The sequence below is a fragment of the Mycobacterium sp. SA01 genome (assembly GCF_041287105.1).
Classification (GTDB): domain Bacteria; phylum Actinomycetota; class Actinomycetes; order Mycobacteriales; family Mycobacteriaceae; genus Mycobacterium.
The window spans coordinates 740754-852449 of the sequence record NZ_JBGGNO010000020.1; the positions used below are offsets into that span (position 1 = coordinate 740754).

Below are 111696 nucleotides of genomic sequence, written 5' to 3' on the forward strand. Positions count from 1 at the left end.
TGCCACCGCTGCCGCCGTTTCCGCCGATACCGAAAACCAGGCTGCCGTTGCCGCCGTTGCCGCCGCTACCGCCCTCGGCGCCCGCGAAACCTTCCAATCCATTGGGTGCGTCGGCGGTTCCGTTGTCGCCGGGCCGTCCTTCCTGCCCGACGCCGCCGGCGCCGCCGTTGCCGCCGCGGCCGAACACCGATAGAGCTCCGACATCGCCCCCGTCGCCGCCGTCGCCCCCGCCGAAACCGCCCGCTCCGCCGGCGCCCCCGTTGCCCGTCCAGAGGCCACCGCGGCCTCCTTCACCGCCGTTGCCGCCGTAGTCGTCTTCGTGGCCCTGTTGCGGACTGTCGCCACCGGCCCCGCCGTTGCCGCCGATCGAGTACAGCGAGAACCGGCCGCTGTCTCCGCCGTCGCCACCGTCACCGCCGTAGCCGGCCTTGCCGCCGTTGCCGCCGTTGCCGCCGACACCTCCCATCGAGAACAGTCCGGTGTCGCCTCCGTCACCGCCCTTGCCGGCCTTGCCGCCGTACTCGATGGCGTTGCCGCCGTCGCCGCCGTTGCCGCCGTTGCCCCAGAGCACGCCACCGTTGCCCCCGTTGCCGCCCACGGGCCCTTGGGTTCCCAGTGCTACTCCGGCGTTGCCGCCATTGCCGCCCCTTCCGAAGAAGCCGGCCGAGCCGCCGTTGCCGCCGGTCGCGCCACCTTGGGTTTGAGTGCCGTTGCCTCCGGCACCACCGTTGCCCATGATCAGGCCGCCGCGTCCGCCGTCGCCGCCGGAGCCGTCGCCGTCGGTGGCCACGGCTGCGCCGCCCTTACCGCCGTCTCCGAATAGCCCGGCCGCACCGCCGTTTCCGCCGTTGTAGCCGGCTCCGCCGTTACCGAAAATGCCGGCGCGGCCGCCGTTGCACACGCTCTCGCAGGTGGCCGACGTATAGGAGAATCCGTTGCCCATCAACAAGCCGGCGTTCGGGTGCGCGGCCGTGCCGTTGCTGAAGAAGACACTCAGGATCGACTCGATGCCGACGGCGGGGACCACGCGCGCCGACGGCGGCGTGCTACTGACCGTTGCGTTGGCGCGGGGAACCGAAGGCTCGTCGGTGGTGACTGCCGCCGCGGGGCTCACCGGCGCGATGGACGGCGCTTGGTTGACCGCGGCGGTGACGGCTGACGTCTTGTGGTCAGACTTGGCCGTGCTCTTTGTGGTCGCGGAGTTCTTGGCGCCATTGGGATTACGGGCCGCATGTCCGTTGGCACCCGCTGATCGCGGTTTCTGCCGGGCGGTACTCGCATGCCCCGTCGACTTCGCCGGACCGCTGGCCGCGGAACTGTTCGTGGTCGATCCCTTGGCGTCCGACGAGCCGCTGGAATCGGCTGACGCAACGGCAGGGAGCGAAGCGATGGCCGCACCGACACCGAGGGCAACCGCCGAGGCGCCGAGCCAGGTCAAAAACCGCGCATTGCCCGTGGGGGCCTGCCTCGGGGGCGTCATCCCGCCGAACTCGGCAGGAAGCAATCGCACCTCGGACGGCTGGCTGATTCGGGCATGACTCGATGACGGCATGACGGCACTTCCCCCACTAGTAACCACGGCTTGATTGGTTGCCGCACGCCTGGCCGCCGACAACTTGTTGCAGACTATAACTAATTAGCTGCAACGTCAGGGGATCGCCGAAATGTTCGGGCAGACTTTTCCCGTGAAGGACATCCGGGTGCACCCGACCCGGTAGCTCACGGCAGTTCTGGGCGCCCGCGCGAAGTTGGATCACCCGGCCGTTTGCCTGCCTATTATCAGCTGATGCGCGGATCCAAGATTCTGATCACCGGGGTGAGCGGCCAGGTCGCCACCCCTGTCGCCATCGCCATGGCGCCGGACAACGAGGTGTGGGGGATCGCTCGATTCACCGATTCGGCCGTCAAAGACAGCCTGGAGAAGGCCGGCGTCCGGTGTGAAACCGTCAACATGGCGGCCGGGGACTTCACCGGGCTGCCATCGGATTTCGACTACGTCCTGAACTTGGCGGTGGCCAAGAGCGGTCGGTGGGACAAGGACCTCGCCGCCAACGCGGAATCGGCAGGTCTTCTCATGGCGCACTGCCGCAGCGCAAAGGCGTTCCTGCACTGTTCATCCGGCGCGGTCTACGACCCGCCCGGCGACGAGCCGCGAACTGAACGCACGGTCTACGGCGACAACCACAAGAGCCTGCTGCCGACCTACTCGATCACCAAGATCGCCGGTGAGACCGTCGTCGCGACCATGGCGCGCGCCCTCGGCGTACCGACCACGATCGCACGCCTCAACGTTCCCTACGGCGACAACGGCGGCTGGCCGTATTTCCAGATGGAGATGATGCTCAGCGGCATGCCCGTCCCGGTCCCGCCCGGCGGACCGGCCGTCTACAACCCGATCCACGAAGACGACATCATCACGATGATCCCGAAACTGCTTGAGGTGGCGTCAGTTCCGGCCACCACCGTCAACTGGGGCGGCGACCAATACGTCAGCATCCAAGAATGGTGCACCTTCCTGGGATCGCTCGTCGGCGCGGAGCCGGTCTTCGAGGAAAGCGATCAAGCGCTGCGCGGCAATCCGTTGGACGTCACCAAGATGCATGAGCTCGTCGGGGGCACCACTGTCGACTGGCGCGACGGGATGCGGCGGATGGCAGCCAAGTTCCGCCCGGAGCTGGTCGGCGCCTAACCGATTGCCACACTGAGTGCATGCGCCCGACCGATGCGTGCCCGTGCGGCTCCGGTGCACCGTTCGGCCGCTGTTGCCTGCCGGTGCACCGCGGCGAGAGCCAGGCCGGCACTGCCGAACAGCTGATGCGGTCCCGCTACAGCGCCTACGCCGTCGGCGATCTCGACTACGTCTGGCAGACCTGGCATCCGCGCACCCGTCCCGACTCGCTCACTGCGCCCGACGGACTGACCTGGATCGGGCTGGAAATCCTCGACACCGTTGACGGGCAGCCCGGTGACGAAACCGGCGAAGTCGAGTTCCGGGCACAGTATCGGCAAGGCCTCCGACCTGGGGTGTTACGCGAGCGGTCGCGCTTCGCTCTGCGAGCCCGCCGCTGGTTCTACCTGGACGGGGACATCTTCGACTGATCAAATCCGCGCCCGAGCGCCGCCGCTGCTTTATGGTCGAGCCGTGCCCGAATTGGACCGCCGAAGCATGATGCTGATGTCGGGGCTGGGCCTGCTGGCTGCCGCACTCCCGCTGCCCAGTGCACACGCCGAGGCCCCCTACCTGTTCCAGGACGACTTCGACGGACCGTCGGGGTCGGCCCCCAACCCCGCGAATTGGTCGATTCAGAACTGGCAGGACGACGTCTGGCCACCCGTCGAGAGCCAGTACCGCGACGACCGGCGCAACGTCTTTCTCGACGGAAACTCCAACCTCGTGCTCCTCGCCACCCACGAGGACGATCAGTACTTCAGCGGCAAGGTGCGGGGAAACTGGCGAGTCCCCATGGGCCACACCTGGGAAGCGCGGGCCAAGCTCGACTGCCTGACCTCAGGTGCCTGGCCCGCGTACTGGGCGGTCAACGAAGACCCGCTGCCCGACGGCGAGGTCGACATCTTCGAGTACTACGGCAACCGCAGCTGGGCCCCGGGCACCACCGTCCATGCGGCATCGAACGGCAAGACGTGGGAAAGCAAGTCGATTGCCGGGCTGATCGACGGCGGCTGGCACACCTGGCGGATGCGTTGGGACGCTGACGGGTTCAAGTTCTGGCGCGACTACGTCGACGGCGCGAAGCCGTACTTCACGGTGCCGCCGAAGCCCATCCCGGTGCACGGCAACCCCACCGACTTGCGCTGGCCGTTCAACAATCCCGGCTATTGGCTGTCGCCGATGTTCACCCTCGCGGTCGGTGGACCGGGTGGTGGTGATCCCTCTCTGGGCACCTGGCCGGCGGCGATGTTGATCGACTGGATCCGCATCTGGTAGCGAAAGCTATTCCCTTGCTGCGGCAGCACTTAGCCTGAGTGCTAAATGGTATGCGGCAGAGGGGTACTGGCCCGCACGGAAGTAGTCACTGTGGGTGTCGACCCGCACGATGGTGACCGGTTTGAATGTCAGCGCCTTCGTCAGATCAATCGTCGTCAGCGCACGCACGTCGATGTCGCTGTCTTGAATGACGATCTCGCCGTCCGCGGCATGCTCTGCCGTCACCTCATCGGCGGGACGATCGACCGAGTTCTCGGGCTTTCGCGAGTACACCGGGAAGCCCAAGTAGTCGGTGGGCCGCCAGAGGTTGATCCAGCGCTGTTCACCGTCGGCGTTGGTCAGTGTCGCAAGCACAGACCGCGGCAGTGCGTCCGGTTCCGGTCCCGGTTCCGTTGCGGGTTCTTGAAACGTCGGGCACCGCAGCAGCCGAGCAGGGCTGGAAGCCGTCACGCCGAGGACGCGCGGCCCCAGCAACTCTGGAAACAGTCGACTGAAGTACGCACGAAGTTGGCAGCCATAGGTCAACAATGCGATCCGGTCCCGATACATGTCTGACAGCAAGAGGATGACGGCGACGGCGAGGACACCGCCCAGACTGTGCGCCGACAGAATCAAACGCCTTGTCTTCGTGCCACTCTCGTCGGTCGGAGGACTGTCCAGCCATGCGCGACAATACGTGTGCAGTTCGGGAATCGCGCGCTGTGCGTAGCAGGGTGGCCCGAAGGGGTGCGCGGCGCGCGGCAGGAAACAGATGAGATCCCACACGATGCCGAGCGGCCGGCTGTGGGAAACGCCGTGGCCGATGATGAACACGCCGGCGAGTACGGCCACGATGACGCCGGCCTGCTGCAGACGGTCGAGGAGGCTGTGCTCCGGATACGGACCATCGTGATACTGCAGGACCGCGAGGAGCAATCCGCTGGCCATCGCCGTCGCGGCGATCACGGCGAGCCAACCGGCCACGGGCTCGGCACGGTGGATTACCGACGCAACCTTGCGAGTGCGGCGGCGGCGGCAGTACAGGCAGTTGCGTCTGATGCAGCGGATCGAGCCGAAAATTCCCGGGTGGCGCCGGGCGGAATCTGAAATCTCAGCAAGGCAAGCCATTTCACGGTCGCCCGGCCGGGTGGTGGGTTCCAGATCCTGCTCCACGGGCGTCGGGCAGCGCCACAGGACTGCGACCACGACCACTAAGACCAGGAAGGTGACGGCGATTGCTGTCGGCCCCAGCGTTACGGCGAAGCTGAGATAAATGGCTGGCGGCGTTCGGATCCCGCTATCACTGAGGCTGATCTTCCCATCGTTGAGCAGCGCCGCCGCCGCCGCGACGAACACCGTCGACAGCAGCACCGCAGAGAAAAGAGCGAGGATCATCAGGACTCCCGGCGCTGACCCATGCCAGGCCTGCGCGAGTTGAGTGCGTCCATGCCAGCGCAGCCAGCCCACCCGCGCCACGGCCGCCACCACCAGCACGCCGATGACTGATAACTCGATGCAGGTGGTGTCGACGTGATGTGTCTGCCCCCAGAGCACGACTAGAAGAGCGATAGCACCCAGCACGATCAGGGCCACCGCCATCGTATGAGCCGCCCAGCGATGGCCTTGCCGCCAGCCCAGCGCTGAGACCGCCAGGACGAGAAGGAGGAAGACGATGATGCCGGGCGCCAACGAGAACATCACCGGTCGCGTCGACTCGGCCGTCGGTGAATGCCAACAGATCAGCGCGACGAACTGCACCACGAACGTCACGATGGCGACCACTGCGAGCAGCCGCCGCGCCAATTTCCTCAGCACGCCAATGCCGTTGACCTCGGCCAACGGTGCCGTCATCGCCAGCACTACGGAGATCAAGAGAGTCAGGACGGACACGAACAGCACCCATGTGCCCAGGGCGCGATGCTCGTTGAGCCAGAATTGCCCGGTCCAGATCAAGCTGAGCCCTAGGCCGGCAGCAGCATGGACAGTTGCGTTGTGGGCCGATAGGTCCGCGTTGTCCCAGAAGCTCGGGGTGCCGAATCTCCAGTGACTCACCCTGTCGTCAGCCGGTGGCGGAAGCTGGCCTCCCTTGTCGTACCGAACACGCGTCACGGTGGCGAGAACCCACAGCAGCAGAATCGCCAGTACGGGCGCCAGCGACAGGATGGCCAGTCTGTCGCCCTCATCGGTGTGGTCTTTCAACAGCGAAACCCATGTGGGCGGGTGCGGGAGCGCGATCAGGGTCGCTATGCGGTTCTCGGCCATATCCAGGCTGACCGAGCAGACCGAGGAGACCAGTAACAGCGTGAGCCCAAGGGAGAACACCCGGCTCAATGCTGCGGTGAAATGCACCTTCGCGGAACCGTTGTCGTCGGGCATCGTCAGCCGGCGCGACCAGTAGGCGACGTTGGCGAGACCGAACGGGATCACGAAGATCCAGGCGGCTGACGCGACAGCCCTTACCCATTTCGCGAACGGGACCCGGGGCGACGGTGACAGCCGTGCGAGGCCACCCCACGACAGGGCCTTGCACACCCCCGGAGTGACTCGTTCGCGATACACCCCGACCAGCGAATCGCCATATTCCTGCTGAATGGCGTAGAGCATGCTCACGGGAGGGGTGTTGTTGACACCGTGAACCCGAAGTTCGAGAAGATCGCCATCGGACATAAGCGGTGTTCTACACCGGTTGTGGAACGCGGTGTCGAATTCCGCTGAGCTCGGAGTAAGTCGATCGGCGTCGCTACACTGCGCCGGTCCCCGCATCGACGACGCCTGCCTCATGCGCTCCGGGAGTTTCCGGCATCTCGTGCCGTCCACCGCCCGACCGGCGCTGAAGGAACCACACACCCACACCCACCGACACGACGGCACCCAGGATGATGGTGGGCCACATCAATATCTGCGCGAGCCAGACCCGTCGTTGGATTGTGACGATGCGCTGCTCGGCATGCCGAACTCGGGCCAGCTTGTTCATGAGTCCTTTAATGCCCACGATCAACCGCGAGAAAACAGGCCCGATGGGGGATCGAGCCTTACTGGCAGCCGCCGGCCGGCGTGGTCACGAACAGGTTGTCGCCACCACTGGCATCGGCGTGCGAGCCGCAGTATGCGGTCGCCTCGTTGTTGCTGCCGTTGCCGGCGAACGCCACGCTGCCGCTGCCGTCCGCGATCGCCTGATTCCGGTCACCGCCGCTCACCGATGCCGTGCTGCCGTTGCTGGCATCGGCGATGTTGAGCTTTCCGCCGGTAATCGTTGCGGTACTGCCATTTTGGGCGGTGGCCACGGTGAAGAGCCCATCGTGGGCGGTTGCCTGGCTGTCGTAGTCGGCGCTGGCGAAGTTCAGGATTCCGCCGGTCGCGTCGGCCGTGCTGTTGTGATCCGCCACGGCGAAATTGAAGAGACCGCCGCCGGCGTGCGCGCTGCTGCCCGCGCCGGCCACCGCCAAATTGAATCCGGGATCCGACGTCGCCGTCGCACTGCCGGTCTGGACGACAGTGCGTCCGTTGAATGAGACGGCAAAGTCGGGTCTGGGCTGTGGGTCCGCGGCTGCGTGCACACGTGGGTGCCGCTTGGCGTTACTGCTCGAGCTGTCCGACGATGCCTGCTTGTGCGCGGCACTGGTTCCGGTCGATGGCGCCGCCAGGGCGGCCGGGGCCCCGATCACGAGGGCGATCACCGGCCCTCCGATGCATATGGCACAGATCTTTGCTGACAGTGACGGGTTGATGCTCGATTTCACGATCCGGTCCTTAATATGCCGAGGTAGTACCCAACCCGGCTGGGACTTTAGTCATCTGTTGACGTGCAGGCAAATATATCCGCGCTTGCTGTGTTGTATACAATTTTCACTTTGGCACCAGGCAGGGGCGGATGACCGGCCTAGCGATGGATTCCGGTCGTACGAAAACGGCTCCGGTAGGAGCTCGGTGACACGCCCAATGCGCGGCGGAAGGTGCGCCGCATGGTGTCCGCCGACCCAAAACCGGCCCGCCGCGCGACAGTTTCTTGGCCGTGATCGCCGGTGGCCAGCAGTACTTTCGCGGCTTCCAATCGGGCCTGCTCGACGAACCGCGACGGCGTCAACCCCACCTGGTCGCGGAACATCCGAACCAGGTGCCGCTCGCTGACGGCGGCGCGTTCGGCCATCGACGCGATCGAGTGATCGGCCGCCGGATCCGTCACGACCGAGTCGAGGATCTCGCGAAGCCCGCGCGACACCGGCGAGGCCGCCTCGGTCCAGACGCTGAATTGGGCCTGGCCCCCGGGGCGTTGTAGGAACACCACCATCCACCGCGCCACCCGCCGGGCCACGTCGGGGCCGTAGTCGCTTTCGACCATGGCCAGACCAAGGTCGACGCCCGCACTGATTCCCGCTCCGGTGATGTACGGGCCGTCCTGAACGAACAACGAATCCGGCACCACCTCGATCTCGGGGTAGGTGCGCGCCAACTCCTGGCAATGCGCCCAATGGGTGGTCGCCCGGCGGCCTTCCAGTAGGCCCAGGGCCGCGAGCACGAACGCGCCGGTGCAGACCGAGGCCACCCGGCGCGCCCGCGGAGCCAGCTCGCCCACCATCTCCAAGGCCGACGCCACGACGTCGGGCGTCTGCTCTTCGGGGATGTCGTGCTCGCCGGGGGTGAAGTAGAAGTCCGGTGGTACCCCGCCCGGCACGATCAAGGTGTCGATCCGGTCCGGCACCTCGGCCAGCGGGACGTCGACTTTGAGCGTGACGAAAGAGGTCGTGTTGACGGCTTCGCCGGTCAGCGAAGCCAGGATCACCTGATACCTAGCGCCGAAATCGTTTGCCCGCGCGAATATTTCAAGCGGCGCGGCGACATCTTGCAACGTCACTTTGTCGTACAACGCGAACACGACGATCTTGGGCGCCGGTGATCCCTGCGCGTTCGCGGGTCGACGCCCTGCGGCGGTGGGCCGCTGTGAACTGTGCTCGTCTGACACCCGGTGCTGTCCTCTCGTGACCCCATCCGAGGTGAGGTCAACGTATCGGCACCGCGGCGCGACGGCAACGCGAACAGTGACCCGGCGCCGCGAAGTCCGGAACTGCGCGTTTCGTGTCCGGAGCTGACGGGCGGAGCAACCGAGCCGTAACACCACTGAAACCCCCTGGGCTGAGGCTGATTTCACCGTACTCCGCTCCGGCGCCGAAGCGAGTCATCAACCCCTCGAAGAAGGTGGGCCATGGATTCTCGGACAGCCCTGACGCTGAGCATCGGCGTGCTCGGCGGCGTGGCAGTCGCGTTCACTGCCGAAGTCATCACTGTGCCGATCTGGGTGGTGTTCTTGGCGTGGGCTTCGTTCTTCTTCGTCGGTGGCGGTGTCGCGGGCTGGGTCCGGTCGGTCGCGTCGAACATCGTCGGCGTGGTCATCGCCTCGGCCAGCCTGTACGCCGCCTACCTGATGGGCGGCAGTCTGCTGGTGACCGCCATCGCCGTGGGTGTCGGTAGCGCTGTCATGGTGCAGGCGTCCTGGGTGCCGCTGTTGGCCACCACGCCCGCCGTCGTCGTCGGATTCGCCTCCACGGTGTCGACGGTCGCCGGACGAGGCAGCGACGTCACCGTCACCACCATCTCGCACCCCGGACTCGTGGCCGCGGTGGCGTGCGTCCTCGGAGCGTCCTTTGGCCTGCTTTCCGAATACCTGGCCACCGCCATGACGAAGAAGACGGTCGCAGACACCGCACCCCCGCACACGGAAGGAAGCCCGGCCTGATGAAACTGCAGCACTATCTCGGCGGCCTCGAAGGCCTGCCAGAGCCGTTGACTTTGGAGAAGCGGATCTTCGTCGAAGAGTGGGAGAAGCGCATCTTCGGCATCCACGTGGCGATGATGGGCTTGTCGAATCATCTTGGTGCCGCGCTGCCGGCATATCCCATCGACGAAGTGCCCACCGCCTTCAAAGACGAGTGGACGTGGGCCGACCTGCGCACCGGCGCCGAGGCGATGAACCCGTTCGACTACTTCAAGTTTCGCTATTACGAGAAGTGGCTGGGCGGCATCACCCAGTTCTTCATCGACAAGGGTTATGTGACCGAGGAGGAACTCGCCGACCGGATGGCCGAGGCGGGCCCGGGCGCCGACGCCGAGAACCTTCCGGCGATCGACGACCAGGTGATCGCCTACCTGCGCCTCGGGGACAGCCCGCGCCGTGACGTCGCGCACCCGAAGTTCGCGGTCGGTTCGCAGGTGCGCATCACCAATGTCCCCGCTGACGCACATAGCCGGTTGCCGGGTTATCTGCGTGAACGCGTCGGCACCGTGGAACGCGTATTCGAGGGTGACTACGGCTATTTCACCCACACCGGCGACGGCATCGGCGACCCGATGCCGATCTACATCGTCGAATTCGATCCGGCCGAGATTTGGGGCGCGCGCGCCGAGGGCGGCCCACTGAAGCTCTACGCCGAGTTGTTCGAAGCCTATTTGGCACCGATCGAGGAGAAAGCATGACCGGACAGTTCGCCTACCCGCCCGACCGCGAGGAGATCAGCGCCAAGCAGGTGGCCGCACTCGAGGCGCTGCTCATCGAGAAGGGCGTCATCACACCGCAAACCGTGGACAAGGTGCTGGCGTACTTCGAGACCGAGATGACACCGCTCAACGGCAAGAAGATCGTCGTAAAGGCGTGGACTGATCCCGATTTCGCCGCCAAGGTAGTGGCCGACACCCCGGCGGCCGTCGCGGAACTGGACCTGCCCGAAGGAATGGCCGGCGCCGAGGGCGAACACCTGCAGGCAGTGGCCAATACGGCCGGTGTGCACAACCTGGTGATCTGCACGCTCTGCTCGTGCTTCCCGTGGCCGGTGCTCGGCCTGCCACCCTATTGGTACAAGGACCCGACGTTCCGGTCGCGGGCCGCCCGCGAACCGCGCAAGGTGCTCGCCGAGGTGGGCCTGGAGCTACCGGCCGACACCGAGATCAAGGTGTGGGACTCCAGTGGCCACTCCCGGTGGTTCGTCATTCCCGAACGGCCCTCGGGTACCGAGGATTTCACCGACGAGATGTTGATGGATCTGGTCACCACGGAGTCGATGATCGGAGTGGCATTGGCGGGTCCGACGTCATGAAGCTGCACGACACCTGCACCACCGATCAGGCCGCACCGCAGTTCGACCATGAGTGGCAGCGCCGCGCGTTCGGGCTGGCGCTCGCGCTCTCGGAGTTCCGGCACTACCCGTGGAGTGAGTTCCAGGAGACCCTGATCTCGACGATCGGCGAGTGGGAAGGGCTACCCGAATCCGAACGGGGGCAATGGGAGTACTACGACCACTGGGTTGCCACGCTCGAGAAGCTTGTCGACCGCCACGAGCTCCTCACTGCGCCGCCGCTCACCGACGCCAACGATCACGCGATCGCCCACGACCACGACCACTAGAACTGCGAGGACCATTCCATGAACGAAGCAAATCCCACCCTCGGTGCGCCGCGAGTCGACCTGCGTGCGGCCGCGAACAGTCTCGCCACGCCACTGCGGCTGGCCGTGCTGACGCTGCTGGCGCTGATCGTCTATTACTTCGTCGGGTATGACCAAGGTGCCGTGTCCGTGTTCGGTTCGGACACCCATATCCACGAGTTCGTGCACGACGCACGTCACCTGCTGGGGTTCCCGTGCCACTGACCGCCGAATTGCCCGCAGCTGTGCGCTATCTCGTACCCGGGGTGATGGGCGGCATCGTCTGCTTCGCGTTCAGCCGGTGGCTCATCTCGCCGTTGATCTCCACCGCGGTGGACTACGAAGGCGCTCGTGAACACGCCGAGGCCGAGCTCGCCGGCGAAGCTCACGGACACGGTCACGAGCTCTTCAGCCGCTCGGTGCAGGAGAACTTCGGTGCCGCGGTCGGGATCGTCGCCTTCGCCGTCGCGATGGGCGTGCTGTTCGTGGTGGCCTACACCGTGATTCGCTCTGCGATCGAACGACGCGGCGGCACGGCCGACCCCACCGGCCTGGCGTTGCTGTTGTCGGCGGGGATGTTCGGGGCGATCACGTTGGTGCCGGGCCTGAAGTATCCGCCGAATCCGCCCACCGTCGGTCTGGAAGAGACCATCGGCGCGCGAAGTTCAGCCTTCCTGACCATCACTGTGGTCTCGGTGGTCGCGGCGTGCGTGGCGACCGCCGCCGGGTTGGCGTGGTCGCGGCGGTGGGGGAATTGGCCCGCGACCGCGCTCGCGGCCGGTGGCTATGGCGTGGTCATGCTGGCCACGTTCGCGGTGCTGCCCGGCTTCCACGAGGTGCCCGGCCCGGTCTCTGGACCGGACGGCATTCTGATCGAGGGCTTCCCGGCTCAGGTGCTGGCCGATTTCCGGGTGTATTCGTTGCTGAACCAGGCATTGATGTGGGCGACGATCGGTGTGACGTGGGCGCTTCTGTCCCGGTTGGCCGCCCGCAGCCGACGGCGCTCGTTCGGGATGGATTATGTCGCAGCCTGACTGATCTCGTTGGTCCGTCATGCGACACTGACTCCCAGAGCACGTGATGGGAGAACGCAGATGTCGCGCTGGACGAGGATCACCCGGGTCGCCGCTGTGGTGTTGGCCGGGCTGGTAATAGCGAATGCTGCACCGGCGCTTGCAGATCCGGGTGATACGGCCGCGGGTCAGGACCCGACGCCGTTCACCGGCGTCGCACCGTTCGGGCCACCGAAGATAGCGCCTGCGAACGGCTCGACGGTGGGCGTGGCTCAACCGATCATCATCGACTTTCCCGGACTGGTCGACGACGCCGGCGCCACTGAGAACGCCATCCACGTCTCATCGAACCCGCCGGTCCCCGGCAAGTTCTACTGGATGACCCCCACCCAGTTGCGGTGGCGCCCGCTCAGCTTCTGGCCTGCGCACACCGCGGTGACTGTCGACGCGGGCGGTGCCGTGTCCACCTTCCGCACCGGTGACACGCTGATCGCCACCGCCGACGATGCCACCCATCAACTGACCGTCACTCGTAACGGGGTGGTGGAGAAGACCATCCCGATGTCGATGGGGATGGCGGCAGGTGGTCATCAAACTGCCAACGGCACCTACTACGTGCAAGAGAAGATGCCGTCGGTGGTGATGGATTCCTCGACTTATGGGGTCCCGGTCAATTCCACATACGGCTACAAGACGACGGTCGAGCTCGCCGTGCGGTTCGATGACAGCGGCAATTTCGTGCACAGTGCTCCCTGGTCGGTCGACGATCAGGGAAAGCGCGACGTCAGCCACGGGTGCATCAACATCAGCCCGGCGAACGCCCGCTGGTTCTACGACAACTTCGGCGCCGGCGATCCCATCATCGTGAAGAACTCCACCGGCACCTACACCAGGGTCGACGGCTCCAGCGACTGGCAGCGATAGCGAGGTCACTTTTTCGTTCGCTGGGGGAGCCGCGCGCGGGCAGAGATGCGGGAACATCCCCGTTCACCGGCCGCTGAGTGATTTGCCGGAAGGTGCAACACCGAGAGCCGCAAGACCGGCCGAACGGTCCAAACCCGGCCCATCCCTGTCGAATTCGATTTCTCCGCCGCTGCCTTGGGGTAGGTTGCTCATGGGTCAGGGGTGACACGACGACGGGGAGTCACTATGTATGCAGTCCCTCGGCCCTTGGTTGCCGCCACGGTGGCGGTGGTCGGAGCCGGCGCCATCGCAATCAGCCCGGTAGGCCCGGTGGGCCCGGCGGCACTGGATATCCACACCGCGCCCGCGATCCAACTGGCCGCCAGCACCGACTTGGCGGACATCTTCACCAGGGCCGGCCAGAACGCGCAGGCCTTGTTCGACACCTGGCGACAGGCGCCGGCGCCGATACTGCAGCAAATCGTCGCCAACCAGATCTCCTACCTCAAAGAGCTGCCCGACTTCGCCGCCGTCGCCAACCAGATCCAGAGTCATCTCCAGGCCGCCATCGCCGCGCCGACCGCTCCCGATCTGAGCACTCTGGACCCGACCCACGGAACCTTCTACCAACTGCTGCCCGCGGTCTTGCAGTTGCCTGGTGTCCCAGAAGCGTTGAACCTCATCATCTCTCCGACGGGGCGGCAGTTGCTGGGCTTTTCGACAACTGCGCTGAGCGGCTTGATCCTCGGCATGGCCGGTCCGGTGCTCGGTCCCCTCATCGTGTTGTCGTCGAGTGTGGATGCGATCCGGGCGGAGCTCACCTCGCCGACGCCTGACGTGGCGGCTGCGCTGAACACCCTGACGAACATCCCCGCGGCCATGACCGACGCGTTCCTCAACGGCGGCCAGCACGTCGACCTCACCGCACTGGCGACGACGTTCGGACCGGCGATCGGAGTGAGCTTCCCGGCCGGCGTGAAAGTCGGGATTGCGCTCGGCGGTCTGCTCAGCCCGGGCGGCTCGATCTTCAACGCGCTGGATTTCGCCTACGACAACGACCTGCTCGGCGTGCTGCACATCCACGTCCCGCTCGCGACGGGTTCTCCCGTCGGGCCCATCGGGGCGTTCATGGAGTTCACCCGCGCCATCGCGAAGTCCATCGGCTGGACAGCCCCCGCGACCGCCGCCGCCACCGCCAGGAGCGCGGCCGCGCCGAGCGGTTTGGCGGCGGCCAACGAGGTGCCGAGGTCCGTCCTGGCGTCCGTGCCCACCGCCGCCGCGACGACGCCGATCGCGCCCAAGGCGACCACGAAGCGCGAGGTCAAGGCGAGCAAGGGAAGTACTGTCGCAGCTCGCGGCCACACCACCGCCAAGCGCACCCCGGCGGCAGCCGGGTCCGGCAAGGGATCCAGTGCGCGGGCGAAGGCGCCGGCGAAAGCTGCAGCAGGGTAATCGCCGGTCAGTGATCCAAACTCGGTAGCCGGGCCTCGGCGCGCCAGGGCCACGTTTCGCCCACGCCAGGCGATGATACGGATGTGGCTGCTGATACCAATGTGACTAACCAGGAACCGCCGGTCGAGCGCCCGACATCGCAACCGGAGGCAATCGCCGAGGCCGAGCACGAGGCCGAGCAAGAGGCCGTGGCCGGTGAGCCGCCAGCCGAGCCGACTCAAGCGTCGCCGCGCAAGCAGCGGACATGGTCGATGCCGAAGTCGCCGATCACCCGTAAGCAGGCCGACGACCTCGGTCGCGGGGCGCTCAAAGCCGTGACCAGCGTTGCCCGTTTCATCGCTGCGGTTGCCCGCAACACCGCGCTCGCCGTCACGAAGATCTGGCGGGTCATCGAAGGAGTGCCCCCGGCCGTGCAGTTGTTCGGTGCCGCGGGCATCGGCATGCTGCTCGGTATCGTCGGCGCGATCACGCTGCACTCGACTGCGGGCTTGGTCTGCACAGTCGTGATCATCCCGGTCTGCGCCGCCGTCCTCGGTGCGCTCGGCCACCGGTGGTATCGCGGACTGGGTATCGATGCGACCGGGCACCTCACGCCGGCCGAGCCGACGCAGTCCGACCTGCAGCGTTCGGTCGAGTACGTCGACAAGAAGCTGGCCCTGGCCATCAACGCGTTCGGCACCGAACAACATCAGCAGGCGGTCATCGCGTTGTTCCAGGCCAAGACCGCGGTCGAGCTCACGCTGGGAACAGATCAGGACCCGCCGAGTCACGTCGACCTGTCGCTGCGCGCGGACGACTACGCCCTGCGGCCGCGGATCCGTGCCGGGTCGACTTCTGCGCTGCCAGAAAGCAATTCACTGGCGGCATCGTGACAGGGACGGAGATCACCGGTCAGGTCGCCCTCGTCGAAGACGATTACACGCTCGTCATCAACCGTGGCAGCGACGCCGGGGTGAGACCGGGCATGATCTTCGCCGTGCACTCCCCGTCAGGGCCGATGATCACCGATCCCGAATCAGGCCGGGAACTGGGCAGACTCAGCCGGGAGAAGCTGCGGGTCCGTGTCTTCGATGTGCAGCCCCTGTTCGCCCGTGCGCACACCTTCGTCGAGACCGACAGCTTCCACGGCCTGCTCCGGATTCCGTTCGTCGCGTCTGACGGAGTTGTCACGATCGACGTCGGTGACTCGGTCGAATTGATCCATCGAGACGCAACCCGAACCCGCGCCGCCGCCCAATAGCTACGAAACGCGGTACAAACGGGCGATAGCGGGTACCCGACCGCGATGGTGAATCGTGCAACCGCCGCCGCAGCGCTCATTGCGGCACCCGTGGTCGTCCTCGCAGGCTGCAACTCCGCTCAGAACGGCAGTCCTCAAACATCTGATACGACGACGTCGGGCTCCAGTGCCCAGACGATCACAGCAGAGCTGAAGTCTCCCGACGGCAAGCCCGTCGCCAACGCGACCATCGACTTCGCGAACGGGTACGCGACCGTGACGGTGGAAACCGTCGCCGGAAGCACCCTGTCCCCGGGAAGCCATGGCATGCACATTCACTCGATAGGTAAGTGCGAGCCCGACTCGGTCGCCCCGTCCGGTGGCGCGCCGGGCAACTTCCTGTCCGCCGGCGGTCACCTACAGGTCGGCGGCCGCACCGAACACCCGGCGAGCGGTGACCTGACACCGCTGTTGGTGCGCAAAGACGGTTCCGGGAAACTCGTCGCCACCACCGACGCCTTCACCCTCGACGACCTCAAAGGTCCGCAGGGCAGCGCGTTGATCATTCACGCGGGTCCCGACAACTTCGCCAACATCCCGCAGCGGTACACCCACGACGGCGTGCCCGGACCCGACGCCGAGACGATGGCGACCGGTGACGCCGGCGGCCGAGTGGCCTGCGCGGTCCTGTCGCCCGCGACCGCGAGCGCCTCCCCATCCGTCACGACGAGTACGGCGACCGTCACCGAGACGACGGCTACTCAAGCTCCGCCGGCGGAGACCAGCGCGACCACGACGCCGTCGACCACACCGACCACGACCACGACGGTGAGTCCGACCACCACGGTGACGACGTCCACCACGGTCTCGACCACGACGACACCGGTCAGTCCCCAGCCCGCGGGCTGACCGCGAGCAGCGGAAGTTGTTGACCCGCTGCGATTGACAAGCGCTGGCGGGCAAGGGCCGGCCATGCCTGCACCGCGCAGAACGGCGCGCACTGATGTTGAGCTGCGCTGGTGCCGACGTGCACGCAGCACTGCACCAGGCGTTCCTCGATCATGGTCGACATGTCCATGAACGGTTTGACTGTGATGCGGACGACCCGTTCGCCCAGCAGTCGGCGGAGCTTGCGGCGCCGCCCGGGCAGCGCCGACGACGCCATGGTCAGCAGCGTACTGATGCCGAGATCGCAACTCTCGCAAATGGTTCGCCACACTTCCCCGATATCGGGGTGCGACAGCGACGACTGCTCCGAGAGCAGCCCGAGCAGTGATTCCTTGACCGCAAGGCGCAGCTGCTGGGGGAGTTCGCTGTCGGCGATCCGGTTCGACACCAGCCCGAGTCTGGCCTTGAGACCGTCGTGGCCGAGAAGCGAGACCAGCGAGCGCCACGAGCCGGCGTCGTCGCGAATCAGATATCCGACCGAGCAGCAGTGCGGGTGCGAGCACGGTAACGCGGTCAGGTCGCGCCAGGTCACCGCACCGTTGGTCTGCGGGCCGAGTCGCTTGAGCACCCCGGTGTGGGTGAGCCGGTCCAGCGGGTCGATGTGCCCGGACCGGCCGGACCCGAACTGCGGTTGGATGCTGATCCCACCGACGTAGGGCGTGGCCAGAGCCAGTGCGACCATATCTCCGATCTCGGTGTCGTTCACCCCGAGGGCGGCCGTCATCACCAGCGTCGTGAAGATCTCTCGCTGCGACAACCGTTGCAGTGCGGTGTGTTTCACCGCGCGCAGATCCCCACCGCGGTGATGGCGATGCGCTACGTCGGTGAGTCCGTCGTATTGCAGATACACCTCAACCCGGTCGCGGTGCTCCGTCAGGAGATCGAGCAGGCTGTCGTCGTTCGCGATCCGAACACCGTTGCTGTTGATCAGTATTCGGGTGATCGGGCGAGAGGTCAGTTCGGCCAGCAGCTCGGGCATGGCCGGGTGCAGCGTCGGCTCGCCACCGGAGAGCATCAGCACGTCGAGGCGCCCGTTTTCGCGGGCCAGCCGCTGGTCGACGTTGGCGAGCACGTCGGCGACGGCAACCACGTTGCGCAGGTCCGGCGAGGAACCGGTGAAGCAGGTGGGGCAGCGCAGATTGCAGGTCTCCGCGATGTCTTCGAGAAGGATGCAGGTGTGCTGGGTCTGCATCTCCGGCAATCCGCGCAGATACGCCGACGGGATCGGATCGAAATTCCCGGCCACATCGGGGGTATGCGCCTTGGTCGGCGCGGTCCACTCCTCCAGATAGCGCAAGATCTCCGCATCCTCGTCGTAGAGGGTGCTCACCAAACCGTGTGTCCGGCAACCACGCTCGAGCCACACCCGCTCGTCGCGCTCCACGAGCCGGCCACTGAGGCGGGCGACGTCGGCCAGCGACTTCTCGGGGGCCTCGTCGTGGCAGGACGGGCAGAAGGCGGTGACGTAACGCAACAACCGGTCGCCGCGCAAACCCATCCCGGCGGTCACGTGTACAGCTCGGGGTTGAGGCCGGTACAGAATCCGACGGAGACGACGGACAGTGCCGCCCAGCCGATCATCAGGCCGAGGCCGAGGCCCTTGCCGTTGGCCTTCGCCGTGGCCAGCAATACACCGCCCCCGCCGAAAGCGATGAGCGCCAACACCACTGCGCCGAGGACCACTGTGCTGTGCCCACGCCCGTCGGACATGGCCAGTACGGCGAAGCCGATGACGAAGTTCAGCGGCATGTACAAGAACGCGCCGAGGAACACCATGCCGACCGAGATGCGCGGGGTGTGTGGCTGCCACGGCGGCGGCGCAGGCGGCGGGTAGTCGTACTGACCCGGCGGCCGGTACCCCGGTGGTGGCGGGTATCCCTGGGGCGGCGGATACCACGGTGGCTGCGGTAGGTAGGCAGGCGGCAGGGGTTGATCCGGTGGTGGGGGTGGGACGCCGTCACCCTTCTCGCCGTCACCCTTCTCGTCGTCACCCGGTGGGGGAGTCGTCATGCGGGCACCTCCTGCCGATGCGATGGGAAGCGATAGTAGCCGCGGCGGTAGCCATACCACATCCGAACGCCGACAACGGCGAGCGAAGGAAGCAGAAACCATTGCGGCCGAGTCAGATCCAGCCACACGGTCTGGTTGGCGCGGGTGAACTCGATGAAGAAGCGGAAGACGGCATAGGCCGCGACATAGATGACGAACAATTCACCCGGCCTGGTGATGCGGGACCGCAGCCACATCAGCGCGGCGAAAGCAGCCAGCTGGAAGGCGATCTCGTACACGAACGACGGGTGCATCGCCTGGCCGGTCAGGCACCCGGGACACTCGGGTGTGGTCGCGGCGGCGTGCACACCCCAGGGCAGGGAAGTGGGTCGGCCCGGGGCCTCGGTGAGGTGGCACCCGATCCGGCCGACGGCCATCCCGAGCGCGACCGCCGGTGCGAACAGATCGCCGGTCTTGCCGCGATACCCGCCGAGGCGTTTGGCGATCAGCACCCCGACATACGCTCCGAGCAGGCCGCCGAGAATGCTCTTGGAGCCGTACTCCCAGGCGCGCGCCACAGTGGGATTGGCTGCGAAATCCAGGTGACGTGCCCAGCCGGAGAGGCGCATTCCGATCGCGCCGCCGACCAGCGCCCCGGCGACCGCAACGAGCGACTGGTCGTTGACGGCCCCCCGCCGTCGCGCCTCGACCATGAACACGGCCATGGCCGTCACCACCCCGAGTCCGACGAACAGACTGTGCACCGGCACCGCCACCGGTCCGACATGCCATTCGGGGACCATGGTCCAAAACCTATCGGCAATCGTGCGAACGTGACATGTGATTGCCCGGCGAGTGGTTCGGCTCGGACCATCGCGCCGGGGTACACGATGGAATAACGTGACATATCACGTAGTTCTTCTGACCATAGGTCCCACACATCGAGGAGCAATCATGGGTCAACTCAGTGGCAAGACAGCCCTGGTCACCGGCGGCACTTCCGGCATCGGTCTGGCGACCGCGCAACGCCTCGCAAGCGAAGGTGCGCACGTCTTCCTGACCGGACGGACCCAGGAGCGGGCCGACGCGGCAGCAGCCTCGATCGGTGACGGCGCGACCGGAGTCGCGGCCGATGTCACCGATATCGCCGCCCTCGATCGTCTCGCCGACGTGATCCGGCAGCGCGGCGGCGGCGTGGACGTCATCTTCGCCAACGCGGGCGGCGGCGAGTTCGCGACTCTGGAGGATGAGACACCCGAACACCTGGCCGACACCTTCACCCGCAACGTCGGCGGCACGGTCTTCACCGTGCAGAAGATGCTGCCCCTTCTCAACGAGGGTGCCTCGATCGTGCTCACCGGATCGACGGCTGCCAGCCGCGGAGTGCCCGCATTCGGTGCCTACGCCGCATCCAAGGCCGCCATCCGCTCACTGGGCCGGACCTGGGCGGCGGAGTTGGTCGGCCGCAAGATTCGGGTCAACACCGTGGTCCCCGGGCCCGTCGAGACACCGGGACTCAAGGGACTGGCACCCGACGGTCAGCACCAGGCCCTGCTCGACGGCGAGGCTGCGACAGTGCCGATGGGCCGCGTCGGCGAACCCGACGAAATCGGCTCTGTGGTGGCGTTTCTCGCCTCTGACGCGAGCAGTTTCATGACCGGATCCGAGATCTTTGTCGACGGCGGGTCGGTTCAGGTCTGATCCGGGCTCGGCAAGGTTCCCTCGCGCAGGATGCTGTTGTAGACCACCGCCAGGATGTCGGCCAATTGCTCGTCCTGGCGGGCGTCGAGGTCGGAGAAGAACAACGTGCGAACCCACTCGGCGTGCAGCGGCGCCGCCGACCGCAGCGTGTCCCAGCCGGCGTCGCTGAGCAGCACGTCGGTGGAACGGCCGTCGGTGTCCGATCGCACGCGGTCGACCAGTCCGCGCCCGGCCATCCGTTGAAGGTGGTGGGACAGCCTGCTGCGTTCCCAGCCGATCGTGGTCGCCAGCGCGGTGAGTTGGGTCCGCCGGCCCGGCGCCTGCGACAATGCGTTCAGCACCGTGTAGTCGCTGAGCGACAAGCCGCAGTCGGCCAGCAGTTGCCGGTTCATCTCGTATTCGAGCCGGTGATACACCCGCATGTAGTTGAGCCAGGTCCGCTGCTGGGAAGCGTTGAGCGGATAGTTCTTACGGCGTGCGGCCACCCGTGGTGCTCCTGCCTGGAAAATGTGACGTGTCACGCATCGTAGATCTGCTCGCACCGCGTTCAGCGACGTTTCACAACGTGTCCAGTCGGTGGTGGCACACTCACCGCATGGATATTGACTCCAGCGATACCGCCGTCGTCGTCATCGACCCGCAGAACGACGTGCTGAGCCCGACGGGTAAGAACTGGGCGGTTTTGGCGGCGTCGGTGACGGAGAACAACACCGTGCGAAACCTGGTCGAGCTGTTCGCCGCTGCCAAGGCGGCCGGCTATCCGGTGGTCATTTCGCCGCACTACTTTTATCCCACCGACCACAACTGGCTTTTCAACGGACCGCTGGAGTCCGACGAACTCAGCACCGGCACGTTCGCCCGCCACGGTGCTCTGACCCTGGACGGCTTCAGCGGATCCGGCGCCGACTGGCTCGAGGAGTTCAAGCCGTTCATCGAAGACGCCTCGACGATCGTGGCCAGCCCCCACAAGGTGTGGGGACCCCAGACCAACGACCTGGTTCTGCAACTGCGCAAGCGCAGGATCACCAAGGTCGTGTTGTGCGGCATGCTCGCCAACATCTGTGTGGAATCCCATCTGCGGGATCTGCTGGAGCAGGGGTTCGAGGTGGCGGTGGTCCGCGACGCCACCGCGGGGCCCCGGCATCCGACCAGGGGTGACGGCTATCAGGCGGCGCTGGTCAATTACGCGTTTCTGGCGCACGCTGTGCTGAGTACCGCCGACGTGGTGTCAGCCATGGCGGTTCCGACGGAAGGCGCGACGTGACGGAATCCCGGCCACCGACATGAGCAAGCATTACGCGTCGATCGCCTTCACCGACGATGTCCGCGCCGTGCAGAGCGACCACGGCAGCGACGCGTTCTACGGCCGCAAGATCGTCGCCGGTAAGGCCACCCCGGGCCGCGACTCGCTCACCGAGGACGAGAAGGACTACCTGAGCGAACGGGACGGCTTCTATCTGGCTTCGGTGTCGGAGACCGGGTGGCCCTACGTGCAGTTCCGCGGCGGCAACCCGGGATTCATCCACGTCCTCGACGACCACACCATCGGCTGGGCCGACTTCCGGGGAAACCTGCAATACATCAGCACCGGCAACATGGCCGGTGACGACCGGGTGGCGATCATCGTCCTCGACTACGCCCACCAGCGCAGGCTGAAGATCTTCGGGCACGCGCGCATCGTGACCGCAGACCAAGACCCTGCGTTGCTGAAGATGCTGACCGACGAGACCGACGACTCGGTGGTCGAGCGGGCCGTCCTGGTCGATGTCGAGGCCTACGACTGGAACTGCCAGCAGCACATCACTCCACGCTTCAGCGCGGCTGAGCTCGAACCCGCTCTGGAACCCCTGCGCGCCAAGCTGGCGGAGCTGCAGGCTGAAAACGACCGGCTGCGTGCCCAACTCGACGACCAGAAGGGGTGAGCACCGATGGCGACACTGGTTTCGGTCAATGTGGGACTCCCCAAGGACGTGCAGTGGAACGGGCGCACGGTGTACACCGGCGCCTGGAAGGCCCCGGTGTCTGGTCCGCGGATGGTGCGCCGGCTCAATATCGACGGTGACGGCCAGGGTGATCTCGGCGGCCACGGCGGCGAGAACCGTGCTGTGCTGGTGTATCAGGTTGCCTCCTATGAGTATTGGGCCAACGAACTCGGTCGAGACGACTTGGGCCCGGGTGTGTTCGGAGAGAACCTGACCATCGACGGGCTTCCCGACGACGAGGTGTGCATCGGTGACCGGTACCAGATCGGCGATGTCGTCCTGGAGGTGACCCAACCCCGGGTCACCTGTTATCGCGTCGGGATGCGGCTCGGCGAACCGCGAATGGCCGCGCTGCTGGTGTCGCATCACCGGCCCGGGTTCTATTGCCGGGTGCTGGCCGAAGGTGAACTCGCGGCGGGCCAGGAGGTGGTCAAGGTCGCCGACGGTCCGCAACAGGTGAGTGTCGCCGAGATCGACGCTCTGCTCTACCTTCCCGGGCATCCCGGCGACGCCCTGGAGCGCGCTGTCGCGATCCCGGCGTTGAGCCCGGGATGGAGAGCTTCGCTGCAAAGCCTGTTGGAGCAAGATTCGGCAACCGGCAACACGGGCCTGACCGGAGTGGCGCCACCACCGCCGGCCTGGCCCGGCTTCCGCTCGCTGAAGGTGACCGCGGTGCGCGACGAGAGCCGACATGTCCGTTCTGTGTCGCTGGCCGACCCCACGGGCGAGCCGTTGCCGACATGGCTTGCCGGCCAATCGATCGTGCTGCGGGTGGCGGTCGGCCCCGATGGGCCATCGCTCGTCCGCAACTACTCGTTGTGCAATGAGCCGGGCATGCCGGAATACCGCATCGGCGTCAAGCGGGAAGCGATGGGCACCGTCAGCGCGTACATCCACGATCATGTGACGGTCGACGACCTCATCGAGGTGGCGGCGCCGCGGGGGAGTTTCTTCCTCGACGACAGCCCGCAACCGGTGGTCCTGATTTCGGCCGGTGTCGGGGTGACACCGGTCTTGTCGATGCTGCATGCGCTGGCCGAGAGCGGCTCCGAACGCCCCATCTGGTGGCTGCACGGCGCGCGTGACGGCACCGAACTGCCGTTCGCCGCGGAGGTTCGCGAGCTACTGAATCGACTGCCGCACAGCCAGTCTCGGATCTTCTTCAGCAGCCCGGGCGCTGATGACCGCCCCGGTGTCGAGTTCGATGAGCAGGGCCGGCTGACCGCGCAGGCGTTGAGCGCGCTGGGCCTGCCGACGCAGGCACAGGTGTTCGTCTGCGGCCCGGAGCCGTTCATGGACACCGTGACCGAGGCCCTCCTCGTGTTGGGTGTCGACGCCCACAACATCCACTCCGAGCGGTTCGGTGCACACACGGCGATCACGCCCGGCATCGCGGCGGCCACCGCCCGCCCCCCACACCAACCGGAGGGTCCGCCCGGTCCTGGCCCCAGCGTGCAATTCGCGCGAAGCGCGCTCTCCACTCCGTGGCGGCCCACCGACACCAGCCTGCTCGAGTTCGCCGAAGCCTGCGACGTGCCCACCCAGTGGTCGTGCCGCACCGGCGTCTGCCACACCTGCGAGACGGCGCTTCTGGCCGGCCGGGTCCGCTACGCGCTCGACCCGCTGGAACCGCCGGCCGAAGGAAACGTATTGCTGTGCATCGCCGTACCGGCCGAGGACGTCGTCGTCGATCTGTGAGCGGTCAGGACTTGGTGAGGTAGCGCTGCCAGCGCCGCTGGACGGTGGTCGACGCAGGCCCGTCGGCAGGCCGCAGCGCATCGGTCATCCGGGTCCGGACGGTCGCGGTGTCGAAGTGGGTTCCGATGGCCACGAGGTGGTTGTCCGTTCCTGGCGCGACGGCGCTTCGGGCGATGTGCACAGCGGGCCCGACGACGTTGACCACAAAGCCCTGCACGGCGGTGCGATGTCGCACCGCCAGCCGGCCTTTCATCCGGTACACCCCGGAGGGTGGGAATTCGAGCAGTTCGAGCAGCCGCCCCGGGTCGATCGGCTCGGTGGCCGTCACCGTCACCGATTCGGCGTGCACATGGTCGTGCTCACCCACCGTGTCTTCGAACAGCGCATCGCGAAAGGACAACTGGCCGGTCTCGTCGGTGGCCGCGGCGACGTCGTACAGCAGGGCCGGGTCGATGCGTCCGTTCGTGGCCCCGATGACGTGGGCACGTGAATTGCGTTCGCGTACCCGGGCTTCGACCCGCGCCAGAACGGCATCGTGGTCCTCCGCCGGAACCTGATCGAGCTTGTTGACCACCACCAGTGTTGCCGCGCCGTACCGGGCGGGGGCCACGCCGCCGCGGTCGACGGTCTTGAAGTGCTGTACGGCATCGACCACATCGACGACGCCACCGTCGCGAACTCCACCGATCTCGCTGAAGCCGATGATGCGGGCCAGTGCCGCGGGATCGGCCAGCCCGCTGGCCTCCACGATGATGGCGTCCAAGCGCAGCTTGGGATCCGCGAGCCGGGCCAGCGCGGCGTCCAACTGTCCGTCGTCGGGGAGGCAGCAGATGCACCCGCCGGCGATCGAGGCGGGCTCGTCGATCTGCCCGCTGATCAAGCCGGCGTCGACGTTGATCTCGCCGAAGTCGTTGATTACCACCCCGATCCGAGCCTGCGGGGTGCGCAACACGTGATTGAGCAGCGTCGTCTTACCCGCACCCAGATGACCGGTGAGCGCGATCACCGGGATCGTTGCGCCGCTGACAGTCCGGGACACCACGTTCCAGATGGTGCCACACTGGGCCGCGCCCCGGCTCGCCGCATCATGGCGCGTTTGCTGGAAGTTGTGAATGTCCACATCCTGGCGGGCAAAGGCCAAGGCCGTCGCGGTCGCGGTTCCGCAACGCCCTGCATACTGTCCGGCCGGCCCGAGGCTTCGAACATTGCTGGGCGAAACACCCTCTTAGACAGTGGCTACCTCGCTGGTGGCGGGATAAAGTTCCTCAGGCAATCGCATCTTCCGGTCCGTTTCGCGGCACTGTCGCGCGGCGCCGCTGGATCCATGTCAGGACCGAATCGTGCTGTTTGCTGTGTACAAGCGGCCGTGCGCGGGGGCGCGCGCCGTGGTCGTCTCGAGCTCGGGGGGAACAATCGTCACCGATGGGCAAGCGCTGGCAGCCCGCGGGCGGGTGTGGGCCGGCCGTGGCGTCGTGGTGGCGTTGACCCTGCTGCTCCTCACGATGTTCGGACACCCGCCGGCGAACGCGGTCGTGATGTGGCATCCCAAGGCTGCGTTGCTGCCCACTCCGTGGACCAAACTGGTCGGGCCGGAGAACGCGCTGCCCGACTACCCCCGTCCGCAGATGACACGGGCGTCCTGGATGAACCTCAACGGTGTGTGGGGTTACATGGGTCGGTCAGCGGGAACGGTGTTGCCCGCACCGCCCGCGCCGAGCGCCTACCGCGAACAGATCCTCGTCCCGTACCCGGTCGAGTCGGCCCTGTCCGGCATCCAGCGTCACGACGACGAGATGTGGTACCGCAAGGTGGTCAAGCTGCCGAGCAACTGGGTGGGGCAGCACGTGCTGCTGCATTTCGGTGCGGTCGATCAGATCGCGACGGTCTGGGTGAACAACCACGAGGTGGCCCGACACGAAGGCGGCTACACCGAATTCACCGTCGACATCACCCGGGCGCTGCAGTGGCCGGGTCCCCAGGAGATCACCGTCCGCGTCCAGGACCGCAACGACGCCAATCCCTTTCCGATCGGTAAGCAACGCAATCGACCGAAGGGGCTGTTCTACACCGGTGCCTCCGGGATCTGGCAGACGGTCTGGATGGAGCCGGTCCACGCCACCTACATCAACAAGGTGGACATCAGCACAAGTCTGACCGGTATGACCGTCACCCCCCGCATCGCCGGGACGAAGGGCCAACGCGCTGTGGTGTTCGTCGTCAAGCCCGACGGTGGCCGGGTGGTGGCGGTCGGTTCCGCCGGAGCCGGTGACACCATTCGCCTTCCGGTGCCCGAACCGCACCTGTGGACACCCGACGATCCGTACCTGTACGACCTGAAGGTGGCGCTGGTGGATCCGTCGGGCAAGGTTGTCGACGCGGTCGCCAGCTACGCCGGTCTGCGGACGATCGGGACGATGCCCGATTCGCAGGGGCGGCCGCGAATCGCGTTGAACAACAGGATCACGTTCCTGCACGGCCCGCTCGACCAGGGGTACTGGCCGGACGGCATCTACACCGCGCCCACCGACGACGCGCTCAAGTCGGACCTGCTGCGGATCAAGGATCTGGGCATGAACTTCGTGCGCAAGCACGGCAAGGTGGAACCCGCGCGCTGGTACTACTGGGCGGACAAACTGGGCCTGATGGTCTGGCAGGACATGCCGTCGCTGGATGTGTCGCTGGACGTTCCGGTGGGCCCGGCCCCGGAGCCCTCGGCCGCCGCGAAGGCCAACTTCGAAAAAGAGCTGCTGGCAATGATCGACCAGCTGCGCAGCGTGACGTCGATCGTCGGCTGGGTGCCGTTCAACGAGGGCTGGGGAGAATTCGACACCGCCCGGATCGCCGGCGTCACGAAGGCCGCGGATCCCACTCGGATGGTGGACGCCAACAGCGGAGTGAACTGCTGCAAGTCGCGTGGTGACACCCTGGCCGGCGACGTCTACGACGATCACACCTATGTCGGACCGGGCGAACCTCAGATCCACGACGACCTGATGAAGGCGCATTCGAAAGGTCCAGTCCCGGTGGACAATCGGGTGCGCGTCGACGGCGAATACGGTGGGCTTGGACTGGTGCTCGACCAGAACCGCTGGCCGGGGCGACCGGAAGCCTACGAAATGGCTGACAGCCCGGCGCGACTCACCGAGCGGTATGTCCAGGTCAGCCGGCGATTGGAAGACATCGTCCGCAGGACAGGTCTGTCCGGGGCTATCTACACCCAGACCACCGATGTCGAGAACGAGGTCAACGGCTTCTTGAGCTATGACCGCTGGCAGGTCAAGATGCCGATTGCCGTTGTGGCCGAACGCAATCGCGCGGTCATCGCTGCGGGAACCCCCGGGATGGTGCCGCCAGACGTTCGCCGGTGAGGGTGATTGCGGCGCGCTCTACTGGTCGCGCGACGCGAGGCCGGCGGGGGCGTGCCCGATGGCCCGGTGGATGGCATCGGCCAACGCCAACGCGCTTTCTTCGGTCAATTCCAGTGCCACCCGGGCCGCGGGTCCCAGCGCCGGATTGAGCACGTCGATGTTCACCGTGTGGGTGTACGGCGCGTGCACCGGGTGGTCGACGTAGACGGTGGCCCGGTCGGCGCCGAACCATCCCGTCGCGCCCTTCCCGCTGCCCTCGATGACGACCCGTTCGGTGAGATAGGTGCACATGAGATCGGAGACCTAGCCTTTCAGGTAAGTGGCGAAGAAGGCGTCGATGCGTCGCCACCCGTCGACGGCGGCGTCGACGCGGTAGGCGGGCCGGTCGACGGAGAAGAACGAATGGCCCGCGCCGTCATAGCTGTGGAACTCGTGCGGCTTGCCGAGTCGGGTCAGCTCCGCGTCGAGGATCGCCACGGCTTCGGGCGTCGGGAACCTGTCCTCGGCACCGAACAGCCCGAGCATCGGGGCGCTCAGGCTCGGCGCCAGGTCGAGGATCGGCTTCATCGCCTTGGGCATTCCCTCCGGCGGATCCTCGACGATGAACGCGCCGTAACAGTTGACCGCGGCGTCGAACGGCAACGAACATGCCGCCAGGAACGCGTGCCGTCCACCTGAGCAGTGACCGATCACGCCGAATTTCCCGTTCGCGCCGGGCAGTCCGCCGAGATGGGCGACCGCGCCGGCCACATCGCCGACCAGGCGCTCGTCGGGCACACCGCCGGCGGCCCGGGAGGCGGCCGCGGCATCGTCGGGATCGGCGCCGGGCGCTTCCCGCGAATACAGGTTGGGGCACACCACGTGGTAGCCGCTGACGGCGAGCCGACGGACGAACTCCTTGGTCTCCCGGTCGTAGCCGGGCATGTGGTGGATCCACACGAGACCGCCGCGCGACCCGCTGGTCAGCGGCCCGGCCCAGTAGGCCTCGATCTCGTCGCCGCCGTGTCCCTTGATCGTGATGGTCTCCGCGCGGATCGCGTCCGAGCCCGCTCGTGTCATCGCACCGCTCCTTGGTTGATTCTGCCCGCCGCTGGTTTACCCGCCCCGCCGCTCGTCATGATGGAAGGCGACGTGATCCACGGCAAGGGAGTCCCATCGTGAATACCGCATCCGAGCAACCGGCGACCGATTATCCACAGGTGGCTGCGGCCCGCGGCCGGATAGAACCGTCGCCCCGCCGGGTCCGCGGCTTCCTCGGCACGGAGCTGATCTTCGACACCACAGCAGCGCGGTATGTCTGGGAGGTCCCGTATTACCCGCAGTACTACATTCCGCTGGCCGACGTGCGATCACAGTTCCTGATCGATGAGGACCATCCGCAGCGCGTGCAGTTCGGCCCGTCGCGCACATGTGCCGTGAGTGCCGGGTCACAGACGCACCCGTCGGCGGCGCGAGTGTTCGACGCGGGAGAGGGGCCGGTCGCCGGCCTGGTCCGCTTCGACTGGGCAGCGCTGAACTGGTTCGAGGAGGACGAGCCGATCTATGGCCACCCCCGCAACCCCTACGCGCGCGTCGATGCGCTGCGCTCCCACCGTCACGTGAGGGTGGAACTCGACGGTGCCGTGCTGGCGGACACCCACAGTCCCGTTCTGCTGTTCGAAACCGGTTTGCCGACAAGGTATTACATCGACCGCAGCGACGTCGCGTTCGAGCATCTCGAGCCGTCGGACACCCAGAGTCTGTGCCCGTACAAGGGCGTCACCTCGGGTTACTGGTCGGTGCGCGTCGGCGACACCCTGTATCCAGATCTGGCCTGGACCTACAACACTCCGCTGCCTGCGGTCGCCTCGATCGCGAACATGGTCGCCTTCTACAACGAGAAGCTGGACATCAGCGTCGACGGCGCCGAGTTGCCCCGGGCGCACACGCACTTTTCCTAGCGTCCGGTCTGACCTCAGTCGTCGGTGACGGTCAGCTTCACATCGATGTTGCCGCGGGTGGCGTTCGAATAGGGGCAGACCTGATGCGCCTTGTCCGCCAGCGCCACCGCGGTCTCATGGTCGACGTTGGGTAGCACGATCTCCAACTCGACCGCCAGGACGAAGCCGCCGGCGTCATTGCTGCCGAGTGAAACCTTAGCTCCCACAGCTGAATCGGAGACGTCAGCCTTCTCCTGCCGGCCAACGAGCCGCAAAGCGGAGTGATAGCACGCGGCGTAGCCGACAGCGAACAGCTCCTCGGGGTTGGTTCCGGTACCCGTGCCGCCGAGTTCTTTCTGGATGCTCAGATCGACATCCACCTTGCCGTCGGAGGTTCGGCCGTGCCCGTCGCGCCCATCACCGGTGGCCAGCGCTTCAGCGGTGTACAGAACCTTCATCGGAGTTCCTTTCCAGTTGGTCATGCAGGGAAGCCATGGCTTGCAGCGTTTTACCATCGCACCACCAGAGCATAGGGCACAATCAAGTTGTGCACAACCCAAATGCTGCGAGCGATGCGGTCGGGCGAAGATTTACCACCGGCAATGGTTGTCGGAGCGCAATCATCGGCGTGAGTGTTTGGTAACGATTTGGTAACGCCGGTCTGGGGTGATGCTGATCTCGATGCGCCTTATCGGCGCAGGTAACAAAGGCGCTGCCGTCGTCACGCCGCGTTCGCCGTGTGGTCTCACAGCTTGCTCACAACGCTTTGCGGGCCTACGGTCAGCTCGCCGAAGATTTGAACTGACGACGACGATGACTTGTTCGGTGGTGAGATTTCAACCCGAGATGAATGCTTCCAACACCCGCGGGCTGCAAAGCCCGTGGACTACTGATATACCTGGCGTGACCAGGCAACACGCGTCCTGGGAACGCCACCTGCGGTGCCCCTGCTCGACTGACGCCGTCGCGATGCGGCGGTTGGTCGACGCGACAGGGGTGCTCGACGTGAATTCGACATACGCCTATCTGCTGCTGGCCACGGATTTTGCCAAGTCTTCCATTGTGGCGGAGCGCGACGGCGAACTCTGCGGTCTGATCACCGGGTATCACCCCCCGGAAAGGCCGGAGGTGCTGTTCGTCTGGCAGGTCGCGGTGACCGAACGCGCGCGGGGCACCGGCCTGGCGGCGGCGATGCTCGACGAACTCGTGAATCGCGTGCGCCGAGCACGACACGGCCATCCGCTGACCGTCGAAGCCACGGTCGCCCCCAGCAATGGGCCGTCCCGTGCATTCTTCGGTGGCTTCGCCCGCCGTCACGGCGTCCCGATGACCGAGCGGCCGTACTTCGGCGCCGAGCTTCTCGACCCCGAGGGTGAACACGAAGACGAACCGATTCTGAGTATCGGGCCGATAGCGGCCGCTCTTTCCGACTGAACCCACCCGAAAGGAAACATGACAACCCAGGCAATGGCGCCTTCGTTCAACGACTCTCAGCTACCCGACGTCTATGACGCCGTCGAGTCGGAGGTGCGCAGCTACTGCCGCGGCTGGCCGGTCGAGATGGCCGGAGCCAGCGCTTCCTGGTTGACCGATACCAGCGGCCGACGTTATCTGGACTTCTTCGCGGGTGCGGGGGCTCTCAATTACGGGCACAATAACCCGCTTCTCAAGCGGCCGCTGATCGACTACCTCAGCCGCGACATGATCGTGCACTCGCTGGACCTGGCAACCGAGGCGAAGACCGCTTTCCTCGAGACATTTCAGCGACTGATTCTCGCTCCGCGGGGCATGGACTACAAGGTGCAGTTTCCCGGGCCCACCGGCACCAACGCGGTAGAGGCGGCACTGAAGCTGGCCCGAAAAGTGACCGGCCGGGAGTCAATAATCAACTTCACCAACGCTTTTCACGGAATGACATTGGGGTCGCTGTCAGTGACCGGCAATTCCATGAAGCGTGCCGGAGCGGGTATCCCATTGGTTCATGCGACGCCGATGCCGTACGACAATTACTTCGACGGCGTCACCGAGGACTTTCACTGGTTCGAGCGAGTGCTCGACGACTCCGGTGGCGGGCTGAACCGTCCGGCCGCCGTGATCGTCGAGACCGTGCAGGGTGAGGGCGGGCTCAACGTGGCGCGGGCGGAGTGGCTGCGCGCTCTGGCCGAGTTGTGCAATCGGCGCGAGATCCTGCTGATCGTCGACGACGTCCAGATGGGTTGCGGCCGGACCGGTAAGTTCTTCAGCTTCGAGGAAGCCGGTATCAGGCCCGACATCGTGACACTCTCCAAGTCGATCAGCGGCTACGGGCTTCCGTTGGCGCTCACCCTGTTCCGGCGCGACCTGGATGTGTGGGCGCCCGGAGAACACAACGGCACCTTCCGCGGTAACAATCCGGCTTTTGTGACGGCCACAGCGGCGCTCGAAGCGTATTGGCAGGACACCACCTTCGCTGACCAGACCCTCGCCAAGGGCGGCCTGATGCGGGAGCGTCTGGACGCCATCGCGGCCGCGAACCCCGAGATCAGCGCCCGCGGACGTGGTATGGCGCAGGGGCTGAAATTCGAGGATGCGCCGACAGCCGCCAAGGTATGCCGTGCCGCGTTCGAGCGCGGCGTGTTGATGGAAACCAGCGGTCCCGCAGACGAAGTCGTCAAGTTGCTACCGCCACTGACCACTCCGGACGCCGAGATCGTGCTCGGCATCGACATACTCGCCGAGTCGGTCGCCAGCACGTTGTCCTGACATCGGCCATATCAGCAAAAGGAGTTCACCTGTGATTGTCCGTACCACTGACGAGATCACCGGCACCGATCGTGACGTGGCCGCCAAGGAGTGGAGGTCCAAGCGCATCATCCTTGCCGGCGACGGCGTTGGATTCTCGTTCCACGAGACCACCATCAACACCGACTCGGTCAGCGAATTTCATTACCGCCACCACGTCGAGGCCGTGTGGGTTGTCGAGGGCAGCGGGACGTTGACCAACCACGAGACCGGTGAGCAGTATCCGCTCGCCCCGGGCACGATGTATCTGCTCAACGGCCATGAGCGCCACCGGGTGACGTGTACCGAGCAGATGCGGATGATGTGCGTCTTCAATCCGCCGGTGACCGGTACCGAGGTACATGACGAGACGGGAACCTACCCACCCGCGGAGCCCGCGAGGTGAGCGGTCACCCCCACGACAACTACCCGACCCGGCTCGAGCGCCCGGCCGACCCGATCGCTCGAATCGAGCCGACGGTGTGGGGCGAGGGCAACGACGGACCGCTGTCCGACCAGGACCTGCAATCGATGGCGGCCAACGGCTACCTGGCTCGTCCGCAGACACTCGGGCAAGACTGGCTCAGGCCGATGGGTGATGAGCTGGCTCGTATCGGCGGCCTGATCGGTGATGACGATCCGCGCATCGTTCGCGAGCGGCAGGGCGGCATCCGTTCGGTGTTCGAGCCGCATCTGTTCAGTGACGTCATCGCGGAAGTCATCGGCCTCGACACCGTTCTACCGGTAGCGCGTCAATTGCTGGGCAGCGACGTCTATCTCCACCAGGCCCGGGTCAACCTGATGCCGGGCTTCACGGGGACCGGCTTCTATTGGCATTCGGACTTCGAGACGTGGCACGCCGAGGACGGTATGCCGACGATGCGGGCGGTGTCGTGCTCGATCGCGCTCTCCGAGAACTACCCCTACAACGGCTCACTCATGGTCATGCCCGGGTCGCACAGGACGTTCTATCCGTGTGTGGGTGCTACGCCGAAACGCAACCACACGTCCTCCCTGGTCCGACAGGAAGTCGGCGTACCCGATCAAGCAACCCTGACCGCGGCAGCCAATCGGTATGGAGTGGACCAGATCACCGGCCCGCCCGGCGCCGGATTGTGGTTCGACTGCAACATCATGCACGGATCGGGATCCAACATCACACCGTTCCCACGGTCGAACATCTTCCTGGTGTTCAACTCGGTCGAAAACAAGCTCGGCCGGCCCTTCGCGGCGGCCGAGCCGCGCCCCGAGTATCTCGCCGCGCGCACCACCGAGCCGTTTTCCGTGCAGTCCGCGACCGCATAGGTTCACAGCACCTTCGACAGGAACTCCTGCAGCCGTTCGCTTTTGGGGTGGTCGAACACCTGATCGGGGGCATCGTCCTCGACGATGTTGCCGTCGGCCATGAAGATCACCCGGGAGGCCACCTCACGGGCGAAACCCATCTCATGGGTGACCACCACCATCGTCATGCCGCCTTCGGCCAGGTCCCGCAGAACCTGCAGCACGTCGCCGACCATCTCCGGGTCCAAGGCACTGGTCGCCTCGTCGAACAACATGATCGAAGGATCCATCGCCAGCGCCCGCGCGATGGCGACCCGCTGCTTCTGGCCGCCCGAGAGCGTGGCCGGCTTCACATGGGCCTTCTCGGCGAGACCGACCTGACCGAGTAACTCCATCGCCTTCTTCTCGGCGGCGGCCTTGTCCATCTTCCTGGTCGTCAGTGGTGCCAGCGTGACGTTCTGCAGCACGGTCATGTGCGGGAAGAGGTTGAAATGCTGGAACACCATGCCGATGTGCTGCCGGACCTTGTCCAGATCGACTTTGCGGTCGGTGAGATCGAATTCGCCGACCACCACCTTGCCCGCGGTGATGTCCTCGAGCTTGTTCAGGCAGCGCAGGAACGTCGACTTTCCCGACCCGGACGGGCCGATGACGCACACCACCTCGCCCTGTTTGATATCGGTGGTGATGCCGTCGAGCACCAGGAGTTCACCGAACGACTTCTTCAGGTCTTCGATGTGGATCATCACCGTGTCTGCCGGCTTTGCGTCGGCGGAATCGGGAACGAGGTCGGTCATTTCACGATCCTTTTCTCGACGCGGTCGGAGAGTTTGGTGAGCGCCATGATGACGATGAAGTAGATGATCCCGATGATCAGCCACATCTTGAACGACTGGAAGTTGCCGGCGATGATGATGCGCCCGGTCTGCGTCAGCTCGGCGATGCCGATAACCGACAGGATCGACGTGTCCTTCAGCGTGATCACGAACTGGTTGATGTACGACGGAATCATCGTCCGGATAGCCTGGGGCAGTATGACTTTACGCATCGTCGGCAGATATCCGATGCCCAGGCTGCGGGCCGCTTCCATCTGTCCCTTGTCGACGGATTGAATACCGCCGCGCACGATCTCGGTCATGTACGCGCCCGCATTCAGCGACAGGGTGATGATGCCCGCGGTCAGCGCGCTCATCTGAAAGCCCAGCGCCGACGGGATGCCGAAGTAGATGAAGAAGGCCTGTACCAGTAGCGGGGTGCCGCGGAAGATGTCGACGAACGTCGTGCCGATGGCACGCAGCACAATTGACCGGGACACCCGGAACAGGCCGAAGATGACGCCGAGCACCAGGGCGATCGCGATCGAGACGACCGTCAAGATGACGGTCATCTTCAGGCCCTGCAGCAGGATCGGGTAGGTGCTCTTGATCAGCCCGAAGAACGAATTGTCATCCTTCGAGGCGCCTTCACCGAGGTAGCTGTTGACGATCTGGTCGTACTTCCCGGACTTCTTGAGGTTGTCCAGACCGGCGTTGAACTTCTTGATCAGCTCGGCGTTGCGGCCCTTGTTCACCGCGAAGCCGTAGCCGGTCGGCTCCTCCTTGGGGGTGACGGTCTTGAAGCCGTTGCCCTGTGCGATGCCGTACAGCAGCACCGGGTAGTCCTCGAACACCGCCACCGAGTTGCCGGTCTTGACCTCGTCGAACATCGACGACGAGTCGGCGAACGAAACCACCTGGAAGCCGTACTTGTCCTTGATGGAGTTCGCGAAGGTGGCGCCCTGGGTGCCGTTCTTGACCGCCACCCGCTTGCCGCGCAGGTCCTCATAGGACTTGATGTCGTTGTTGGTCTTCAGGACCGCCATCTGAATACCGGATTCGAAGTACGGTTCGGAGAAATCGAAGACCTGCTTGCGCTTGTCGGTGATCGACATGCCGGCGATCACGCCGTCGACCTGGTTGGCCTGTACGGCCTGCAGTGCGGCGTCGAAGCCGAGCGGTTTGATGTCGACGGTGAATTTCTGATCCTCGGCGATCGCGCGGATGAGATCCATGTCGATTCCGACGAAATTGCCTTGCTTGTCCTGGAATTCGAACGGAGCGAAAGTGGTGTCGGTGGCGATCAAGTAGTTCTCGCCGTCGGCTGACGCCCGCGGGGGCGCGAACAATCCAGTTGTGAGCATTGCCAGGACGGCGGACAACGCCACCAAGGCAACCGCCCGCGCAGTACTTCGGCGAGACTTTCGGCGTAACCATCCGCTCGGCATGCGCTGCCCTCCCATTTTCCGATTGTGCGCGTGCAGTTCACGCTAACGTCAAGACTCGCCGCGTGTCTGGCTAACTGCCCATCGACAACGAGGAGTGTCATGACTATGCGACTGGTGACCTGCGGCGCGGTCGCGCTCTTGCTGTGTCCGGCGACGCCCACCGTAACGGCCGGGGCGACGCCGCCCGGGGGCGACGTGACACGCACCGACCTCGCCAAGGGGGACACCGACGCGCCGGTGTCGATCACCACCGACGGGCCCGCCACGCAGATCGTCCAGAGTCTGTCGATGGGGCCCGGCGCGACCAGCGGTTGGCACACTCACCCCGGCACCGAACTGTCGGTGATCACCGGCGGTTCGGTCGCATTGCAGACCGCAGGTACATGTGCGCCGGTGACCTATGCGGCCGGGCAGGCGGTCGCCATTCCCGCGGGCGTTCCGCACCGCGTCGCCAACGAATCCGGCTCGCGCGCCGAGGTCGTCGTCACTTACACCCTGCCGGCCGGCGCCCCAGTCCGGGAGGATGCTGCGGACGTGTGCGCCCGATAGCCTGATCCCGTTACCTGCCAATGGTTTTCGCCGCACCAGAAAAGCCGGCGTTGCACTGACGTCAGCCCTGCTCGACAGTGTTGGAGAAGCCGGACTTGTCGACCGTCGGTGAGCCGCCGTGGTAGGTGATCGTGTTGTCCATCCCGGATGCCTCGATGGCGTCGGCCGCATCGACGGTCACGATGTTGTTCATCCCGGACACCTGAACGCGCGCGCAGTGGCCGGTGATCACCACGGTGTTGTCCATGCCGCTGATGGTGACCACGCTGTCGTCGCACGCGAGCCGCTTGTTCTCGTTGACACCGGAGACGCTGAGGTTGGCGCCCGATTCGGGCGGGGCCACCGTGGCAGCCGAATTCGACGGGGGAGCCGGAGTGCTGCGGCTGGGCCGGGTCGCCGTGGTGAATGTGCCGCCGCCACCGGAGATGGTGGGCAGCCCCGGCGAGGTGCGGCTGGCGTTGATGTGACTGGTGATGAGGATCGCGCCGCCGCCGACGGTGAGCCCAAGCACCAACAGCACGAACACAATCCAGCCGAGGCGCAGACCCGGAGTGGATGACGACACCGACGGTGGCGCGTAATACCCGGGCGGAGGCGGCCCGTAATACCCGGCGGGAGGCGGTGTCCAGTTGCTCGGCGGCACCGAGGTCCCCAGCTCGCTGGTGTGGGCCTGCTCGGTCAGCGGACGCTCGAGTTGCTGAATGCGTTTCTCGGGATCGTCGTCTGGGTTCATCGCCTCGCACTCCTCGTTCCGGTTCCCGACAGAATATTGCCCACCCGGGTCTGCCCGGGGGTGATGAGGCCAACTTTCGGGTGCGCGCGGTATTGCCGTTGTTTGACCTCGAAAGCGTCATTGCTTGATGTCGAAAGCGCCCGTTTTGCGCTGGTCACGTAGGGGTATCTGCCGGCATGGCTCGTCCGCACCCCATCATCCGGCTGGCGCTTCACACCCCGGTCGAGATCTACGAGCACGGCTTCGGCCGGCTGCTCGGCAAGCGCTTCGTTCGCCTCAGTCACGGCGGATCCAACTCGTGCGACTGCCGCACGGTCCTCGAAGTCATCGGCGCGAGCGACGACGAGGTGATGGTCATCGCCGGTCTCGGGCCGTCGTGCGAGTGGTTCCGCGACATCGCATCCGGTTCACCGGCATCGATCGAACTCGGCGGGATGACGTTCTCCGCCGAGCACCGGGTGCTCAGCGAGCCGGAGGCCGTTGCGGTGATCGCCGAGTACGAACGGCGTCACTGGCTGATCCGCCCCCTCGTCTACCGGGTGATGGGGATCCTGCTGTGCCGGGACTACGACGGAAGTCCGGCAGCGCACGTCGAACTCGCGCACCGGCTGCCGATCGTCGCGTTTCGCCCTGCCCGCCTGGCCGCCTAGGTATGAGTGAGGGACTAGTTCGGCAGCAGTAGCCGAACGGCATGGGCGACGACCGCGTCGACGTCATCGCCGAGTGTGCCGGCCAGCCACTGCTGGGCCAACTCGGCCATCGCGCCCGCATACATTGCAGCACCGACTTCGGTTGCCACCCGGTCGGATTCGGGTGCGGTGCGGCGGTGCTCGTCGAGGACGAGTTCGCGGACGTGGTCCTGGGCCAGGGTCCGCCGCGCGGCCAGAACGGGATTGGTGCGGGCCTCGGTGAACAGGATCCTGCCCCGCCGCGGGTCGGCCGCGCTGAAGGCGAGCACCGCTCGGATGCCGGCCCGTAGCCGGGCGCGCCGGTCGCGGGCACCGGCCATCGCCGCGGTCAGCATCCCGCCGAGTTCTCCCGCCACCTCGTCGTACACGGCGCCAAGGAGTGCATCGGTGTCGGTGAAGCTCTCGTAGAAGTAACGGGTGTTGAGTTCGGCTGCCCGGCACACCGACCGCACGGACATCGCGGTCAGGCCACCCTCGCCGAACAACGCGTAGGCGGCACGGACCAGAAGGCTCCGGCGCTCGGCCTGGCGGTCGGCGGCGGACAAACCCGCCCACCGGGTGGCACTCGGCATTGGCCGAGGATATACGGACATCGGGCGGCGCCATGTTATTTTGGTTACGGGCGTAACCAAAATGGCGTGCTCGCCGGAAGGGATCAGCCGAGATGAAACTGCCACTGCCGCACCAGCTTCTCGAGCGCAAGATCAGAGGCGATTTCGACAAGAACATCCGCGGGAAGTTCTTTCGTGGTCTGGAGTTTTCCGAACCCGAGGGCGACCCGGGCTGGTTCGGTCCCGGAAGCGCGGTCTGGCATGTCCACTCGCACACCCCTGCATTGATCTTCGGACTGCAGTGCGCCGCATTCATCGAGCGCTTCGACCCGAGCATCTTCTGGATGGGCTCCGATCATTCCCGGGTCGTCGAGCACGACGAGGACGGCAACCCCACCGGTCGGCTGGATCTCAAAGGGTCCGGGGTCCGCCTTGCCCACTCGGTGGCGTTCTTCATCGGAACTGCCTACGGATCCACCGCCACCGCCGAGCGGGTTGCCCAAACCGTGCGCGCCATGCACCACACCATCAAGGGAGTGCGGCCCGACGGCTTGCCCTATGACGCCGACGATCCCGAATGGCTGCGCTGGAATTACGCCACCGTGGTCTGGGGGATCGCGACGGGCCACGAGCTCTATCATCCGACCCCGCTGCGCAACATCGACCGGTACTACGGCGAGTTCGTGCGAGTCGGTCATGCCCTGGGCGGCACCGACCTGCCGTCGACCAAGGCCGAGACCCTCGATTGCCTGCGGTCGTATCTACCGCGGCTGGCCCTGACTCACGGCGCCGCCATGTTCACCGGACCCAACCTGCAGAACAATCCGGACGTTCCGCAGGAGGCCAAGTTCTTCGACTGGGCCATCCGCGACAGCATGCCGGACTGGGCGGCGCAGATGCTCGGGCATCAACCGCCTCACCCGGTGGAACGAGCCGCGCGGCGTGCCGCAACCTGGGCCGCGCTCAACGCGACGCACCTCGCGATGGATCCGCTGCCGGAGTTCCAGCAAGCCTGTCGGCGGGTGGCCGGCGGCACCGTGGTCGGCCACACCGAGCCGTCCTACGTGGTGGGCAGCGATCCGGTCCGCAGCCGCGAGACCGTCGAACAGATGGTGTGATCTGGACCACTGGCGAATTGCTGAGACTGACTCGCTAAGCCTGCCGATCAGCGAACACGGTCGACATCAAGATCGTCGAGGGCCACATCCTGCCTCGGTGGAGCTCCGGGCGCGTCAATAAGTTAAGAATTTTCCTTAGGAATTTAGACGCGGCTGAGGCATTGTGATTTGTGCCTCTTTCGGCCCGGCGCCGGTAAGAAAATCTAAGGACGCGGTTCGTTGCATCCATTCATCTGTGATCTTGAATACTGCTAAATGGGCAGGTCAAAACACCTTTTCGCACGGCCATCAAACCTTTGCAACGAAATGATAACGATCACTGTCTTAGCAGTTGCTGAGATCTTCGGCGTGCTTGGGAATGGGTTCCGAAAAGCCGCGAATTCTCCGTGAATTGACTAGCTACACTCGACCCAGGCGGTTACCGGCAGGTAACGCGAAAACGACTAAAGACAATGCGCGGTGCAGTCCAGGCCGCCGGAGGTACGAGATCATGGCAAACACAACGGGAGTTACGGAAGGGTCCAATGTCACCGGTGTCGCGGTGGCTGAGCGGGCCACCGCGGAGCGCTCTCTGTGGCTGTCCTCGCTGCCGTCGATCCGACGGACCCCTATCGGCGACCTGCTGCCGCAGCTGCTGGGCGGCGCCGGACTGGAGCCGCTGACCGACCCGATCGCAGCGCCGGTGATGACCGTCGCCCGCACGCTCGCCGTCGGGCACGGACCGGTCAGCGACATCGCCGTCAGCCCCGACGGCCGTCATCTCATCACCGCCCACTACGGCGCCGACGTGGTGTGCGTCATCGACACCGCCACGCTGTCGGTCACCGCGACCATCGACGGGCTCAGCGAGCCATACGCGGCCGTCATCGTCGGCGACCGCGCCTACGTCAGCGCAGCCTCCAACGCCGAGGATGCCGTCGTCGCCGTCGACACCCGCACCGCGACACCGCTCGCGGCTAAGACGTTCGACATGACGCTTTCCGGCCTGGCCGTCAGCCCGGCCGGCGACGTTCTCTACGTCGGCAGGACCGGCGAGGACGATGTCGATATCGCGGTCATCGACATCGAATCCGGCTCCGTCACCAGCATCGCCGTCCCGGCCGCGCCCGGCGCCTCCATCGAGACGGTTCGTCTCAATGCCGATGGCACGCGTCTGTTCGCCGCGCTGACCACCCCGACGGGCGGCATGCTGGCGATCGTCGACACCACCGCCCGTGCGGTCAAAGCCGGAGTGTCCATCGACGGTTCGATCGGTGACATCGCAGTTGTGCCCAACGGCCGCACCGTTTTTGCCACCGGGTGGGACGTTGAACTCGGCGGCGTCATCCATGTCATCGACATCGCCGGGGCCCGCGTCACCGACACCATCGACATGGGTGGGGTCCCGACGCAGCTGGTGCTCAGCCGCGGCGGCGCGTGCGCCTACATCGTCGACCGTGACGAGATCGCGGTGATGTGCACCGCCACCACCGAGATCGTCGACAGCGTCGTCATCGGCCCGCAGTTGTCCTGCCTGGCCGTCGACCCGGTGCGGAACCGGCTCTACGCGGCGGACTACGCCGGTGCGATCACCGCCATCCGGCTCGATCCGGCCGTGCCACAGCCCCAGATGGCCGTCGCGGCATCCTGACCGGGCTGCCACGATGGAGTGATGACTTCGACTCCACGGCAGCGCGTCGTCAACTTCGTCCAGCGGCGGGTCGCCAACCCACTGATGCGGCTGGTCCCGATTCAGACTCTGTTGGAGACGACCGGGCGAAAATCCGGCCAACCGCGGACCACCCCGATCGGCGGCCGACTCGACGGTGAAAAGTTTTGGCTGGTGTCGGAATTCGGCGATCGATCCCAATATGTCCGCAACATCGCGGCGAACCCGCGGGTACGGGTCCGCGTCCGCGGTCGCTGGCACAGCGGAACCGCCGTGGTTTTACCTGACGACGACGCGCGGGCGCGCCTGTCCGAGCTTCCTCGGATGAACAGTGCGGCGGTACGCGCGATGGGAGACAACCTGCTCACCATCCGCGTGGACTTGGACTAGTGCGCGCTGCAGTCCAGTGACACCGAGATCGTCTGGCTGGTGACCACCGGCACCAGAATGGTGCGATTGTTGCCGCGCCCCGGTCCGGTATAGGGCACCCACTGAGTGACGGTCTGCGGATTGCGCACATTTGTGACCACACACTTCGACATCGGACCCGTGCCGATGCGGTCGATGTTCACGGTGTAACCCTGACTCTGCAGCTGGCTGATCGTGGCCTGTGCCGAACTGTCGGCCCACGCCGTCGCGGCCGGCCCTGCGACGATTCCACCCGCGGCCGCCACCGCGGCGAGCGCATATGCGGTCCGCATGATCGTGTCTCCTCTTTTCCCGCCCAATGATCCTCCAGGTACATCGTCGTTGCCGATGAAAACGTTCCCGCTCCTGCAGATTCGCCTGGAGTTGTTTAGTCGGGGCAGGGCCGGGAACCCCGGACCTGCGGGCGGATGTGCGGTTGCGCGGTCGAAGACAACCGGCGCTGACCGAGAAATCGCCCGGTCAATGGGATGCACGGTGCGCATGCGCCTCATCCCGCACTGCAGGAACAGACGCCAAGGAGGACCCATGGCAGACAACAGCGGACCCGAAGAGGGCATCAAGGGCGTCGTCGAAGACGTCAAGGGCAAGGCCAAGGAAGCCGTCGGCGCCGTGACCGGCAGCGATGACCTCACCGAAGAGGGCAAGGCGCAGCAGGACAAGGCCGAGGCTCAGCGTGACGCCGCGGCCAAGGAAGCCGAGGCCGAGAAGGCTCGCGGCGAGGCGAAGGCCCAAGAGAAGCGACAAGAGTCGCACCAGTAGACGAGGTGCGAGAACCCGGCCGGAGCAACCGGCCGGGTTCTTGTCCTTTCAGGACCGTGGGCCGTACATGATCAGCGCCACCCCCACCAGGCAGATGATCGAACCGGTCACATCCCAGCGGTCCGGGCGAAAACCATCGGCCGCCATGCCCCAGAGCAGCGAGCCGGCGACGAATACCCCGCCATACGCGGCCAGGATTCGACCGAAGTGCGCGTCGGGCTGCAGCGTCGCGACGAAACCGTAAGCCCCCAAAGCGATTACACCGAAGCCGACCCAAACCCAGCCTCGATGTTCGCGGACGCCCTGCCACACCAGCCAGGCGCCGCCGATCTCCAGAAGCGCCGCAGCCAGGAACAGGGCCGCTGATTTCAGCACAACCACCGGGCCAGCATGGCACGGGCGAGTTGCTCACACCCGCGCCGATCAGTCGCCAACGACACAGTGTGCGAAGCCGATCTGCGGTTAATCCCAGGCCGGTGACCACCACAGAACTGCCTTCCGGTGCGCGCGTCCGGCTCAGCCACGACGTGGTGCGCCTCGACGACGGCCACCGGGTCGGCGTCTCGACCGGCGGCCGCGGTGTCCCGCTGGTGTTCCTGCACGGCTACGGCCTGAACGCGCGGGCCTATCTGGGGCTGCTGAGCCGGCTGGGCGCGCTGGGCTTCAGCGTGATCGCTGTCGACGCCGCCGGCCATGGCGGAACGCCGAGGCTGCCCGCCGAGGCAACGCTGGAACGCCGTGTCGATCTGACGCTGCGCGCCCTGGATGCAGTGGGCGTCCGGAAAGCGGTTTTTCTCGGCCACTCCATGGGTGGCCGGATGATCGTCGACCTGGCGGCCCGCGCACCCGAGCGGGTGCTGGCGGCGGTGTTGCTCAACGCCGCCGCGGGCGCGCCGTTCGACGAGTCGATCTCGCCCGGGCACCGCTCACCCCGCGCGGTCGCCGAGCGGCTACTGGCCGTTGCCGTCGACGCCCAGGGCGACCCGAGGCGGCTCCCGTTGGGCGAAATGGCCGGCTATCTGCGGGTGATGGCGGGTGCACTGGCTCGAAATGCGCGCTCGCCGCGCGGACTGTCCGGGTCCCTGAGGGCGCTTCTGGGCTCCGGCGACTTCGGCGACAAGCTGGTCGCCATGCGCGCCAACGGTGTGCCCACGATCGTCGTGCACGGCGAGAAGGACGGCGTCGTTCCGTTCGAGAACGCCTACGACATGGCCGAGCGGGCCGACGGGACGCTCTACCGGGTGCCGGGTGCGCACCATTCGTGGATGCTGGCTCACCCGCGGCAGGGCGCCGACATGATGCGCCAGTTGCTCGGCGCCGAACTCGGCCGGGCGCTGGCGCGGGTGTACCGCGATACCCCGGACCTGGATGTCGATGAACTCGAACCCGTCGAACTGGAGTTGCTCCGATCGCCGGCGGCGCGTCGTCATTCGCGCCGCCGCCCGTGGGCTTTCCGGTGGCCGGCCCGCCGCCGGGTTCCGGCGGCACTGACCGGGTAACCGATCCCGGGCCTGCCGCGTTGCCCGCCGCGATAGATTCGGGCCTATGCAGAGCACCATGCAGAACTTTCCGCTGACCGTTTCCGCGATCCTGCGCTACGCCGCCACCGTTCACGGCGATCGGACCGTGACCACCGCGACCGGCGACGGGTTCCGGCACGCCACCTACCGCGAGGTGGGACAGCAGGCCGCCCGGTTGGCCAATGCGTTGCGGCGCCTGGGTATCAAGGGCGATGACCGGGTTGCCACTTTCATGTGGAACAACCAGGAACACCTGGAGGCCTACGTCGCGGTGCCCTCGATGGGGGCGGTGCTCCACACGCTGAACATCCGGCTGTTCCCCGAGCAGATCGAGTTCGTCGCGTACGAGGCCGAGGATCAGGTGGTGATCGCCGACCTGTCGCTGGCGCCGATTCTGGCCCCGGTGCTGCCCAAGATGGAGACGGTGCACACGGTGATCGCCGTCGGGTCCGGCGATCTGGAGCCGTTCGAGGCTTCGGGCAAGCGGGTGGTGCGCTACCACGACGTGCTCGCTGCCGAGTCCGATGAGTTCGAGTGGCCGGAGATCGACGAAAATTCCGCCGCCGCAATGTGTTACACCAGCGGAACCACCGGTCATCCGAAGGGTGTGGTCTACGGGCACCGGTCGAGCTACCTGCACTCGATGGCAGTCTGCAGCGGTAACGGGCTCGGACTCAGCTTCTCGGACAAGGCCTTACCGATCGTGCCGATGTTCCACGCCAATGCCTGGGGGCTGCCGTATGCGGCGTTGATGGCCGGCGCGGATCTGGTGCTGCCGGATCGATTCATGGATCCCACCTCGTTGGTGAACCTGATCGAAAGCCAGCGTCCGACGGTGGCCGGGGCGGTGCCGACCATCTGGAACGACGTGATGAACCATCTGGACCGCAACCCTGGTCACGACATCTCGTCGCTGCGGTTGGTGTCGTGTGGCGGCTCGGCCGTACCGGTGTCGCTGATGAAGGCGTTCGAGGAGAAGTTCGACGTGGAAATCCGCCAGCTGTGGGGGATGACCGAAACGTCGCCGATCGCCACCCTGGCTTGGCCGCCGCCGGGCTTGACCCCCGAAAAGCAGTGGGAGGTCCGGGGAACGCAGGGCCGGCCGATCTGCGGTGTGGAGACCCGCATCGTCGACGACGAGGGCGCCGTGCTGCCCAACGACGGCGAGGCGGTCGGGGAGCTGGAGGTCCGCGGTGCGTGGATCACCGGCTCCTACTACCGCAATACCGACGAGTCGAAGTTCCAGTCGGGCTGGTTGCGCACCGGGGACGTGGGGCGAATCGACGGCCAGGGCTACATCACGTTGACCGACCGCGCCAAGGACGTCATCAAGTCCGGTGGTGAGTGGATCTCCTCGGTCGAACTCGAGAACTATCTGATCTCCCACCCCGCGGTGCGGGAGGCCGCGGTGGTCGGGGTGCCCGACGAACGCTGGCAGGAACGGCCGCTGGCCGCGGTGGTGCTGCACGAGGGGGCCGAGGCCTCGCCGGAGGAGCTACGGAATTTCCTGTCCGACAAGGTCGTTCGGTGGTGGCTGCCGGAACGGTGGACATTCGTCGACGAGATCCCGCGGACCAGCGTCGGCAAGTACGACAAGAAGACCATCCGTGCCAGGCACGCCGACGACGTCTACGACGTCACCCACCTCGGCTAGTGCGGCCATACCGGCGACGGAACTTCTCCACCTGACCGGCCGCGTCCATGATCCGGCGCTCACCGGTCCAGAACGGATGAGAGTCCGCGGTCACCTCCGCGACCACAAGAGGGTAGGTGCGCACGCCCTCGGCCGTCTGCACGTCGATCGTGCGTGACGTCGTTACCGTGGAACGAGTCAGGAACGTCGTGCCCGTCGTGGCGTCCTGGAAGACCACCGGGCGGTAGTCGGGGTGGATACCGGGTTTCATCGATCTTCTCCGTGGTTGGTTGTGGGCTTGCTTGTGGGCGAAGATAATTCGCTGTGCCCGGCCGAGTCGCCGCACGGCTCCTCGTGCCAATGGCCGAACGGGTCGGGATAATCGGCCCAGCTTTCGGGGCTGGTCATCTCGTCGTCGGTGACCAACGCCTGCCGCAGCGCGTCCTCGATCTCGCGGCGTTCCGCCCCGCAGATCAGAACGGTCATCGACGTTCGGCGATCGCCGTATCGCTCGTCCCACGCCAGGCTTGCCATGACCCGGCGCTCCGGCTCGACATAGGCGGCCTCCGAATCGCTCATCGCCGCCAGCCACTTTCCGCCCGAGCTGACGCGCAGTCCGCCACCGGCGGACTCCAGGTACATCACGTTGTCGGGCTCATTGGCCAACCAGATCCGGCCGCGGGTGCGCACCACGCCGGTCAGCAGGACATCGAGCGCGTCGTGAAGGCGCTCAGGGTGAAACGGGCGGTCGGCGGCGAACTCGAGGATGCTCACCTGTCCGTCGGTGTCCAGTGGTGGCTCACCGTCCAACAGCGGTCCGTGCGGATCGTCACTGCGGCCGCGACGCGCGCCGGACTCCAGGTTCGCCACCGCTTCCTCGACGTGATCGGGCAGCTGGATGATCCACGTGCGAGGCGCCAATCGACGCAGAACGGCCACGGTGGTGCGGTCCACTCTCGGCGCCACGATCACGTCGGCGAACTCACAGTGGCCGACCACCACCTGGGCCACGGTGCGCCCGTCGTCGAGCTCGTCGTCGCAGAGCGCCTGCGCGAGCCAGGTCGGTGAATCCAAACACGTTATGACGCCGGTGATTTCGACGTCGCGGGACGCGGGTCCGTCGACGTAGCCGGGACCGAGGCGGGTGCGGACGTGGTTGATGGCCCAGCAGACCGGTTCGGGCTCCAGGGTGGACTCCAGGTGTACGACGATCCGCTCCACATCACCGCGGCGGTGCAGTCTGCGCAACAGCAGGAGCAGGTCATTGCGCACCGTGCACGACAGGCAGCCGTGGTCCAGCTCCAGCACATAACCGGCGGAGGTGGGGACGCCGTTCTGGACGGTGGTCAGAACTCGGTGCACCACGTGGCCGTCGAAGTGGTGCCGCACGACCAGAGTTCCCTCCTGCCGCAGCAGTGTTCTGGCCACGGCGTCACTGTCACCGTGACCTGCGACGAGCAGTACCGGGGTTCGCACCGCACCTCCCATATTGAAAACGATTTCCATTAACTGCCGGCACACGCTACAGTGCGAGACGGCACTTGTCGAAAATCATTTTCAATAACACAAACGGCCGCAGGAGGGTTGTCGATGTCCGCACGATGCCAAGTCACCGGGCGCTCACCGGGTTTCGGCAATTCGGTATCGCACTCGCATCGGCGCACCAGCCGGCGCTGGTCGCCGAATATCCAGACCAAGACCTACTACCTGCCCGCGGAGGGTCGGCGCGTCCGGCTTCGGGTCAGCGCCAAGGGCATCAAGGTCATCGACCGCGACGGGATCGAAGCCGTGGTGGCGCGCTTGCGCCGGGAAGGACAGAAAATCTGATGGCACGCAACGAGATACGGCCCACCGTGAAGCTACGGTCGACCGCCGGCACCGGGTATACGTACGTGACCAAGAAGAACCGCCGCAACGATCCCGATCGGATCGTGTTGCGGAAATACGACCCCGTGATCCGTCGCCACGTCGAGTTCCGAGAGGAGCGCTGACGTGGCCAAGCGATCCAAGATCGTCAAGAACAACCAGCGCGCCGAGATCGTTGCCCGCCACGCCGAGCGGCGCGGCGAGCTCAAGCGCATCATCCGTTCGCCGCAGAGCACCGCCGAGCAGAAACTGCAGGCGCAGCAGGAATTGGCGCGCCAGCCCCGAGATGCCAGTGCGGTGCGGGTGCGCAACCGCGACACCATCGACGGCCGTCCCCGCGGACATCTGCGGAAGTTCGGGCTCTCGCGGGTCCGGGTGCGCGAGCTCGCCCACCGAGGTGAGCTCCCCGGCGTGCGGAAGGCGAGCTGGTGAAGGCCAAAACCCGGAACCGGCGCCCCGCGGCGGGGGTCAAGCCCCGCCGCAACACTCTCACCGGAATGGGACTGCGCGAGGTCGACTACAAGGACACCGCAACCTTGCGGGTGTTCATCTCCGAACGCGGAAAGATCCGATCGCGCAGAGTCACCGGCCTCACGGTCCGCCAGCAGCGGCAAGTCGCGACCGCGATCAAGAACGCCAGAGAGATGGCGCTGTTGCCGTACCCGGGGTCGACATGACGTCCACGCCGTTCACCGTTGTCGTGTGCGCCGGTTGCGCGCCACCGGACGCGTCGGTGATCGACGCACTGCGGACCATGGTGCGGGAAAGCTCAGGCGGGATGCTGGTGTCCACGCCTTGCCTGCTCGGCCCGGACGGCTGCCCGGACGGCTGTCAGGCGCACCGCGGTGACGGTGCGGTCGCCATGCTCCAGCCGTGCCGCGCCGACCGCACGCCGGTCGGTCCCGCGCGGTGGATCGACCTCAGCGCTCCGCGCGCTGGTAGGCGGTGACGACCGCCGCGCCGCCCAGGCCGATGTTGTGCTGCAACGCGGCGGTGACGTTGTCCACCTGACGCTTGTCCGCGGTGCCACGCAGCTGCCAGGTCAGCTCGGCGCACTGCGCCAGGCCGGTCGCGCCCAGCGGATGACCCTTGGAGATCAGCCCACCCGACGGGTTCACCACCCAGCGTCCGCCGTAGGTGGTGTCGCCTGCGTCGATGAGCTCGGGAGCCTCACCCTCGCCGCACAGCCCCAGGGCCTCATAGAGCAGCAGCTCGTTGGCCGAGAAACAGTCGTGCAGCTCGATCACCTGGAAGTCGGCCGGGCCGAGCCCGGACTGATCGTAAACCTGTTGTGCGGCCTGCACATTCATGTCATGGCCGATGATGTTGGCCGCGCTGCCGTCGAACGTCGACGCGAAATCGGTGGTCATCGCCTGCCCGACGATCTCGACGGCCTGACCGGCCAGCCCGTGCTTGTCGACGAACGCCTCGCTGGCCACGATCGCCGCGCCGCTGCCGTCCGAGGTGGGCGAGCACTGCAGCTTGGTCAGCGGATCGGAGATCATCTTCGCGCCCAGGATGTCGTCGAGGGTGTACTCCTCCTGGAACTGCGCATACGGATTGTTCACCGAATGCTTGTGATTCTTGAAACCGATCTTCGCGAAATGCTCGGCCGTGGTGCCGTACTTCTTCATGTGCTCGCGGCCTGCCGCACCGAACATCCACGGCGCCACCGGAAACGTCATCGAGTCGGTCTCGTTGAGGGCGACGATATGCCGCATCAGCGGCGACTCGCGGTCTTCGGCGCCACCGCCGAGCGAGCCGGGCTGCATCTTCTCGAACCCGAGGGCGATGGTGCAGTCGGCGAGGCCTCCCCGGATCGCTTGCGCGGCCAGGTACAGCGCCGTCGAGCCCGTCGAACAGTTGTTGTTGACGTTGACGATCGGGATGCCGGTCATGCCGAGCTCATAGAGCGCACGCTGCCCGGAGGTGGAGTCGCCCGAGCAGTAGCCGACGTACCCCTGCTGCACCTCGGCGTAGTCGATGCCGGCGTCGGCCAGCGCCTTGGTGCCGGACTCGTTGGCCATCTGGGGATAGTCCCAGCCTTCGCGGCGACCGGGCTTCTCGAATTTGGTCATCCCGACCCCGACGACGAACACCCGGTTCTTTGTTCCGGCCATGGCCCATTCCTTCCGTCTGCGGTGACGATCCCGCTAGTGTAGACCCGGCTGTAACACGTTCTAGTTTTCTGCGGAGGAGCACCAATGGCGTTGCGAGTCGTGCAGTGGGCAACCGGGTCGGTCGGGGTCGCGGCGATCAAGGGTGTGCTGGAACATCCCGAACTCGAACTGGCCGGCTGCTGGGTGCATTCCACGGACAAGGCCGGCAAGGACGTCGGCGATATCATCGGCACCGACCCGCTGGGCGTCACAGCCACCAACAGCATCGACGACATCCTCGCCATGGACGCCGACGCCGTGATCTACGCGCCGCTGCTGCCCAACGTCGAGGAAGTGACCGCACTGCTGCGCTCGGGCAAGAACGTCGTCAGCCCGCTGGGCTGGTTCTACCCGAGTGAATCCGAAGCCGCCCCGCTGGAGGCCGCCGCCCGCGAGGGCAACGTCACCCTGCACGGCGCCGGGATCGGACCGGGTGCGGCCACCGAGCTGTTCCCGCTGCTGCTGTCGGTGATGTCCACCGGGGTGACGTACGTTCGCGCCGAAGAGTTCTCCGACCTGCGGACCTACGGCGCACCCGACGTGCTGCGCCACGTGATGGGCTTCGGTGGGACGCCGGAGAGCGCGTTGACCGGACCGATGCAGAAACTGCTCAACGGCGGCTTCTTCCAGTCGGTTCGGCTCATCGTCGACCGCCTGGGTTTTGCCGCCGAGCCGCAGATCCGCACCTCCCAGGAAGTAGCTGTCGCAACCGCCCCCATCGACTCGCCGATGGGGGTCATCGAACCCGGCCAGGTGGCTGGGCGGCGCTTCCACTGGGATGCCGTGGTCACCAACACCATCGTCGTGCGCATCACCGTCAACTGGCTGATGGGTGAGGAAAACCTCGATCCCGCATGGTCTTTCGGGCCGGCGGGGGAGCGCTACGAGATGGAGGTCCGGGGCAACCCGAACACGTTCGTCACGGTCAAGGGCTGGCAGCCGGAGAGCGTGGAGGAAGGGTTGGTCAGCAACCCCGGTGTGGTGGCCACCGCGGCGCACTGCGTCAACTCCGTGCCGGCGACCTGCGCGGCCGCGCCGGGCATCGCCGGCTTCTTCGACTTGCCACTGATCACCGGACGCGCAGCACCTCAGCTCGCACGCTGACTATCCTTGGCGAGATGGCTCACCCCGTCGTCGTCCAGCAGTCCCGCGCCATTCCCGTCGCGGTACCCGATGCGTTCGCCAAGACGCTGCCGATGCCGCTGCCCCAGTTGTTCCACCGCTGGTATGGACCGATCCCGCCGATCAAAGCCGTGCACGACCAGACCGGCGACTGGTCGGCGGTGGGGCAGACCCGCACCATCGCCCTGGTCGGGGGCGGAGGCATGCGGGAAACCCTGACGACGGTGGATGCCCCACATGCGTTCGGCTACACCCTCACCAACGTCCGCGGTGCGATGGCACCGCTGATCGATCACGTCGAGGGGCTCTGGGCTTTCAGCGAATGCGGGACCGGCACCAAGGTCACGTGGCAATGGACCTTGCATCCCAAGTCGGCGCTGACCGCGCCGTTGCTGCCGGTGTTCGCCCGGATCTGGCGCGGCTACGCCAACCAGGCCCTGGCCACCCTGTCGGATCACCTGCTGAGTTAGGACCCCAGAATGGCCGCGGGCCCGCGCTGCAGCAGCTGGCGCCCGATGATGATCCGCTGAATCTCGCTGGCGCCCTCCCAGATTCGCTCCACCCGCAACTCGCGGAACATCCGCTCTGCGACGTTCTCGCGCATGTATCCGCGCCCGCCGAAGATCTGCACCGCCCGGTCGGCGACCCGGCCGGCCATCTCCGAGCAATACAGCTTGGCCATCGAGGCCTGCCCATGCAGCGCCTTGCGGTCGAGTCCGGCGTCGATACCCCGGGCCACCTCGTAGAGCATGCTGCGTGCGGCGAACAGCTCGGTGGCGCTGTCGGCGAGCATGCCGGCCACCAACTGGTATTCGCCGAGTGGCTTGCCGTCCACCATGCGATCCGTTGCGAATGAGGTCATCTCGTCGACCAGACGTTGAGCGGCCCCCACACAGCGCGACGCCACCATGAGCCGTTCGAACCGGAACCAGTCTTGGGTGAAAATCATGCCTTCACCCTCGGCGCCGACCAGATGACTGACCGGAACCCGGACATCGGTGAACGACACGATCGGATGCTCGTCGGGAATGTGGTGCGAATAGTGCGGGGTGCGCACCACCTCCACGCCCGGCCAGGGCAGATCCACCACCAGTAGCACGTGGTCGCCCTCGTGCGGACCGCCGACCAGAACAGCCTGAACGAAGACGTACTCGGCCAGATTGAACGACGTGACGTGCCACTTGATCCCGTTGATCACGTACTCGTCGCCCTGGCGGCGCGCGGTCGTCTCCAGCGCCGACACATCGGAGCCGGCGAACTCCTCGGTGATGGCGTACGCCTCGTGCTTCTCGCCACGCACCGCGGGCAGCAGCCAGCGCTGCTTCTGGTAGTCGGTGGCCACCTCGGCCCACCATTGCGGCGGGGTGTGCATCACCCAGGCGATCGCGTTGGTGACCCTACCGACCTGCTCTTGGACCAGAACCTGTTGTAGCGCAGTGAATCCCGGGCCATCCACCGAGGTGGGCATGTTGGTGGCGTACAGGCCCAGCTCGATCGCCCTGGCGTGATGCTCGGCGGTCAGCTCCTTGGGTAGGCGGCCGCCGGCCATCTCGGCATCCACCTCGTAGGGGATCAGAGTCTCGACGAACTCGCGGGCGGTGTCCCGGATCCGCAGGTCTTCGGCTGTCAACCCATACATTCGCGGTGCTCTCCGCTCGCTGGAAGCTCTTGACTGAGCGTTCAGTCTATGCCACGGTCTTGAGGTATGGCCAGCAGTCGCAGTGCAGACGTCGTGGTCGTCGGTGGCGGAACTGTCGGGGCGTGGACGGCCGTGCAATTGGCCGAACGCGGCGCAGGCCGCGTGGTGCTCCTCGAGGCTCAGACACTCGGTGACGGGGCCAGCAGTCGCGCCGCCGGAATGGTGCGCGCACAAGGTGGCACCGAGACCGCGATCCGGTTGGGGCTGCGCAGCCAAGAGTTCTACGCCACCAGCGGGGATCGCTACCCACTGGATTGTGGCTTCGTCGCGCAGGGCTACCTGATGCCGTGCTTCACCGATGCCGAGGTGCACCAGGCACACGATCGGATTGCGTTGCAGCGCCGACTCGGACTGGCCGTCGAATGGCTGTCCAGTTCCGACATTGACGACCGGCACACGGGTTTGGCGCCCGGAGTGACCGCAGGCGGCTCGTACGCGCCCGGCGACGGATACATCAACGCGCCGCGCAACGTGCTCGCGTATACCGCTGCGCTGACCGCACATCGAGTGGATGTCCGGGAACGCTGCGCCTTCACCGGTCTGCGGGTGGCCAACGGGCGGGTGGTCGGCGTCGACACCTCCGACGGTCCGATCGACACCGGCCGCGTCGTGCTCACCGGTGGGCCGATGCTCGGTGAGGTCGGCGCGGCGGCCGGTGGGCGCATCCCGGCGGGCGGCACCCGCCACCAGGTCGTGGTCACCGAACCGCTGCGTGACGGCGACATCGACGATCTTCCCATGGTGTTCGACGTCAGCGAAGGAATCTATTGGCGCCCCGGGGAATTCGGAGGCGTGCTGTGGGGGATGAGCAACCCGGACGAACAGCCCGGCGCGGCGACCGAGTTCGACTGGACCTACTACCAGAAAGCGCTGGCCCGCATCGAGTCACTGTTCCCGGCGGTGCGCGGGCTGGGCCTCCGGCGCACCTGGGCGGCGACGATCGACTACACCAACGACCATCTACCGATCCTGGGTCCGCTGCTGACCGACGACGGTGCGATCGACGGCACCGTGGTGGCCAGCCCCGCCGGTCACGGCATGATGTGGGGCCCCGCGGTCGCCGAGGCGGCCGCCGACGTCACGCTCACGGGTAGGTGCGACTGGCTGGATCTGACCGACCTCGGCCTCGACCGTTTCGATGCCGACGGCAACAGCAGGCTCGAGCCCGAACCGATCTCCCTCCCGTTTCCTGAACATGCCTGACACGAAAGGCTCCCTCTCATGACCGCTGCTGTGCTGACCACCGTCCTCGCCAATGCTGCCGACGCCGAACTCGAGGATTGGGGACCGCTGGAGGAGGCCACCGCAGATCCGATGGCGACGCACGGTCTCGAGGTATGGGTGGACGGCGACAAATCGGCCGGCATCTGGCAATGCGCCCCCGGCCCCTCGCACTGGACGCTCGAGGTCAACGAGATGATCTATGTGGTGTCCGGGCGGATGACCGTCACCCCCGACGGCGGCGAGCCGAGTGAGGTCGGCGCGGGTGACCTCGCGGTCTTCCCGGTCGGCTGGACCGGCACGTGGGTGATCCACGAGACGCTGCGCAAGGCCTACACGATGTTCTGACTCGGTCACCGGGCGCGCGGGATGACCAACGCGTCGACAGCCACCACCCCGCTGGGCGACACGATCACCGGGTTGGCCTCGGCGGCGTCGAGGTGCTCGCCGAGTTCCATTGCCAGCTGCGAGAATCCGACGACAGCATCGGCCAGCGCGTCGATGTCCGCCGCGGGTGCGCCACGCCAGCCCGCGAGCAGCGGCGCGCTACGCAACGAGCGCACCAGCTCGCCGGCCGCCTCGCGGCTGACCGGCGGACAGGCGACCGCGCGGTCCGCCAGCAGCTCGACCAACGTCCCGCCTGCGGCGACCACGAGCATCGGCCCGAAGTTGTCGTCGCGCACCACACCCAGCGAAATCTCCACGCCCGCAGGTGCCATCGCGTCAACGCTGACGTCAGGTCCCAGTCGTTCGGCCATCTCCTCGTAGGCCACCCACAGCGATTCGCGGTCACGGATGCCGAGAATCACTCCGCCGACGTCGCTCTTGTGCGCGGTACTCAGTGTTTTGAGCACCACCGGATAGCCGACTGCTTTCGCGGCGGCCAGCACCTCCGCGACGCTGTGAGCGGGATATGAGCGGGTGACCGGGATGCCGTAGTCGGCCAGCAGCCGGAAGGCGGCCGGCGCGTTCCACTCGGCCGCAGTGAGGGCGGCCGTCCAGCGCTGTGCCCGCTCGGTGTCGATGCGGGGGAGTGCCGTCGAGACCGGTAGCGGCCAGCGGGCCAGATGACCGAGGGCTGCGATGCCGCTGCGCGCGCCTTCAAGGACTGGAATGCCGTTGCTGCGCAGGCGCGTTGCCGTCGGGCCGTCCACCGCCGACGGTACCGAGGTCAACACCGCCAGCGCGGCGTCGGTGTCGGTGGCGACGTCGAGCATCGCATCGGCGTAGGCGGTGTCGCCGTCGAACTCGGTGACCAAGTCGACGGCCAGTGCGGTCACTGCCACGCCGGGATCGTCGACCAGCGCTCGCAGACAACCGCCGAACAGCGCGCGGGTGTCGGCGCCGGTGCCCCAGACGTCCAGGGGGTTACCGGGGGACAGTCCATCGTCGAGCAGTCCTGCGAGTGTGTGCAGCGTCGGTGCGGCGAGTTCGGCGAAATCCACCGCCAACTCGTGGGCCAGGTCGGCGCAGAGCGCACGTTCGGCCCCGGAATCATGCACTGTCGCGATGCCGCGCGCGCCGCCGCGTCGCCGACGGAGCGCCTCGAAAAGTTCGATGGTGTCGACGAATTCGGCCAGGTCGGTGACCCGGATCGCGCCGGTGTCGGCGCAGAACGCCTGCCAGCCGGCCGCGTCGCCGGCGAGCGCACCCGAGTGCGCGGCGACCATGGCGCGCCCGCGCGGGGAATGCCCGACCGGCAGGATCACCACGGGGATGTCGCGCTGCGCGGCGCGGCGCAGCCCGGCTCGCAGCCGTCCCACCGACCGGGGTGTCTCCAGCAGCAGGGCGATCATCGTCGTGCCCGGGTCGTCGACGATGTAGTCCACGTAGTCGGCGGTGTCGGTGACCAGCTCCTGACCGGACGAGACCGCCATCCGGAACCCGAAGCCGCGAGACGCCCGCAGTATGGTGGAGAACGCCGACCCCGAGTGGGTGACCAGCGAAACACCCCCCGGCGGAAGGGGATCCGGCTCCAGATAGCCCAACGCGCGCAGTCCGGTGACATTGTTGACGAACCCCATACAGCCCCCGCCGCACACCGCCATCCCGGCGTCGGTGGCGATCTCCGCCAGGGCTTGGCGCAGCGGGCCGCCGTGCGCGGAGCCGAAGATCACCGCCGACTTCGCGCCCACCGCCGCCGCACCTTTCAGCTCGGCCGGCAGGGCGGTGTCGGGAACTCCGAGCAGCACCAGATCGACCGGCTCGTCGAGCGCGGACAGCGACGGGGCACAGGTGACGCCGTCGATGCGGTCGTAGCGCGGATTGACCAAGTGCATTCGCGCCGAGCTGCGGCGCGCTTCGACGATCATCCGTTCCCCGAAGCTGCCCGGTTTCGCCGAGGCCCCGACCAGTGCCACCGAGCGGGCCTCCAGCATGGCGGCGACGGGACCTCGCCGGCTGTCGCTCATCGCCTGCGGAAGCGCTTCTTCTTCGTATCGGCCAGCGCGGCTCGTGCCGCCTGCCAGCCGGGGATACCGCAGACGCCACCGCCCGCGTGGGTGCCGGAGCTGCCGTTGTACAGCCCGGAGATCGGCGTGCGGTAGTCGGCGTAGCCGGGCGCGGGCCGCATGTGGAACAGCTGCTCCAGGGACAACTCGCCGTGGAAGATGTTGCCGCCGATGAGGCCGTACTCCTGTTCCATCTCATGCGGCCCGACGATGTCGCGATGCAGGATCGAGGATTTGAAGCCCGGTGCCACCTGGTCATACAGATCGATCAGGCGGTCGGTGTAGGCATCCAGCTCCGCGGTGTGCGGTTCGTTCGCCCAGTCCGCGGGCACCCACTGGGTGAACAGCGACATGATGTGTGTGCCATCGGGATTGAGCGTCTTGTCCAGCGTCGTGGGAATGACACCGTCGCTGAACGGCATCAACGCCGGTTTGCCGACGCGAGCGTCCTGGAATGCCGCCTCGATGTATTCCATCGTGGGCGCCATCTCGACCGAACCGGTGTGGTGCTCGGCCTGCCCGTCGCTGGGATCGGCGGTGAAGTTCGGCAGCTCGGCCAAGGCCAGGTTGATCTTCACCACGCCGCTTCGGGTCTTGAAGTGTTCGATATCGGCGACGAACTCCGGGGGCAGCTCGGTGCGCGGAATATGATCCAGGAAGGCGGTTTTCGGGTGCAGTGTGGTGACGACCAGGGGTGCGCGCAGCTCGTCGCCGTTCTCGAGCGCCACGCCCTCGATCCGCCCGCCCCGCACGAGCATTCGTGAGACGCGGGCCTTGGTGCGGATCTCCGCACCGAAGCTGCGGGCCGAGCGGGCGATGGCTTCCGACACCGCACCCATGCCGCCCTCCGGATAACCCCAGCTGCCGAGCTGGCCGTCACCGACGTCGCCGATGGAGTGGTGCGCCATCACGTAGGCGGTGCCGGGCTCGTACGGTCCGGCCCAGGTGCCGATCACACCGTTGACGGCCAGAGCGCCTTTGATTTGCGGTGATTCGAACCAGTCGTCGAGCAGATCGGCGATGCTCATGGTGAGCAGCCTGGTGACGTCTCCCATCATCCGGGTGGTCATGCCGCGTTGGCTCCAGCCGAGCTTGGCGAGCTCGAAGAGATCCGACGGCTTGTGCGATCCGATGTTGGGCGGCACCTGGGTCAGCAGTGGCCCCATGACGTCAGCGATCCCTTCGAGCCAGGCGTTCCACTTCGGCCAGGTGTCGGCGTCCTTCTTGGAGAACTTGGCCAGCTGCTCATAGGTGCGGGCCGGGTCGTCCTCGTAGATGGTCAGTGACCCACCTTCCGGAAACGCCTGGTAGTACGGGCCCATCGGGTGCACCTTGTAGCCGTGCCGTTCCAGGTTCAGATCCCGCACGATCGTCGGTGGCATCAGGCTCATCACATAGGACAGCCGGGTGACCCGCAGATGCGGCGCGTCCTCCCACGGCGCCTCGGTGGTGGCCGCGCCGCCCAGCGAGCCGCGCGATTCCAGCACCACGGTGTTGGCGCCCGAGCGCGCGAGGTAGGCCGCCGAGACCAGCCCGTTGTGCCCGCCGCCGATGACGATGGCGTCGTAGGTGTTCGACATGACGCGTCACTCCCGTTCACCCCACTCGGGGCCTCTTTGACTGACTGTTCAATCTAATCGAGTGTTAGGCTTTCAACAAGAGCCGGCACCGGCGCCGCAGAGGGGAGTACGACGAGATGGCAGATCCCGCACCCGCCACCGAGAACAATGAGGCGAGGCGCATCCAGATGTTGCGTGCCGCAGCGGAGCTCATCTGCGAACGCGGCTTCTCGGAGACCAGAATCTCTGATGTGGCCAAACGGGCCGGGGTCAGCTCGGCGTTGGTCATCTACTACTTCGGCACCCGGGACCGGCTGCTGGTCGACGCGCTGCGCCACTCGGAGGAATCGTTCTACGAAGCCGCCGAGCAGATGCTCGCCGAGGTGCCGTCGGTCCGGGAACGGTTGTCCTTGCTGATCCAGTGGACCTGTGTTCCCGAGGCCGAGAACGAGATCCCCGGGGCGTGGGGCCTGTGGTTCGATCTGTGGGCGCAGGCATTCCGGCACGACGAAGTCAAAGCAGGCCGGGTGGAGCTCGACGCCCGCTGGCGCCGGATGATCGTCGACACCGTGGAGTCGGCCGACCTGAAGTCCGACGTCGACGCGAAAATGTTCGCCCTGGAGTTCTCCGCTCTGCTGGACGGCTTGTCCATCCAGGTGGCACTCGAGGATCCGGAAGTCGATTCGAAGGTGGCCTACGAGATCGCGATGCGGTTCGCCGAACGCGAACTTGACCTGCCCCGCGAGAAGCGCACCCTGGTCGCGGCCGGCAAGGGCCGGCGCTCGCGTTAAACCGGGCCCGCGACCAGATCCGCTGCCGGATCCTTGATCACGACCGCTGCACTGCGGGCCAGGACCCGTACCGCATCTGTCGAACACACACAGGTGATGGGCATTCCGGCGTCGTAGGCAGCCGACCCTGGACCGTACCGGTTGGGGACGTCGACGACGAGAGCGGTCGGCTCGCCGACGTCGACGTGCACCTGGGTCGACGCGCCGTGGTAGACGACCTGGGCGACGGTACCGCGGATCACGTTGTGTCCCGGCGATACCGGATCCTCTGCAGACTGCAGGGCGATGCGCTCCGGCCGGATCACGATCGCGGCAGGCCCGGGCCGGCACGAGGCGTCCACCTCGGCGCCGAGACGTGTCGCCAGCGCCGAGCACAGCGCCGCACCGTTGTTGTTCTCCAGCACGTCGGCGTCGAAAATATTGGCCGCACCGAGGAATCCGGCCACATAGGTGGTTGCCGGCGCGGAGTAGATCTCTTGCGGCGGACCGACCTGTTCGACGCGGCCCTCGGCCAGGACGGCGATCTGATCACTCATTGTCAAGGCCTCGTCCTGGTCGTGGGTCACATAGACGAACGTGATCTCGACCTCGCGCTGAACGGCTCGCAACTCAAGCTGAAGTTGCTTGCGCAGCTTGGCATCCAGCGCGCCGAGCGGCTCGTCGAGCAGCAGCACCCGGGGCTGCAGCACCAGTGCACGGGCCAGGGCGACGCGCTGTTGCTGGCCGCCGGACAGCTGGGTGGGGCGCCGTTTGGCGAACTCGTGCATCCGGACCAGCTCGAGTGCCTCACCGACACGGCGTTTGATGTCCTGCTTGGGTGCCTTCTGGTAGCGCAGGCCGAACGCCACGTTGTCCCAGACCGACATGAACGGGAACAGCGCGTAGGTCTGGAAGACGGTGTTGACCGGTCGCTTGTGCGGCGGATCCTGCGCGACGTCGCGGCCGTCGAGTTCGATACGTCCGGAGTCGGGCTTCTCGAATCCGGCGATCATCCGCAGTGTGGTGGTTTTGCCGCACCCGGATGCCCCGAGCAGCGAATAGAACTGTCCAGCTGGGATATCCAGGTCTATCCCCGTCACGGCGGGAACGCCGTCGAATGCTTTCGCCAGCTGATGCAGCCGGATGGCGCCGCCGGTCACCGGCGGCCGTCCCGACAGCAGGCGGTCAGGCTGCCACCGCCTCGGCCAGCCGGGCGAAGTTCGCGGCGAACCGGTCGACATCGGCTTCGTCGTGCTGAACAGACAACAACCATTGCTCCACCTTGCCCCACGGTGGTAGGAACACACCGCCATTGTGCTGCATGAGCCAGTGCAGGTGGCCCAATCGGTCGTCGATGTGCAGGAAATCGCGGAAGTCGTGGACCGGCTCGCGCTTGAACGTCACGCAACCCTTGGCTCCGACAGTCACCACGTGCCAACCGTAACCGTGTTCGGACACTGTCGCCTCCAGAGCGCCGCGAAGCCGCTGCGCCAGCGACGCCATCCGGGCGTAGGCCGCCGGTGTGAGCACCTCTGAGAGGGTGGCCCTGGTGGCGGCCATCGCCAGCGGGTTGCCGTTGAAGGTGCCGACCTGTTCGTACCGGCCGTCGGCGATCGCCGACATCACCGCAGAAGTGCCGCCGATCGCGGCGACTGAAATGCCACCACCCAAAGCCTTTGCCAGACAGACGATGTCGGGAACCACGCCGGATGTCGCCGTGATCCCACCCGGGCCGGTGGTGAAACCGGTCTTGACTTCGTCATAGATCAGCAGGGCGCCGTCGGCGTGCAGCAGGTCGCGAATGGCGGCCAGATAGCCGGCATCGGGTGGGATGATGCCGGCGTTCATCATCACCGGCTCTACGATCATCGCGGCGATCTGGCCGCGGTGCTCGGTCAATGCCCGGGCCACCGCCTCGGGATCGTTGAACGGAACCACCACCACCAGATCACGGATCGCCGCCGGGATGCCAGTGTTGCCCGGCACCCCGATCGGGTGCTCGCGCGGACCGACCTGGTCGGCCTCGGGGAGCACCGAGACCTCCACCGAGTCGTGATGGCCGTGGTAGCAACCTTCGACCTTGATGATGAGGTCCCGCCCGATGACGGAGCGGGCGAGGTGCACCGCGTCCATGGTGGCTTCGGTGCCGGAATTGGCGAAGCGCCACAACGGCAAATCGAACCGTCGGGCCAGCTCCGTCGCGATCCAGATCGCGTCCTCGGTGGGCTGCGCGAAATGCGTACCGCGGCGGACCTGCCTGCTGACCGCTTCGACGATCGCGGGGTGCGCATGCCCGGCGATGGAAGCGCCGTAGCCACCGTGCATGTCGACGTACTCGGTGCCGTCGACGTCGTAGATCTTGGAGCCCGCACCATGGCTCATCCAGACCGCCTGCGGTTGGGCGATCTGCCAGTTCGACGTGGCCCCGCCGGCGAGGTGTTCGCGTGCGCGGCTGATCATTTCGGTGCTGCGTGGCTGGCGCGCCAGGAACACCTGCTCCTGGTCGGCGATCAGTCTGTCGACCGCATCCTGAACCGGGCTCTCGATTGTCGGCGAAGCCACTCCGGGCACCTTCCGCTCGATTAGCGTGCGGACCTGCGAAAAAGCCGTCCGACATCTATTGACTGAGCGTTCAGTCTATGCCAGAGTCCAGGGAGCGATCAAGACTCGAAACCACGGAGGCGCGGATGCCAGCACCCATCGGTCCCGGCCCGAACCGTCGGCAGTTCCTCCAGCGGGCCGCTCTGCTGGCCGCGGGGACTCCCGCGCTCGTGGCATTTCTCGACGCGTGTTCCAAAGGGGGGCAATCAACTTCGGCTCCCACTCTGAAGATCGCCTCACCGCAGAACCCGGTGAAGTGGGACATACCCAATGACAACAAGCCGATCGCGGACGGGCTGGCGCCGGAGAAGGGTGCGACGCTGCAGCTGTACAGCTACGCCGACTACATCGCGCCCGACGCGATCAAGTCGTTCGAGGACAAGTACGCCACCAAGGTGGCGGTGTCGACGTTCAACGACACCGACGAGGCCATCACCAAGATCCGCGGCGGCAACGTCGACTACGACATCTACTTCCCGAGCTACGACCAGATCAGCCGGCTGGTGAACGGCGGACTGGTCCGTCCGCTCAACCACAGCTATATCGGCAACATCACCAATGTCTGGCCGTTCTTCGCCAACCCCTGGTACGACCAGGAGTGGCGCTTCACCGTGCCCTACACCGTGTACACCACCGGCATCGGCTGGCGCACCGACCAGGTACCCGCCGACATCGGCGCGTTGAAGAACCCCTACGAGTCGCTGTGGGATCCGGCCTACAAGAACAAGACTGCCGTCATCGACGACTGGCACACCGCGATGGCGATGGTGCTGCTGAAGCTGGGGATCACCGACGTGAACACCTCCTCGGCCGACGATCTGAAGAAGCTCGGCGACCAGCTGACCGAGCTGGTGAAGGCGACCTCACCCAAGGTCACGGTCACGATGTACAGCGACCTGCCCGCCGGCCAACTCGGACTGTCGCAGATGTGGTCCGGAGACATCGTCAACGCCGTCAACTACCTCCCGGAAGGAACGGGTCCGGAGATCCTGCGCTACTGGTTCCCGTCGGATGGCAAGGGGCTGGTGGACAACGATCTGATCGTGCTGCTGCGTGGCGGCAAGAACCCGGTGCTCGGGCACCTGTTCCTCAACCACATGCTCGACACCGAGGTGGCCAAGCAGAACTTCAAGCAGATCGGCTATCAGCCGCCGCAGGTGTCGCTGAACCCGGACTCGCTTGTCGCGGACGGCTTGGTCCCGGAAAACCTGAAGAGCGCGATCGTCCGTCCCGAGTACTTCGATACCGGGTACCGGCTGTTGGAACTGGACGCGGCCAATGATGCTGCCTGGCATAATGTTTGGCGGGCTTTCAAGGCCGGGGGATCCTGACCGCGGTGCCGCGCACGCGCAACAGCCGGCGGTGGCCTCTGCTGGCGATGCCCGGCACGCTGTGGCTTGCGCTGTTCTTTATCGCGCCGCTCTACGTGGTGCTGGCCATCGTCTTCGGCCAGGTCGACCCGATCTTCCGCACTCCCATCCCGGTGTGGAACCCGTTGGAATGGGACTCCTCTCAGTTCGCCTATGTGCTCACCCACATCGTCGGCGCCGACGGTGTCTACGGTCCGGCGCTGGTGCGCACCGCGGTGTACGTCGTGCTGGCCAGTGTCCTGTGTCTGCTGATCGCGTTTCCGGTCGCCTACTTCACCGCGCGGCTGTCGGGCCGGTGGGCGGGGGTGCTGCTGGCCGCGTTGATCGCACCGTTCTGGATCAGCTACATGATGCGAATGCTGGCCTGGGTCAACCTGCTTCAGGACGACGGCATGGTGAACCGGCTGTTCAGCCTGGGCGGCCTGTTCGACGTCAACGTGCACTGGCTGACCGGGCAGCCGGTGGTGGTGGTGCTCGGCCTGGTGTACGGCTATGTGCCATACATGATCCTGCCGCTGTATGCCGGCCTGGACCGGCTGCCTCAGGCGACTCTGGAAGCCGCACGGGACCTGGGTGCCAACAGGTTCGGGTCGTTCTGGCGGGTGACGTTGCCGATGTGCCGGCCGACGATCGTGGCCGCCGTGCTGCTGACCTGCTTGCCGATGCTCGGTGACTACTTCACCTCCGACATGCTGTCGGCGTCCCCGAAGACCGCGATGGTCGGCAACCTCATCAACGACAGCGTGCAGTCGCCCGGCCAGACCGGGCAGGCCGGTGCGTTTGTGATGCTGGTGCTGATCGTGACCGTGGTGCCGATGTTCTACTACGTGCGGGTGACCTCCCGCGGCGACGAGGTGTCCTCATGAGAGGCCCGCTGGCGTGGTGGCGCGACCCGTGGCGGCCGCCGTGGGTCCTGACGGCGGTCACCGCCGGCTATCTGGTGTGGTCGCTGCTGCCGGTGTTGATCGCGGTGGCCTTCTCCTTCAACGACGGCAGGTCGCGAACCAACTGGCAGGGCTTCTCCTTTCGCTGGTACTGGGGTGACGCAACCAAGTCGGTGTGGCACGATGCGTCGCTGCATACCGCTCTGCTGCAGACGTTGAAACTCGGGGTGATCACCACGCTGATCACGGTGCCGCTGGGTGTGTTGTTCGCCATCGGCATCGACCGGTGGCGTGGGCGGTTGCCCGCCGGCGCCAACTTGATGATGCTGGTGTCGTTCGTGGTCCCCGAGGTGTTGCTCGCTGTCGCTTTGCTGTTCGTGATGACATCGCTGGCCTTGCCGTTCGGGCTGGGAACCTCGGCGCAGGTGATCGGTCTGGTCACGTTCCAGATCGCCTACCCGGCGGTCCTGGTGCGAGCCCGGCTGGCCACGATCGGTTCCCAATACGAAGAAGCCGCAATGGATTTGGGTGCGTCCCCGATGCAGGCACTGCGGCGGGTGACGGTCCCGATGCTGTTCCCGGCTATCTTCGCCAGTACGGTTCTGGTGTTCGCCGACGTCATCGACGACTTCGTGCTGGTGCGCTATCTTTCCGGAAACTCGGCCACCGAACCGGTTTCGGTGAAGATCTACAACACTGCCCGCGCCGCACCGACCCCGGCGCTCAACGCACTGGCGACTCTGTTGCTGGTTGCGGCGCTGATAGCGGTGACCGTGGGATACCTGGTGTACCGCCGACTGACCCGCGGCGACGACACCGCGGGCGGCGGTATCGCCGCGTTCGCCGGGGAGGCCTGAGCCATGCCATCTCTGGACCTGCGCCGGTCGTCGGACTAGTCTGACTGTATGTTCAAACAGACTCCGGCGCCGGTGCCTGCCGATGGCCTTGCAGCCTCGCTCGCCCCGTTCGGCCAGTCGCGGATGTTGCCGCGCGAGGCCTACGTCGACAGGGCAGTCTTCGAGTGGGAGAAGCACAACATCTTCGGCGGCTGGCATTGCGTGGGTCATGCCGGCGATCTGGATGGTGTCGGCGCCCAGAAGGCGGTCGGCTCTGGTTCGGACGGAATTCTGTTGGTGCGCGGCGAAGACGGCCGGGTGCGTGCGTTCGCCAACGTATGCCGCCACCGCGGTCACGAACTGCTTGCCTGCGGTGCGAGCGCCAAGCGGCGCGGGATCATCTGCCCCTACCACTCGTGGTCGTACAAGCTGAACGGCGAGCTGCGCAATGCGCCGGCCTTCGACGACGTCGGCGGCCCCGACCCGGTCGAATTCGGTTTGACCGAACTGGCGTTGGTGGACTGGCACGGTTACCTCTTCGTCGATCCCAGCGGCAGCGACGGCGATTTCGCTCTCCACATCGCGGGACTGGAAGAGGTCGTCGGCCCCTACCGGACCGAGGATCTGACGGTCGTCGCGCGGCACTCCTACGAGTTGGAGACCAACTGGAAGGTGATCGTCGAGAACTACCAGGAGTGCTACCACTGCTCGACGATTCACCCCGAGCTGTCCAAGATCAGCCCACCGACCAGCGGCGAGAACATCGACCTGCCCGGCGACTGGATGGGCGGCTGGATGGGCATGATCGACGAGGCCGAGACGATGTCGCTGAACGGGCGAAGCGGCGGCGTGGCGATCAAGGGCCTGTCCGACCACGAGCTGCGCACGGTGATGTATCTGGTCGGGTTCCCCAACCTGCTGGTGAGCCTGCACCCCGACTATGTGATGACCCACCTGATGACACCACTGGCCGTCGACCGCACCCATGTGGAATGCGCGTGGGCCTTCCCCAAAGAAGCATTGGACAAGCCCGGTTTCGACCCGTCGTACGCGGTGGACTTCTGGGACCTGACCAACCGGCAGGACTGGGCGGCATGCGAGTCGGTGCAGCGCGGGCTGAGTTCGCCGCACGCAAAGCCGGGCCCGCTGGCACCCGACGAGGACGGCGTCTACCAGTTTGTCACCCGGGTCGCGCGGGCCTACATGGGATCTCGCTGATCGCGTCGGGCTGGTAGCGTCCAAGCTGGTCGAGGACGCCGGGCGCGAGAGGAGGCCGCAATGGCCAGCACTCTGCCCGCCGACCCCTCGTTTGAGCAGCTGGTGTCGGAAGTCCGCGCCCTGCACCGCGAAGGCCCCCGGCCACTGTCGCTGGACGACGCGCACCAAGCGATTGCCCGCCGGTACGGGTTCAGCGGCTGGCCCGCGCTCGTCGAGTTCATGGCGATCGCCGACCAACTCGCGGTGCACCCCGGTGGCATCGACCCGGCTACGTTGGGCGTAGCCGACCAGTTCTGCTCACTCGCGTCATTGCGCTACGACCACACCGACGCCCCACCACGCTGGCAGGCCGCTGCGGCATTGCTCGAGTCCAATCCTGCTGTGCCGCAGCATCATGTGTGGGCCGCCGCGTCGGCGGCCGACCCGGTGGCACTGACCCATCACCTGGAGGATCAGCCGGAACTGGTCACCACGCCCGGCGGACCTTTCGGCTGGGTACCGCTGCTGTATCTGTGCTATTCGCGGGTCCCGTTGCCGCACAGGGAAACTGATGTCCTGGCCGCGGCCAGTGTGCTGCTCGACGCGGGCGCCGATCCCAACGCCGGCTATCTGTGGCGCGCCCTGCCGACACCGTTCACGGCGCTCACCGGAGTGTTCGGCGAAGGTGAGCAGGGGCCCGGGCGTCAACCCCGGCACCGGTTTGCGACCGCCTTGGCACGCCTGCTGCTGGAGCGCGGTGCCCATCCCGCCGACCAGCAGACCCTCTACAACCGGATGTTCCGCGCCGACGATTCGCACCTCGAGCTGCTATTCGACCACGGCCTGGCCGACGCCGGTCCGAGTCCGTGGGAACAGCGCCTGGGTGAGGCGATGGAGACCCGCGACCAGATGTGGCAGCGCCAAATCGACTGGTCCGCCGAGCATGGCTTCGCAGACCGGCTGGCCCTGCTGGCTCGCCACGGGATCGACGTCTCGGGGGCCGAGCTGGTGCACCCGCCGTTTCCCGACGACCCGAACGTCCGCGACGCCGACGGCGCCACGCCGCTGCATCACGCGGCGTGGAGCGGCGACCTGGACCTGATCCGTCGGCTGCTCGACGCCGGCGCGGACCCGGACCTGGTCGACTTTCGCTACGGGACGACGCCTTTGGGCTGGGCGCAGCACGCCTACCAGACCGACGCGATCGACTACCTGGGCAGCTGGCAGACTCACACGCTGTGACCACGAAACGAGCCTTGATACTGGCCGGCGGCGGTATCGCCGGTATCGGCTGGGAGACCGGCATTTTGCGCGGGATCGCCGACCGGTCGCCGGATACCGCGCAGAGCCTAATCGACTCCGATGTGCTGGTTGGAACCTCGGCCGGTTCGACCGTCGCCGCACAGATCAGCAGCTCGCTGTCGCTGGAAGCGCTCTTCGAACGCCAGACGGCGGAACCCTCATCGGAGATCGACCCCGGGGTGGACATCGAGGAGATTTCCGCGCTGTTCCTCACGGCCATGGCCGAACCCGGCGAGCTGACCGAGAAACTTCAGCGGATCGGACGCATCGCGCTGGACGCGCCCACCGTCGGTGAAGCCGTGCGCAGACGCGTCATCGAGGCGCGACTTCCCGAACACCGTTGGCCGGACCAGGATCTGCGGATCACCGCCATCGACACCGCTACCGGGGAACTGGTGGTGTTCGACTCGTCGTCGGGGGTTGACCTCGTCGACGCCGTGGCCGCCAGCTGCGCGGTGCCCGGTACCTGGCCGCCGGTGACGATCGGCGACCGGCGCTACATGGACGGCGGTGTCAGCAGCTCGGTCCACACCGCGGTGGCCGCCGACTGCGCGAAGGCTGTTGTGCTGGTGCCGGCGAGCGAATCAGCGCCGTCGCCGTTCACCCACGGCACCGCGGCCGAGATCGCCGGCTTCGGTGCGCGAACATTCGCCGTCTTCGCCGACGACGCCTCCCTGAACGCCTTCGGTCCCAACCCGCTGGACCCGCGCTGCCGGATCCCGTCGGCGCTGGCCGGACGCGAGCAGGGCCGCCGGGTGGCGGCGGCCGTCACGGAGTTTCTGGCGTGATGATGATTTCCGGACCGATGTGGCGGTAGCCGTCCAGCGCTTTGACGGCCAGTTCGCGACCTAGCTCAATGATCTCGGCGGCGCGGTGGAAATCCAAACTGCGGCAAGCGGTTCGGGGCACCTCGATGAGCAGGTCCGGGGGATAGGCCGCCATCTGATGGCGAGCCAGTGCGGCCTGCGCGATGTCGATCGTGCGGTTCATCACCGCGAAGCTGCCCAGCTTGGGGATCGCAGCTTCACGTGAGCTGTCGATCAGCTGATCATCGCTGCTCGGCTCGACATCGTCGCCGTCCTCCGACACCGAACTGGTTCCGAAGCGGCTCAGCATCGACCTGGCCGCGGGAGTGTCCAGAAGCGAACGGGCGGTGTTGGTGTCCAACAGTGCCGACGTGCTGCGCAACAACCGGCCGAGCCATTCGGTGCTGGCGGCGGATTCCGGAGCTTCGGTGTCCTGGCTGCCTTCCGGGTCGGGCCCGGACAGGCTGATCGCGATCGTCAGATCGGCATTGACGGCGGCGATCGGGGCCAACGGCAGCGGGTCGAGGATTCCGCCGTCGGCCAGCAGCCTGCCGTCGAGCACGTGCGGTGCGATCACGCCGGGGATGGCGATCGAGGCGCGGATCGCGGCGTCGACCGGACCGCGTTGCAGCCACACTGATTTCCCCGCGATGAGGTCGGTGGCCACTGCCGTGTAGGGGATCGGCAGGTTCTCGATGGTGACGTCGCCGAGGATGTCCCGGACCGCGTCGAGGATCTTCTCGGCGCGCAGCACGCCGGCCGCGGTGATCGACGGATCGAGCAGCCGCAGCACAGCTCGTTGCGTCAACGTCTGCGCCCACTGTGCGAATTCGTCGAGCGACCCGGCCGCGTGCAGGCCGCCAACCAGCGCGCCCATCGACGATCCGGCGACACCGACGATCTCGTAGCCGCGACGGGTCAGCTCGTCGATCACGCCGATGTGCGCGTATCCGCGCGCACCGCCGCTGCCGAGCGCCAGAGCGACCCGGGAGTTGGGGGTTTGGTCGGGCATGGGGTCCATTCTGCTCACCGACAGCGGAAGGGCACCCCTTTCGGGATGCCCTTCCGTGGTGGCGCGTGTCACCGCGCCGCGCTCAGTCGCGCTGAATCACGTCGATGGTGCCGAGCTTGTCGCCGCCAACGGTGTATCCGAGCGAGTCGATTGTGGTGTCGCGGGCGTCACCGGGCCCGCTGGGGGCGGCGGCCGCGGGGGCGGCCAGGCCGATGACGAACGCGCTCATCGCGGTGCCCAACAGGCCCGCGACCGCGTACTTGGTCATGATGATGTGCCTCTTCTTCGTTTTCCTCTGCTGCCGGCTTTCGCCGATCAATTACAAAGAGGTAAACCGCGAGGTCAGGCAATTAATTCCGGTGGCAGCAACTGAACGACAGGTGGCAGTAATCGTGCGCTGCCGCCGACTTTTGCTACCCGTGATCGAAAGGATCAGCAGCCGCCCTCGGCGGCGGCCTTTACCGCGATGATGACCGCGGCCTGCTGCGCCGTCGACAACTGGCCCCAGGTGCTGTTGAACGTCGCCGGGCCGGGGGCCGCGTTGCCCTGCACTTCCTTCAGGAACGGTTCGACCAACGCCTTAGGGTCGCCGCCCTTGGCTTCCATCCACGTCTTCGTCGCCATGCAGGCCTGCGCATATTGTTCTTCGGTCGATTCGGCGGGCACGTCAATCCGGGTGGTGACCCCACCCGGCGAGGTGCCAACCGTGCCCGACGGTGCGGCCGCTTCCGTCGACTGCGCCGCACTGCTCGACGGCGCCGAAGTTGTTGAGGGGGACTGCCCGCCGCCGCCCGACGAGCATGCCGTCAGCACGGCGGCCACGCCTGCGACACACGCCGCGGCGGCGGACAGGGAGCGACATCGGTCGGGGCGCATCGTTTCAATCTATGCAACACTGGCGGCCATGACGGAGCGGACCAGGTCCAGGGAGTGTTGTCGGTACTAGCCGACCCCCCGATCTGACCCTGCAACGTGCGGAAAGTTTCTCGTCATGCCGTATTCGGGCGCTGCCCTTTCACTTGCCACATTCCCGTCCATCGCACCAGCCGTCTCCGCACCCACCCGGCTGCGGTTGCCCGACCTGATGCACGCCACCGATCAGTACGCCGACGGCGTGCTGCGCGGCCAGTTCGACGGGCTGCTGCCCGCCGGTGGTCCGCCGAGCGACGAACGCTGGTTCACCCGGTTGCACGCCGACGACGAACTCGACGTCTGGCTGATCAGCTGGGTCGCCGGCCACACCACCGAGCTACACGACCACGGCGGATCGCTGGGCGCATTGACCGTGATCTCCGGTGCGCTGCACGAATACCGTTGGGACGGTGAGCGATTGCACCGCCGTCGCCTCGACGCCGGAGACCAGGCGGCCTTCCCTCTCGGGTGGGTGCACGACGTCGTCGGCGCACCGGCCGTAGCCGCACCCGCCTCTGCCACACTGAGTGTGCACGCGTATTCGCCGCCGTTGACGGCGATGTCGTATTACGAAGTCACCGAGCGTAATACGTTGCGCCGCACCCGCACCGAGCTGACCGATGCACCTGAGGGGAGCTGATCCGATGAGCAGCCGAATCGACCGCGTCCTGGCTGATGCCAGGGCGCGACTGAACCGGTTGCCGGCTGAGGAGATTCCGGCGGCACTGCGTCGCGGAGCCATCCTGGTCGACATTCGCCCGGCCGCACAACGCGCCGCCGAAGGCGAGACGCCGGCCGCGCTGGTGATCGAGCGCAATGTGCTGGAATGGCGCTGCGATCCGACCAGCGACGCCCGGTTGCCTCAGGCGGCCGGCGATGACGTCGAGTGGGTGATCCTGTGCTCGCAGGGGTACACCTCGAGCTTGGCCGCGGCCGCGTTGCAGGACCTCGGACTGCACCGTGCCACCGACGTCGTCGGCGGCTATCAGGCTTTGGCCGCAGCCGACGTACTCACCGAGCTGCGCGAATTCACTCCGGCGCCTTGACGATTCCGCGCAGGCGCTCGGTCTTCTCCGGCGTCCACCCCGGCGGCTGCAGGATCGACGCCCACGCGTTGACGACGTCGCGCACGTAACGGTGGCCGTGCCCGTCGGGAACATCGACGGCCACCGCCATGTCAGCCGACACCTGCAGGAACGTCACGATCGGAATCCAGTACATGTCCGGCGATACGTCGTACCCGCGTGCCTCACGTAACCAATCCGGTTCGGCGAACAGCAGATTCGGGTTCCACCAGCTGATGGGGTCGGATGCGTGCTGGAGGTAGACGATCCGCGGGTAGCCCCACGGCTTGTCGGGCCGGCCCAGATTGTCGGGGCGTGCCGCGAATCGGATGTTCTGGCCGTCGTCGAAGATCGGCAGCCACATCGGGGATCCGGCGTCGCGATTGACGGTGACGTCGTCCCACATCGTGTTGTTGAACGTCGGACCGGAGAACAGCGCCCCGTCGGTGCGGGCGATGATGTTGTTCGGGCTCAGGAACGGCGCCTCGCCGCCAAAGGATCCGAGGCTCTCGCCGAACACCACGATCTTGGGCCGCTGAGCCTCAGGCATTTCGCGCAGACGTGCGTCGACCGCCTCGAACAGCGCCTGGCCCGCCTGCCGGGCGTTCTCCTTGTCGACCAGGAACGACAGCCAACTCGGCAGGAACGAGTACTGCATGCTGACGATCGCGGTGTCGCCGTTGTACATGTATTCCAGAGCAGACGCTTCGGCCTCGTTGATCCAGCCGGTGCCCGTCGTGGTCGCGACGGCGATGACCTTGCGCTTGAATCCGCCGGCGCGCTCCAACTCTCGCGCGGCAAGTTCGGCGGACGCCTTGATGCCGTCGGCGGAGTTCTTGCCCGCGTAGGCCCGGATCGGTTCGACCGCGGGGGCTCCGTTGAATGTGGTCAGTTCTTCGACGGAGGGTCCACCGGCGACGAACACGCGGCCCTGGTGGCCGAGGGTGTCCCAGGAGACCAGCGAGCCCGGGCCACCGGAGCGCAACGGGGTCTTCGGGGCCGGGTTGTCCGGATCCATCTCGTCGTTCACCGAGGCGAAAGTGCTGTTCAGGAAGCTCATCCCGCCCCTGATCACCACGCCGTTGAGTATCGCGATCGTCAGGCTCAGCAGCAGCACCACCACAACCACCGCTGAAACACGCGGTGGCGCATACCGATTCAACAGGCGAACCAGGTATCTGACGAGTCTGCCGACCAGCTGGCCGATTTCGACGAACAAGAACAGCACGACCACGCCGATGATCGCGGCCTGCGGGTAGTTGTACCACTGCAGCCGCGGCACACCCATCAGGTCGCGAACGTGGTCCTGCCAGATGTGGAACCAGTAGATTGTCACGACCAGCCAGACGATTCCGACGGCGACCAGCACCGGCCAGGACCACCGCGGCGGACGCGGGCTGGACGGCCGCGACAACATGAACCGCACCAGCCACACGGCGAACACGCCCAGCCCGTAACCGACCGAGCCGGCCGCACCGCTGACGAGGCCCTGGAACAGCGGTCCGCGCGGCAGCAACGACGGGCTCAGGGACAGGCCGAGGAACACCAGGCCGACAGCCGTTCCGGTGAAGGTGTACCGGCGCTGCCACCAATCCGGCTTGCTCTCCGGGGCAGGCGCCGGGTCGGCGGCCTCGGTCGATTCCGACTCGGTGACGGTCACGTCAGCACCTTAGCGGTGCGTGAAGTTGGCAGGGCGCTTCTCGGTGAAGGCGGCCATTCCCTCGGTCTGGTCGTCGGTGGCGAACGCGGAGTGGAACAACCTGCGCTCGTAGAGCAGGCCTTCGGTCAGCGTGGATTCGAAGGCACGGTTGACCGCCTCCTTGGCCATCCGGGCGGCCGACCGTGACATCTGCGAGATGGTCGTCGCGACGGCTTTCGCCTCGGTGAGCAGGTCGTCGGCCGGTACCACGCGTGACACCAGGCCGCTGCGTTCAGCCTCGGCGGCGTCGATGGTGCGGCCGGTCAGGATGAGGTCCATCGCCTTGGCTTTGCCGATCGCCCGGGTCAGCCGCTGCGAGCCACCCATGCCGGGCAGCACGCCCAGTTTGATCTCGGGTTGGCCGAACTTTGCGGTGTCGGCGGCGATGAGGACGTCGCACATCATCGCCAGCTCGCAGCCGCCGCCGAGGGCGTAGCCGGCGACCGCGGCGATGGTCGGGGTGCGGACGGCGGCCAGCTTGCCCCACGCCGCGAAGAAGTCCGCGTCGAAGACCTCGGAGAACGAGAGTTCGGCCATCTCTTTGATATCGGCACCGGCGGCGAACGCCTTCTCGTTGCCGGTGATGACGATGGCCCCGATACCCGGATCGTTGTCGAATTCGGCGGCGGCCGTGGTGACCTCGACCATCACCTGGCTGTTGAGTGCGTTGAGCGCCTTGGGGCGGTTGAGGGTGATGGTGCCGACCCGCTCGTCGCGGTCGACCAGAATGGTCTCGTAATTCACTTGTCCTCCTCGAAGGTCAGGTCCGGGTCCGCCGGCGCGAAGTACTGTTCCACATCCTGCTCGGTCACCGCGGCCAGTGACGGCGGGTTCCACGTCGGATTGCGATCTTTGTCGATGATCTGCGCGCGGATGCCTTCGACGAAGTCGTGGGAGTCCAGCGACGCCGACGACACCCGGTACTCCTGAACCAGAACGTCTTCCAGGGTGTCGAGCTCGGCGGCACGACGCACCGACGCCAGTGCGACGGACGCCGCGATGGGGGAGCGGGACGCGATGAGGTCGCCGGCTTTCCTGGCGTCCTTGTCGTCGTGGCCGCGCAGGGCGGCGACGATGTCGGCGACGGTCTCGCCGGCGTAGCATTCGTCAATCCAATGCTGTTGGGATAGAAGGTGACTGGCCGGCGGCTCGGTGGCGAACGCCTGAACGGCGGCGTCCACGCCGTCGGCGACGATCGCTTCGACGAATCCCTGGAGCTGCACATGTGGGACGTAGTGGTCGGCGAACCCGAGCGCGATGGCGTCGGCCCCGGAGAACGGCGCGCCGGACAGGGCGGCGTGCAGGCCGAGTTGACCGGGAGCCCGCGACAACAGATAGGTGCCGCCGACGTCGGGGACGAAGCCGATCCCGACCTCGGGCATGGCGACCTTGGAGGTGTCGGTGACCACGCGGACGCTACCGTGCGCGGCGACGCCGACACCGCCGCCCATCACGATGCCGTCCATGATCGCCACGAAGGGCTTGGGGTAGCGACCGATCTGGGCGTTGAGGCGGTACTCGTCGAGCCAGAAGCGGCGAGCGTCGGAACCGTCGCCGCGGGCGCTGTGATAGATCGCCACCACGTCGCCGCCGGCGCACAGGCCGCGTTCCCCCTCGCCGGCGAGGAGCACCGCGCGGACATCGTCGTCGCGCTCCCAGTCGGTGAGCGCCGTCGCGATGATCGTGACCATCGTGTGGGTCAGCGAGTTGATGGCCTTCGGGCGATTGAGCGTCAGGAAGCCGACGCCGCCGTCGACCCGGGTCAAGACTTCGTCGGATTCAGCCGTCACGGCAGAGCGGTCCTTTCCGTCGATCAAATTGGTTGGATGTCCTAGTTTTTGGAAAAGGCAAAAATACCAGTTGGCAAAAGATCGTCACCCGCCGGATGCCGCTCACAGGTAAGGTCAGGCTTCGTAGCGCCGGACACGCCGGGAAGAACGTTGTGGACTTCCTGGGAACTGGTTCCGGCAGCCGTTCGTTGACGGTGTGTTACGCGACTTCCAGGAGAGGATTCCGACGGTGCGGGAGACCAGCAACCCGGTATTTCGTTCGCTGCCCAAGCAGCAGGGCGGATACGCACAATTCGGCACCGGTGTAGCCGGTGCCCAGCAGGTGGCATACCAGGCAGATCCATACGCGGGCGCCTACCAGCCGCAAACCGGCGTCTCGCGGCCCATGACGATCGACGACGTCGTCACCAAGACCGGCATCACCCTCGGTGTGCTGTCCGTCGTGGCGGTCATCTCCTACTTCCTGGTTTCGGCCAACCTGGCCCTGGCCACGCCGTTCACCCTGATCGGTGGGCTCGGCGGCCTGGTCCTGGTGCTGATCGCGACCTTCGGTCGTAAGCAGGACAACCCGGCCATCGTTCTGAGCTACGCCGCACTCGAGGGCCTGTTCGTCGGCGCGGTGTCGTTCATCTTCGCCAACGTGGTGGTGTCCGGCGCCAACGCCGGTGTGCTGATCAGCCAAGCGGTGCTCGGCACCATCGGCGTGTTCTTCGGCATGCTCGTCGTCTACAAGACCGGCGCCATCCGGGTCACCCCCAAGTTCACCCGCATGATCGTCGCGGCCATGGTCGGCGTGCTGGTGCTGCTCCTGGGCAACTTCGTACTGGCGATGTTCGGGGTCGGCGGCGGCGAGGGTCTCGGCCTGCGCAGCGGCGGCCCGGTGGCCATCATGTTCTCGCTGTTCGTGATCGCGCTGGCGGCGTTCAGCTTCCTGATCGACTTCGACGCTGCCGACCAGATGATCCGCGCCGGTGCGCCGGAGAAGGCGGCCTGGGGCGTGGCCCTCGGCCTGACCGTGACGCTGGTCTGGCTGTACATCGAGATCCTGCGGCTGCTCAGCTACTTCCAACAGCGCTAGCCGCTTCACCGTGCAAAGCCCCGGCCTCACGGCCGGGGCTTTGTTTTTTGCGGGGTCGACCATCGAGGCAGACCTCACGGCGCTGAAAAGGGCTCTTTCGTTGCACTCCGTTCTGCCTCGATGAGCTGTGGATGGATGAACACAGCGATGGCAGGTCACCGCGATCCTGTCCGAGTGCAGCGGGTGTTCATCGGAAGCGACGCGATCGCTGCGGGCGAGCTGACGCGGTATCAACTCCGGGCCCACTGCCGACGCATATTTCCGGACGTGTACGCGTACGGAATTGGTGAACTGTCGGTTCGTGACCGGGCAGTCGCGGCTGTTCTGTGGTCTCGGGGTCGTGCGGTCGTCACCGGTTTGGCGGCGTCTGCAGTGCACGGAGCGAAGTGGATCGATTCATCGATACCGATCGAACTCGCCTATCCGAACAACAAGGCGCCAGCAGGGATCATCAGCCGCGCCGAGACGCTGTTCGACGACGAGGTGCACCCGATACCGGGTCTACCGGTTACCACCTTGGCGCGCACCGCGTTCGACCTTGCACGGCGGGGGACGGTGGGCGAAGCTGTGGCCCGAGTCGACGCGCTCGCGAACGCCACCCGGTTGAACGTCGACGACGTACTGGAGCTGCTACCGCGTCATCCCAATATGCGAGGTGTACGCCGAGTGCCCGCGGTCCTCGACCTCGCCGACGCCGGATCGCAATCCCCGCGAGAGACCTGGTTGCGGCTGCTGCTGATGGCGGCTGGATTTCCGCGTCCCGAGACCCAGATCCCGGTGCTCAGGGATGACGGCCGGTCGCGCTACTTCCTGGACATGGGGTGGCGCGATGTGATGGTCGCGGTCGAGTACGACGGCGAGCAGCATCGCCTGGACCGCGGTATCTATCGCAACGATCGGACCCGATCGGAATTCATCGCCGACATGGGGTGGCGCCGGATCCGAGTGGTCGCCGGCGACCGAACTGCCGACATCATCGAACGGACCAGGCGCGCATGGACATCGAGTCAGACCCCAGGGCGATGAAGTGGTACCGATCGTCGCTCTGAGGTCTGACTCGATGGCTGCAAGTTACGAGAGGCGCTCGATCACCATGGCCATGCCCTGGCCACCGCCGACGCACATCGTCTCGATGCCGAACGTCTTGTCGTAGGTCTGCAGGTTGTTCAGCAGCGTGGCGGTGATCCGCGCGCCGGTCATGCCGAACGGATGCCCCAGCGCGATCGCGCCACCGGAGACGTTCAGCTTGTCCTCGTCCATGCCGAGCGCCCGCGCCGAGCCGAGCACCTGGACCGCGAACGCCTCGTTGATCTCGTAGAGGTCGATGTCGCCGATCGTCATGTTCGCGTGTGCGAGAGCCTTTTTCACGGCCTCGATCGGGCCGAGGCCCATGATCTCCGGCGACAGGCCGGACACGCCCGTCGACACGATGCGCGCCAGCGGGGTCAGCCCCAGCTCCTTGGCCTTGGTGTCGGACATGATCACCAGCGCGGCCGCGCCGTCGTTCAGCGGACAGGCATTGCCCGCGGTGATCGTGCCGTTGGGCCGGAACACCGGCTTGAGCTGGCTGATCTTCTCGTAGGTGGTGCCGGCGCGCGGTCCGTCGTCCTTCGACACGACCGTGCCGTCGGGCAGCGTGACCGGCACGATCTCGCGCTCGAAGAAGCCACTGTTGATGGCTTCCTCGGCCTTGTTCTGCGAACGGACACCCCAGTGGTCCTGGTCTTCACGGCTGACGCCGGTGAACAGCGCCACGTTCTCGGCGGTCTGACCCATCGCGATGTACACGTCGGGAAGCAGGCCGTCCTCGCGCGGGTCGTGCCACTCGTCGGCGCCGGCGGTGGCTGCCTCCGAGCGCGCCATCGCATCCGCGAACAGCGAGTTCTTGGTGTCCGGCCAGCCGTCGGCGTTGCCCTTGCCGAAGCGCGACACCGTCTCGACGCCGGCCGAGATGAATGCGTCGCCCTCGCCGGCCTTGATCGCGTGGAACGCCATCCGGGTGGTCTGCAGCGACGACGAGCAGTACCGGTTGACCGTGGTGCCCGGCATGAAGTCGTACCCCAGCTCGACGGCGACGGCGCGGCCGATGTTGAAGCCCGACTCACCGCCCGGCTGACCACAGCCCATGATCAGGTCGTCGATGTCGTGCGGATCCAGCGAGGGCACCTTGTCCAACGCGGCGCGCACCATCTGCGCGGCCAGATCGTCGGGACGGATGTCGACCAGCGACCCCTTCATCGCGCGCCCGATCGGCGAGCGGGCAGTGGAAACGATGACAGCTTCGGGCATGACGGCTCCTCGTGAGATGTGCAGCTTGAGTGCAGCGAGACTGCACACGAACCTAGCTCGCGGTCACCACGATCGGTGCGGGGACCCCGGTTGTTCTGCGGCGCAGCAGCTGCGCCAGCGGCCCCAGCCGGTCGGTGAGCGCCCGCACCTCCGACTTGGTAGCCCACGGCAGATCGGGCACGGTGACACCGGTCCACTCGCCGAGGGCATGGCAGAGAGCGGGCATCAATTGGTTGGCGGCCAACGCATATCCCGCCGCCGACGGGTGGTAGCGGTCCTCGGAGAACATCACCTCGGGTGCCTGCCGGAAGTTCGGCGCCAGCAGGTCGGCCAGCGGCACCGGGACTCCGCCTGCGGCGCGCACCGCAGCGGCTTGCACGCGGGCCAGCCGCAGACCGCGGTTACGGGCCGTCCATCGCAGCGGTTGGGGGATGTCTTTGATGACCCCGAAATCCGGGCACGTCCCGACCACCACCACCGCACCGGAGGCGCGCAACCGCTGCACAGCCGCGCCAAGCCGGCGCGCCGACGGGCTGATGCCGTTGAGCGCGGTGATGTCGTTGGCGCCGATCATGATCACCGCCGCATCGGGTGGCGGGCCGGCCACGAACATCGCGTCGACCTGACCGGACAGCCCCTTGGACGTAGCACCCACGATCGCCTTGGTCGACAGCCGGATGAGCTTGCCGGACTCCTCGGCGAGGCCGCGGGCGAGCAGCACCCCGGGCACCTCGTCGGCGCTGCGACAGCCGTAGCCGGTGGCCGTCGAGTCGCCGAACACCATCAGATGGAGGTCGAACTCCATCCCGCGTTCCCAGCGCTGGACCGGACCGCCGCCCGGGGCGTAGATGCCGTCCGCCCGCGGTGGGACGTCCCAGGACTTCGGAATCACATTGCGGACCTGGTCCGCCTGACCGGTGAGCAAACTGCGCGCACCCAGGACGGCGGTTCCGGTCGAGGCCAGAACCCCCGCCGCTGCCAGCGCGGCCGTTGACTTCCGCGGAGCGCGTATCCCCACGAGCCCAGTTTAGGTGCTGCTCGGGCGTCAATTCGGGGCGCAACAGTGGCCCCGCGATTACAGACAGGTATCAGATCCGGTAAGAAATCAGATCGTTAGTTGTTATAGGTAAGGCAGATGGCAAAGCTAAGTTACCGGGCTTCGCTCGAGTGTCCGGAACACGTATCTACATTGGCGTAGGGAGTGTTGACAATGACCGCACCCAGCAAGGTCCGGGCTGCTGCCCCTCATCATGTTCACGCTGGTAGCGGTCGCCCGCGCCGGTACCCGGTCAGCGACGGCGCGCCGGTCGAGGTCGTCGAGAGCGGCCCGAGTGTCGCCGCGCGGCTGGTCTCGATGGGCACCCGCGCCACCATGTGGCCCACATTGGCGGTGCTCAGCCACGTGCCGCACTGGCCATGGCCCTTCGGGCTGGTGGACTTCGTCGCCCGCGCGCTGCTGCCCACCCCGGGCACGGTGCGGGCCACGGTCGGTTTGCCGAACGCCTCGGCGCAACTGGTCCGGGCGCCCGGCGTCCTGCCTGCCGACGGCAACCGCCGCATCGTGCTCTACATGCACGGCGGCGCCTTCCTCACCTGCGGGGTGAACTCGCACAGCCGCATCTCGGTCGCGCTGTCGAAGTTCGCGGACTCGCCGGTGCTGGTGGTCGACTACCGGCTCATCCCCAAGCACACCATCGGCAACGCCGTCGACGACTGCTTCGACGCCTACCAGTGGCTGCGGACCCGCGGCTACGAGCCCGACCAGATCGTGCTGGCCGGCGACTCCGCCGGCGGCTATCTGGCCCTGACGCTGGCGCAGCGGCTGCAGGCCCTTGGCGAGGAGCCCGCCGCCCTGGTGGCCATCTCGCCGCTGCTGCAGCTCGACCACGAGCAGAAGGTGGCCCACCCGAACATGCGCACCGACGCGATGTTCCCGCCCAAGGCGTTCGACGCCCTGGTCGCCCTGGTCGCCCGGGCCGCGGCCAAGAACATCGTCGACGGTGAGCCCGAAGGGGTCTACGAGCCGCTCGACCACATCGAGCCGGGCCTTCCGCGCACGCTGATTCATGTGTCCGGATCAGAGGTCCTGCTGCACGACGCCCGGCTGGCTGCGCGCCGGCTCGCCGCCGCCGGTGTGCCGACCGAGGTGCGGGTCTGGCCGGGTCAGATCCACGACTTCCAGCTCGCCGCGCCGCTCATCCCGGAAGCGAAACGCTCACTGCGTCAGATCGGCGAGTACATCCGCGAAGCCACCGGCTAGCCGCGCGGATTCGCCGCCTGACACGATGTAGGCATGCGAATCGCGTCGCACATCAGCGAGCTGATCGGGCACACCCCACTGGTCCAACTGAACTCCGTCGTGCCGGAAGGCGCAGGCGTGGTCGCGGCCAAGATCGAGTACCTCAATCCCGGCGGCAGCGCCAAGGACCGCATCGCCGTGAAGATGATCGACGCCGCCGAGGCCAGCGGTGAGTTGAAGCCCGGCGGGACGATCGTCGAACCCACCTCCGGCAACACCGGCGTCGGCCTGGCCCTGGTCGCGCAGCGACGCGGCTACAAGTGCATCTTCGTCTGTCCCGACAAGGTCAGCGAGGACAAGCGCAATGTGTTGCGCGCCTACGGCGCCGAGGTCGTCGTCTGCCCGACGGCCGTCGCGCCCGACGACCCGGACAGCTACTACAGCGTGTCCAACCGGCTGGTCACCGAGATCGAGGGCGCCTGGAAGCCCGACCAGTACTCCAACCCGATGGGCCCGGCCAGCCACTACGAAACCACCGGCCCGGAGATCTGGGCCGACACCGAGGGCAAGGTCACGCATTTCGTCGCCGGCGTCGGCACCGGCGGGACGATCACCGGCGCCGGGCGCTATCTCAAGGAGGTGTCCGGCGGCACGGTGAAGGTGATCGGTGCCGACCCGGAGGGTTCGGTGTACTCCGGTGGCAGCGGACGGCCCTATTTGGTCGAGGGTGTCGGCGAGGACTTCTGGCCGGCCGCCTACGACCCGGCCGTGCCCGACGAGATCATCGCGGTCTCGGATGCGGATTCGTTCGACATGACCCGACGGCTGGCCCGCGAAGAAGCGCTGCTGGTCGGCGGCTCCTGCGGGATGGCGGTGGTCGCCGCGATCAAGGTGGCGCAGGAGGCCGGCCCGGATTCGGTGGTCGTCGTGCTGTTGCCCGATGGCGGCCGCGGGTATCTGTCGAAGATCTTCAACGACGGGTGGATGTCGTCGTACGGATTCCTGCGGACCCGCCTGGACGGTTCGGTGGTCGAGCCGACGGTCGGTGATGTGCTGCGCGGCAAGTCCGGGGCGCTGCCCGACCTGGTGCACACCCATCCGTCAGAGACCGTCCGCGACGCCATCGGCATCCTGCGTGAGTACGGCGTCTCACAGATGCCGGTCGTCGGCGCCGAGCCCCCGGTGATGGCGGGCGAAGTGGCGGGCAGCGTCTCCGAGCGAGAACTGCTGTCCGCGGTGTTCGAGGGCCGAGCCAAGCTCGCCGACGCGGTGGCGGTGCACATGAGCCCACCGCTGCCTCTCATCGGTGCGGGAGAACTGGTCAGCGCGGCGGCAAAGGCGTTGGGGGAGCGGGACGCATTGATGGTCGTCGAGGAGGGCAAGCCGGTCGGCGTCATCACTCGCCACGATCTGCTCGGCTTCCTGTCCGACGGGCCCCGCCGACGCTGAAGTAGTTTCTCGGGCAAATTCTTTGGGCGGCGCATTGCGCCCAGATGAAGATTGCGCTTTACCGCGATACGCAGGTACTTCTCAGGTACATTTAGGCCGCTTTATCCCAGGTGATCACCGTCGAAGTGGAAGGCGCCATGACCGAACAACCGCCAGGCCCCCCGCCGGGGAGCTACCCGTCGCCGCCTCCGGGGAACTATCCGCCGCCACCCGCCGGTAACTATCCGCCGCCACCACCGCCTCAGGGCGGTTACGCGCCGCCCCCGCCGGGCGCCGCCTTCGGTGGTCCGCCCACGCCCGGTCAGCCCGTACCCCAGCTGCCGCAGAGCGCCTACACGTCGTGGTTCACCCGCGTCGTCGCGTGGCTGATCGACTACATCCCGGCCTACATCATCTTGGGCATCGGCTACGGCGTCGTGATCGCCACCACGGACACCGAATGCATCACCGACACGTCGCAGTACGAGACCGCTGACTACTGCGCGACAGGCACCTCCACCATCGGCACGCTGGCTCTGGTCGTCGCAGGCCTGATCGCGATCGCGTTCGTGGTCTGGAATCTCGGCTACCGCCAGGGCACCACCGGGTCGAGCATCGGCAAATCCGTGATGAAGTTCAAGGTGGTCAGCGAAAAGACCGGACTGCCAATCGGTTTCGGACTGTCTTTCGTCCGCGAGATCCTGTACCTGGTGGCTTCCTACCTCTGCCTCGGCATCGTGTGGTTGATCGCCGTGCTGTTCCCGCTGTGGGACAGCAAGCGCCAGACCCTGGCCGACAAAATCATGACCACCGTCTGCCTCCCTCTGTAGACAAGGACTTTCGATGACGCAACCGCCCCCTCCACCCGGCAACTACCCGCCCCCTCCGCCGGGGAACTATCCGCCGCCCCCTCCGCCGGGGAATTACCCGCCCCCTCCGCCGGGGAACTATCCGCCGCCGCCCCCGCCCGGTGCCGGCGTGCTGTCGAAAGAGGCATACACCCCGTGGATCAAACGGGTCGGCGCCTTCATCATCGACACCCTCCCGATCGCGATCCTGTCCGGAGTCGGGCAGGGGTTGTCGTTCGCCACCGGCGAGAACAACTGCACCTCGAGCAGCGTCGACAACAGCTACGGCGTGTACTGCACCTCGCAGCCGTCCACGCTGGGCCTGATCCTGTCGTTCGTGTTCGGACTCGCGAGCTTGGCGTTCTGGGTCTGGAATTACGGCTACCGCCAGGGCACCACCGGGTCGAGCATCGGCAAGTCGGTGCTGAAGTTCAAGGTGATCAGCGAAAAGACCGGGCAGCCGATCGGTTTCGGCCTGTCGATCGTGCGTCAAATCGCCCACTTCGTCGACGCGATCATCTGCTACATCGGCTACCTGTTCCCGTTGTGGGACGCCAAGCGGCAGACGCTCGCCGACAAAATCATGACGACGGTGTGTGTGCCGCTCTGAGCATGTGAGCCGATAGGCTCGCTCGTGATGAGTGAGCAACGAAGTGCCGCCGACCGGCACCGCGCCCAGGGGTTCGCGACCAGGGCCATCCATGCCGGATACCGTCCCGATCCCGCGACCGGTGCGGTCAACGCGCCGATCTATGCCAGCAGCACCTTCGCGCAGGATGGCGTCGGCGGCCTGCGTGGTGGCTTCGAGTACGCCCGCACGGGAAACCCGACGCGCACCGCGCTGGAGGCAGTGCTCGCCGCGGTGGAGGACGGCACCTTCGGGCGCGCGTTCAGTTCGGGCATGGCCGCCACCGACTGCGCATTGCGGGCGGTGCTGCGTCCCGGCGATCACGTGGTCATCCCCGACGACGCCTACGGCGGCACCTTCCGGCTGATCGACAAGGTGTTCACCCAGTGGGGGGTTGCGCACACACCGGTGGCGCTGTCCGACCTCGAGGCGGTACGCGCGGCGATCACCGCCACCACCAAGCTGATCTGGGTGGAGACGCCCACCAATCCGCTGCTGTCGATCGCCGACGTTGCCGCGATCGCCGAGATCGCTGCGGTCGGCGGGCAGAAGGTGCTGGTGGACAACACGTTCGCCTCACCGGCGCTGCAGCAGCCGCTCAATCTCGGTGCCGACATCGTGCTCCATTCGACGACGAAGTACATCGGCGGGCACTCCGACGTGGTCGGTGGCGCGCTGGTCACCAATGACGAGGAACTGGACACCAAGTTCGCGTTCCTGCAGAACGGCGCGGGCGCGGTACCCGGCCCGTTCGACGCGTATCTGACGATGCGCGGTCTGAAGACCCTGGAGCTGCGGATGCAGCGGCACAGTGCGAATGCCGCCAAGGTGGCCGAATTCCTGGCTGAGCACGATGCAGTGAGTCAGGTGCTCTATCCGGGCCTGCCATCGCATCCCGGCCACGAGGTGGCGGCGCGGCAGATGAGCGGATTCGGCGGCATGGTGTCGGTTCGGATGCGCGACGGCATCGAAGCCGCACGCCGGTTATGTTCGCGCACCGAGGTTTTCATTCTCGCCGAGTCGCTGGGCGGGGTCGAGTCGCTGATCGAACACCCCGGTGCCATGACGCACGCGTCGACCGCCGGATCGCAACTCGAGGTACCCGACGACCTGGTTCGCCTCTCGGTCGGAATCGAAGACCCGGCAGATCTGCTCGGCGACCTCGAGCAAGCCCTAAACTAGCGCCGACCGCACCGCGGCGGTGGTCACCGCCAGATTGACTTCCGCCAAGTTGGCGTCGTCAACCCATGTGCCGCTGGCGATCTCGCTGGCTCGATCGCAAACCCAGTGCCAGCCACGGTCGTTGAGGCTCAGAACCGCGCCCAGTGCGCCGACGGTATGCAGCAGCGAAATGATCGTCGCCGTGGCCGGGTCAGGGCGCTTGCCGTCGAACAGGGTGGACAGCAGAGCGGACCGGGCCCGATCCACCCGTGCCCGGCCGGCCAGCGGCCAGGCATAGGTATTTCTGCGAAACCGATTCTGCGACAACGCAATCTGATGAATCTGGCCGGTGCGCAGCAGCTGATCGATCACGCGGTCCTCGATCTGCTTGCGCAGCCTGGCGATCGCCGCGCCTGCGGTGATCGGTGCTTCCTGCAGCAGTGCCAGCGCCGGTCGCGCAACGGGATCCAGCGGTGGCGGCCCCATCAACAGGACAAGTCGATCGGGCGGCACGGGTTCACCTGGTATCGCAGGCCGGATCCGGCAGTCGTAGGCCAGGTCCAGCAGCACGGCGGCGGCCAGCAGCCGCTGCAGCCGGGACTGCTCCACGGCGGGCTGCGCCGCGGCATTGTCGAGCAGCAGCAGAAGAAGGTCTTCGGCGATGCGCGCCACGCGCGGGAAACGCTACGAGTGGTACGGCTCGGCGCTGACCAGCGTGACCTTGACGGTCTTGCCGCTCGGCACCGCGTATTCGCGGGTGTCGCCGACCTTGGCGTTGAGCAGCGCGCCGCCCAGCGGGGAGTTCGGCGAGTAGACCTCGAGCTTGTCGTGGTCGATGCCCTCCTGGCGGGTGGCGATCAGGAAGGTCTCGGTGTCGGACTCGTCGCCGTCGTAGTAGACCTTGACCACCGAGCCGGGGAGCGCCACACCGGACTGCTTGGGCGCCTCGCCCACCTTGGCGGTGTTCAGCAGCTCCTGCAGCTGGCGAATGCGGGCCTCCTGCTGGCCCTGCTCTTCGCGCGCGGCGTGGTAGCCGCCGTTCTCGCGCAGGTCGCCCTCTTCGCGACGGTCGTTGATCTCGGCAGCGATGACCGGACGGTTGGCGATCAACTGATCCAGCTCGGTCTTGAGGCGGTCGTACGACTCCTGGGTCAGCCAGGTCACCTGGGTATCGGTCATCTCGCTGCGCTCCTCATTCGTTGGTTACGCGATGTTCGCGTTGCAGTCTGTCGTCGCTGCCGGGAACATGCGGATGGTTCCGCGTGTATTGCCATCGAAGAGCTGCGATCAAACGCGCTAATGAAGCAATACACGGCTCCCAGCAGGAACCGTGTATCGCACCAGTCTACCACCGCGAGGACAGGCAGCCTTCATGCTTTCGCAGTTCGCTGTTGGTCGTTCCGTCGCCGGTCAGGGCGCGACGAGGTATCCGGGAACGTCAGTTCCGCAGCCGTAAATATCGCCGACGAATGGTCGTTTGTATGACTTCACAAATGTAGTGACCTGCACCGTTGTCGCCTGCGACGGAGGCACCAGAATTTCGCGCCTGCCGGTCTCATCGCCGTCATGAGAACGAACTCGGACAATGCAATGCACGGGCCGCGACGGGTCCTTTCGGGTCACGCTGATCGTCACCGAGACGGTGTGGTCATCGGTGACTTGATAGGCCGCGATCGAGCCCTCGACATCGTTGCCCTCGAAGCGCTGGTAAGCGATCAGAGCGAGCACAAGACCGGCCGCCAACACCAGCACACCCAGCGCGAACGCCACCCGGCGCCGAGTGGTCGCCGGCAGGCGGGTACGTCCGTAACGCTCTTGCAGGAGCGGCGGCGGGCTGTCGGTCATGAGTGTGCGGCGAGTCTCTCGTCAGCGGGCTTCGATTACGGGTATCCACGCCCGAGTGGAACTATTGGACTATAGGGCGTGCTGTCGCTGTTACATCAGCATGTAAGGCCCAGGGAAAGCCCAAGACGAGACAGTGAGTACAGGGGAGACGTGACCGAACTGCGGCTGATGGCTGTGCACGCGCATCCGGACGACGAGTCCAGTAAGGGCGCGGCAACCGTTGCCCGGTACGCCGCCGAAGGCCACCGGGTCATGGTGGTGACTCTGACCGGCGGCGAACGTGGCGACATTCTGAACCCGGCGATGGACCTACCCGAGGTGCGCGACCGCATCGCCGACATCAGGCGTGACGAGATGGCCCGCGCCGCCGAGATCCTCGGGGTCGAACACCACTGGCTGGGGTTCGAGGACTCCGGGCTGCCGGAGGGTGATCCACTGCCGCCGCTGCCCGACGGCTGCTTCGCGTTGGTGCCGCTGGAACAGCCGGTCGGTGAATTGGTGAAGCTGATCCGTGAGTTCCGTCCGCACGTGATGACCACCTACGACGAGAACGGTGGCTATCCGCATCCGGATCACATTCGCTGCCACCAGGTTTCGGTGGCCGCCTACGAAGCCGCGGCCGACTACCGGCTGTATCCCGATGCCGGGGAACCCTGGGCGGTCAGCAAGCTCTACTACAACCATGGCTTCCTGCGGGCGCGCCTGCAGCTGCTGCAGGACGAGTTCGCCAAGCACGGCCAGGAAGGCCCGTTCGCCAGCTGGCTGGCGAAGTGGGATCCCGAGATCGACATCTTCGCCGGGCGGGTGACCACCCGGGTGCTGTGCTCGGAGTATTTCAACCAGCGCGACGAGGCCCTCAAGGCGCACGCGACCCAGATCGACCCCGACGGATTCTTTTTCGCGACGCCCATAGAGTGGCAGCAGCGGTTGTGGCCCACCGAGGAGTTCGAACTGGCTCGTTCGCGGGTGCCCGCCACATTGCCTGAAGACGACCTGTTCACCGGAATCGAGATCTTCGAGTGAGAGACCTGTTCACCACGGCCGTGATGGTGCTGGCTGATCCGCCCAAGAACACCGGGCCGGATTTCGGCAAGGCCAGCCCGTTCGGCCTGCTGATCGTCGTCATCCTGCTGATCTGCGTCTTCGTCCTGGTCTGGTCGATGAACCGGCACCTCAAGAAGCTGCCCCAGAGTTTCGATGAGCAGCCGGTCGACGGCGAAGCCGTCGGCGCGACGACAACCGACGACTCCGCAGGCACCGAGCGCGAGACCAAGACACCCCCGCATGAGCCAGGCGGCTAACACGCTCGGCAGCGCGACCAGCCCTTATCTGCGTCAGCACGCCGACAACCCGGTCCACTGGCAGCAGTGGACCCCGGAGGCACTGGCCGAGGCCGCGCGTCGGGATGTGCCGATCCTGCTGTCGGTGGGGTATGCGGCCTGCCACTGGTGCCATGTGATGGCCCACGAGTCCTTCGAGTCCGAGGACGTCGCGGCGGTGGCGAATGCGCGTTTCGTCTGCATCAAGGTCGACCGCGAGGAGCGGCCGGACCTCGACGCGGTGTACATGAACGCGACGGTGGCGATGACCGGCCAGGGCGGCTGGCCGATGACCTGCTTTCTGACCCCCGACGGCCGGCCGTTCTTCTGCGGCACCTACTACCCGAAGCCGCAGTTCCTGCAGCTGTTGGACGCGGTGTCCGAGACCTGGCAGACGCGCCGCGACGAGGTCGAAGAGGCGTCCGATCAGGTGGCCGGGGAGCTGCGACGAATGGCCACCGGGCTGCCTGACGGCGGCCCGGAGATCGAGCCCGCGTTGTGCGACCACGCCGTCCTGGCGATCCTGCGCGACGAGGACGTCGAGCGCGGCGGCTTCGGCCGGGCCCCCAAGTTTCCGCCGTCGGCGTTATTGGAAGCGCTATTGCGGGCCTACGAGCGCACCGGCTCGCCGCTGCCCCTGGACGCTGTCGTCCGCACCGGCACCGCGATGGCTCGCGGCGGCATCTACGACCAGCTGGCCGGCGGGTTCGCGCGGTACAGCGTCGACGCCGACTGGGTGGTGCCGCACTTCGAGAAGATGCTCTACGACAACGCCCTGCTGCTGCGGGGGTACGCGCACTGGGGCAGGCGCACGGGTGACCCGCTGGCGTTGCGGATCGCCGCCGAGACCGCCGGTTTTCTGCTCAACGATCTCGCCGACGGCGGCATGTTCATCTCGGCATTGGACGCCGACGCCGCGGGTGTCGAAGGCTCGACGTATGTATGGACGCCCGCACAGTTGCACGAGGTGCTCGGTGACGATGACGGTGCTTGGGCGGCAAGCCTTTTCGCGGTCACTGATGTTGGCACTTTCGAGCACGGGTCCTCGGTGCTGCAGCTGCCCGCCGATCCCGACGACGCGCAGCGTTTCGAGCGCGTCCGGCAGGCACTGCTGGCGGCCCGTTCGACGCGGGTGCAGCCTGCGCGCGACGACAAGATCGTCACGGCATGGAACGGCTTGACCATCACGGCGCTCGCCGAAGCCAGTGTGGCCCTTGATGTTCCGCCACTGCTAACCGCGGCGTCGCGGTGTGCGCGGGCCCTGCTGGACCTGCACATCGTCGACGGCAGGCTGCGGCGGGCGAGCCTCGGCGGGGTGGTGGGCGACAGCGCGGGCATCCTCGAAGATCACGCCGCGCTGGCCACCGGCTTGCTGACGCTCTACCAGCTCACCGGTGAAGCGGCGTGGCTGGCGAGCGCCACCGATCTGCTCGACATCGCGCTGCGGCACTTCGGTGATCCGGATCGTCCGGGCCGCTGGTTCGACACCGCGGACGATGCCGAGCAGCTGATGGTCCGTCCCGCCGACGCGTTGGACAACGCCACGCCCGCGGGTGCCTCGCTGATCGCCGAGGCCCTGCTGATCGCCGCGCATCTGGCCGACGCCGATCGCGCGGCGCGCTACGGGCAGGCCGCCGAGGCCACCTTGTCGGCGCATTCGGCACTGCTGGCCCGTGCGCCGAGATCGGCCGGTCACTGGCTGGCCGTCGCCGAGGCGGCCGTGCGCGGTCCGCTGCAGGTGGCTGTCGCCAGCGACGGACCTGACTCTGAATTGCTTTCCGCCGCCCGACAATTGGCGCCCGGTGGCGCCATTGTCGTCGGTGGGACCGTCAACTCCTCGCCGCTGCTGGAAGGCCGCGACCGGATCGGTGGAATCGACGCTGCCTACGTGTGTCGCGGCCGGACCTGTGACCTGCCGGTGACGGGAGCCCGGGAACTCGCCGACGCGCTGGGTGTGTCCGTGTAGCGTTTGCGGCCATGAGCGATGCCCTCGATCTCGAAGCCCTGGTCAACCGTTACCTGAGCACCGTCGCCGCGGGCAAAGCGGCCGACGTCGCGGCGCTGTACGCCGAGGACGCCACGCTGGAGGATCCGGTCGGCTGCGGCGAAGTCCACATCGGCCGGCAGGCGATCGAGGGCTTTTACAAGAACGTCGAAGGCGCCGAGGTGAAATCGGAGCTGCTGTCGTTCCGCGCCGGTGGTACCGAGGCGGCATTCATGTTCGCCCTCACGGTCGCGGGCGCTATGCGGATCGAGGTCATCGAGGTGATGGCGTTCAACAGCGACGGCGAGATCACGTCGATGAAGGCCTACTGGGGCCCGGAGAACGTCACCCAGCTCTAGTCGTCAGGGCTGCCTAGAAGACCGCGAACCACATCGCGATGTAGTGGCAGATCGCCGCTACCGCGGTGCAGGCGTGGAAGAACTCGTGGTGGCCGAACGTGGTCGGCCACGGGTTGGGCCACTTCAATCCGTAGAGCACCCCGCCCACGCTGTACAACAACCCGCCGACGACCAGCAGCACCATGGCGGCGATCCCGGCGCCGTTCATGATCGGGACGATGAACCACACCGCCACCCAGCCCAGCAGCAGATAGAGCGGTACGCCCACCCACCGCGGTGCCGACGGCCAGAAGCACTTCAGGAGCACCCCGGCCAGCGCGCCGCTCCACACGATGGTCAGCAGGATCGCGCCGCTCTTCTCGGGCAGCGCCAACATCGCGAACGGCGTGTAGCTGCCGGCGATGAAGATGAAGATCATCGAGTGGTCGAGCCGCTTCATCCACTTGCGTGCGCTCGGCGACGTCCAGTTCACCCGGTGATACGTGCCGCTGACGGTGAACATCGCCACGATCGTCAGCGTGTAGATCAGCGTCGAGATGCCGGCCCTGGTCGATTCCGCCGACCACGACACCGACACCAGGGCAGCGCCGGCAATCGCCGCGATGACGGCGGCATAGACGTGAATCCAGCCTCGCAGCCGTGGTTTTCCGAAGAACTCGACAGCGGCGTCGACGACGGCCTCGGGGAAGTCCTCCGCGTCGGACGACGCGGATCGGCGGGGATCGGTGGTGTCGACTCCTGCGGTCATCTCACCTCCATTGCGCCAGGGGCTACCTGACGCTCACAGTAGTCTGGATTGTCGTGGAGATCATTCCCCCGCGCCTCAAGGACCCGGCCTACCGGCTCTACGAGATGCGGCTGCGCCAGGAGCTGGCGCGCTCCAAGTCCCAGCTACCCCGCCACATCGCCGTCCTATGCGACGGCAACCGGCGTTGGGCTCGTGATGCTGGTCACGACGACGTTGCTTACGGCTATCGGATGGGCGCGGCCAAGATCGCCGAAATGTTGCGCTGGTGCGCCGAATCCGGCATCGAGATGGCCACGGTCTACCTGTTGTCCACCGAGAATTTGCAGCGCGATCCGCAGGAATTGTCGGAGCTGATCGAGATCATCACCGACGTCGTCGAACAGATCTGTGCACCGGCCAACCGCTGGAGTGTGCGGACCGTCGGCGATCTGGAACTGCTCGGCGAGGAGCCGGCGCGACGGCTGCGCGACGCCGTGGACAGCACCGCGCCGCTGGCGTCGACGGCGGCGTTCCACGTCAATGTCGCCGTCGGTTACGGCGGCCGGCAGGAGATCGTCGACGCTGTGCGTGCACTGCTGAGCAAGCAGCTGGCCAACGGCGCCAGCCCGGAACAGCTGATCGAGTCCGTCACGATCGACGGCATCTCGGAGAATCTCTACACCTCGGGGCAGCCCGATCCCGACCTGGTGATCCGGACGTCGGGGGAGCAGCGGCTGTCCGGTTTCCTGTTGTGGCAGAGCGCCTATTCGGAGATGTGGTTCACCGAGGCGCACTGGCCGGCGTTCCGCCGGGTGGACTTCCTGCGCGCATTGCGCGCCTACAGCCGCAGACATCGTCGATTCGGCATGTGATGGCCGCGCTGTCAGCAGTGGTGTTCACGCTGAGCTGGTGGCTCGGCCTGTATCTGCTGGCACGCGATCCGGGTAAACCGGTGCTCGCCCTGGCCGCGGTGGGGCTGTGCGGATTCGCCGCCGTGGTGGCGTTGGATGCGGTGCGGGTGGTCAGCGTCGCGCATGCCCACCTGCTCGGCCAGATCGAGATCTACCTCGTCGCGGTGCCCGGGGTGGCCTGGTTCGCCGTCGTCCTGGAGCTGGCCCGGCCGACCGACACGTGGCGCGGCCGTGCCACCGAGCTGAGCCTGGTCGGCGTGGTCGCCGCCCTCACCGTGATGGGCGCGGTGCTGGCCGGCTCGGTCGAGGGCCCGCTGCGCACCGGCCACTGGGTGATGTTCGCGGTGATCTCGGTGTCGACCCTGGGCGCCACGGTGGCTGCCGTACGCCGGGCCGCGCAGCCCGGCCGGGTCGCCGGTGTGGTGGTCATCGCCACGCTGTTCTTCGCGCTGGGCAATGCGATCCTGGTGATCCCGCTGGGCCTGGTGCCGAGCTGGCTGGCGTTGGCGTCCACCGGTTTTGACGTACTACTGCTGGGGTTGGCGGTCGCGTTGTGGGATGCGTTCGACGAAGGGCAGGCACTACGGGCCGACATGCTGCGGTCGTTCATCGCCTCGGCGGCGGTGGCGGTGCTGTTCGGCGGGCAGGCGCTGATCGGAATGGCGGTCACCGGCGCCGACGGCCCGGGGCGAACCGCGCTGACCGCGCTGCTGTTCACCAGCCTCGCAGTCGCCATCGCCATCAACGTGCTCGCCGACCCGCTGGCCGGGCTGCTGGACCGGCTGGCCTTCTCGCGGTCGCCGCGCCTGCGCGCCGACCGCGCCGCCCTGCGCGGGGCGGAAGCCGCGCTGCCGCTGGTCGCCGAGAACCCGCTGGACGCCCTCGATGACGAGGCCTTCGCGCGGCTGACCCGCCGCGCGCTGGGCCACTACGGCGATCTGTCCAAACTCGTCGCCAGCCCGCTGACGCAGCTGCCCGTTATCGAGCAGCGGCTGGCCGCCCGCGGGGCGGTGGACCAGCCGGTGGAGCGCGCCAACGAACTCAAGGCGCTGCTGGCCGATCACATCGCCCGGCTCAAGCCCCGCGACGGCGGCGAGTTCGGCACGACAGAGCACTGGCGCTACTACAACTCGCTGTACTTCCCCTACGTGGTCGGGGTACGCGCATACGCCCAGAACGCCACCGCCGCCGGTCTGGACCCGGTCGCCCGGCAGGCGTGGCAGTGGTTCGTCACCGAGGTGCCGCAGCGTTCGCTGCACAACTGGCAGACCGCCGCGGCGCGCCTGATCGCCGCGGACCTGCGCGCCCGGATGGCCGTCTCGCAGCCCTGAGCTGCGGCTGGCAGTAGATGGCAGCGTCCGGCGTCGACCTGGCAGTGCCTTCTGAGCAGCGTTGCAGGCATGACCGCCATAACCACCCGGAGCCATCCGCTCTCTGATTCGACAGATTCACTACTGCGTTTCGCGATGCGCGTCGACGCCACCCTCACCGGCGTGCTCGGCCTGGCCTTCGCGGCGATGGCCGACCCGCTGGGTCGGCTGACCGGACTGACGTCGGCGCAGGGCTACATCGCCGGCGCCGCATTCGTCCTCTGCGGGCTCGTTGTCTACGCGCTGGCCGCCGCACCCGACCTTCGCCGCGTCGGCGCCGGACTGGTCGCGTTCAACGTCGCGGGCACCGTCGGCTTCATCGCGCTCGCCGAGACCGCGGTGCTGCCGCTGACCATGTTCGGATCCATCACCGCGCTGACCGGCGGGCTCTACACCGCCACGTTCGCGGTCCTGCAATATTTCGGAGTTCGCCGTCTGGAGGCACACGCATGACCACCACCCTTTCCACCACATCGTCGGATTCACTGTTGCGCATGGCCATGCGGGTCGACGCCGTCCTGTCCGGGCTGTGCGGCATCGCGCTGATGGCCGCCGCCGGACCGATCTCCGGGCTCACCGGCTTCCCGACGGCCGCCGAGTTCACCACCGGGGCGGTCTTTCTCGGCTACGCCGTGGTGGTGTTCCTCGCCGCGCGGCTGCGGCATGTGCGCACCGCTGGCATCGCCACCGCGATCGCGAATCTGGTGTTCACCGTCGCCGCCGTCGTCGTTGTGATCGCCCTCGATCTGACAACGGCCGGCGTGGTCGCGATGCTGGCAAGCGGCGTGTACACCCTGGTGTTCGCCGACCTGCAGTACCTCGGGGTTCGCCGCATCAAATAGGGTTGGGCCCATGCATGTAGTAGCGTTCGCCGCCGCGCGCAAGGCGGTCCTGGAAGAAGCCGGCGGGGTCACCGCGGAAGGCTTCCCGATGACGAGCTGCTACGTGGAGAGCCTGCCAGCGCAGATCACGGTGCCGCTGGTATTGGCTGTGCACGCCCAGGGGGGCACTGACTACGAGCCGCGTCGCTTCATTGTGGCGAAGTCGCCCGAGGGCGAGCGGGTCGGGCTGCTGGAGTTCGCCTGGCAGTGGCCGGACAACCCCGGGGTGCCGGTGAAGTTCCGGGTCTTCGCCCACCACCTGCCGATCACCGTGTATTCCGCGGGGGTCCACACCGTCGGTCTCTACGAGGATCCCGACGGCGCCGAGGCGGAGTTCGAGTTCCCGCTGCCGGTGTTGCGGCTCAACCCGCTGACCGGAGTGCCGACGAACTAGTCGCCGACGCTAAAGCTTGCGCAGGCGCAGCCGGTTGATCGCATGATCGGCGTCCTTGCGCAGCACCAGCGTTGCGCGTGGGCGGGTCGGCAGGATGTTCTCGATCAGGTTGGGCCGGTTGATCGAACTCCAGATTTCCCGGGCGGCCGCGACGGCCTGGGCGTCGGTCAGTCCCGCGTAGTGGTGGAAGTGCGAGGCCGGGTTCGCGAACGCGCCCGCCCGCATCGCCAAGAACCGGTCGACGTACCACTTCTCGATGTCCTCGATGCGGGCGTCGACATATACCGAGAAGTCGAACAGGTCCGACACCATCAGGGTCGGACCCGTCTGCAGGACGTTGAGCCCCTCGAGGATCAGGATGTCCGGGTGGGTGACGACATGCTTCTCGCCCGGGACGATGTCGTAGATCAGGTGTGAGTACACCGGGGCGCACACCTGATCGGCGCCGGATTTCACCGTCGTCACGAACCGCATCAGCGCGCGACGGTTGTAACTTTCCGGGAAACCCTTGCGATGCATCAGGTTTCGGCGGTTCAGCTCGGCGTTCGGATACAGGAAGCCGTCGGTGGTGACCAGGTCGACGCGAGGGTGGTGCTCCCAGCGGGCCAGCAGCGCCTGCAGCACGCGGGCGGTGGTCGACTTGCCGACGGCCACGCTGCCCGCCACGCCGATGATGAACGGCACCGGCCGGTCCGGGTTCTGCTGCGGCTCACCGAGGAACTCGGAGGTGGCCGCGAACAGTCGCTGACGCGCGGCCACCTGCAGGTGGATGAGGCGGGCCAGCGGAAGGTAGACCTCTTCGACTTCGAGCAGGTCGATCTGCTCGCCAAGGCCGCGCAGCCCAACCAGTTCGTCCTCCGTGAGCTTCAACGGGGTCGACATGCGCAGGGAACGCCATTGACTCCGGTCGAACTCGACGTAAGGGCTGGGTTCGCTCAGCCGCGCCATGGTGCCAGTCTTGCAGTTAGCTTGGTTGACATGCAGCCCGGCACCCTTATCCGCGATTACTTAACCCTCGGTTTGCGGTTCGACCGTATCGAGGAAGGCTACGTCGACTCCTTCACCGGCGATCCCGAGTTGCGCCGCGCCGTGGCCGGCGAGCCCGCTCCCGAGCCGGCCGAACTGGCCCGGCAGGCCGATCGGTTGCTGACCGAACTGCCCGCCGTCGCCCGCGTAGATGGCTTCACCGACCAGCGCGCCGACTTCATCGGTGCGCACCTGCGGGCCCTGCAGTTCTCCGCGCGCAAGTTCGCCGGCGAGGAGGTGGGCTTCGTCGACGAGGTTCGGAACTACTTCGACGTCGAAATCAGTCGCGGCGACCCCGAGCGCTACCGCGCCGCCCACGCCCGCATCGACGAGGTACTCGGCGGCAGCGGCCCGCTGGCCGACCGGATGGAAGCGCACCGCCGCTCCGACGAGATCCCGCCCGAACGGCTCGAGGAGTGCATTCACGCGTTCTCCAGCGCGCTGCGCGACACGGTGCGGGCCACCTACCCGCTGCCCGATGCCGAAACCATCGTCTACGAGGTGGTCACCGACAAGCCGTGGTCGGGCTTCAACTACTACAACGGCAACTACACCTCGACCGTCGCGGTCAATGCCGACCTCAAGCAGCAGATGGCGAACCTGCCGCGGCTGGTCGCCCACGAGTCCTACCCCGGCCACCACACCGAGCACTGCCGCAAGGAGGCCGGACTGGTGGCCGGCCAGGATCAGCAGGAGCAGACCATCTTCCTGGTCAACACCCCGCAGTGCCTGATGGCCGAGGGGCTGGCCGATCTGGCGCTGTATGCCGCGGTCGGGCCGGGCTGGGGGAGCTGGGCCGGGGACATCTACGCCGACCTCGGTTTGCGATTCGACGGCGAGCGTGCCGAGGCGCTGTCGGAAGCGACGGCGGCCCTGGCTGACGTCCGCCAGGACGCCGCGCTGATGCTGCACGATGAGCACCGCGACGTCGACGACGTCGTCGCCTTCCTGCAGCGTTGGCTGCTGGTCGACGACACCCGGGCGCGGCAGATGCTGCGGTTCCTGTCCTCGCCGCTGTGGCGGGCCTACACCAGCACCTACGTCGAGGGATACCGCCTGCTGCGGGGCTGGCTCGACGACCGGCCGGCCGGGGTGGGCCTGACCGAACGCTTCGGCCGCCTGCTCGACGAGCCGCTGATCCCGTCCGCGTTGCGGGTCGACGCGGCCTGAACAGGGCCGGATAGGCTTGGGGCATGACCGCAGACTCGACGATTTCGACGCACGTCCCCGCCCCGGGCGCCGACTACGCCGCCACCGCCAGTGAGGCCTACCGGGCGGCTCTCCAGGTCATCGAGTCAGTCGAGCCGCGGATTGCCGATGCGACCCGCAAAGAGCTTGCCGATCAACGGGATTCGCTCAAGCTGATCGCCAGCGAGAACTACGCCTCACCCGCCGTGCTGCTGACCATGGGCACCTGGTTCTCGGACAAGTACGCCGAGGGCACCGTCGGGCACCGGTTCTACGCCGCCTGCCAGAACGTCGACACCGTCGAGTCGCTGGCCGCCGAGCACGCACGCGAACTCTTCGGGGCCCCCTATGCCTACGCCCAGCCGCACTCGGGTATCGATGCCAACCTGGTCGCCTTCTGGGCCATCCTGGCCACCCGGATCGAGGCACCCGCTCTGACCGATTCGGGGGTCAAGCACATCAACGACCTGTCCGAGGCCGAGTGGGAGCGGTTGCGCGCGCGGCTGGGCAGCCAGCGGCTGCTGGGCATGTCGCTGGACGCGGGTGGTCACCTCACCCACGGTTTCCGGCCCAACATCTCCGGCAAGATGTTCCACCAGCGCAGCTACGGCACCGATCACGAGACCGGCCTGATCGACTACGACGCCGTCCGCGCCGCCGCCAAGGAGTTCAAGCCGCTGATCCTGGTCGCGGGCTATTCGGCCTACCCGCGGCGGGTCAACTTCGCCACGATGCGCGAGATCGCCGACGAGGTCGGCGCGACCTTGATGGTCGACATGGCGCACTTCGCCGGGTTGGTCGCAGGCAAGGTCTTCACCGGTGACGAGGATCCGGTGCCGCACGCCCACGTCACCACCACGACCACGCACAAGTCGCTGCGCGGCCCGCGCGGTGGCCTGGTGCTGGCCACCGAGGAGTTCGCGCCCGCCGTCGACAAGGGTTGCCCGATGGTGCTGGGTGGACCGCTGTCGCACGTCATGGCAGCCAAGGCCGTTGCGCTCGCGGAGGCGCGCCAACCGTCGTTCCAGGCCTACGCCCAGCGGATCGCCGACAACGCCAAGGCCTTCGCCGAGGGTCTGCTCAAGCGCGGCGCCACCCTGGTCACCGGTGGCACCGACAACCATCTGGTGCTGCTCGACGTCCAGTCCTACGGGCTGACCGGCCGCCAGGCCGAGTCCGCTCTGCTGGATTCCGGTGTGGTCACCAACCGCAACGCGATCCCGTCCGACCCGAACGGCGCCTGGTACACCAGCGGTATCCGGTTCGGTACGCCGGCGCTGACCACCCGCGGGTTCGGTCCCGAGGAGTTCGACCGGGTTGCCGAGCTGGTGGTCGAGGTGCTGTCCAACACGCAGGCCGAGGGAACCTCAAAGGCCAAGTACACGCTGGCCGACGGCACCGCCGATCGGGTGCACGCCGCCGCCGCGGAAATGCTCGAGGCCAATCCGCTGTACCCGGGTCTGACTCTCTAGGGGCAGTCGGACGGCGAAACGCCGGTGGCCGGGTTTTCAAACACCCGTGTCTTTGAGTTACAGTTACTTCATGGCACAGAAACCTGTCGCGAATGCGCTGACGCTCGAACTCGAGCCGGTTGTCGCTGACAATCTGGTTCGCTATCTGGCCACCGCCGATGAGTGGTACGGCCATGACTACGTCCCGTTCGACCAGGGCGAGAACTTCGCCTTCCTGGGCGGCAAGGACTGGGAGCCCTCCCAGGTCACCTTGCCCTCGGATGTCGTCGACGCCCTGGAGATCCTGCTGATCACCAAGGACAACCTCGCCGGGTATCACCGCGAGCTGGTCGAGCACTTCATCCTCGAGGACAAGTGGGGCCGCTGGCTGGGCCGGTGGACCGCCGAGGAGAACCTGCACGCCATCGCGGTGCGGAACTACCTCGTGGTCACCCGCAACTTCGACCCGACCGCCAACGAGGACGTCCGGGTCGCGCACGTCATGCGCGGGTACCGGGCCGATCAGTTCACCCAGATCGAGACGCTGGTCTTCATGGCGCTCTACGAGCGCGCGCACGCCGTCTTCACCCGCAACCTCGAGGCCAAGATCGACGAGCCGGTACTCAAAGGACTCGTCGGCCGGATCGCGGCCGACGAAGAACGGCACGAAGAGTTCTTCGCCAACCTGGTTGCGCACTGCCTGCAAACCCATCGCGACTCGACCATCAACTCGATCGCCCGCCGGGCGGTCGGCTTCGGTCTGGTCGGCGGCGACATCTGGGAGTACCAGGACAAGCTGAACAACGTTGCCCGGGCCGGCATCTTCGACTTCGACGCGTCGCGCACGGTGGTCGCCGACCGCATCGCCGCCTGGGGTCTGAACGACGAGTCGGTGCTGAAGAAATTCGTTCGCTCATAACACGCCCGCGCGCCTGATCGGCAAGCGCGCTGGGACCGGAGTAGCGTCACTTTCGATGGCTAGCGACATGCTCTGCTGTCCGGGCGGTACCTATCGTTTCGACTACGACAGGACCGGTCCCGGTCCTGGTGCCGCAGTGTCCGCCGAGGGGTTCGCGGGGACCGCGTGAACTACAGGAGCGCCCAGTGACCGATTCGCAGTCGCCCGTTCGGACGTATGTGCTCGACACCTCAGTTCTGTTGTCCGACCCGTGGGCGTGCACCCGGTTCGCCGAACACGAAGTGGTGGTACCGCTCGTGGTCATCAGTGAACTGGAAGCCAAACGCCACCACCACGAGTTGGGATGGTTCGCCCGACAGGCGCTGCGGTTGTTCGACGATCTCCGTCTGGAACACGGTCGCTTGGATCAGCCGATACCCATTGGCACACAAGGCGGAACGCTCAACGTCGAACTCAACCACAGCGACCAGTCGGTGCTGCCGTCCGGGTTCCGCACCGAGAACAACGACACGCGGATCTTGACGGTCGCCGCCAACCTCGCTGCCGAGGGCAAGCGAGTCACGTTGGTCAGCAAGGACATTCCGCTGCGGGTCAAGGCAGGCGCGGTCGGTCTGCTGGCCGACGAATACCACGCCCAGGATGTGATCACCTCGGGCTGGACCGGGATGACCGAGCTCGATGTGGCCCCCGAGGATGTCGACACGATCTTCGCCGAGGGCGAGATCGATCTGGAGGAGGCGCGTAATCTGCCGTGCCACACCGGTGTTCGACTGCTCGGCGCCAACTCCAGTGCGCTGGGCCGGGTGAACCCTGACAAGAAGGTTCAGCTGGTGCGGGGTGATCGCGAAGTGTTCGGCCTCCGGGGAAGGTCCGCCGAACAACGCGTCGCTCTCGACCTGCTGCTCGACGAATCGGTGGGCATCGTGTCGCTGGGCGGCAAGGCAGGCACCGGCAAGTCGGCGCTGGCGCTGTGCGCAGGTCTGGAGGCGGTGCTGGAGCGCCGTACCCAGCGCAAGGTCGTCGTGTTCCGCCCGCTGTACGCCGTCGGCGGCCAAGACCTGGGCTACCTGCCGGGCAGCGAGAGCGACAAGATGGGCCCGTGGGCGCAGGCCGTCTTCGACACCCTCGAGGGCCTGGCGTCACCGGCGGTGCTGGAAGAGGTCCTCTCCCGCGGGATGCTCGAGGTGCTGCCCCTGACGCACATCCGCGGCCGTTCGCTGCACGACTCGTTCGTGATCGTCGACGAAGCGCAGTCGCTGGAGCGCAACGTGCTGCTGACCGTGCTGTCGCGGCTGGGCAGCGGCTCGCGGGTGGTGCTGACCCACGACGTCGCGCAGCGCGACAACCTCCGGGTCGGGCGTCACGACGGTGTGGCCGCGGTCATCGAGAAGCTCAAGGGGCATCCGCTGTTCGCCCACATCACGCTGATGCGCAGCGAACGTTCCCCGATCGCCGCGCTGGTCACCGAGATGCTCGAGGAGATCAGCCCCGGCGCCCTGCCGTGACGGGCGGGTGTCAGGGACCAGGCAGCTAGGCCCGGTAAAATCAGTCGCGTGTCACGCCGTCCCGACAGCCTGTCCTGGTCCTATCTGCGAACTGTCGTAGGTGTCGTGGCGGGCGTGGCCGTCGTCGTCATCGGGGGCTTCACCGGGCACGTCAAGGTGGCCAAGGCTGATTCCGTCGACTGCTCGGTGGTCAAGTGTGTGGCATTGACCTTCGACGACGGGCCGTCGCCGTACACCGACCGGCTGCTGGGCATCCTCAACGACAACGACGCCAAGGCCACCTTCTTCGAGATCGGCAACAAGGTGGCGGCCAACCCGGCCGGCGCGAAACGGGTGGTCGACGCCGGCATGGAGCTGGGCAGCCACACCTGGGAACACCCGAACATGACGACGATCCCCCCGGAGGATGTGCCGGCCCAGTTCAGCAAGGCCAACGACGCGATCAAGGCGGCCACCGGACAGACCCCGGTGCTGTGGCGGCCGGCCGGCGGGCTCACCAACGATGCGGTCAACAAGGTTGCCGCCCAGTACGGGCTCGCCGCGATCCTGTGGGATGTGATCCCGTTCGACTGGATGAACGACTCCAACACCGCCGCCACCCGCTACATGCTGATGACCCAGATCAAGCCCAACTCGGTGGTGCTGTTGCACGACGTCTACTCGTCCACAGTGGACCTGGTCGAGCAGTTCATCCCGGTGCTGAAAGCCAACGGCTATCACCTGGTCACCGTGACCCAGATGCTGGGCCCGCGCGCGCCGGGCAGCGTGTACGGCAGCCGTGACAACGGACCGCCGGCCAACGAACTCCAGGACATCCCCGCCAGCGACATCCCGACCCTGCCCGCCACCCCGTCGCCCAAACCGATGCCGAACATTCCGATCACCGACATCCCGGGGGCCAATTCCGGCGGCTCCAACAACGGCGCATAGTCGGCGCGCCTAGGTGCACACCGCCACCTCGTTCGTCCTGACCCTGCTGGTCCTGGCCTATGCCGTGGTGTCGGGCTTGGTCGGCCGGTGGTACGTCGCGCCGGCGTTGATCTTCGTCGGGCTGGGAATGTTGTTCGGCCCCTTCGGTTTCAACCTCCTGCAAGCCGGCCCCGGCACCGAGGGCTTCACGATCCTGGCGCAGCTCGCGCTGACCGTGATCCTGTTCAACCAGGCCGCCAAGCTGGATCCGGGCAAGGTGCTCCGGCGTGGGCACGTCACGTTCCGGCTGCTGGTGATCGGCATACCGCTGACTCTGGTGCTGGGCACACTGACCGCGGCGGCGCTGCTCCCGGTGTTGCCGTGGTGGGAGGCGGTGTGCCTGGCGGCGATTGTGGCGCCCACTGAGGTGGCGCTCATCGAAGCGCTGACCGAGGACGGCCGGATTCCGGAGCGGGTGCGCAACGCTCTGTCGGTGGAAAGCGGCTTCTACGACGGCTTCGCACTGGCCGTGCTGCTGGCCGCACTCGCGTTGGCCTCGGCGCACACCGACCAACGCCCGCGGGACTGGACGTGGTTCGTGGTGCGCACCGAGGTGGTGTCGTTGGCGATCGGGGCGGCCGTCGGACTGTTGGGCGCGGTGGTGATCGCGTGGTCGCGGCGGCGGGAGTGGATGAACGACACCTGGGCTCAACTGGCCACCCTGGCCGTCGCGCTGATCTGTTTCGAGTTCGGGGAGCGGGTGCACGCCAGCGGATTCGTCGCCGCCTTCACCGGTGGTCTGGCATTCGCGGTCGTGGCGCGGCGCAGTAACACCCAAGTGTCGAACCAGGTTTCCGATGCGACCGCGCAGCTGCTGGAGCTGTTGGTGTTCGCGATGTTCGGCGCGTTCGCGGTGATCGACGCCTGGCAGCACACGAGTTGGCGAGTGGTGCTGTTCTGCGTCGTGGCGGTGTTCGGGGTGCGCCTGATCGCGGTGCTGGTCGCGTTGATCCGCACCGACCTACCCGGCTACAGCCGGGTATTCATCGGCTGGTTCGGACCGAGGGGGATCGGCACCGTGGTGCTGGGGCTGCTGGTGATCGAGCGCGGTGAGATCCAACATCCCGATGTGCTCACCCAAGCCGGAGTGATCGCGGTGACGCTGAGCCTGGTGGTGCACAGTATCACTGCGCCCCTTGGGATTTCACGCTACCGGCAGCGCCGCCGCGCCTAGGCGGCGCCGGCGCCGTCACCCCCGCTGCCGCCGGCGCCGCCGGTGCCACCGTTGGCCCCGTTGTGGTTGTTGCCGGGATTCGTTCCGTTTCCGCCGTTGCCGGGTGTCGCGCCACTGCTGCCGGCGCCACCGCCGCCACCGGCACCTCCGGTTCCGCCGTTGGCGCCGGTCCCGCCCGCACCGGTCGAGCCGCCAGTACCGCCGGTGCCGCCTTTGCCACCCTTACCGCCCGCGCCGGTAGAGCTCGTTCCGCCCTGACCACCCTGACCGGCGGTGCCGGCGTTGCCTCCCGCAGCACCCGCGCCGGTGCCGCCCTGACCGCCGGTGCCGCCCTGACCGCCTTGGCCGCCGGTTCCGCCGGTCGTGCTGCCGGTGCCGCCCTTACCGCCCTTGCCGCCATTACCGCCGGTCCCGCCGACTCCGTCCGCGCCGAGGTTCGGACCGCCGGTGCCGCCTTGACCGCCTTGGCCGCCCGTCCCGCCGACCACACCCGCGCCGCCGTTGCCGCCGTCGGCGCCGTTGCCGCCGGGGACAGCGGGATCGTTGCTGTGGACGCCGTCTCCGCCGACGCCACCGTCGCCGCCGTTTCCGGTCGCCCCGTTGCCGGCGAGGAAGCCGCCGTTGCCCCCGGCCCCGGCGTCTCCGCCGTCACCGCCGGTGCCGGGTGGGACCACTCCCGCCGGGTTGCCGTACCCGGCGCCGCCGAGGCCGCCGGTCCCGCCCGAGCCGCCGGCGCCGCCGAAGAATCCGCCGTTGCCGCCTTGGCCGCCGGCTCCGCCCTTGCCGCCGGTGACCGACGAGATGGTGCCTGTGGTGCCGGCGCCACCTTGACCGCCGGCACCGCCTGCACCGAAGAAGAGCCCGCCGTTGCCGCCGCGGCCGCCGACTTCACCGGCCAGGCCATTGCCGCCGGTGCCGCCGGTACCGAAGAAGAGGCCGCCGTTGCCGCCGTTGCCTCCGTTCAGGCCGTCACCGCCGCGGCCGAACAGGATGCCGGCGTTGCCGCCGTTGCACGCGGTACCCGTGCAACCTTCTTGGGCGTCGAGTCCGTCACCGATCAGCCAGCCACCACGGCCGATCGGCCGAAAGACGTCGAAACCGTTGACAGTGACGGCGGAGGCAAGTGCGGTGGGCGTGAACGCACCGCCGATCAACGAGTTGTGGTTGTCGAGGAACCACAGGTCCGAGCCGGGGCTCAACGGTGAGGGCGCCAACGGCGATCCGAACGACGCCAGTTGGACCGCGGGCGACAAGGTCGCCGGCGCCGGCGTGTCGGGGGAGGAGGCGAGCAGGACGCCGACGCTCAGCATCGCCGTTCCGCCGACCCCGGCGGTGATGCATCGCCGAGCTGACATGCCTGCGGGACGGCCGACCTTGCGATGTTTGGACATGCGAACCCCCTTGAGTCAACGCCACCGAACAAACTTGAGTGTTTGCTGTGAGCGGATGGCTCAATGTAGGCGTTTGCTGAATCGGCGGTCAAGGATTTCGGCAAAATTGTCACAGACCGGTGGAGTCGGGTGCTGCGAGACAAGATCATCTGCCGAAATTGACGTCACCACAGCAAAATTCGGCCAAGCTCGGGCCGGCCAGGCGCCTGCTCTGTCGGCTCAACCACGTGAGCGGGTGCGGCAGAAAGTATTTGCCATCGCGAGCAGTGCTGAAATTCGGGTTAGCTGTCCCGATGGTGACACGACTTTGTCAGGGGTGGGAGTCCGTGCCCCGGCATCGACCTATTCGGGCCCAACGCAAATCGAGGGGCCGGGTTGTGAACCCGGCCCCTCGACTTTGCGCTACTGCTCGTCAGCGCAAGCGCTCACTCGCCGTCGCGGACCTTCGCCATCGCGAGCACGTCGAGGCGCTTGTCGAGCTCTTCCTCGGAGAGCTTGTCGCCGATCAGGCCACGGTCGATGACCGTCTGCCGGATCGTCTTCTTCTCCTTCAGCGCCTGCTTGGCGACCTTCGCGGCCTCCTCGTAACCGATCGCCGAGTTCAGCGGCGTCACGATCGACGGCGACGACTCGGCGAGCTCGCGCAGGTGCTCCTCGTTGGCGATCAGGCCGTCAATGCACTTGGTGGCGAACAACTTCGACACGTTGGACAGCAGCGTGAACGACTCCAGCAGGTTGCGCGCCATCATCGGGATGTACACGTTCAGCTCGAACGCACCCGACAGGCCGCCGACCGTGATGGCGGCGTCGTTGCCGATGACCTGCGCGGCCACCTGGGTGACCGCTTCGGGGATCACCGGATTGACCTTGCCCGGCATGATCGAGCTGCCCGGCTGCAGGTCGGGGAGCTGGAGCTCGCCCAGGCCGGTCAGCGGGCCCGAGCCCATCCAGCGGATGTCGTTGGCGATCTTGGTGAACGACGCCGCGATGGTCTTCAGTGCGCCGGACGCCTCCACCAGCCCATCGCGGGCGGCCTGAGCCTCGAAAGAGTCCTTAGCCGTACGCAATTCGGCCAGACCGGTCTGCTCGACGAGCACGTCGACGACCTTGGCGCCGAAGCCGTCCGGGGCATTGAGTCCGGTGCCGACCGCGGTGCCGCCGATGGCCAGCTCGCCAAGGCGGGGGAGGGTGGCCTTCACTCGTTCGATGCCGGCCTCGACCTGGCGGGCATAGCCGCCGAACTCCTGGCCCAGGGTCACCGGGACGGCGTCCATCAGGTGGGTGCGCCCGGACTTCACCACGGTGCGCCACTGGCGGGCCTTGCCGGCCAGCGACTCATGCAGCACCTCGAGCGCCGGAATCAGGTGCCGCACAGCGGCTTCCGTCGCCGCGATGTGCGTGGCGGTGGGGAAGGTGTCGTTGGAGCTCTGCGACATGTTCACGTCGTCGTTCGGGTGCACCGTCACGCCGTTGCGCTCACAGATCGAGGCGATCACCTCGTTGGCGTTCATGTTGGAGCTGGTGCCCGACCCGGTCTGGAACACGTCGATGGGGAACTGGTCGTCGTGCAGCCCGTCGGCGATCTCACCGGCGGCGGCGATGATCGCGTCGGCCTTCTCCGCGGACAGCTTGCCCAGGTCCTTGTTGACCTGTGCGCATGCGGCTTTCAGCAAGCCCAGCGCGCGGATCTGGGTGCGCTCCAGGCCGCGGAAGGAGATCGGGAAGTTCTCGACGGCCCGCTGGGTCTGGGCGCGCCACAGGGCGTCCTTCGGTACCCGGACCTCGCCCATGGTGTCGTGCTCGATGCGGTATTCGCCCTCGACAGCACTGTCGGTCATCAAACGCCTTTCTTAGGGGAGTGGATATGCGGCGGTCTTGTCCCCGGTGAAATCCACCGCGGAGTATTCGTTGAGCTTGGAGAGCCGGTGGTAGGCGTCGATCATCCGGACGGTCCCGGACTTCGACCGCATGACGATCGACTGGGTGGTGCAGCCGCCGCCGAAGTAGCGGACACCCTTGAGCAGGTCGCCGTCGGTGACGCCGGTGGCGCAGAAGAAGACGTTCTCCCCGGCGACGAGGTCGCGGGTCGTCAGCACCCGATCCAGATCGTGGCCACGGTCGAGGGCCTTCTGACGTTCCTCGTCGTCGGTGGGCGCCAGCTGGGCCTGGATCTCGCCGCCCATGCAGCGGATCGCGGCGGCGGTGATGATGCCCTCGGGCGTGCCGCCGATGCCGGCCAGCAGATCGGTGCCGGACTCCGGCCGGCAGGCCGAGATGGCGCCCGCGACGTCGCCGTCGGAGATCAGCCGGATACGGGCGCCGGCGTCGCGGACCTCGGCCATCAGCTTGGCGTGCCGGGGCCGGTCGAGGATGCAGACGGTGATGTCGGAGACCGAGGCCTTACGGACCTTGGCGATGCGCTGGATGTTGGCGGCGATCGGCGAGGTGATGTCGATGAAGTCGGCGACATCCGGACCGCCGGCGATCTTGTTCATGTAGAACACCGCGGACGGGTCGAACATCGCGCCGCGCTCGGCGACCGCGAGCACCGAGATCGCGTTCGGCATGCCCTTGCTCATCAGGGTGGTGCCGTCCACCGGATCGACGGCGAAGTCGCAGTCCGGCCCGTCGCCGTTGCCGACCTCTTCGCCGTTGTAGAGCATCGGGGCGTTGTCCTTCTCGCCCTCACCGATGACCACGACGCCGCGCATCGACACCGAGTTGACCAGCTCACGCATGGCGTCGACGGCCGCGCCGTCACCACCTTCTTTGTCCCCTCGGCCGACCCATCGGCCGGCGGCCATGGCGCCTGCTTCGGTTACCCGAACCAATTCGAGGGCGAGGTTGCGATCGGGCGCTTCACGGCGGCGGGCGTCTGGCATGGCTGAGATTGTCCCAGAAGCCGGCCAGCCGTCCAGACCTGGGATACTGGCAGGCGTGAGTACCCCGTCCGAGACCGGCATACCGCCCCGGGAGCCCAAGCCCAGGCTGCTCCAGGACGGTCGTGACATGTTCTGGTCGCTGGCGCCCTTGATCGTGGCGTGCATTGCGTTGGCCGGGCTGGTGGGGATGTGTTCGGTACGGCCCAGCAGCCCTCGCGATGGGACGCCACCGCCGTACGACGCTGCCGCCGCGCTGAAGGCCGACGCTGAAACGCTCGCCATCCCGATCCGGTTACCGCAGGTCCCGGCCGGCTGGCGGGCCAACTCCGGCGGCCGAGGCGGAATCGACGCCGGCCGCACCGACGCCACCGGGCAGCGCCAGCGTGCCGTCACCGCGACCGTCGGCTACCTCGCCGCGTCCAAGATGTATGTGAGCCTGACCCAGAGCAACGCCGACGAGCAGGCGCTGGTGGGCTCGATCCACCGGTCGATGTATCCCACCGGCACCCAAGACGTCGATGGCGTGAAGTGGATCGTCTACGAAGGCGGTGAGGGCACCGAACCGGTGTGGACCACCCGCCTCGACAGCCAGGCCGGCCCTGCCCAAGTCGCCATAACCGGGGCCGGGAGCAGCGACGACTTCCGTACGCTGGCCGTTGCCACGCAGACGCAGAAGCCCCTGCCACCTGGCTGAAGAGGAGACGTCAATGTCCGGTCCTGAAGCCGACCTCACCGGATGGGTCTGCGAGCCGTTCAGTGCGGCGGGTATCACCCATGACGTCTACCGCAAGGGTGAAGGCCCCGGCGTGGTGCTGATCCCGGAGATCCCCGGCGTGCACCCCGGTGTGCTGGCATTGGGAAATTATCTGGTGGACAACGGATTCACCGTGGCGATCCCGTCGTTGTTCGGGACCCCGGAGGCGCCGGCGATGACGCCGGCGATGGTGCCGGTGCTGGCACGCGCGTGTGTGGCCCGGGAGTTCGCCGCGTTCGCGACGAACAAGGATCGGCCGGTCTCGCATTACCTACGTGCGCTGGCGCGGGATCTGAAGGCGAAGGCCGGCGGCAAGGGTGTCGGGGTTATCGGGCAGTGCTTCTCCGGTGGTTTCGCGCTTGCGGCCGCCGTCGACGACAGCGTGCTCGCATCGGTGCTCAGTCAGCCGTCGGTGCCGATCGCGTTGACGCCCAAGCAGAAACGCGACCCCGGGATGAGCGAGGGCGAGCTGAAGGTGATCGAGAAGCGGGCCGCCGAAGAGGGTTTGTGCGCGATGGGGCTGCGCTTCAGCGAGGACCAGATGGCGCCGGCCGAGCGGTTCAAGACGCTCAAGGACCGGCTCGGCGACTCGTTCGAGGTCATCGAGATCGACTCGTCGAAGGGCAATCCCGGCGGCTTCAGCCGGATGGCGCATTCGGTGCTCGCTCTCGAGGTGCGCGAGGTGGAGGGGCACCCGGCCTTCGAGGCGCGCAAGCGGGTTGTCCAGTTCCTCAAGGACCGGCTGACGTAAGGGCTATTCGCGCTCGACGGCTTTCAGGCCGTGGGTGGGTGTCCACCACTGGATGACGAGCAGTGTGGCGGCGTCATTGAGGTGGGTGAGCACGACCTCGGTGATGTCGGCGCGGAAGAGGTCGCCGTCGGGCCCGTCGGGGATGGAACCGGAATGAACGGCCCGCCCGGCGATCTTCGCTTCGCCGGGCCACTCTGCTTCGTTGCCTTCGACCGGATCGACCGTCGCGGTGTGCAGCGCGAATCGGGGATCGCGGTGTAGGTCGGACCCCTTGCGAGCGTTGGGCATTGAGCCGAACGTGAGCTCGCCGTCGGTGAAGGCGGTTTCGATCCCGGAGATTCGCGGTGACCCGTCGGCGCGCAGCGTCGCAATGGTCTTGTGCTTGTGCGCGTCGAACAGTGACTGCACTCGCTGGGCGAACTCGGGTGCGGCCGCTTGGACATCCCGCCATGTCGTCATGAGGTCAATGCTGTCACCGGGCTTACTGAAAATGTCATAGGCTCGTGGCATACTCGAACACATGTTCGGAGGAAGTCGGCTCCACGAGTATTGGGAGCCGTCCGTCACGGACGAGTCGCGTGTGCTGCTGACCGACATCGTTGCCGACAACCGCGCCGAGAACCAGGCCGCCGCGCGGCGGCTCATCGGTATCGCCGAACTCTTCGAACTGCGCCGCCGTGAACGGGGTGAACGCGAAAACTGGGCGGTGGACACCTGGGCTGCGGTAGGCGCAGAGATCGCGGCTGCTCTGCGAGTCAGTGTGGCCAAAGCGGGCGGCTATATGACCTACGGGCTGGCCATGAAGCAGCTTCCTGCGGTCGCGGCGCTCTTCCTGGCCGGCGACATCAACGCCGAAATGTTCCAGACGGTCGTGTTTCGTACGGGCCTCATCATTCACGACTGGGCATTGGCCGAGATCGATCGACGGCTGGCGGCGCGGATCGCGCGGTGGCCGTCGATGACTCGCGGGCGGTTGAAGTCTGAGATCGATCGCCTTGTCCTCAAGCATGATCCTGACGCGGTGCGCCGAGTTCGGGACAGGGTGCGCGACCGCGAGGTGGTGTTCAGTGATGAGGAAAACGGCTGCATCGAGGTGATGGCGCGGTTGGCGGCCACTGATGCCGAGACGTTGAAGCAGCGCATCGATGTGGTTGCACAGTCGGTGTGCGAAGCCGACCCGCGGACTGCCGACCAGCGTCGCGCCGATGCCCTAGGTGCGGTGGCCGCGCACGCGGATCGGTTGGCCTGTCGCTGCGGTGAACCGGGATGCCCGGCAGATGCACGGCCCGGGCCCGGTGCGGTCGTCATCCACGTGGTCGCCGAGCAGGCTACTGTCGAAGGACGTTCCGACAACCCGGGGTTCGTGATGGGGTCCAATGCGGTGATTCCGGCTGAGCGGGTGGCCGAGATTGCCGGGCAAGCCAAACTACGGCCGTTGGCCAACCCCGTCGACGCATCGCCCGAACGCGGCTATCGACCGTCGCGTGCCCTGGCCGATTTCGTGCGCGCCAGGGATCTCACCTGCCGGGCGCCCGGCTGCGACAAGCCGGCCACGCAGTGCGATCTGGACCATACGGTCCCGTATCCGTACGGCCCGACCCATGCAGGCAACCTGAAATGTCTGTGCCGTCACTGCCATATCCGAAAAACCTTCTGGGGTTGGCGCGACAAGCAATTGGCCGACGGCACGGTCATCTGGGAGCTGCCCGGCAACCAGACCTACGTCACCACGCCAGGCAGTGCCTTGTTGTTTCCCGGTCTGTTGGTTCCGACCCCGGCTCCAGCGGGTCGGCCGGTAGCCGAGTCGGAGGGTGATCGCACCGTCCTGATGCCCAGGCGTAAGACCACCAGGGCACAGAACCGGGCCAAGTTCGTGGCCTCCGAACGCGCCCGAAACCGAGAGGTCCGATGGGTTCGCCATGAGGCGCTGCTCGGCCCGAAGCGGCCGGTGAACGACCCGGACCCGCCGCCCTTCTAAATACCCTGGCAAAGGCCTGTTATTTCGCGTGCGTCAATATACGATGCCCGCGTGACCACCGCCCCCGCCGAGCCGCAGACTCCGGCTCCCGCCGCGAAACCCGGGTCGCGCGGCAAGACCGTCGCCATCCTCACCGTGCTGGTCGTCGTGCTGGCCTACATCGTCACGTTGTTCGGCTACTGGTGGCTGTCCGGCTCCGCCAAAGAGCTGGAAGCATCGGGTGAAGGCAATGGATCAGAGACCACCGTGCTGATCACGTTGCAGTCGCTACGCACAGTCGACTACAAGGCGGATGCCAAAGTACTTGTCATCCCGGCGGATTCACTGGTGGATGAGAACCTGGACACCCTCAAGGAAGACATCGCGGTGCGGTTGCATCCGTGGAACTCCCTGGGCGACTTGAAGTTCCCGGCCGGTGCCGCGCCGGCAGAGGTGACGACGACCATCGACGTCGACGGTGATGTGAACACCTGGCCGTTCGATCGCTACGAGACCCAAGGCATCAGCGCCGACCTGCTGGTGGGTGAGGGCGAGGATCGCAAGATCATCCCGGCCAAGGTTCAGATTGCCGGGGCATTACAGGGCTGGGACCTGTCCAGCGAGCAGGTCGCCCCTTCCCCCGCGGCCAAGGGTGACGGCGACGCCACGCAGGTGACGTTCAGCCGAGCGCTCGGTCCGCTGGCATTCGACCTCGGCATCGTCATCGTGCTGCTCACCCTGCCGACCATCGCGATCTTCACCTCGGTGCTCGTGATCACCCGGCGTAAGCAGTTCCAGATGCCGTTCGCAACCTGGTACGCCGCAATGCTGTTCGCGATCGTGCCGCTGCGCAACATCCTGCCCGGCGCACCGCCGCCGGGTGCGTGGATCGACATGGCCCTGGTGTTGTGGGTGATCGTCGCCCTGGTTGCCGCCATGGTGATGGTCGTCATCTCCTGGTTCAAACAGGTCGACTAGCTTTCCGCCGGAACAACCGGCGGCGTTTCTCGGGCGGCTCGTGTGACGTCATCTCCACGCCCTTGTACACGGCCAGGTACACCGAGATCGTCGTGACGATGATGATCATCAGGACCGGGCCCAGCACGATGCCCCAGAAGCCGAACATCGCGATCCCGGAGAACACCGCCAACAGCATCAGCGCGGGATCCAGCCGGGCCTCGCGCGGTACCAGGATGGGGCGCAGGAAGTTGTCGACGTTGGTGACGCCGATGATGTGGAACAGCACCACGAACAGGCCGCCGCCGATGTTGCCGAAGAACATCATCCCGATGCCGAACGGGATGGTGATGATGCCGCTGCCCAGCGGAATGACCGACAGCGCGGTCAGGAAGATCGCGAAGATGAAGAACCCGTTGTGGAATCCGCCGATGTAGATCGACGCCGCCCCCAGTAAGCCCTGAACCAGCGCAATGATGAACTGGCCCTTCACCGTTCCCTTCACCATCGCGCCCATCTTGGCCAGATAGAGGTCGGTGACCTCTTCGCCGAGCGGGTTGAGCCGACGGATCAGCGTCAGCAGCTGCTCCTGATTGGTCAGCAGCGAGACCAGCACGTACAAGAAGATGATCGCCGACGTGATCACGCCGATCGCCCCGCCCGCGGCCCCCTGCAACGCGTGCAGCAGCCAGCGTCCCAGGTTCTGCGAGACGTTCACCAGCGATTCGCGCACCGAGTCGGAGGTGACCGAGAAGTGGCCGAACGGCAGTTTGGCCAGCGCGTGATTGGCGTAGTCCAGTGCCTGATTGCCGACGGTCGACATGTCGGCGTTCTGCACCCACTCCGCCACATGCACGACCATGTGCGAAACCTGAAGCACCGCAAGCGTCAACAGCGCACCGACCGGGATGATGACCGTGGCCAGCGCGGCCAGCACCGTGATCGTCGCCGACAACCCGGACCCGAACCGGCGCCGGCACCGGTTGTACAGCGGGGTGAACAGATAGGCGACGATCGCCGCGATCACCACCAGGATGAAGTAGTGCCGCAGGAAGTAGGCGCCCAGCAGCACGGCGATCAGCGTGACGATCGCCAGCGCGCGCTTCTGGGTGACGGTGAACTCGGTGTTCACCGAACTACTGATTCATCAGCCGGGTCAGGTGCTCCGCAATGTTGGGGTAGCGCTTGAGGTGTGCGCCGCCGTTGAGGTCAAGAATCTCCCCGGTGAGCCAGGACGATTGGGGCGAACACAGAAAGGCCACCGCGTCGGCGATGTCCTGCGGTGTTCCCGCCCGGCCCAGTGCGGTGTTCTCCACGTACTCGTCGACAACGCCGGGGACCATGGCCGCGCCTTCGGTCAGCGGGGTGTGCACGAAGCCGGGCGCGACGGCATTGACCCGGATGCCGCGCGGACCCAATTCCAGCGCCGCCACCTGAGTCAGCATCGACAAGCCGGCTTTCGCCGCGCAGTACGCGCTCATCCCGACCGCAGGCTGCCGGGCGTTGAGCGACGTCAGCGACACCAGCG

123 protein-coding genes (2 of these 123 running past the window's edge) are annotated in these 111696 nt (G+C 66.7%); 77 read left to right on the top strand and 46 right to left on the bottom strand.

The features are described from left to right. On the bottom strand, positions 1–1027 hold the start of the coding sequence (locus AB4879_RS22790) for an Ig-like domain-containing protein (protein WP_370509380.1). It extends 1892 nt beyond the left edge of the window; the window shows 1027 of its 2919 coding nt (coding positions 1–1027); its start codon is at positions 1025–1027; the stop codon falls past the left edge of the window. On the opposite strand from AB4879_RS22790, the gene AB4879_RS22795 reads away from it, so the two are divergent. The 4 genes from AB4879_RS22795 to AB4879_RS22810 all read left to right on the top strand — a co-directional run bounded on the left by AB4879_RS22795 (position 1008) and on the right by AB4879_RS22810 (position 3946). Then, complete coding sequence (locus AB4879_RS22795) at positions 1008–1538, top strand: hypothetical protein (RefSeq protein ID WP_370509381.1); 531 nt, start codon at positions 1008–1010, stop codon at positions 1536–1538. The two genes, AB4879_RS22790 and AB4879_RS22795, sit on opposite strands and share 20 nt — an antisense overlap. A 248-nt stretch (positions 1539–1786) precedes the next feature. Next, on the top strand, positions 1787–2689 hold the full coding sequence (locus tag AB4879_RS22800; RefSeq protein WP_370509382.1) for an NAD-dependent epimerase/dehydratase family protein: 903 nt from the start codon (positions 1787–1789) through the stop codon (positions 2687–2689). A gap of 20 nt (positions 2690–2709) precedes the next feature. Continuing rightward, positions 2710–3099: a YchJ family protein gene (locus AB4879_RS22805; RefSeq protein ID WP_370509383.1), complete on the top strand. Its 390-nt coding sequence runs from the start codon at positions 2710–2712 to the stop codon at positions 3097–3099. Positions 3100–3151: 52 nt separating this feature from the next. Continuing rightward, the gene (locus AB4879_RS22810; RefSeq protein WP_370509553.1) at positions 3152–3946 is read left to right on the top strand and encodes a family 16 glycosylhydrolase; all 795 of its coding nucleotides are present in this window, start codon (positions 3152–3154) and stop codon (positions 3944–3946) included. Between the two features lie 6 nt (positions 3947–3952). On the opposite strand, the gene AB4879_RS22815 is transcribed toward AB4879_RS22810, so the two are convergent. The 4 genes from AB4879_RS22815 to AB4879_RS22830 all read right to left on the bottom strand — a co-directional run bounded on the left by AB4879_RS22815 (position 3953) and on the right by AB4879_RS22830 (position 8804). Continuing rightward, the gene (locus AB4879_RS22815; RefSeq protein WP_370509384.1) at positions 3953–6592 is read right to left on the bottom strand and encodes a hypothetical protein; all 2640 of its coding nucleotides are present in this window, start codon (positions 6590–6592) and stop codon (positions 3953–3955) included. 73 nt (positions 6593–6665) lie between these two features. Continuing rightward, positions 6666–6899: a hypothetical protein gene (locus AB4879_RS22820; protein WP_370509385.1), complete on the bottom strand. Its 234-nt coding sequence runs from the start codon at positions 6897–6899 to the stop codon at positions 6666–6668. A gap of 58 nt (positions 6900–6957) precedes the next feature. Then, entirely contained in the window at positions 6958–7365 is a 408-nt protein-coding gene (locus AB4879_RS22825; protein WP_370509386.1) for a hypothetical protein, read from the bottom strand. Between the two features lie 440 nt (positions 7366–7805). After that, positions 7806–8804, bottom strand: coding sequence for a GlxA family transcriptional regulator (locus AB4879_RS22830; RefSeq protein WP_102808923.1), 999 nt, complete (start codon positions 8802–8804; stop codon positions 7806–7808). A 321-nt stretch (positions 8805–9125) separates the two neighbouring features. Between AB4879_RS22830 and AB4879_RS22835 the strand changes: the two genes are divergently transcribed. The 11 genes from AB4879_RS22835 to AB4879_RS22885 all read left to right on the top strand — a co-directional run bounded on the left by AB4879_RS22835 (position 9126) and on the right by AB4879_RS22885 (position 16832). Continuing rightward, positions 9126–9656 carry a DUF1097 domain-containing protein gene (locus AB4879_RS22835; RefSeq protein ID WP_370509387.1) on the top strand — a complete coding sequence of 177 codons (531 nt, stop codon included), beginning with the start codon at positions 9126–9128 and terminating at the stop codon, positions 9654–9656. Next, positions 9656–10393: a nitrile hydratase subunit beta gene (gene nthB / locus AB4879_RS22840; protein WP_370509388.1), complete on the top strand. Its 738-nt coding sequence runs from the start codon at positions 9656–9658 to the stop codon at positions 10391–10393. The genes AB4879_RS22835 and nthB overlap by 1 nt, the downstream gene beginning before the upstream one ends. Beyond that, positions 10390–11010: a nitrile hydratase subunit alpha gene (nthA, locus tag AB4879_RS22845; RefSeq protein WP_370509389.1), complete on the top strand. Its 621-nt coding sequence runs from the start codon at positions 10390–10392 to the stop codon at positions 11008–11010. Before nthB ends, nthA begins: the two co-directional genes overlap by 4 nt. Next, on the top strand, positions 11007–11318 hold the full coding sequence (locus tag AB4879_RS22850) for a nitrile hydratase accessory protein (RefSeq protein ID WP_102808897.1): 312 nt from the start codon (positions 11007–11009) through the stop codon (positions 11316–11318). Before nthA ends, AB4879_RS22850 begins: the two co-directional genes overlap by 4 nt. A gap of 18 nt (positions 11319–11336) precedes the next feature. Continuing rightward, positions 11337–11561, top strand: coding sequence for a CbtB domain-containing protein (locus AB4879_RS22855; RefSeq protein WP_036343583.1), 225 nt, complete (start codon positions 11337–11339; stop codon positions 11559–11561). Then, entirely contained in the window at positions 11552–12370 is an 819-nt protein-coding gene (locus AB4879_RS22860) for a CbtA family protein (RefSeq protein WP_370509390.1), read from the top strand. Before AB4879_RS22855 ends, AB4879_RS22860 begins: the two co-directional genes overlap by 10 nt. A gap of 60 nt (positions 12371–12430) precedes the next feature. Continuing rightward, positions 12431–13273, top strand: a complete 843-nt coding sequence (locus AB4879_RS22865) for an Ig-like domain-containing protein (RefSeq protein ID WP_370509391.1) — start codon at positions 12431–12433, stop codon at positions 13271–13273. 225 nt (positions 13274–13498) lie between these two features. Next, positions 13499–14704, top strand: a complete 1206-nt coding sequence (locus tag AB4879_RS22870; RefSeq protein WP_370509392.1) for a hypothetical protein — start codon at positions 13499–13501, stop codon at positions 14702–14704. A 101-nt stretch (positions 14705–14805) separates the two neighbouring features. Next, on the top strand, positions 14806–15576 hold the full coding sequence (locus tag AB4879_RS22875) for a hypothetical protein (protein WP_370509393.1): 771 nt from the start codon (positions 14806–14808) through the stop codon (positions 15574–15576). After that, a complete protein-coding gene (locus AB4879_RS22880; protein WP_370509394.1) occupies positions 15573–15944 on the top strand; it encodes a hypothetical protein in 372 nt (123 codons plus the stop codon). The genes AB4879_RS22875 and AB4879_RS22880 overlap by 4 nt, the downstream gene beginning before the upstream one ends. Before the next feature lie 45 nt (positions 15945–15989). Continuing rightward, positions 15990–16832, top strand: coding sequence for a superoxide dismutase family protein (locus tag AB4879_RS22885; RefSeq protein WP_370509395.1), 843 nt, complete (start codon positions 15990–15992; stop codon positions 16830–16832). Here the strand turns inward: AB4879_RS22885 and AB4879_RS22890 are convergent. From AB4879_RS22890 to AB4879_RS22900, 3 genes are read right to left on the bottom strand one after another with little or no spacing between them, the layout of a single operon-like run. Beyond that, positions 16810–18369: a radical SAM protein gene (locus AB4879_RS22890; protein WP_370509554.1), complete on the bottom strand. Its 1560-nt coding sequence runs from the start codon at positions 18367–18369 to the stop codon at positions 16810–16812. The genes AB4879_RS22885 and AB4879_RS22890 overlap by 23 nt on opposite strands. Before the next feature lie 8 nt (positions 18370–18377). After that, on the bottom strand, positions 18378–18881 hold the full coding sequence (locus AB4879_RS22895) for a hypothetical protein (protein ID WP_233209432.1): 504 nt from the start codon (positions 18879–18881) through the stop codon (positions 18378–18380). Beyond that, positions 18878–19663: a prolipoprotein diacylglyceryl transferase gene (locus tag AB4879_RS22900; protein ID WP_370509396.1), complete on the bottom strand. Its 786-nt coding sequence runs from the start codon at positions 19661–19663 to the stop codon at positions 18878–18880. The genes AB4879_RS22895 and AB4879_RS22900 overlap by 4 nt, the downstream gene beginning before the upstream one ends. A 151-nt stretch (positions 19664–19814) precedes the next feature. On the opposite strand from AB4879_RS22900, the gene AB4879_RS22905 reads away from it, so the two are divergent. Beyond that, complete coding sequence (locus AB4879_RS22905) at positions 19815–20561, top strand: SDR family NAD(P)-dependent oxidoreductase (protein WP_370509397.1); 747 nt, start codon at positions 19815–19817, stop codon at positions 20559–20561. On the opposite strand, the gene AB4879_RS22910 is transcribed toward AB4879_RS22905, so the two are convergent. Beyond that, positions 20552–21046 (bottom strand): MarR family winged helix-turn-helix transcriptional regulator, encoded by a 495-nt coding sequence (locus AB4879_RS22910; RefSeq protein WP_233209431.1) that lies wholly within the window; start codon positions 21044–21046, stop codon positions 20552–20554. The two genes, AB4879_RS22905 and AB4879_RS22910, sit on opposite strands and share 10 nt — an antisense overlap. A 110-nt stretch (positions 21047–21156) precedes the next feature. On the opposite strand from AB4879_RS22910, the gene AB4879_RS22915 reads away from it, so the two are divergent. From AB4879_RS22915 to AB4879_RS22925, 3 genes are read left to right on the top strand one after another with little or no spacing between them, the layout of a single operon-like run. Beyond that, a complete protein-coding gene (locus AB4879_RS22915; RefSeq protein ID WP_370509398.1) occupies positions 21157–21825 on the top strand; it encodes a cysteine hydrolase in 669 nt (222 codons plus the stop codon). A 19-nt stretch (positions 21826–21844) separates the two neighbouring features. Continuing rightward, entirely contained in the window at positions 21845–22483 is a 639-nt protein-coding gene (locus AB4879_RS22920) for a pyridoxamine 5'-phosphate oxidase family protein (protein ID WP_370509399.1), read from the top strand. Positions 22484–22489: 6 nt separating this feature from the next. After that, positions 22490–24241 carry an MOSC domain-containing protein gene (locus AB4879_RS22925; RefSeq protein ID WP_370509400.1) on the top strand — a complete coding sequence of 584 codons (1752 nt, stop codon included), beginning with the start codon at positions 22490–22492 and terminating at the stop codon, positions 24239–24241. Positions 24242–24245: 4 nt separating this feature from the next. Here AB4879_RS22925 and AB4879_RS22930 read toward each other — a convergent pair whose 3' ends face one another. Beyond that, positions 24246–25283 (bottom strand): GTP-binding protein, encoded by a 1038-nt coding sequence (locus AB4879_RS22930; RefSeq protein WP_370509401.1) that lies wholly within the window; start codon positions 25281–25283, stop codon positions 24246–24248. Positions 25284–25743: 460 nt separating this feature from the next. On the opposite strand from AB4879_RS22930, the gene AB4879_RS22935 reads away from it, so the two are divergent. Next, positions 25744–27609: a glycoside hydrolase family 2 protein gene (locus AB4879_RS22935; protein WP_370509555.1), complete on the top strand. Its 1866-nt coding sequence runs from the start codon at positions 25744–25746 to the stop codon at positions 27607–27609. Positions 27610–27627: 18 nt separating this feature from the next. On the opposite strand, the gene AB4879_RS22940 is transcribed toward AB4879_RS22935, so the two are convergent. Next, a complete protein-coding gene (locus tag AB4879_RS22940) occupies positions 27628–27900 on the bottom strand; it encodes a DUF6295 family protein (RefSeq protein WP_036343599.1) in 273 nt (90 codons plus the stop codon). Positions 27901–27912: 12 nt separating this feature from the next. Beyond that, positions 27913–28668, bottom strand: a complete 756-nt coding sequence (locus AB4879_RS22945) for a dienelactone hydrolase family protein (protein ID WP_370509402.1) — start codon at positions 28666–28668, stop codon at positions 27913–27915. 98 nt (positions 28669–28766) lie between these two features. On the opposite strand from AB4879_RS22945, the gene AB4879_RS22950 reads away from it, so the two are divergent. After that, positions 28767–29549: a DUF427 domain-containing protein gene (locus AB4879_RS22950; protein WP_370509403.1), complete on the top strand. Its 783-nt coding sequence runs from the start codon at positions 28767–28769 to the stop codon at positions 29547–29549. 14 nt (positions 29550–29563) lie between these two features. Here AB4879_RS22950 and AB4879_RS22955 read toward each other — a convergent pair whose 3' ends face one another. Further along, a complete protein-coding gene (locus tag AB4879_RS22955; protein ID WP_102808917.1) occupies positions 29564–29986 on the bottom strand; it encodes an organic hydroperoxide resistance protein in 423 nt (140 codons plus the stop codon). Between the two features lie 388 nt (positions 29987–30374). Here AB4879_RS22955 and ectA point away from each other — a divergent pair, with 388 nt between their 5' ends. From ectA to thpD, 4 genes are read left to right on the top strand one after another with little or no spacing between them, the layout of a single operon-like run. Then, positions 30375–30962 carry a diaminobutyrate acetyltransferase gene (gene ectA / locus AB4879_RS22960; RefSeq protein WP_370509556.1) on the top strand — a complete coding sequence of 196 codons (588 nt, stop codon included), beginning with the start codon at positions 30375–30377 and terminating at the stop codon, positions 30960–30962. 18 nt (positions 30963–30980) lie between these two features. Further along, entirely contained in the window at positions 30981–32270 is a 1290-nt protein-coding gene (gene ectB / locus AB4879_RS22965; protein WP_370509404.1) for a diaminobutyrate--2-oxoglutarate transaminase, read from the top strand. 31 nt (positions 32271–32301) lie between these two features. Further along, positions 32302–32694 (top strand): ectoine synthase, encoded by a 393-nt coding sequence (locus AB4879_RS22970; protein WP_102808881.1) that lies wholly within the window; start codon positions 32302–32304, stop codon positions 32692–32694. Next, the gene (gene thpD / locus AB4879_RS22975) at positions 32691–33593 is read left to right on the top strand and encodes an ectoine hydroxylase (protein WP_370509405.1); all 903 of its coding nucleotides are present in this window, start codon (positions 32691–32693) and stop codon (positions 33591–33593) included. Before AB4879_RS22970 ends, thpD begins: the two co-directional genes overlap by 4 nt. A 2-nt stretch (positions 33594–33595) precedes the next feature. On the opposite strand, the gene AB4879_RS22980 is transcribed toward thpD, so the two are convergent. Then, positions 33596–34369, bottom strand: a complete 774-nt coding sequence (locus AB4879_RS22980; RefSeq protein WP_370509406.1) for an amino acid ABC transporter ATP-binding protein — start codon at positions 34367–34369, stop codon at positions 33596–33598. Then, the gene (locus AB4879_RS22985) at positions 34366–35751 is read right to left on the bottom strand and encodes an amino acid ABC transporter substrate-binding protein/permease (RefSeq protein ID WP_233209429.1); all 1386 of its coding nucleotides are present in this window, start codon (positions 35749–35751) and stop codon (positions 34366–34368) included. Before AB4879_RS22985 ends, AB4879_RS22980 begins: the two co-directional genes overlap by 4 nt. Positions 35752–35940: 189 nt before the next feature. Here AB4879_RS22985 and AB4879_RS22990 point away from each other — a divergent pair, with 189 nt between their 5' ends. Beyond that, positions 35941–36384, top strand: a complete 444-nt coding sequence (locus AB4879_RS22990) for a cupin domain-containing protein (protein WP_370509557.1) — start codon at positions 35941–35943, stop codon at positions 36382–36384. Positions 36385–36445: 61 nt separating this feature from the next. Here AB4879_RS22990 and AB4879_RS22995 read toward each other — a convergent pair whose 3' ends face one another. Next, entirely contained in the window at positions 36446–37117 is a 672-nt protein-coding gene (locus AB4879_RS22995) for a DUF3060 domain-containing protein (RefSeq protein WP_370509407.1), read from the bottom strand. Between the two features lie 176 nt (positions 37118–37293). On the opposite strand from AB4879_RS22995, the gene AB4879_RS23000 reads away from it, so the two are divergent. Next, entirely contained in the window at positions 37294–37767 is a 474-nt protein-coding gene (locus AB4879_RS23000) for a hypothetical protein (protein ID WP_199189977.1), read from the top strand. 14 nt (positions 37768–37781) lie between these two features. Here the strand turns inward: AB4879_RS23000 and AB4879_RS23005 are convergent, their stop codons facing one another. Beyond that, positions 37782–38378, bottom strand: a complete 597-nt coding sequence (locus AB4879_RS23005; RefSeq protein WP_370509408.1) for a TetR/AcrR family transcriptional regulator — start codon at positions 38376–38378, stop codon at positions 37782–37784. A 98-nt stretch (positions 38379–38476) separates the two neighbouring features. Between AB4879_RS23005 and AB4879_RS23010 the strand changes: the two genes are divergently transcribed. From AB4879_RS23010 to AB4879_RS23020, 3 genes are all read left to right on the top strand, one after another. After that, positions 38477–39475 carry an oxygenase MpaB family protein gene (locus AB4879_RS23010; RefSeq protein ID WP_370509558.1) on the top strand — a complete coding sequence of 333 codons (999 nt, stop codon included), beginning with the start codon at positions 38477–38479 and terminating at the stop codon, positions 39473–39475. A 490-nt stretch (positions 39476–39965) separates the two neighbouring features. Further along, positions 39966–41105 carry a YncE family protein gene (locus tag AB4879_RS23015; RefSeq protein ID WP_370509409.1) on the top strand — a complete coding sequence of 380 codons (1140 nt, stop codon included), beginning with the start codon at positions 39966–39968 and terminating at the stop codon, positions 41103–41105. Between the two features lie 21 nt (positions 41106–41126). Continuing rightward, positions 41127–41513 (top strand): nitroreductase/quinone reductase family protein, encoded by a 387-nt coding sequence (locus AB4879_RS23020; protein WP_102808872.1) that lies wholly within the window; start codon positions 41127–41129, stop codon positions 41511–41513. Here the strand turns inward: AB4879_RS23020 and AB4879_RS23025 are convergent. Then, on the bottom strand, positions 41510–41824 hold the full coding sequence (locus AB4879_RS23025) for a hypothetical protein (protein ID WP_083120675.1): 315 nt from the start codon (positions 41822–41824) through the stop codon (positions 41510–41512). The two genes, AB4879_RS23020 and AB4879_RS23025, sit on opposite strands and share 4 nt — an antisense overlap. A 253-nt stretch (positions 41825–42077) precedes the next feature. Between AB4879_RS23025 and AB4879_RS23030 the strand changes: the two genes are divergently transcribed. Continuing rightward, on the top strand, positions 42078–42311 hold the full coding sequence (locus AB4879_RS23030; RefSeq protein ID WP_102808871.1) for a CsbD family protein: 234 nt from the start codon (positions 42078–42080) through the stop codon (positions 42309–42311). A gap of 48 nt (positions 42312–42359) precedes the next feature. Here AB4879_RS23030 and AB4879_RS23035 read toward each other — a convergent pair whose 3' ends face one another. Further along, on the bottom strand, positions 42360–42692 hold the full coding sequence (locus tag AB4879_RS23035; protein WP_370509410.1) for a YnfA family protein: 333 nt from the start codon (positions 42690–42692) through the stop codon (positions 42360–42362). A 95-nt stretch (positions 42693–42787) separates the two neighbouring features. Here AB4879_RS23035 and AB4879_RS23040 point away from each other — a divergent pair, with 95 nt between their 5' ends. Together AB4879_RS23040 and AB4879_RS23045 are read left to right on the top strand one after the other, a co-directional pair. Next, positions 42788–43810 (top strand): alpha/beta fold hydrolase, encoded by a 1023-nt coding sequence (locus AB4879_RS23040; RefSeq protein WP_370509411.1) that lies wholly within the window; start codon positions 42788–42790, stop codon positions 43808–43810. Positions 43811–43856: 46 nt separating this feature from the next. Beyond that, complete coding sequence (locus tag AB4879_RS23045) at positions 43857–45485, top strand: long-chain fatty acid--CoA ligase (RefSeq protein ID WP_370509412.1); 1629 nt, start codon at positions 43857–43859, stop codon at positions 45483–45485. Here AB4879_RS23045 and AB4879_RS23050 read toward each other — a convergent pair. Together AB4879_RS23050 and mrf are read right to left on the bottom strand one after the other, a co-directional pair. Further along, positions 45469–45735 (bottom strand): type B 50S ribosomal protein L31, encoded by a 267-nt coding sequence (locus AB4879_RS23050; protein WP_370509413.1) that lies wholly within the window; start codon positions 45733–45735, stop codon positions 45469–45471. The genes AB4879_RS23045 and AB4879_RS23050 overlap by 17 nt on opposite strands. Continuing rightward, a complete protein-coding gene (mrf, locus tag AB4879_RS23055; RefSeq protein ID WP_370509414.1) occupies positions 45732–46940 on the bottom strand; it encodes a ribosome hibernation factor-recruiting GTPase MRF in 1209 nt (402 codons plus the stop codon). Before mrf ends, AB4879_RS23050 begins: the two co-directional genes overlap by 4 nt. A gap of 114 nt (positions 46941–47054) precedes the next feature. On the opposite strand from mrf, the gene rpmB reads away from it, so the two are divergent. From rpmB to AB4879_RS23080, 5 genes are read left to right on the top strand one after another with little or no spacing between them, the layout of a single operon-like run. Further along, positions 47055–47291: a 50S ribosomal protein L28 gene (gene rpmB, locus AB4879_RS23060; protein ID WP_102808865.1), complete on the top strand. Its 237-nt coding sequence runs from the start codon at positions 47055–47057 to the stop codon at positions 47289–47291. Further along, complete coding sequence (rpmG, locus tag AB4879_RS23065; RefSeq protein WP_102808864.1) at positions 47291–47455, top strand: 50S ribosomal protein L33; 165 nt, start codon at positions 47291–47293, stop codon at positions 47453–47455. Before rpmB ends, rpmG begins: the two co-directional genes overlap by 1 nt. Before the next feature lies 1 nt (position 47456). Then, a complete protein-coding gene (gene rpsN, locus AB4879_RS23070; RefSeq protein ID WP_370509415.1) occupies positions 47457–47762 on the top strand; it encodes a 30S ribosomal protein S14 in 306 nt (101 codons plus the stop codon). Further along, the gene (gene rpsR, locus AB4879_RS23075; protein WP_370509559.1) at positions 47756–48007 is read left to right on the top strand and encodes a 30S ribosomal protein S18; all 252 of its coding nucleotides are present in this window, start codon (positions 47756–47758) and stop codon (positions 48005–48007) included. Before rpsN ends, rpsR begins: the two co-directional genes overlap by 7 nt. Beyond that, positions 48004–48279: a hypothetical protein gene (locus AB4879_RS23080; protein WP_370509416.1), complete on the top strand. Its 276-nt coding sequence runs from the start codon at positions 48004–48006 to the stop codon at positions 48277–48279. Before rpsR ends, AB4879_RS23080 begins: the two co-directional genes overlap by 4 nt. Here the strand turns inward: AB4879_RS23080 and AB4879_RS23085 are convergent. Further along, on the bottom strand, positions 48251–49450 hold the full coding sequence (locus AB4879_RS23085; protein ID WP_102808860.1) for a lipid-transfer protein: 1200 nt from the start codon (positions 49448–49450) through the stop codon (positions 48251–48253). The two genes, AB4879_RS23080 and AB4879_RS23085, sit on opposite strands and share 29 nt — an antisense overlap. 84 nt (positions 49451–49534) lie before the next feature. On the opposite strand from AB4879_RS23085, the gene AB4879_RS23090 reads away from it, so the two are divergent. Beyond that, a complete protein-coding gene (locus tag AB4879_RS23090; protein WP_370509417.1) occupies positions 49535–50593 on the top strand; it encodes a dihydrodipicolinate reductase in 1059 nt (352 codons plus the stop codon). 14 nt (positions 50594–50607) lie between these two features. Then, the gene (locus AB4879_RS23095) at positions 50608–51081 is read left to right on the top strand and encodes an SRPBCC family protein (protein WP_370509418.1); all 474 of its coding nucleotides are present in this window, start codon (positions 50608–50610) and stop codon (positions 51079–51081) included. Here AB4879_RS23095 and AB4879_RS23100 read toward each other — a convergent pair. Next, positions 51078–52250 (bottom strand): acyl-CoA dehydrogenase family protein, encoded by a 1173-nt coding sequence (locus AB4879_RS23100; protein WP_370509419.1) that lies wholly within the window; start codon positions 52248–52250, stop codon positions 51078–51080. The genes AB4879_RS23095 and AB4879_RS23100 overlap by 4 nt on opposite strands. 66 nt (positions 52251–52316) lie before the next feature. Here AB4879_RS23100 and AB4879_RS23105 point away from each other — a divergent pair, with 66 nt between their 5' ends. Both AB4879_RS23105 and AB4879_RS23110 read left to right on the top strand, forming a co-directional pair. Then, a complete protein-coding gene (locus AB4879_RS23105; protein ID WP_370509421.1) occupies positions 52317–53513 on the top strand; it encodes an NAD(P)/FAD-dependent oxidoreductase in 1197 nt (398 codons plus the stop codon). Positions 53514–53531: 18 nt separating this feature from the next. Beyond that, positions 53532–53879 (top strand): cupin domain-containing protein, encoded by a 348-nt coding sequence (locus AB4879_RS23110; RefSeq protein WP_370509422.1) that lies wholly within the window; start codon positions 53532–53534, stop codon positions 53877–53879. A 5-nt stretch (positions 53880–53884) separates the two neighbouring features. On the opposite strand, the gene AB4879_RS23115 is transcribed toward AB4879_RS23110, so the two are convergent. Together AB4879_RS23115 and AB4879_RS23120 are read right to left on the bottom strand one after the other, a co-directional pair. Beyond that, positions 53885–55942 carry an acetate--CoA ligase family protein gene (locus tag AB4879_RS23115; protein WP_370509423.1) on the bottom strand — a complete coding sequence of 686 codons (2058 nt, stop codon included), beginning with the start codon at positions 55940–55942 and terminating at the stop codon, positions 53885–53887. After that, on the bottom strand, positions 55939–57561 hold the full coding sequence (locus tag AB4879_RS23120; RefSeq protein ID WP_370509424.1) for a phytoene desaturase family protein: 1623 nt from the start codon (positions 57559–57561) through the stop codon (positions 55939–55941). The genes AB4879_RS23115 and AB4879_RS23120 overlap by 4 nt, the downstream gene beginning before the upstream one ends. 116 nt (positions 57562–57677) lie before the next feature. Between AB4879_RS23120 and AB4879_RS23125 the strand changes: the two genes are divergently transcribed. Beyond that, entirely contained in the window at positions 57678–58331 is a 654-nt protein-coding gene (locus tag AB4879_RS23125; protein ID WP_102808852.1) for a TetR/AcrR family transcriptional regulator, read from the top strand. Here the strand turns inward: AB4879_RS23125 and AB4879_RS23130 are convergent. Together AB4879_RS23130 and AB4879_RS23135 are read right to left on the bottom strand one after the other, a co-directional pair. Next, entirely contained in the window at positions 58328–59470 is a 1143-nt protein-coding gene (locus tag AB4879_RS23130) for an ABC transporter ATP-binding protein (RefSeq protein WP_370509425.1), read from the bottom strand. The two genes, AB4879_RS23125 and AB4879_RS23130, sit on opposite strands and share 4 nt — an antisense overlap. 25 nt (positions 59471–59495) lie before the next feature. Next, positions 59496–60872: an aspartate aminotransferase family protein gene (locus tag AB4879_RS23135; protein ID WP_370509426.1), complete on the bottom strand. Its 1377-nt coding sequence runs from the start codon at positions 60870–60872 to the stop codon at positions 59496–59498. Positions 60873–60997: 125 nt separating this feature from the next. Here AB4879_RS23135 and AB4879_RS23140 point away from each other — a divergent pair, with 125 nt between their 5' ends. From AB4879_RS23140 to AB4879_RS23165, 6 genes are read left to right on the top strand one after another with little or no spacing between them, the layout of a single operon-like run. Next, positions 60998–62242, top strand: coding sequence for a spermidine/putrescine ABC transporter substrate-binding protein (locus AB4879_RS23140; RefSeq protein WP_370509427.1), 1245 nt, complete (start codon positions 60998–61000; stop codon positions 62240–62242). Between the two features lie 5 nt (positions 62243–62247). Then, a complete protein-coding gene (locus tag AB4879_RS23145) occupies positions 62248–63147 on the top strand; it encodes an ABC transporter permease (protein WP_370509428.1) in 900 nt (299 codons plus the stop codon). Then, positions 63144–64022, top strand: coding sequence for an ABC transporter permease (locus AB4879_RS23150; protein WP_102808848.1), 879 nt, complete (start codon positions 63144–63146; stop codon positions 64020–64022). Before AB4879_RS23145 ends, AB4879_RS23150 begins: the two co-directional genes overlap by 4 nt. A 48-nt stretch (positions 64023–64070) precedes the next feature. Next, complete coding sequence (locus AB4879_RS23155; protein ID WP_370509429.1) at positions 64071–65219, top strand: SRPBCC family protein; 1149 nt, start codon at positions 64071–64073, stop codon at positions 65217–65219. A gap of 60 nt (positions 65220–65279) precedes the next feature. Then, positions 65280–66440, top strand: coding sequence for an ankyrin repeat domain-containing protein (locus AB4879_RS23160; protein ID WP_370509430.1), 1161 nt, complete (start codon positions 65280–65282; stop codon positions 66438–66440). Further along, complete coding sequence (locus tag AB4879_RS23165; RefSeq protein WP_370509431.1) at positions 66437–67288, top strand: patatin-like phospholipase family protein; 852 nt, start codon at positions 66437–66439, stop codon at positions 67286–67288. Before AB4879_RS23160 ends, AB4879_RS23165 begins: the two co-directional genes overlap by 4 nt. Here the strand turns inward: AB4879_RS23165 and AB4879_RS23170 are convergent. From AB4879_RS23170 to lpqV, 3 genes are all read right to left on the bottom strand, one after another. Then, positions 67269–68318 (bottom strand): patatin-like phospholipase family protein, encoded by a 1050-nt coding sequence (locus AB4879_RS23170; protein ID WP_370509432.1) that lies wholly within the window; start codon positions 68316–68318, stop codon positions 67269–67271. The two genes, AB4879_RS23165 and AB4879_RS23170, sit on opposite strands and share 20 nt — an antisense overlap. An 82-nt stretch (positions 68319–68400) precedes the next feature. Next, a complete protein-coding gene (locus AB4879_RS23175) occupies positions 68401–68586 on the bottom strand; it encodes a hypothetical protein (protein ID WP_370509433.1) in 186 nt (61 codons plus the stop codon). 164 nt (positions 68587–68750) lie between these two features. Then, positions 68751–69194, bottom strand: coding sequence for a lipoprotein LpqV (lpqV, locus tag AB4879_RS23180; RefSeq protein ID WP_370509434.1), 444 nt, complete (start codon positions 69192–69194; stop codon positions 68751–68753). Between the two features lie 115 nt (positions 69195–69309). Between lpqV and AB4879_RS23185 the strand changes: the two genes are divergently transcribed. Together AB4879_RS23185 and AB4879_RS23190 are read left to right on the top strand one after the other, a co-directional pair. Continuing rightward, positions 69310–69870, top strand: a complete 561-nt coding sequence (locus AB4879_RS23185; protein ID WP_370509435.1) for a cysteine dioxygenase — start codon at positions 69310–69312, stop codon at positions 69868–69870. Between the two features lie 4 nt (positions 69871–69874). Beyond that, positions 69875–70276, top strand: a complete 402-nt coding sequence (locus tag AB4879_RS23190) for a rhodanese-like domain-containing protein (RefSeq protein ID WP_370509436.1) — start codon at positions 69875–69877, stop codon at positions 70274–70276. Here the strand turns inward: AB4879_RS23190 and AB4879_RS23195 are convergent. From AB4879_RS23195 to AB4879_RS23205, 3 genes are read right to left on the bottom strand one after another with little or no spacing between them, the layout of a single operon-like run. After that, positions 70260–71954, bottom strand: coding sequence for an alpha/beta hydrolase (locus AB4879_RS23195; RefSeq protein WP_370509437.1), 1695 nt, complete (start codon positions 71952–71954; stop codon positions 70260–70262). The two genes, AB4879_RS23190 and AB4879_RS23195, sit on opposite strands and share 17 nt — an antisense overlap. A 9-nt stretch (positions 71955–71963) precedes the next feature. Further along, positions 71964–72737, bottom strand: coding sequence for an enoyl-CoA hydratase (locus tag AB4879_RS23200; RefSeq protein WP_102808839.1), 774 nt, complete (start codon positions 72735–72737; stop codon positions 71964–71966). Continuing rightward, on the bottom strand, positions 72734–73783 hold the full coding sequence (locus AB4879_RS23205; protein WP_370509438.1) for an enoyl-CoA hydratase/isomerase family protein: 1050 nt from the start codon (positions 73781–73783) through the stop codon (positions 72734–72736). The genes AB4879_RS23200 and AB4879_RS23205 overlap by 4 nt, the downstream gene beginning before the upstream one ends. 229 nt (positions 73784–74012) lie before the next feature. Between AB4879_RS23205 and AB4879_RS23210 the strand changes: the two genes are divergently transcribed. After that, positions 74013–74861, top strand: coding sequence for a Bax inhibitor-1/YccA family protein (locus AB4879_RS23210; RefSeq protein WP_370509439.1), 849 nt, complete (start codon positions 74013–74015; stop codon positions 74859–74861). Between the two features lie 135 nt (positions 74862–74996). Beyond that, entirely contained in the window at positions 74997–75887 is an 891-nt protein-coding gene (locus AB4879_RS23215; RefSeq protein ID WP_370509440.1) for a hypothetical protein, read from the top strand. A gap of 45 nt (positions 75888–75932) precedes the next feature. On the opposite strand, the gene AB4879_RS23220 is transcribed toward AB4879_RS23215, so the two are convergent. After that, complete coding sequence (locus AB4879_RS23220; protein WP_102808837.1) at positions 75933–77150, bottom strand: acetyl-CoA C-acetyltransferase; 1218 nt, start codon at positions 77148–77150, stop codon at positions 75933–75935. 52 nt (positions 77151–77202) lie between these two features. Continuing rightward, a complete protein-coding gene (locus AB4879_RS23225) occupies positions 77203–78168 on the bottom strand; it encodes an SGNH/GDSL hydrolase family protein (RefSeq protein ID WP_036343637.1) in 966 nt (321 codons plus the stop codon). A gap of 192 nt (positions 78169–78360) precedes the next feature. On the opposite strand from AB4879_RS23225, the gene AB4879_RS23230 reads away from it, so the two are divergent. From AB4879_RS23230 to AB4879_RS23250, 5 genes are all read left to right on the top strand, one after another. Then, on the top strand, positions 78361–79410 hold the full coding sequence (locus AB4879_RS23230; protein ID WP_102808835.1) for an alpha/beta hydrolase: 1050 nt from the start codon (positions 78361–78363) through the stop codon (positions 79408–79410). A 33-nt stretch (positions 79411–79443) separates the two neighbouring features. Further along, complete coding sequence (locus tag AB4879_RS23235) at positions 79444–80838, top strand: cystathionine beta-synthase (RefSeq protein WP_370509441.1); 1395 nt, start codon at positions 79444–79446, stop codon at positions 80836–80838. 137 nt (positions 80839–80975) lie between these two features. Beyond that, positions 80976–81647, top strand: coding sequence for an RDD family protein (locus AB4879_RS23240; protein WP_370509560.1), 672 nt, complete (start codon positions 80976–80978; stop codon positions 81645–81647). A gap of 13 nt (positions 81648–81660) precedes the next feature. Then, a complete protein-coding gene (locus AB4879_RS23245; RefSeq protein WP_370509442.1) occupies positions 81661–82275 on the top strand; it encodes an RDD family protein in 615 nt (204 codons plus the stop codon). Between the two features lie 27 nt (positions 82276–82302). Beyond that, positions 82303–83475: a cystathionine gamma-synthase gene (locus AB4879_RS23250; RefSeq protein ID WP_370509443.1), complete on the top strand. Its 1173-nt coding sequence runs from the start codon at positions 82303–82305 to the stop codon at positions 83473–83475. Here AB4879_RS23250 and AB4879_RS23255 read toward each other — a convergent pair. The 3 genes from AB4879_RS23255 to AB4879_RS23265 form a co-directional block, all read right to left on the bottom strand. Beyond that, on the bottom strand, positions 83467–84126 hold the full coding sequence (locus tag AB4879_RS23255; protein ID WP_370509444.1) for a GPP34 family phosphoprotein: 660 nt from the start codon (positions 84124–84126) through the stop codon (positions 83467–83469). The genes AB4879_RS23250 and AB4879_RS23255 overlap by 9 nt on opposite strands. Before the next feature lie 12 nt (positions 84127–84138). After that, a complete protein-coding gene (gene greA, locus AB4879_RS23260; RefSeq protein ID WP_071950063.1) occupies positions 84139–84633 on the bottom strand; it encodes a transcription elongation factor GreA in 495 nt (164 codons plus the stop codon). A gap of 231 nt (positions 84634–84864) precedes the next feature. Further along, positions 84865–85299 carry a DUF4307 domain-containing protein gene (locus AB4879_RS23265; protein ID WP_370509445.1) on the bottom strand — a complete coding sequence of 145 codons (435 nt, stop codon included), beginning with the start codon at positions 85297–85299 and terminating at the stop codon, positions 84865–84867. Between the two features lie 150 nt (positions 85300–85449). On the opposite strand from AB4879_RS23265, the gene mca reads away from it, so the two are divergent. Genes mca through AB4879_RS23285 form a run of 4 tightly spaced genes read left to right on the top strand, consistent with a single transcriptional unit; the run spans position 85450 to position 88961 of the window. After that, positions 85450–86322, top strand: coding sequence for a mycothiol conjugate amidase Mca (gene mca / locus AB4879_RS23270; RefSeq protein ID WP_102808830.1), 873 nt, complete (start codon positions 85450–85452; stop codon positions 86320–86322). 23 nt (positions 86323–86345) lie between these two features. Beyond that, on the top strand, positions 86346–86600 hold the full coding sequence (locus AB4879_RS23275) for a hypothetical protein (protein ID WP_370509561.1): 255 nt from the start codon (positions 86346–86348) through the stop codon (positions 86598–86600). Beyond that, on the top strand, positions 86584–88584 hold the full coding sequence (locus AB4879_RS23280) for a thioredoxin domain-containing protein (protein ID WP_370509446.1): 2001 nt from the start codon (positions 86584–86586) through the stop codon (positions 88582–88584). Before AB4879_RS23275 ends, AB4879_RS23280 begins: the two co-directional genes overlap by 17 nt. Before the next feature lie 11 nt (positions 88585–88595). Beyond that, the gene (locus AB4879_RS23285; RefSeq protein WP_036343651.1) at positions 88596–88961 is read left to right on the top strand and encodes a nuclear transport factor 2 family protein; all 366 of its coding nucleotides are present in this window, start codon (positions 88596–88598) and stop codon (positions 88959–88961) included. Between the two features lie 13 nt (positions 88962–88974). Here AB4879_RS23285 and AB4879_RS23290 read toward each other — a convergent pair whose 3' ends face one another. Continuing rightward, positions 88975–89709, bottom strand: a complete 735-nt coding sequence (locus tag AB4879_RS23290; protein WP_370509447.1) for a hemolysin III family protein — start codon at positions 89707–89709, stop codon at positions 88975–88977. A gap of 53 nt (positions 89710–89762) precedes the next feature. On the opposite strand from AB4879_RS23290, the gene AB4879_RS23295 reads away from it, so the two are divergent. The 5 genes from AB4879_RS23295 to AB4879_RS23315 all read left to right on the top strand — a co-directional run bounded on the left by AB4879_RS23295 (position 89763) and on the right by AB4879_RS23315 (position 93244). Then, positions 89763–90560, top strand: coding sequence for a (2Z,6E)-farnesyl diphosphate synthase (locus AB4879_RS23295; RefSeq protein WP_036343654.1), 798 nt, complete (start codon positions 89763–89765; stop codon positions 90558–90560). Then, on the top strand, positions 90560–91930 hold the full coding sequence (locus AB4879_RS23300; RefSeq protein ID WP_370509448.1) for a hypothetical protein: 1371 nt from the start codon (positions 90560–90562) through the stop codon (positions 91928–91930). The genes AB4879_RS23295 and AB4879_RS23300 overlap by 1 nt, the downstream gene beginning before the upstream one ends. 69 nt (positions 91931–91999) lie before the next feature. Next, positions 92000–92422, top strand: a complete 423-nt coding sequence (locus AB4879_RS23305; protein ID WP_370509449.1) for a hypothetical protein — start codon at positions 92000–92002, stop codon at positions 92420–92422. Continuing rightward, positions 92419–92811, top strand: coding sequence for a hypothetical protein (locus AB4879_RS23310; protein WP_370509450.1), 393 nt, complete (start codon positions 92419–92421; stop codon positions 92809–92811). The genes AB4879_RS23305 and AB4879_RS23310 overlap by 4 nt, the downstream gene beginning before the upstream one ends. 10 nt (positions 92812–92821) lie before the next feature. Continuing rightward, positions 92822–93244 (top strand): hypothetical protein, encoded by a 423-nt coding sequence (locus AB4879_RS23315; RefSeq protein WP_370509451.1) that lies wholly within the window; start codon positions 92822–92824, stop codon positions 93242–93244. Positions 93245–93253: 9 nt separating this feature from the next. Here AB4879_RS23315 and coaA read toward each other — a convergent pair whose 3' ends face one another. Next, entirely contained in the window at positions 93254–94192 is a 939-nt protein-coding gene (coaA, locus tag AB4879_RS23320; protein WP_036343663.1) for a type I pantothenate kinase, read from the bottom strand. A gap of 30 nt (positions 94193–94222) precedes the next feature. On the opposite strand from coaA, the gene AB4879_RS23325 reads away from it, so the two are divergent. The 6 genes from AB4879_RS23325 (at position 94223) to AB4879_RS23350 (ending at position 101476) form a co-directional block, all read left to right on the top strand. Continuing rightward, positions 94223–95440, top strand: coding sequence for a DUF885 domain-containing protein (locus AB4879_RS23325; protein WP_370509452.1), 1218 nt, complete (start codon positions 94223–94225; stop codon positions 95438–95440). Between the two features lie 23 nt (positions 95441–95463). Then, entirely contained in the window at positions 95464–96930 is a 1467-nt protein-coding gene (locus AB4879_RS23330; protein ID WP_370509453.1) for a glycine hydroxymethyltransferase, read from the top strand. 70 nt (positions 96931–97000) lie between these two features. Then, entirely contained in the window at positions 97001–97828 is an 828-nt protein-coding gene (locus AB4879_RS23335) for an acyl-ACP desaturase (RefSeq protein WP_102809348.1), read from the top strand. Between the two features lie 185 nt (positions 97829–98013). Then, positions 98014–99333, top strand: a complete 1320-nt coding sequence (locus AB4879_RS23340; protein WP_102809349.1) for a PhoH family protein — start codon at positions 98014–98016, stop codon at positions 99331–99333. Positions 99334–99381: 48 nt separating this feature from the next. Beyond that, positions 99382–100263 (top strand): polysaccharide deacetylase family protein, encoded by an 882-nt coding sequence (locus AB4879_RS23345; protein WP_102809350.1) that lies wholly within the window; start codon positions 99382–99384, stop codon positions 100261–100263. A gap of 13 nt (positions 100264–100276) precedes the next feature. Further along, the gene (locus AB4879_RS23350; RefSeq protein ID WP_370509454.1) at positions 100277–101476 is read left to right on the top strand and encodes a cation:proton antiporter; all 1200 of its coding nucleotides are present in this window, start codon (positions 100277–100279) and stop codon (positions 101474–101476) included. Here AB4879_RS23350 and AB4879_RS23355 read toward each other — a convergent pair. The 3 genes from AB4879_RS23355 to glpX all read right to left on the bottom strand — a co-directional run bounded on the left by AB4879_RS23355 (position 101473) and on the right by glpX (position 105749). Further along, positions 101473–102867 carry a hypothetical protein gene (locus AB4879_RS23355; RefSeq protein ID WP_370509455.1) on the bottom strand — a complete coding sequence of 465 codons (1395 nt, stop codon included), beginning with the start codon at positions 102865–102867 and terminating at the stop codon, positions 101473–101475. The two genes, AB4879_RS23350 and AB4879_RS23355, sit on opposite strands and share 4 nt — an antisense overlap. Positions 102868–103292: 425 nt before the next feature. Further along, complete coding sequence (locus AB4879_RS23360; RefSeq protein WP_370509456.1) at positions 103293–104705, bottom strand: class II fumarate hydratase; 1413 nt, start codon at positions 104703–104705, stop codon at positions 103293–103295. A gap of 12 nt (positions 104706–104717) precedes the next feature. After that, the gene (gene glpX / locus AB4879_RS23365) at positions 104718–105749 is read right to left on the bottom strand and encodes a class II fructose-bisphosphatase (protein WP_102809354.1); all 1032 of its coding nucleotides are present in this window, start codon (positions 105747–105749) and stop codon (positions 104718–104720) included. Between glpX and AB4879_RS23370 the strand changes: the two genes are divergently transcribed. Together AB4879_RS23370 and AB4879_RS23375 are read left to right on the top strand one after the other, a co-directional pair. Continuing rightward, entirely contained in the window at positions 105748–106443 is a 696-nt protein-coding gene (locus AB4879_RS23370; protein ID WP_102809355.1) for a DUF4245 domain-containing protein, read from the top strand. The genes glpX and AB4879_RS23370 overlap by 2 nt on opposite strands. A 13-nt stretch (positions 106444–106456) precedes the next feature. Then, positions 106457–107254 (top strand): dienelactone hydrolase family protein, encoded by a 798-nt coding sequence (locus tag AB4879_RS23375; protein ID WP_370509457.1) that lies wholly within the window; start codon positions 106457–106459, stop codon positions 107252–107254. Positions 107255–107257: 3 nt separating this feature from the next. Here AB4879_RS23375 and AB4879_RS23380 read toward each other — a convergent pair whose 3' ends face one another. After that, positions 107258–107713, bottom strand: a complete 456-nt coding sequence (locus AB4879_RS23380; RefSeq protein ID WP_370509458.1) for a pyridoxamine 5'-phosphate oxidase family protein — start codon at positions 107711–107713, stop codon at positions 107258–107260. A 61-nt stretch (positions 107714–107774) separates the two neighbouring features. Here AB4879_RS23380 and AB4879_RS23385 point away from each other — a divergent pair, with 61 nt between their 5' ends. Both AB4879_RS23385 and AB4879_RS23390 read left to right on the top strand, forming a co-directional pair. After that, positions 107775–109232: a DUF222 domain-containing protein gene (locus tag AB4879_RS23385; RefSeq protein WP_370509459.1), complete on the top strand. Its 1458-nt coding sequence runs from the start codon at positions 107775–107777 to the stop codon at positions 109230–109232. A gap of 51 nt (positions 109233–109283) precedes the next feature. Further along, positions 109284–110189 (top strand): DUF4436 domain-containing protein, encoded by a 906-nt coding sequence (locus AB4879_RS23390; protein WP_370509460.1) that lies wholly within the window; start codon positions 109284–109286, stop codon positions 110187–110189. On the opposite strand, the gene AB4879_RS23395 is transcribed toward AB4879_RS23390, so the two are convergent. Next, positions 110173–111300, bottom strand: coding sequence for an AI-2E family transporter (locus AB4879_RS23395; protein WP_370509461.1), 1128 nt, complete (start codon positions 111298–111300; stop codon positions 110173–110175). The genes AB4879_RS23390 and AB4879_RS23395 overlap by 17 nt on opposite strands. 4 nt (positions 111301–111304) lie before the next feature. Beyond that, a protein-coding gene (locus AB4879_RS23400) for an SDR family NAD(P)-dependent oxidoreductase (RefSeq protein WP_370509462.1) crosses the window boundary here: on the bottom strand, positions 111305–111696 show its 3' portion. The gene runs 382 nt beyond the window's last position; only the last 392 of its 774 coding nucleotides appear in the window; the start codon falls outside the window, past its right edge; the stop codon is at positions 111305–111307.

Bases quoted from the DNA above. Each gene is read 5' to 3' on its own strand.
- AB4879_RS22795 (WP_370509381.1), top strand. From the start codon at position 1,008: ATGCCGACGGCGGGGACCACGCGCGCCGACGGCGGCGTGCTACTGACC.
- AB4879_RS22800 (WP_370509382.1), top strand. From the start codon at position 1,787: ATGCGCGGATCCAAGATTCTGATCACCGGGGTGAGCGGCCAGGTCGCC.
- AB4879_RS22805 (WP_370509383.1), top strand. From the start codon at position 2,710: ATGCGCCCGACCGATGCGTGCCCGTGCGGCTCCGGTGCACCGTTCGGC.
- AB4879_RS22815 (WP_370509384.1), bottom strand. From the start codon at position 6,592: ATGTCCGATGGCGATCTTCTCGAACTTCGGGTTCACGGTGTCAACAAC.
- AB4879_RS22820 (WP_370509385.1), bottom strand. From the start codon at position 6,899: ATGAACAAGCTGGCCCGAGTTCGGCATGCCGAGCAGCGCATCGTCACA.
- AB4879_RS22835 (WP_370509387.1), top strand. From the start codon at position 9,126: ATGGATTCTCGGACAGCCCTGACGCTGAGCATCGGCGTGCTCGGCGGC.
- nthB (WP_370509388.1), top strand. From the start codon at position 9,656: ATGAAACTGCAGCACTATCTCGGCGGCCTCGAAGGCCTGCCAGAGCCG.
- nthA (WP_370509389.1), top strand. From the start codon at position 10,390: ATGACCGGACAGTTCGCCTACCCGCCCGACCGCGAGGAGATCAGCGCC.
- AB4879_RS22850 (WP_102808897.1), top strand. From the start codon at position 11,007: ATGAAGCTGCACGACACCTGCACCACCGATCAGGCCGCACCGCAGTTC.
- AB4879_RS22855 (WP_036343583.1), top strand. From the start codon at position 11,337: ATGAACGAAGCAAATCCCACCCTCGGTGCGCCGCGAGTCGACCTGCGT.
- AB4879_RS22865 (WP_370509391.1), top strand. From the start codon at position 12,431: ATGTCGCGCTGGACGAGGATCACCCGGGTCGCCGCTGTGGTGTTGGCC.
- AB4879_RS22870 (WP_370509392.1), top strand. From the start codon at position 13,499: ATGTATGCAGTCCCTCGGCCCTTGGTTGCCGCCACGGTGGCGGTGGTC.
- AB4879_RS22885 (WP_370509395.1), top strand. From the start codon at position 15,990: ATGGTGAATCGTGCAACCGCCGCCGCAGCGCTCATTGCGGCACCCGTG.
- AB4879_RS22890 (WP_370509554.1), bottom strand. From the start codon at position 18,369: ATGGGTTTGCGCGGCGACCGGTTGTTGCGTTACGTCACCGCCTTCTGC.
- AB4879_RS22895 (WP_233209432.1), bottom strand. From the start codon at position 18,881: ATGACGACTCCCCCACCGGGTGACGACGAGAAGGGTGACGGCGAGAAG.
- AB4879_RS22900 (WP_370509396.1), bottom strand. From the start codon at position 19,663: ATGGTCCCCGAATGGCATGTCGGACCGGTGGCGGTGCCGGTGCACAGT.
- AB4879_RS22905 (WP_370509397.1), top strand. From the start codon at position 19,815: ATGGGTCAACTCAGTGGCAAGACAGCCCTGGTCACCGGCGGCACTTCC.
- AB4879_RS22915 (WP_370509398.1), top strand. From the start codon at position 21,157: ATGGATATTGACTCCAGCGATACCGCCGTCGTCGTCATCGACCCGCAG.
- AB4879_RS22920 (WP_370509399.1), top strand. From the start codon at position 21,845: ATGAGCAAGCATTACGCGTCGATCGCCTTCACCGACGATGTCCGCGCC.
- AB4879_RS22925 (WP_370509400.1), top strand. From the start codon at position 22,490: ATGGCGACACTGGTTTCGGTCAATGTGGGACTCCCCAAGGACGTGCAG.
- AB4879_RS22935 (WP_370509555.1), top strand. From the start codon at position 25,744: ATGTTCGGACACCCGCCGGCGAACGCGGTCGTGATGTGGCATCCCAAG.
- AB4879_RS22940 (WP_036343599.1), bottom strand. From the start codon at position 27,900: ATGTGCACCTATCTCACCGAACGGGTCGTCATCGAGGGCAGCGGGAAG.
- AB4879_RS22945 (WP_370509402.1), bottom strand. From the start codon at position 28,668: ATGACACGAGCGGGCTCGGACGCGATCCGCGCGGAGACCATCACGATC.
- AB4879_RS22955 (WP_102808917.1), bottom strand. From the start codon at position 29,986: ATGAAGGTTCTGTACACCGCTGAAGCGCTGGCCACCGGTGATGGGCGC.
- ectA (WP_370509556.1), top strand. From the start codon at position 30,375: ATGAATGCTTCCAACACCCGCGGGCTGCAAAGCCCGTGGACTACTGAT.
- ectB (WP_370509404.1), top strand. From the start codon at position 30,981: ATGACAACCCAGGCAATGGCGCCTTCGTTCAACGACTCTCAGCTACCC.
- AB4879_RS22980 (WP_370509406.1), bottom strand. From the start codon at position 34,369: ATGACCGACCTCGTTCCCGATTCCGCCGACGCAAAGCCGGCAGACACG.
- AB4879_RS22985 (WP_233209429.1), bottom strand. From the start codon at position 35,751: ATGCTCACAACTGGATTGTTCGCGCCCCCGCGGGCGTCAGCCGACGGC.
- AB4879_RS22990 (WP_370509557.1), top strand. From the start codon at position 35,941: ATGCGACTGGTGACCTGCGGCGCGGTCGCGCTCTTGCTGTGTCCGGCG.
- AB4879_RS22995 (WP_370509407.1), bottom strand. From the start codon at position 37,117: ATGAACCCAGACGACGATCCCGAGAAACGCATTCAGCAACTCGAGCGT.
- AB4879_RS23000 (WP_199189977.1), top strand. From the start codon at position 37,294: ATGGCTCGTCCGCACCCCATCATCCGGCTGGCGCTTCACACCCCGGTC.
- AB4879_RS23005 (WP_370509408.1), bottom strand. From the start codon at position 38,378: ATGCCGAGTGCCACCCGGTGGGCGGGTTTGTCCGCCGCCGACCGCCAG.
- AB4879_RS23015 (WP_370509409.1), top strand. From the start codon at position 39,966: ATGGCAAACACAACGGGAGTTACGGAAGGGTCCAATGTCACCGGTGTC.
- AB4879_RS23020 (WP_102808872.1), top strand. From the start codon at position 41,127: ATGACTTCGACTCCACGGCAGCGCGTCGTCAACTTCGTCCAGCGGCGG.
- AB4879_RS23025 (WP_083120675.1), bottom strand. From the start codon at position 41,824: ATGCGGACCGCATATGCGCTCGCCGCGGTGGCGGCCGCGGGTGGAATC.
- AB4879_RS23030 (WP_102808871.1), top strand. From the start codon at position 42,078: ATGGCAGACAACAGCGGACCCGAAGAGGGCATCAAGGGCGTCGTCGAA.
- AB4879_RS23045 (WP_370509412.1), top strand. From the start codon at position 43,857: ATGCAGAGCACCATGCAGAACTTTCCGCTGACCGTTTCCGCGATCCTG.
- AB4879_RS23050 (WP_370509413.1), bottom strand. From the start codon at position 45,735: ATGAAACCCGGTATCCACCCCGACTACCGCCCGGTGGTCTTCCAGGAC.
- rpmB (WP_102808865.1), top strand. From the start codon at position 47,055: ATGTCCGCACGATGCCAAGTCACCGGGCGCTCACCGGGTTTCGGCAAT.
- rpmG (WP_102808864.1), top strand. From the start codon at position 47,291: ATGGCACGCAACGAGATACGGCCCACCGTGAAGCTACGGTCGACCGCC.
- AB4879_RS23080 (WP_370509416.1), top strand. From the start codon at position 48,004: ATGACGTCCACGCCGTTCACCGTTGTCGTGTGCGCCGGTTGCGCGCCA.
- AB4879_RS23085 (WP_102808860.1), bottom strand. From the start codon at position 49,450: ATGGCCGGAACAAAGAACCGGGTGTTCGTCGTCGGGGTCGGGATGACC.
- AB4879_RS23090 (WP_370509417.1), top strand. From the start codon at position 49,535: ATGGCGTTGCGAGTCGTGCAGTGGGCAACCGGGTCGGTCGGGGTCGCG.
- AB4879_RS23095 (WP_370509418.1), top strand. From the start codon at position 50,608: ATGGCTCACCCCGTCGTCGTCCAGCAGTCCCGCGCCATTCCCGTCGCG.
- AB4879_RS23100 (WP_370509419.1), bottom strand. From the start codon at position 52,250: ATGTATGGGTTGACAGCCGAAGACCTGCGGATCCGGGACACCGCCCGC.
- AB4879_RS23105 (WP_370509421.1), top strand. From the start codon at position 52,317: ATGGCCAGCAGTCGCAGTGCAGACGTCGTGGTCGTCGGTGGCGGAACT.
- AB4879_RS23110 (WP_370509422.1), top strand. From the start codon at position 53,532: ATGACCGCTGCTGTGCTGACCACCGTCCTCGCCAATGCTGCCGACGCC.
- AB4879_RS23115 (WP_370509423.1), bottom strand. From the start codon at position 55,942: ATGAGCGACAGCCGGCGAGGTCCCGTCGCCGCCATGCTGGAGGCCCGC.
- AB4879_RS23120 (WP_370509424.1), bottom strand. From the start codon at position 57,561: ATGTCGAACACCTACGACGCCATCGTCATCGGCGGCGGGCACAACGGG.
- AB4879_RS23125 (WP_102808852.1), top strand. From the start codon at position 57,678: ATGGCAGATCCCGCACCCGCCACCGAGAACAATGAGGCGAGGCGCATC.
- AB4879_RS23140 (WP_370509427.1), top strand. From the start codon at position 60,998: ATGCCAGCACCCATCGGTCCCGGCCCGAACCGTCGGCAGTTCCTCCAG.
- AB4879_RS23150 (WP_102808848.1), top strand. From the start codon at position 63,144: ATGAGAGGCCCGCTGGCGTGGTGGCGCGACCCGTGGCGGCCGCCGTGG.
- AB4879_RS23155 (WP_370509429.1), top strand. From the start codon at position 64,071: ATGTTCAAACAGACTCCGGCGCCGGTGCCTGCCGATGGCCTTGCAGCC.
- AB4879_RS23160 (WP_370509430.1), top strand. From the start codon at position 65,280: ATGGCCAGCACTCTGCCCGCCGACCCCTCGTTTGAGCAGCTGGTGTCG.
- AB4879_RS23170 (WP_370509432.1), bottom strand. From the start codon at position 68,318: ATGCCCGACCAAACCCCCAACTCCCGGGTCGCTCTGGCGCTCGGCAGC.
- AB4879_RS23175 (WP_370509433.1), bottom strand. From the start codon at position 68,586: ATGACCAAGTACGCGGTCGCGGGCCTGTTGGGCACCGCGATGAGCGCG.
- lpqV (WP_370509434.1), bottom strand. From the start codon at position 69,194: ATGCGCCCCGACCGATGTCGCTCCCTGTCCGCCGCCGCGGCGTGTGTC.
- AB4879_RS23185 (WP_370509435.1), top strand. From the start codon at position 69,310: ATGCCGTATTCGGGCGCTGCCCTTTCACTTGCCACATTCCCGTCCATC.
- AB4879_RS23190 (WP_370509436.1), top strand. From the start codon at position 69,875: ATGAGCAGCCGAATCGACCGCGTCCTGGCTGATGCCAGGGCGCGACTG.
- AB4879_RS23215 (WP_370509440.1), top strand. From the start codon at position 74,997: ATGAACACAGCGATGGCAGGTCACCGCGATCCTGTCCGAGTGCAGCGG.
- AB4879_RS23220 (WP_102808837.1), bottom strand. From the start codon at position 77,150: ATGCCCGAAGCTGTCATCGTTTCCACTGCCCGCTCGCCGATCGGGCGC.
- AB4879_RS23230 (WP_102808835.1), top strand. From the start codon at position 78,361: ATGACCGCACCCAGCAAGGTCCGGGCTGCTGCCCCTCATCATGTTCAC.
- AB4879_RS23235 (WP_370509441.1), top strand. From the start codon at position 79,444: ATGCGAATCGCGTCGCACATCAGCGAGCTGATCGGGCACACCCCACTG.
- AB4879_RS23240 (WP_370509560.1), top strand. From the start codon at position 80,976: ATGACCGAACAACCGCCAGGCCCCCCGCCGGGGAGCTACCCGTCGCCG.
- AB4879_RS23245 (WP_370509442.1), top strand. From the start codon at position 81,661: ATGACGCAACCGCCCCCTCCACCCGGCAACTACCCGCCCCCTCCGCCG.
- AB4879_RS23250 (WP_370509443.1), top strand. From the start codon at position 82,303: ATGAGTGAGCAACGAAGTGCCGCCGACCGGCACCGCGCCCAGGGGTTC.
- greA (WP_071950063.1), bottom strand. From the start codon at position 84,633: ATGACCGATACCCAGGTGACCTGGCTGACCCAGGAGTCGTACGACCGC.
- AB4879_RS23265 (WP_370509445.1), bottom strand. From the start codon at position 85,299: ATGACCGACAGCCCGCCGCCGCTCCTGCAAGAGCGTTACGGACGTACC.
- AB4879_RS23275 (WP_370509561.1), top strand. From the start codon at position 86,346: ATGGTGCTGGCTGATCCGCCCAAGAACACCGGGCCGGATTTCGGCAAG.
- AB4879_RS23280 (WP_370509446.1), top strand. From the start codon at position 86,584: ATGAGCCAGGCGGCTAACACGCTCGGCAGCGCGACCAGCCCTTATCTG.
- AB4879_RS23285 (WP_036343651.1), top strand. From the start codon at position 88,596: ATGAGCGATGCCCTCGATCTCGAAGCCCTGGTCAACCGTTACCTGAGC.
- AB4879_RS23290 (WP_370509447.1), bottom strand. From the start codon at position 89,709: ATGACCGCAGGAGTCGACACCACCGATCCCCGCCGATCCGCGTCGTCC.
- AB4879_RS23300 (WP_370509448.1), top strand. From the start codon at position 90,560: ATGGCCGCGCTGTCAGCAGTGGTGTTCACGCTGAGCTGGTGGCTCGGC.
- AB4879_RS23305 (WP_370509449.1), top strand. From the start codon at position 92,000: ATGACCGCCATAACCACCCGGAGCCATCCGCTCTCTGATTCGACAGAT.
- AB4879_RS23310 (WP_370509450.1), top strand. From the start codon at position 92,419: ATGACCACCACCCTTTCCACCACATCGTCGGATTCACTGTTGCGCATG.
- AB4879_RS23315 (WP_370509451.1), top strand. From the start codon at position 92,822: ATGCATGTAGTAGCGTTCGCCGCCGCGCGCAAGGCGGTCCTGGAAGAA.
- coaA (WP_036343663.1), bottom strand. From the start codon at position 94,192: ATGGCGCGGCTGAGCGAACCCAGCCCTTACGTCGAGTTCGACCGGAGT.
- AB4879_RS23325 (WP_370509452.1), top strand. From the start codon at position 94,223: ATGCAGCCCGGCACCCTTATCCGCGATTACTTAACCCTCGGTTTGCGG.
- AB4879_RS23330 (WP_370509453.1), top strand. From the start codon at position 95,464: ATGACCGCAGACTCGACGATTTCGACGCACGTCCCCGCCCCGGGCGCC.
- AB4879_RS23335 (WP_102809348.1), top strand. From the start codon at position 97,001: ATGGCACAGAAACCTGTCGCGAATGCGCTGACGCTCGAACTCGAGCCG.
- AB4879_RS23355 (WP_370509455.1), bottom strand. From the start codon at position 102,867: ATGTCCAAACATCGCAAGGTCGGCCGTCCCGCAGGCATGTCAGCTCGG.
- AB4879_RS23360 (WP_370509456.1), bottom strand. From the start codon at position 104,705: ATGACCGACAGTGCTGTCGAGGGCGAATACCGCATCGAGCACGACACC.
- AB4879_RS23370 (WP_102809355.1), top strand. From the start codon at position 105,748: ATGGCTGAGATTGTCCCAGAAGCCGGCCAGCCGTCCAGACCTGGGATA.
- glpX (WP_102809354.1), bottom strand. From the start codon at position 105,749: ATGCCAGACGCCCGCCGCCGTGAAGCGCCCGATCGCAACCTCGCCCTC.
- AB4879_RS23375 (WP_370509457.1), top strand. From the start codon at position 106,457: ATGTCCGGTCCTGAAGCCGACCTCACCGGATGGGTCTGCGAGCCGTTC.
- AB4879_RS23380 (WP_370509458.1), bottom strand. From the start codon at position 107,713: ATGACGACATGGCGGGATGTCCAAGCGGCCGCACCCGAGTTCGCCCAG.
- AB4879_RS23385 (WP_370509459.1), top strand. From the start codon at position 107,775: ATGTTCGGAGGAAGTCGGCTCCACGAGTATTGGGAGCCGTCCGTCACG.